The following is a 113663-nucleotide window of genomic DNA, read 5'->3' as shown; positions in this document are numbered from 1 at the left end:
GTCTTCCGTGAACCCACCACGGGCGCGGTGTCCGACATCGAGCAGGCGACCAAAACCGCGCGCGCGATGGTCACCGAATTCGGTATGAGCTCCAAACTCGGTGCCGTCAAATACGGTTCCGAGCACGGCGACCCGTTCCTGGGCCGGACGATGGGCAACCAAGCGGATTATTCGCACGAGGTCGCGCGCGACATCGACGACGAGATCCGCAAGCTCATCGAGGCCGCGCACACCGAGGCCTGGGAAATCCTCACCGAATACCGCGACGTCCTCGACACGCTCGCCGGCGAGCTGCTGGAGAAGGAAACCCTGCACCGGCCCGAGCTGGAACAGATCTTCTCCGGCGTCGAAAAGCGGCCCCGGCTCACGATGTTCGACGATTTCGGCGGCCGCATCCCGTCGGACAAGCCGCCCATCAAGACGCCCGGCGAGCTGGCGATCGAGCGCGGGGAACCGTGGCCGCAACCCGTTCCCGAGCCGGCTTTCAAAGCGGCGATCGCCGCGGCCAGTCAGGCGGCCGAAGCCGCACGCGCCGAGGCCGACCGAAAAGCTCACGGCCCCAATGGTTCTCACGGTGGTCAAGGCACGGGCGATCGCGAGCGCCGGCCCACCCAGCCGGACTACGGCGCGCCGGCCGGCTGGCATGCGCCCGGATGGCCACCGCCACCGCAGCAGCAACAACCCCAAGGCCACTGGTATCCGCCTCCGCCGCAGCCGTATTGGCCCCAGCCGGCCCCGAGTTATCCGGGCCAGCCGAGTCGTGGCCAGGGCCAGGGTCAGCCGTCCTACCCGCCCTATCCCCCCTACCCGCCCAGTCCGGATCCGGCAAGATCGCCTGACCAACCGGATGAGGACGTGAGCCGGCCTCATCCGCCGGCCCGAGGCTGACGAACGGAGATTTCGATGGTGCTGCCGGATACCCGCGCCGCGTTGGATCGCGTCCGGGCGTTCGACCAGGCACGTGCGGAGGCGGCAGTCCGCGAGCTGCTGTACGCGATCGGCGAAGATCCCGATCGAGATGGGCTGCGGGACACTCCGGCCCGCGTGGCGCGCGCATACCGGGAGATCTTCTCCGGTCTGTACACCGACCCCTCCGATGTGCTGAACACCATGTTCGACGAAGATCACGACGAGTTGGTGATCGTGAAGGAAATCCCGCTGTACTCCACGTGCGAGCATCACCTGGTCTCGTTCCACGGGGTGGCCCACGTCGGCTACATCCCCGGCCAGGACGGCAGGGTGACCGGGTTGTCGAAAATCGCGCGGCTGGTTGACCTTTACGCAAAGCGGCCGCAGGTGCAAGAGCGGCTCACCAGCCAGATCGCCGACGCTCTGGTGAATCGGCTCGACCCGCGCGGGGTGATCGTCGTGGTGGAGGCCGAGCATCTGTGTATGGCAATGCGAGGTGTGCGCAAGCCCGGCGCCATCACCACCACTTCGGCGGTGCGCGGGCAATTCAAGACAGATGCCGCCTCACGGGCCGAAGCGCTCGACCTCATCCTGCGTAAGTGAGTTCGCCGCCTGTGCAGGTAGTCGGGGTTGTGAACGTCACTGACGACTCCTTCTCCGACGGCGGGCGCTACCTCTGCGTTGACAACGCCGTCGCCCACGGCCTGGCGTTGGCGGCCGAAGGCGCGGGCATCGTCGACGTCGGTGGGGAGTCGACCCGGCCCGGTGCCACCCGGATCGATCCCCGCATCGAGAGCTCCCGCGTCGTTCCGGTCGTCAAAGAGCTTGCAGCACAAGGCATTACAGTTAGCATCGACACTATGCACGCCGATGTTGCGCGCGCGGCGTTGGAGAACGGTGCGCGGATCGTCAACGACGTCTCCGGTGGACGCGCCGATCCCGCGATGGCACCGCTGGTGGCCGAAGCCGGGGTGCGGTGGGTGTTGATGCACTGGCGATCGGTCTCGTCGGACCGTCCGCACGAGGCCCCGCGGTATCGCGACGTGGTGGCCGAGGTGCGTTCGGAATTGCTGGCCGGCGTCGAGGACGCGGTGGCCGCCGGCGTCGACCCGGCCAAGCTGGTCATCGACCCGGGGCTCGGATTCGCCAAGACGGGACAACACAATTGGGCCTTGCTGCGGGCTTTGCCCGAGTTGGTCGCCACCGGGGTGCCGGTACTCCTGGGTGCCTCGCGCAAACGCTTCCTCGGTACGCTGTTGGCCGGATCGGATGGGGTGCCGCGACCGCCCGACGGGCGCGAAACGGCGACCGCGGTGATTTCCGCGCTGGCCGCCCTCCACGGGGCCTGGGGTGTGCGAGTGCACGACGTACGGGCCTCGGTCGACGCCCTCAAGGTCGTGGACGCGTGGACCCGGACGGAGCGGACGCAGAGCGATGGCTGACCGAATCGAGTTGCGCGGCTTGACAGTTCATGGCCGGCACGGAGTTTACGAATTCGAGCGGGTAAGCGGGCAGGAGTTCGTCGTCGACATCGTGGCGTGGATCGACCTGGCCGCCGCCGCCGCCAGCGACGACTTGGCCGACACCTACGACTACGTCGCCCTGGCCGAGCGGGCCGCCGCGATCGTCGGGGGCCCGTCGCGCAACCTGATCGAGACGGTGGGCGCCGAGATCGCCGACTTCGTAATGGACGACGAACGCGTGCACGCCGTCGAGGTCACCGTGCACAAGCCGCATGCCCCGATCGAGCTGCAGTTCGCCGACGTGGCGGTGGTAATTCGGCGATCGCGCCGCGGCGGGCGTGGTTCGGTGGTTCCGGCGGGCGGTGTGTGATGACGCGCGCCGGCGACGATGCAGAGCGCAGCGATGAGAAGGAGCGGCGCTCATGACCTCGGTCGTACTGTCCATCGGCTCCAACCTCGGGGATCGGCTGGCACGGCTGCAGTCGGTTGTCGACGGCCTCGGCGACGCGCTGCTGGCTGTCTCGCCGGTGTACGAAACCGCCCCGTGGGGGCGGGCGGAGCAGGGCCCGTTCCTCAACGCGGTGCTCATCGCCGACGACCCGGCCCTCGACGGGCAGGGCTGGCTGCGCCGGGCCCAGGAGTTCGAACAGGCCGCGGGCCGGATCCGCGGTGAGCGCTGGGGTCCGCGCACCCTGGACGTGGACCTGATCGCCTGTCACACGGCCGACGGCGAAGTGCTCAGTCGCGAAAACAACCTGACGCTGCCGCATCCGCTGGCCCATCTGCGGGCCTTCGTGCTGGTCCCCTGGTTGGCCGTCGACCCGGATGCCGTGCTCACCGTCGCCGGCGGGCTCCGTCCCGTCGCCGAGCTGCTGGCCGAACTCGACCCCGCCGATCAGCAGGCGGTCCGGTTGTCGGGGCACACGCTCCAGCACTCGTCCGATCCAGAATCGAAGAGCTGATGGGCCCGACCAGAAAACGTGACCTGACGGCCGCGGTGGTCGGCGCTGCTTTTCTGGGATATCTGCTGATCAAGGTGCTGTTTCGGTGGTTTCCGCCGATCACCGTGTGGACCGGTCTGTCACTGCTGGTCGTCGCCATCGCCGAAGCGCTATGGGCGCGCTACGTGCGGGCCAAGGTCAACGACGGGGAAATCGGTGACGGGCCCGGCTGGCTGCACCCGCTTTCGGTGGCCCGCAGCGTGATGGTCGCCAAGGCGTCTGCCTGGGTGGGTGCCCTGGTGCTGGGTTGGTGGATCGGGATCCTGGTGTTCTTCTTGCCGCGGCGATCGTGGTTGCGGGTCGCCGCGGAGGACACCGCCGGAACGGTGGTGGCGGCCGTCAGCGCGCTGGCGCTGTTGGTCGCCGCGCTATGGCTGCAGCATTGCTGCAAGTCCCCGCCACCGGATCCGGCCGACCACGCCGAGGGGGCCGAAAGCTAGGGCGCCCGAGGTTGCGGACCACCACCGGGGCCGGCCCAGAACCACGGGGCCGTTAACGGCGATGAATCAACGAATTAACCCAGGTGAGAATCGCCGGAGTAGCGCGACACGCTCAATGACGTCGCACAGGTACAGTCAGGCCATGACCGTTCTGTCCCGCGGCGCCCGGGTACGGCGCGGCGGCCGCAGGCCGGGGTGGGTGCTCTTGACGACGTTGCTGGTCCTCGCGATAGGCGCCAGTTCCGCACTGGTTTTCACCAATCGCGTGGAACTTCTCAAGCTCGCTGTGATCCTGGCGCTGTGGGCCGCCGTCGCCGGTGCCTTCGTGTCGGTGCTGTACCGCCGGCAAAGCGACGCCGACCAGTCGCGGGTGCGCGACCTGAAGCTGGTCTATGACCTGCAGCTGGATCGGGAGATCTCGGCCCGCCGGGAGTACGAGCTGACCGTCGAGTCCCAGCTGCGGCGCGAGCTGGCCTCCGAGATACGCGCCCAGGCCGCCGACGATCTGGCCGCGCTGCGTGCCGAAGTGGCCGCGCTGCGGACCAGCCTGGAAATCCTGTTCGACACCGATCTCGAGCAGCGGCCCGCGCTGGAGACCCTGGAAACCGACACGCCGCCGGCCCGCGCCTACAGCGACTGGGACCGCAATGGCGAAGGTACGGGTGTCGATTGGGTGACCAGCGATCGCGTCACCTCGGTCCGGGAGGGCGACTCGGTCAGCTCGGCCGAACCCCGCACCGACGAATCCGCGATCATCGACGTGCCCGAAGAACCGCTGCTCCCGCCCCGCTCGCGGGAGCGGGCCCGGTTCCCCTACGAGGGCCAGCAAGAGGCGTCCTACCCGCCGCCGCAGCAGGTCCAGTATCCCGAGGCCCCGCGGTATGTGCCGCCGCAGGAGGTCCCGTTCGCGCCTCCGCCGATGCCCGCCGCGGCTTCGGCCGAGCAGCAGCGATTCGAGCCCCAGCAGTGGCAGCCGGTACCGCCGCCCGAGCCGCCGCCCGGGTTGGTGCCGGACTGGCAGCCGGTCAACGCCGACGGGCTCTGGCTGCCCCCGGGCGCTGTCGGCGCCAACTGGTCCGGCTCCGATGCACCCGACGCTGCCACGCCGCCGGGCCGGCGCCGGCGCCGGTATGCCGACCCCGACGAGCGGGCCGACGGTTCGCCGTTGTCGAACGAACCCCCGGCGCCGGGTGGCGAATCCGGTCGTAGGGCCCGCTCGCGGCACTCCGCGGAGTACCGCGACTACAGCGTCCGGAACTTCATCTCGACAAACGAGCCCGCCGCACCGCCGCCCCCGGCCGCCGCGACCGCACCGCCCCCGCCGCCGCACCCCCGGCAGGGCCAGAACGACGGCGCGCCACCGCCGCCGCGACTGGCTCCCGCGCCACACCTGGAGCGCGCGCCACCGCCGCCGCGACTGGCTCCCGCGCCACACCTGGAGCCGGCCCCCCGCCACCTGGGCGCGGACGAGGCCCCGGAAGGCGGTGGTGAAGGGCCGCAAACCGGCGGTCAGTCGGTTGCCGACCTGCTGGCTCGGCTACAGGTGCAGCCCTCCGGCGGTGGCCGGCGCCGGCGTCGGGAAGGCTGAGCTGGGACATTCCTCACATTGGGGCCGTGTCCTGAATCGACTAGAGTCTTGATGACCGTCCGGTACCCGGTAGCTGGGACTGGAACGAACGAATCAACATTGTGAGGTCGTCTGCGATGGAGCAGTTCGACGGTTTACGCCCGGCCAGGCTCAAGGTGGGGATCATTTCGGCTGGCCGGGTGGGTACCGCCCTGGGTGTGGCGCTGGAGCGCGCTGAGCACGTCGTGGTGGCGTGCAGTGCGATCTCCCACGCGTCGCGCCAGCGGGCGGCCCACCGATTGCCGGACACCACGGTGGCCTCCCCGCCCGACGTGGCAGCGGCGGCCGAACTGCTGCTGTTGGCGGTTCCCGACAGCGAACTCGCCGGCCTGGTGTCCGGACTGGCCGCCACCTCCGCGGTGCGGCCCGGCACGATCGTCGTGCACACGTCGGGAGCCAACGGCGTCGGGATTCTGGCGCCGCTGACGCAGCACGGCTGCATACCGCTGGCGATTCACCCGGCGATGACGTTCACCGGCTCCGACGAGGACATCAGCCGGCTGCCCGACACCTGCTTCGGCATCACCGCGACCGACGAGGTCGGCCAGGCGATCGGCCAGTCGCTGGTGCTGGAGATGGGCGGCGAGCCGTTCTGCGTCCCCGAGCAGGCGCGCGTCCTGTACCACGCCGCCCTGGCTCACGCGGGCAACCACATCGTCGCCGTGCTCGCCGACGCGCTCGACGCGTTGCGGGCCGCGCTGCGGGGCAGCGAGCTGCTCGGGCAACAAACCATCGACGAGCAGCCCGGGGGCCTCGCCGAACGCATCGTCGGCCCACTGGCCCGGGCGGCGCTGGAGAACACGCTGCAGCGCGGGCAGGCCGCGCTCACCGGTCCGGTCGCCCGCGGTGACGCCGCCGCGGTCGCCGACCATCTGCGCGCGCTCACGCTGGTGGATCCGGAACTGGCCCAGGCCTACCGGGTCAACGCACTGCGCACCGCGCAGCGCGCCCACGCTCCCGAGGCCGTCCTCGAGGTGCTGGCGCGATGAACGCGATGACGGTCCGGCCACCGGCCTTCACACCCGGCAAACTCAACGTCTACTCGGCACCACGCGAGGTATCGGACGTCAGCCGCGCGCTGCGCCACACCGGCCGCCGGGTGATGCTGGTGCCGACGATGGGCGCACTGCACGACGGGCATCTGGCCCTGGTGCGCGCCGCCAAGCGGGTGCCCGGTTCGGTGGTGGTGGTTTCGATCTTCGTGAATCCGTTGCAGTTCGGTGCCGGGGAAGACCTCGACGCCTACCCGCGCACGCTCGACGCCGACCTGGAGCTACTACGCGGTGAAGGCGTCGAGATCGTGTTCGCCCCCACCGCCGCGGCGATGTATCCGGACGGCATGCGCACCACGGTGCAGCCCGGGCCGTTGGCCGGCGAACTCGAAGGTGCTTCGCGACCAACGCATTTCGCGGGAATGCTGACGGTGGTGTGCAAGCTGCTGCAGATCGTGCGCCCGGACCGCGCTTTCTTCGGCGAGAAGGATTACCAGCAACTGGTGCTGATCCGGCAGATGGTTGCCGATCTGAACGTCGACGTGCAAATCGTCGGTGTGCCGATCGTCCGGGAACCCGACGGGCTGGCGATGTCGTCGCGCAATCGCTACCTCGACAGCGAGCAGCGTGAACTGGCCGTGGTCCTCTCGGCGGCGCTGACAGCCGGGGCGCACGCGGCGGCACATGGTGTCCAGGCCGCGCTGGACGCGGCCCGCGCGGTGCTCGACGCCGCGCCCTCCGTCGCGCTCGACTACCTGGTGTTGCGCGGCACCGAGCTGGGGCCGGATCCTCTCGGGGGTGCCGGCCGGCTGCTGGTCGCCGCCCGGCTGGGCACCACGAGACTGCTGGACAACGTTGCAATCCAAATCGGTAATCTCGCCGGCACCCCTGGGGGGCCGGACGGGCATGTTGAATCACCTTGGAGGAATTGATGTTTCGCACGATGCTGAAATCGAAGATCCACCGCGCCACTGTCACGCAGGCTGATCTGCACTACGTCGGCTCGGTGACGATCGACGCCGACCTGATGGACGCGGCCGACCTGCTCGAGGGTGAACAGGTGACCATCGTGGACATCGACAACGGCGCCCGCCTCGTCACCTACGCGATCACCGGCGAGCGTGGCACCGGCATCATTGGAATCAACGGTGCGGCAGCACATCTCGTGCACCCCGGCGACCTGGTGATCCTGATCGCCTACGGCACGATGGAGGATGCGCAGGCGCGTGCCTACCAGCCGCGCATCGTCTTCGTCGACGCCGATAACAAGCAGATCGACCTGGGCAGCGACCCGGCATTCGTGCCCGATAATGCGGCTGAACTACTCAATCCCCGGATGGGCGCGCGATAGCCGTGCTGCTGGCGATCGACGTCCGCAACACGCACACCGTCGTCGGGCTGCTGTCCGGCGCCAAGGAGCACGCAAAAGTCGTGCAGCAGTGGCGGATCCGCACCGAGTCCGAGGTCACCGCGGACGAACTAGCCCTGACCATCGACGGCCTGATCGGCGACGACTCCGAGCAGTTGACCGGGGCCGCGGCGCTGTCCACCGTGCCGTCGGTGCTGCACGAGGTGCGGGTCATGCTCGACCAGTACTGGCCGTCGGTGCCGCACGTGCTGATCGAGCCCGGCGTGCGGACCGGGATCCCGCTGCTGGTCGACAATCCGAAAGAAGTGGGCGCCGACCGGATCGTCAATTGCCTGGCGGCCTTTCAGAAATTCGGTAAACCCTGCATCGTCGTCGACTTCGGATCGTCGATCTGTGTGGACGTGGTGTCGGCCAAGGGCGAGTTCCTCGGCGGCGCCATCGCGCCCGGAATACAGGTCTCCTCGGATGCCGCCGCGGCCCGCTCTGCCGCGCTGCGCCGGGTCGAGCTGTCCCGGCCCCGATCGGTGGTCGGCAAGAACACCGTCGAGTGCATGCAGGCCGGCGCGGTGTTCGGTTTCGCCGGACTGGTCGACGGCCTGGTGGGGCGCATTCGCGAAGACGTCGACGGCTTTTCCGGCGACGACGTGGTGATCGTGGCGACCGGCCACACCGCGCCGCTGCTGCTGTCCGAGCTGCAGACCGTCGCCCAATACGACCGGCATCTGACGCTGCACGGGCTGCGACTGGTCTTCGAGCGCAACCGCGACGCCCAGCGCGGCCGGCTGAAAACCGCACGCTGACTTTTCTCTAGCCGCGAGTGTGCGCGTACGGCGCCCTGGCAGCACACTCGAAGCCACCAGCGCACTCCCGACACCTGCGGCGGGCCCGCCGCGATGTCATTTAAGCTGGCACGTCGTGAGTGCCGCCGATCAAGACCTCCCCGAGCAGTTCCGGATTCGCCGGGATAAGCGCGCTCGTCTGTTGGCCGAGGGGCATGACCCCTACCCGGTGGCCATCGAACGCACCCACACGCTGGCACAGGTCCGCGCCGCATACCCCGACCTGGCGGTCGACACCGCGACCGACGACATCGTCGGTGTGGCGGGACGGGTCATCTTCGCCCGCAATTCCGGCAAATTGTGTTTTGCGACGCTGCAAGACGGTGACGGCGCCACGCTGCAGGTAATGATCAGCCTGGACAAGGTCGGCCAGGATTCGCTGGACGCGTGGAAAGCCGATGTCGACCTCGGCGACATCGTCTATGTGCACGGCAACGTGATCAGCTCACGACGCGGCGAATTGTCCGTGCTTGCCGATTCCTGGCGGATCGCAGCCAAGTCGCTGCGGCCGCTGCCCGTCGCGCACAAGGATATGAGCGAGGAATCGCGGGTGCGGCAGCGTTATGTCGACCTGATCGTGCGCCCCCAAGCGCGCGAGGTGGCAAGGCAGCGAATCGCCGTTGTCCGCGCCATACGCAACGCGCTGGAACGGCGTGGGTTTCTCGAAGTCGAAACACCAATCTTGCAGACGTTGGCGGGTGGCGCCGCTGCTCGGCCGTTCATCACACATTCCAATGCGCTTGACATCGATCTCTACCTGAGGATCGCACCGGAACTGTTCCTCAAGCGATGCATCGTCGGTGGATTCGACAAGGTCTTCGAGCTAAATCGCGTCTTCAGAAACGAAGGTTCTGATTCGACGCATTCTCCGGAATTCTCGATGTTGGAGACGTACCAGACGTACGGAACCTATGACGATTCGGCACTCGTCACGCGAGAGCTTATTCAAGAGGTGGCCGACGAGGCGATCGGTACCCGACAACTCTCGTTGCCAGATGGCAGTGTCTACGACATAGACGGAGAATGGGCGTCGATACAAATGTATCCGTCGCTGTCAGCGGCACTCGGTGAAGAGATCACACCGCAGACCACGGTCGAGCGGCTGTGGACCATCGCGGACCGGCTGGGAGTCGAGATACCCGAGGATCGCGGCTACGGACACGGCAAGCTCGTCGAAGAATTATGGGAGCACGCGGTGGGTAATACGCTGACCGCGCCGACGTTCGTCAAGGATTTCCCTGTCGAGACAACACCTTTGACTCGACAGCACCGCAGCATCTCGGGTGTGACCGAGAAGTGGGATCTGTATGTGCGCGGAGTGGAACTGGCCACCGGGTACTCCGAATTAAATGATCCGGTCGTGCAGCGCGAACGATTCGCCGAACAGGCGCGCGCCGCCGCGGCCGGTGACGACGAGGCCATGGTGCTTGATGAAGACTTTCTCGCGGCGCTCGAGTATGGGATGCCGCCAACCACCGGAACGGGAATGGGTATCGACCGGTTGTTGATGACTTTGACCGGCCTGTCAATTAGAGAGACAGTTTTGTTCCCGATTGTTCGACCGCACTCCAGCTGAAAGCCCAACGCTGCGTTGCGCTCAGATTGAGTATGCTGCGTTCATATGGCAGATTAGTGACCGGGGAGTGGGTCCAAACTGCCCAGCAACTGCTCAGGAAGAACGCGAGGGTAAGCTAATGGCGAAAAAAGTCACCGTCACCTTGGTTGACGATTTCGACGGTGCGGGTGCCGCCGACGAAACCGTCGAATTCGGGCTTGACGGGGTGACCTATGAGATTGATCTTTCAACGAAGAATGCGGCGAAACTCCGCGGTGATCTGAAGCAGTGGGTGGCAGCCGGCCGCCGCGTCGGGGGTCGTCGTCGGGGGCGTTCCGGCATCGACCGCGAGCAGAGCGCCGCGATCCGCGAATGGGCCCGCCGAAATGGACACAACGTGTCGACGCGCGGGCGTATCCCGGCGGACGTGATCGACGCATTCCACGCGGCCACCTAACAAAGCGTTAACCGGCGCCCGGTCGCAAGGCCTGGGCGCCGGTTCTGTTTTCGCTGGCGGCGAAACGATCATCGGCGCTCGGGGGAAACGATTTTATGGTTAGTCTCGTTTCTCCAGCTATGGCTCCGTCGTGACAGGGATTCCCCGCCACGGAGCGGACCAGGCCCGAACGGCAAGGCACCGCAAGGTTAGAACCCGGACGGGCCGACCATTACAGTGGACACCAGGTACGCGTGGCGGCCCCTGTGCCGAGAACGATGAAGTACCGATGGTGAGGGAGAGCAGGTAACCACCGATGTTCGAAAGATTTACCGACCGTGCCCGCAGGGTGGTCGTCCTGGCCCAAGAAGAGGCCCGGATGCTCAACCACAACTACATCGGCACCGAGCACATCCTGCTGGGTCTGATTCACGAAGGTGAAGGCGTCGCCGCGAAGTCGCTGGAGTCGCTTGGGATCTCGCTCGAGGGCGTCCGCAGCCAGGTCGAGGAGATCATCGGCCAGGGCCAGCAGGCTCCGTCCGGGCACATCCCGTTCACCCCGCGTGCCAAGAAGGTTCTCGAGCTCAGCCTGCGCGAGGCGCTGCAGCTGGGCCACAACTACATCGGCACCGAGCACATCCTGCTGGGCCTGATCCGTGAGGGCGAGGGCGTGGCCGCGCAGGTGCTGGTCAAGCTGGGTGCCGAGCTGACCCGGGTGCGCCAGCAGGTGATTCAGCTGCTCAGTGGCTACCAGGGCAAGGAGGCCGCCGAGGCCGGGACCGGTGGTCGCGGTGGCGAGTCCGGCAGCCCGTCGACCTCGTTGGTGCTCGACCAGTTCGGGCGCAACCTGACGGCTGCCGCGATGGAAGGCAAGCTGGACCCCGTCATCGGCCGCGAGAAGGAAATCGAGCGGGTGATGCAGGTGCTGAGCCGGCGCACCAAGAACAACCCGGTGCTAATCGGCGAGCCCGGCGTCGGCAAGACTGCCGTCGTCGAGGGCCTGGCGCAGGCCATCGTGCACGGCGAGGTGCCCGAGACGCTGAAGGACAAGCAGCTCTACACCCTCGACCTGGGGTCGCTGGTCGCCGGCAGCCGCTACCGCGGTGACTTCGAGGAACGCCTGAAGAAGGTGCTCAAGGAGATCAACACCCGCGGCGACATCATCCTGTTCATCGACGAGCTGCACACCCTGGTGGGTGCCGGTGCCGCCGAGGGCGCGATCGACGCGGCGTCGATCCTCAAGCCGAAGCTGGCCCGCGGCGAGCTGCAGACCATCGGCGCCACCACGCTCGACGAGTACCGCAAGTACATCGAGAAGGACGCCGCCCTGGAACGCCGCTTCCAGCCCGTGCAGGTGGGCGAGCCGACGGTGGAGCACACCATCGAGATCCTGAAGGGGCTGCGCGACCGCTACGAGGCGCACCACCGGGTTTCGATCACCGATTCCGCGATGGTCGCGGCCGCCACACTGGCCGACCGCTACATCAACGACCGGTTCCTGCCGGACAAGGCGATCGACCTGATCGACGAGGCGGGCGCCCGGATGCGCATCCGCCGGATGACCGCGCCGCCAGACCTGCGCGAGTTCGACGAGAAGATCGCCGAGGCGCGCCGGGAGAAGGAATCGGCGATCGACGCCCAGGACTTCGAGAAGGCCGCCAGCCTGCGCGACCGGGAGAAGCAACTGGTCGCCCAGCGGACCGAGCGCGAAAAGCAGTGGCGTTCAGGTGATCTCGATGTGGTTGCCGAGGTCGACGACGAGCAGATCGCCGAGGTGCTGGGTAACTGGACTGGCATCCCGGTGTTCAAGCTCACCGAAGCCGAGACCACGCGCCTGCTGCGCATGGAGGAAGAGCTGCACAAGCGGATCATCGGCCAGGTGGATGCGGTCAAGGCCGTCTCCAAGGCGATCCGCCGCACCCGCGCCGGGTTGAAGGACCCCAAGCGCCCGTCCGGTTCGTTCATCTTCGCCGGCCCGTCCGGTGTCGGTAAGACCGAGCTGTCCAAGGCGCTGGCCAACTTCCTGTTCGGCGACGACGACGCGCTCATCCAGATCGACATGGGCGAGTTCCACGACCGGTTCACCGCGTCGCGGTTGTTCGGTGCCCCGCCGGGATACGTCGGCTACGAAGAGGGCGGTCAGCTCACCGAGAAGGTGCGCCGCAAGCCGTTCTCCGTGGTGCTGTTCGACGAGATCGAGAAGGCACACCAGGAGATCTACAACAGCCTGTTGCAGGTCCTCGAGGATGGCCGGCTGACCGACGGGCAGGGGCGCACGGTCGACTTCAAGAACACCGTGCTGATCTTCACGTCCAACCTCGGTACGTCGGACATCTCCAAGCCCGTCGGCCTGGGCTTCACCCAGGGCGGCGGCGAGAACGACTACGAGCGGATGAAGCAGAAGGTCAACGACGAGCTGAAGAAGCACTTCCGCCCGGAGTTCCTCAACCGCATCGACGACATCATCGTCTTCCACCAGCTGACTCGCGACGAGATCATCCAGATGGTCGACCTGATGATCGGCCGGGTCGCAACCCAGCTCAAGGCCAAGGACATGGCTCTGGAGCTGACCGACAAGGCCAAGTCGTTGCTCGCCAAGCGCGGCTTCGACCCGGTGCTGGGTGCTCGCCCGCTGCGGCGCACCATCCAGCGCGAGATCGAGGACCAGCTGTCGGAGAAGATTCTCTTCGACGAGGTGGGCCCCGGCCAGGTGGTCACCGTCGACGTGGACAACTGGGACGGCGAAGGCACCGGCGAGGACGCGAAGTTCACGTTCACCGGAACCCGCAAGCCGCCGGCCGAGCCGGAGCTGCAGAAAGCCGGAGCGCACGCCGCTCCTGAGAACCAGTAGCACTACCGCAAACGGGTGGTTAGTCTCTGACCGGACTAACCACCCGTTTGCTGTGCTGAGGGCTCAGGGGCTTACCTGTGCTGATCGTCACCACCAATGATCTCCCAGGGCGCGGGCTTCAAGGCCATGTTCGGCGCGGAGCTGCAGGGGATGACCAAGGATCTGGCCGAAAGCCGCAACGAGGCCCCAAACCAAGCAAGGGCCGGCTGATTTCCGAGGCACGCAACCGCGGCGGCAACGCCATCATCGCGATGCGCTTCGACACCACCGAAATCGGCGACGTCTGGACCGAGATCTGCGCCTACGGCACGGCTGTCGAGGCGGTGCCGGTCACCGACGGGGCCAAATACACGGCCAGCCAGCTCGGCTACGGTGGCGGCCCCGCGCAGCAGTGATTGTTTGTTCCATCGTGCCGTCCGTTTAGACTGACGGCTGTTAACTGTTTTTACGACGGGCTATGGAATCTGGTGGAATTCCAGAACGGTCGCGCCACTGTAGAAAGTCAGACCCGGAACCCGTCACCAACGTGGGACGCGTCATTCCCAGAAGGAGTCAACAGTGTCCAGTTCCGAGACGACCGGCACCCGTTCGATTGATTTGTCGGCGGCCCATGCCGCGCTCTGGTTGGCGGCAACCGCTTTCCTGGCGTTATTGGCTCTTTACTTCGTCGGTGTCGATCAGGGCGCGGTGTCGCTGTTCGGCAGCGACACGCATGTGCACGAATTCGTGCACGATGCGCGTCATCTCCTCGGCTTCCCCTGCCACTGACCCGGCGTGGAGAAGCGTCTGATCGGACGCGGGCTGCTGGCGGGCGCAATCGGCGCCGTGCTGGCCTTCATCTTCGCCCGCGTGTGTGCCGAACCCGTCATTGCCCGCGCGATCGAATTCGAGGACGGTCGAACCGACGCCGAGAACGCCCACGGCGTGCACGAACATGGCGCCGAGCTGTTCACCCGTGGCGTGCAGGCCAACCCCGGCCTCGGTTTCGGGGTGCTGATCTTCGGTCTCGCGATGGGCGCATTGCTCGCGGTGGTGTTCTGCGTCGTGTATGCCCGCCTGACAGGTCGTGCGGGAAGCCCTGCGCCACGCCAGCTTTCGCTGCTTCTGTCGGCCGGCGCGTTCGTGGCGGTGTACCTGGTTCCGTTCGTGAAATATCCGCCGAATCCGCCGGCCGTCGGCCAGTCCGACACGATCGGGGTCCGCACCGGTTGGTACCTGGCGATGGTGGTGGTGTCGGTGGTGCTGGCGATCGCGGCGGTATGGCTGGCCGGGCGGTTGACCGACCGGTTCGGTGCCTGGAACGGACGGCTGCTCGCCGCCGGGGCATACCTGGTGGCCGTCGCGGTGGTGATGGTGCTGCTGCCCACCGTCGACGAGACGCCCGAAACGTTGCGCGACGCCTCGGGCGCGATCGTCTATCCCGGCTTTCCCGCTGATGTCCTCTACGAATTCAGGTTGCTGTCGCTGGGCACGCAGCTGTTGCTCTGGGTGAGCATCGGCGTGGTCTTCGCGACCCTGGCAGGGCGGTTGCTTCCAGAGCGCGCAGAAAGCGGACGGGTATCGAGCGCCGCGGTCTGACGCAGGTCGTGCGGCTGGTAATGGTGTCGCACGCTATGACCGATGCGATGGCGGCCGTGCGCTTTGCAGCCGACGAGCCGCTCAACGACGCTGGCCGTCGACAGGCCGAAGCCGTTGCGGGCCTTGACATTCGCGGCGCCCGGCAAATTGCCGGCCCCGAGCTGCGCGCGCGCCAGACCGCGCAGCTGCTGGGTCTGGACGCGGTGACCGAGCCGCGGCTGGCCGACCTCGATTGCGGGCGTTGGCGTGGACAGACCCTCGAAGCCGTCCCCGCGGCCGACCTGGAAGCCTGGCGCAACGATCCGGCTCAGGCGCCGCACGGTGGCGAGTCCATCGTCGAGCTCACCGAGCGGGTCGCCGGCTGGCTGGCGTCGTTGACCGAAGGCCCGTCGCGGACCGTTGCGATCACCCATCCCGGGGTGATCCGCGCGGCGATCCTGACGGCTCTCGACACCTCACCGAAGTCGTTCTGGCGCATCGACATTGCCCCGCTGAGCCGCACGACGATGCACTATCGAAACGGCCGGTGGACGTTGCGGCTGCAGTGACTACTGCGGCGCGACCAGAGCGAAAGTCTTCTTGGCCACTCCCAGCATCCAGCCGGTCACCTTCGGGCCGTGGTCGCGGGGCCAGTTCAGCTGGAAACTGACCACCCACGGCTGCTGCGTCTTGTCGACGGCGTACCAGCTGAAGGTCAGATCGCCCGGCAGCCCACCGGCTTTCGCGCCGATGTACGGCCACACATTTCGGTCCAGCTGGATACCCGACACGGCCGACAGGATCTGCTTGACGGGTGCGGCCTCGCCGACGGCGTCGGCCTGCAGCGCGGCGTGCACCCGGCAGATGTCCTCGGCGCTGCCGTACCACTCCGCTCCGGAGGCCGAGGCCGGGGTATGGGCACGAGCCGGATCAGGTTGGTAGGGAGCGGAATTCGCCTGCGCCAGCAGCTGGGCGCGGACCTGCGGGGTCGCGTTCTGCCACTGGCTGCGCAGATCCGGCTCGCCCCAACCGATTGAGAACAGCTCGTACATCGTGGGGAACGGCGTCATGCTGGCCGGATCGTGATGGCCTGCCGTGGCGAGCGCGGATTCGATGGCGTGCTTGCCTAATCGTTCGATCAGCAGGTCGGTGGCCATGTTGTCGCTGTTGGCGATCATCTTCTCGGCCGCGGTGCGCACCGAAACATGGTCGCCGGGAGCAAGTCCCAGGCCCGAAGAGCCCACCGCCTTGCTCTTGTCGGTAACGGTCAGCTGATCGTCCCAGGACACCGTGTGGTTGCGCACCGCGCCGGCCAGGGCGTGCAGCACGTACAACTTGAAAATCGATGCCAGCGGCAGAGATTCAACGGTATTGGTTCCCATCACGGGATCGCAGTGGCCGTCATCGACCTTGGCGACCTGGTAGGAGTACCGCGCACCGGTCTTGCTCAGCGTCGCATCGATGTCATGCCATGAGGTGATCGTCGGGGACAACGTGTCGAGCTCGAATCGATCAACCCGGCCGATGTCGTCGGTGTGGATCCGGATGTCTTGCCGCGCTCCGTAAGACGAGGTGAGGTGCAGCGTGGCGACGCTGGCGCTGATGTCTACCCCATCCAAAGTGAAAGGGCGATCCCACCAGAGTTCTTCCATGGTCTTTTCGACCGAGTCCACCTCGTCGGGCGCGGCAAGCGTGCGCACTCCGATCGGGCCGATCGGCCAGTCGGAGTTGAGCATGTCGACGGTCTGCTGGGCCCGTAGTCCCGGGGGTGTCCGGGTGTCGATCGCCCGTCCCGGATTGGCCGCGTTCGCCTGCGGTGACGGCGAAGGCGAGCAACCCGGAGCCAGGGTGGCGACCAGCGCGGCGGCCGCCGTCACGGCCAGCGCGCGTCGGTGTGCGGGGTGTCGCCTATTCAGTCGTCTTGCTCCCCGCAACGTCCATGACAACCTCGAATTCCAGCAGCGACGCACCGGTCGCCACCGGGTTGGCGCGCTGACCAGCATGGGCTTCGACGGCGGGCCCATTTGCCCACGCCTGGAATGCTTCATCGGACTCCCAGTGTGTCACGACGAAGTAGCGGTTCTCGCCCTTTACCGGGCGCAGTAGCTGAAAGCCGAGGAAGCCGGGCTGGTTGTCCACCGCGTGGGCGCGGTGGGCGAAGCGCTTTTCCAGCTCAGGGCCAGCGTCGGCGGGCACTTCAATTGCGTTGATCTTCACCACTGGCGGCATGTTCGCCAGGCTACCCCGCCCCCTGCCCTGTCCTGCTCCTGGGCGGGCCACGCAAGATGGTGCTATGCCCACCGATCTGTTGACCTGCCAGGGCGGGCGAGGCGAGCCGTTGATACTGGTGCACGGCCTGATGGGTCGCGGCACCACCTGGTCGCGCCAGCTGCCATGGATGACCCGGTTGGGCACCGTCTACACCTACGATGCGCCGTGGCATCGCGGCCGCGACGTGGCGGACCCGCACCCGATCAGCACCGAACGCTTCGTGGCCGACCTCGGCGACGCGATCACCACATTGGCGACGCCGGTGCGGCTGGTGGGACATTCGATGGGGGCACTGCACTCCTGGTGTCTGGCCGCCCAACGCCCCGAACTGGTTTCGGCGCTGGTGCTCGAGGACATGGCGCCTGACTTTCGCGGCCGCACCACGGGTCCGTGGGAGCCGTGGCTGCATGCGCTCCCCGTCGAATTCGGCACCGCCGAACAGGTTTACAACGAATTCGGGCCGGTTGCCGGCCGGTATTTTCTGGAGGCCTTCGACCGCACCGACACCGGTTGGCGGCTGCACGGTCACACCTCGAGATGGATCGAGATCGCCGCCGAATGGGGCACCCGGGACTACTGGGAGCATTGGCTGGCGGTCCGGGCGCCGGCGTTGCTGCTCGAGGCCGGCAACTCCGTCACGCCGCCCGGCCAGATGCGCGATATGTGCGAAAAGCATTTGGCCGCGACGTATTTAGCGGTTCCCGAAGCAGGCCATCTGATTCACGACGAAGCGCCCGATGTCTACCGTCACGCGGTCGAGTCATTCCTCGCCGGCTAATCCGAACCGGCCGTCGCGCGTCTGTGTGACCAGGCCGTCGGCAAGCAGCGAATACAACGCCCGGTCGCGTTGGGCGGTATCGGTGAGCCACGCCACATCCAGCTCTGCTCGAGTGACCGGAGAGTCGTTGGCGCGCAAGATATCCAACAACCGGCCGCGAACTTGACGATCCGTTCCGGCATACGTCTGGATGCGGCGGGCCGGCCCCTGTGCGGGAGGAAAGCCGGCTTGCCGCCACGCGCAGTGCTCGAGCGGACACAACCCGCAGCGCGGCGTGCGCGCAATGCACACCGTTGCACCCAGTTCCATCAGTGCTACCGAAAACTGCGGGGCCGTAGCGTCATCCGGCAACAGCGCCGCGACGTCGGCAAGATCGCGGGTGGTCGACGCCGGACCGGCGTCGGCCAGGCCGTGCACGGCTCGGGCGACCACCCGTCGCACATTGGTGTCAACCACCGGCACCCGCTTGCGGTAGGCGAAGCACGCCACGGCTCGCGCCGTGTAGGTGCCGATACCCGGTAGTTCCAACAGGGTTTCGACGTCATCGGGGACGACGTCGCCGTGATCGCGCGCGATGACGATCGCACATTCGTGCAGCCGCTTGGCCCGCCGCGGGTAGCCCAGCTTGCCCCAGGCCCGCAGCACGTCGGCCGCGCTGGCCGCGGCGGTCGCCGACGGAGTGGGCCAGCGGCGCACCCAGTCCGTCCAGATCGGCAGCACCCGGGCCACCGGAGTCTGTTGCAGCATGAACTCGCTGACCAGGATCTGCCACGCGTCCACACCCGGTTCCCGCCAGGGCAGATCGCGGCGCGAGCGCTCGTACCACCCCAGAAGTTCATCCGCCGGGATTTGCCCCTGGCTAGTCATCGGCGCCCGCGGCACGCCAGAATGTCTCCCATGCCCAACTCGAATCCGGTATCCGCATGGAAAGCACTCAAAGAGGGTAACGAGCGATTCGTTGCCGGTCAGCCCGCGCACCCCAGCCAGAGCGTCGAGCATCGCGCCAGCCTGGCCGCGGGTCAAAAACCCACGGCGGTTGTGTTCGGTTGTTCCGACAGTCGGGTGGCCGCCGAGCTCATCTTCGACCAGGGCCTGGGCGATATGTTCGTGGTTCGCACCGCCGGACAGGCCATCGACTCGGCGGTGCTCGGGTCCATCGAGTTCGCGGTGTCGGTGCTCGACGTCCCGTTGATCGTCGTCCTCGGCCACGACAGCTGCGGCGCCGTCAAGGCCGCGATCGGCGCGGTCGATGACGGGGCGATCCCGGCCGGCTTCGTGCGCGACGTGGTGGAGCGGGTCGCGCCGTCGATCCTGATCGGCCGGCGCGACGGCCTGAGCCGCGTCGACGAATTCGAGGCGCGGCACGTCAGCGAGACGTTGGCCCAGCTCACCTCGCGTTCCGCGGCCATCGCGGAGCGGGTGTCGGCGGGCACCCTGGCGCTGGCCGGGGTTACCTACCACCTCGCCGACGGGCGCGCGGCGTTGGTCGACCACATCGGCGACATCGGCGAATAACGGGCCGCTGACGCCCTCATCACAAGGCCGCGAACAGGGGCCTAACACGATCCAAGGCCAGCTAACATCGCGACACGCCGGGCCGGGTCGGGCAAATCGGTGTGACCTGGACTTATGGTGTGACCGTGCTGGATCTGGAACCGCGTGGCCCGCTACCCACGGAGATCTATTGGCGGCGCAGGGGGCTGGCCCTGGGGATCGCGGTCGTCGTGATCGGCATCGCTGTCGCCATTGTCATCGCCTTTATGGGCAACAGCGCGGGCGCCAAGCCCGCCAGCGTGAACAAGGCCGGGCCGGGCCAAAGCACCCCGGCAGCACCACCGCCGCAAGCGCCGCCCCCGCCGGGGCAGGAGGGCGTCACCCCGGTCCCGCCCGCGCAGGGGCAAAACCCCGAGGCCCCGACGCCGACCGCCGCGGTGCAGCCGCCGCCGGTGCTCAAGGAGGGCGACGACTGCCCGGACTCGACGCTTGCCGTCAAGGGGCTGACGAACGCCCCCCAGTACTTCATCGGTGACCAGCCGAAGTTCACAATGGTCGTCACCAACATCGGCCTGGTGGCCTGCAAGCGCGACGTCGGCGCCGCTGTCCTGGCCGCCTACGTCTACTCGCTGGACAACAAGCGGCTGTGGTCCAACCTGGACTGCGCGCCGTCCAACGAGACCCTGGTCAAGACCTTCACGCCGGGCGAGCAGGTGACGACGGCGGTGACCTGGACGGGGATGGGTTCCTCGCCGCACTGCCCGCTGCCGCGGCCGGCGATCGGCCCGGGCACCTACAACCTCGTCGTGCAACTGGGCAACCTGCGCTCGATCGCGGTGCCGTTCATTCTGAACCAGCCGCCGCCCCCGCCGGGGCCGGTGCCGGGTCAGCCGGCGGTGCCCCAGCCCGAGGCTCCGCCCGGGGCTGCTCCCGGTCCGTCGCCCGCCGGCTAGTCAGTTGAGCGGGTCGGCGATCGTCGACTCCGCCAACTGCGACAGCCCTTCCCGCACATGGCGGGCCCACATCGAGCCGATGCCGTCGACCGATTGCAGGTCGTTGGCGCTGGCCGCCAGCAGACCCTGCAGCGTCCCGAAGTTGCGGACCAACAGGTCGACGTGGGCGAACTGCAGCCGGGGGATACCGGCCATCGCGCGGTAGCCACGGGGGCTCAGCGCCGAATCCTGCGCCTCCGTCGTCGTCGGATAACCGAAAACCTTTGCCAGCGAGGTAATTTCGAGCAGCTCGGTGTCCGACAACGCGTCCAGCTCGTCCAGTGTCGCGATCATCTGCGCATCGGACAGCGGCTCGGGGCTGGCGTGGTAGTCGCGCACGATCAATTCCCGGTCGGTGTCATTGCCGCCCAGCAGCTCCTCGAGCTGTAGCCGCAGCTGCCGTCCGTCGGTGCCCAGTTCGACGACGTCGTAGTCGATCACCAGCCCGATGCGGCGGACCAGCTCGAGCCGCTGCACCACCGTCATCACGTCGCGCAGCGTGACGAAGTCTTCGATCTCGGCCCGTGAGAGCAACCGGCTGACCTCGTCGAGGCGGGTCTTGTAGCGCTCCAGGGTTGCGATGGCCTGGTTGGCCCGCGACAGGATGGTCGCGGAATCGGCCAGCACGTGACGCTCCCCGCCGACATAGACGGTGACGATGTTCATCGAATGGCTGACCGAGATCACCGGGTGCCCGGTCTGGATCGCCGCGCGTTCCGCCGAGCGGTGCCGGGTGCCCGACTCGTCGGTGGGTATCGACGGATCGGGAACCAGCTGCACGTTGGCCCGCACGATGCGGCTGCCGTCGGTGGACAACACGACGGCGCCGTCCATCTTGGCCAGCTCGCGCAGTCGCGTCGGGGCGTATCGGACATCCAGGGCGAAGCCGCCGTCGCAGATGGCCTCGACGTTCTCGTCGTTGCCGAGCACAATCAGCGCACCGGTACGGCCGCGCAGAATGCGCTCCAGGCCGTCCCGGAGCCCGGTGCCCGGTGCCAGGCGGGCGACTGTTTCACGCAGCGTCGGACGCGTCACAGCCTGTCATTCTGCTACGCCAGGGCTTATGGCGTCGCAATGTATAGCCGTTTGGGTCCCGCGGGCTCGGCGGCGCGGTCGTGGGCGACGTCGATCATGTGCTGCAGCGCCGCCCCGATGTTGGGTGCGGTCAGTGCTCGCATGCCCCGCGGAACGGCGTCACATCCCGGCGGAATCAGCGCGATGCTGAACCCCTGCCGAGCGGCCTCGCCCAGGCGCCGGTCCATGCCGCTGACCCGGCGCAGATCACCCGCCAGGCCGACCTCGCCGATCATCACCGCGGTGGTGGGCAGCGGCAGGTCGGCCAGGGCTGACGCCAGCGCGATCGCGACGGCGAGGTCTGAGGACGGATCGGTCAGCCGCATGCCGCCCACCGTGGACAGGTAGATGTCGTTGGCGGCCAGCGGCAGCTTGGCGTGCTTTTCCAGCACGGCGGTGATCATCGCGGCGCGGGAGTGGTCGATCCCGCTGACCGCGCGGCGCGGTGAGCCGGCGTTCGGCGTGGCCAGCAGCGCCTGGACTTCGCCGATCAGCGGCCGTTTGCCGTCGAGGGCGACCGTGATCGCGGTGCCGGGCACCGGGGCGGGCCGTTGATCCAAGAACAGGTTGGACGGGTCGGCAACACCCTCGATTCCGTTGTCGTGCAACAGGAAACACCCGACTTCGTCGGCGCCGCCGAATCGGTTCTTGATGCCGCGAACCATCCGCAGCGAGCCGTTGCGGTCGCCCTCGAAATGCAGAACGACGTCGACGAGGTGTTCCAGCGAGCGCGGGCCGGCGATCGCGCCGTCCTTGGTGACGTGGCCGACGAGGATCAGTGCCACGCCGTTGGACTTGGCCGCGGCGGTCAGCGCCGCCGTCACGGCGCGCACCTGCGTGACTCCGCCGGCGACGCCGTCGGACTCGGCGGTGGACATGGTCTGCACCGAGTCGACGATCACCAGCGCGGGCTTGACCGTCGCCATGTGCTCGAGCACCGTGTGCACGTCGGATTCGGCGGCCAGGTAGAGCTCGTCGCTGCCGCAATCGATGCGGTCCGCGCGCAGCCTGATCTGGCCCGCGGACTCCTCGCCGGAGATGTACAGCGCCCGCCGCCCGGACTGCGCCCACAGGTGGGCGACCTTGAGCAGCAACGTCGATTTGCCGACGCCCGGATCGCCGGCCAGCAGCGTGACCGAGCCGGGCACCACGCCACCACCGAGTACGCGGTCGAGTTCGTCGATGCCCGTCGCACGGTGGTGGCTGGTGCCCGCTTCGACAGAACTGATCGGAACGGCCTGCGACGTCCGGTTTTGCGAGCGACGCCCGCCCACCGCGCTGAGCACGGTCACCTCATCGACGGTGCCCCAGGTGCCGCATTCTCCGCAGCGGCCAAACCATTTGGCGGTGACGTGTTGGCACTCCGAGCAACGGTATTGCGAGCGCGCATTAGCCACGTCATGACGGTATCCGCCCGCGCCGACAAGTCCCGGCGTGACACGGCCGTTCAGACCTCCGGCGGAGCCATCCCGGCCGAAATCGGCACCTGCACGCTGGCTTGGCCCGCCTTTTCGAAGGTGAAGGTGAAGTTATAGGCCAGGCCGTTGGTGATGGGCTTGGCCAGGTTGACGGTGGCCTTGGCCGCGCTGTTGGGGTTGAGCGGGCCCGGCGCGACCCGCTGGCCTTCCGGCGTGCCGATGAACAGCATGCCGCTGGCGGGCAGGCGAGCGTCGCCGGTCACGGTCACGGTGCCGATGTCACTGGTGATGCCCAGCAGCCGGTCCTCGACATCAGGAGACTGATTCACCGCTACCAGCACCAAATCCACGTTCTTACCCGGGCGCAGGTAGTCGCCGGTCTGCACGGCCTGGATGCGGATATCGCGCAGTGCCACGTTGTTGAATGTGACCTTGTTGCCGTTGATTGCGGGCTCCTGGGTGGCCATCTGCGAGATCTGTCCGGCGCCACAGCCGGTGAGCGCGGTGGCTACCAGAGCGGCCAGGCCGGCGAGGACGACTCGGGTGCGAAGGCCGACCGCGAGGCTGGTCTTGAAGCGGTTCACTCGATGCCTCCTGGGCTCGGTCTGGCTGTTCAGAGCAAGTCGCGGCACGATGACGCGTGCAACTATGCACAGTAGTAGGAACGACGTTTAAGCGGTAGCGCAGGTAGCAAGACCAGCACCGCAGCGACCGCAGCCCGGGCACTGGCAGGGCACTGCCGAGGCCAGGACCAGGCGTTGCTAGTGTGTTCTATTGCACGTCTTCGTCCGTCTGTCAACCCCTATTCCGCGCGCGTTGTGCCCCTGACCTGCACCGTTGCTACGCGTGTGTTGGACCACCGTGTTAGACTGAAGTAACGAAAGGGGCTCGAATCTGATGATCTTCAAGGTCGGCGACACCGTTGTATATCCACACCACGGTGCTGCGTTAGTCGAGGCGATCGAAACCCGCACCATCAAAGGGGAGCAAAAAGAGTATCTCGTCTTGAAAGTTGCGCAGGGTGACCTGACCGTTCGAGTTCCCGCCGACAACGCCGAGTACGTCGGCGTGCGCGATGTGGTCGGACAAGAAGGCCTGGACAAGGTCTTCCAGGTGTTGCGCGCTCCCCACACGGAAGAGCCCACCAACTGGTCACGGCGTTACAAGGCCAACCTCGAAAAGCTTGCTTCCGGCGACGTCAACAAGGTCGCCGAAGTTGTCCGCGACCTGTGGCGTCGCGACCAGGAACGCGGCCTGTCCGCGGGTGAAAAGCGCATGCTGGCCAAGGCCCGCCAGATTCTGGTCGGTGAGTTGGCGCTTGCTGAGAGCACCGACGACGCCAAGGCGGAGACCATTCTCGACGAGGTTTTGGCCGCAGCTTCCTGAAGGCCCTGAGCTCAGGTGGTCGGGGGCACAGTTGTCGCAGTGGTTCCGGCCGCGGGGTTGGGGGAACGGCTGCGCGCCGGTATCCCGAAAGCATTTTGCGAACTCGCTGGGCGCACTCTGCTGGAATGGGCCGTCACGGGCCTGCTGAATTCCGGCGTCGTTAGTCATGTCGTGGCGGCGGTGCCTGCGGATCGCGTCGATCAAGCCCAGCACGTCCTGGGCAGCCGGGCCACCGTCGTGGCCGGTGGAGCCGGGCGCACCGAGTCGGTCAATCTGGCGTTGTCCGCCCTGCCCGGCGAACCGGATTACGTGCTTGTTCAAGATGCCGCCCGGGCGTTGACGCCACCGGAGCTGGTCGTGCGGGTGGTGGACGCGCTGCGGGCCGGTCACGGCGCGGTGGTGCCCGCGCTGCCGCTGCATGACACCATCAAGGCCGTGGATGCCAACGGCGTGGTGCTGGGCACGCCGGAACGGGCCGGGCTGCGGGCGGTGCAGACGCCGCAGGGGTTCGCCACCGACCTGTTGTTGCGCGCCTACCAGCTAGCGGCGGACGCGGCTTTCACCGACGACGCATCGATGGTCGAGTACGTCGGTGGCCAGGTACAGGTGGTCGACGGCGACCCGCTGGCATTCAAAATCACCACACCGCTGGATCTACTGCTGGCCCAAGCGATTGTGCGCCGGTGACCGAGTTGCCTCGGGTCGGCCTCGGTACCGACGTACACCCGATTGAGCCCGGACGGCCCTGCTGGTTGTTGGGTCTGCTGTTTCCCGACACCGACGGCTGCGCCGGCCATTCCGACGGCGACGTCGCGGCGCACGCGCTGTGCGATGCGCTGTTGTCGGCCGTCGGGTTGGGCGATATCGGGGGCGTGTTCGGGGTCGACGATCCGCGGTGGAAGGGCGTCAGCGGCGCCGACATGCTGCGCCACGTCGTCGAGCTGGTATCGGATGCCGGGTTTCGGGTCGGAAACGCAGCCGTGCAAGTGATCGGCAATCGGCCGAAGATCGGCCCGCGTCGCGCCGAGGCCCAGCAACTGCTGTCGGGTCTGCTGGGCGCGCCGGTATCGGTCTCGGCGACCACCACCGACGGGCTGGGCCTGACCGGGCGAGGTGAGGGTTTGGCCGCGATCGCGACGGCCCTCGTTGTCGCGCACGGATAGCCCTGCGAGCGGCGGTCGGCCGATCTGAAGTAGCAGGTAAGCTGGCACGTCGTGACCGATCGCCCCCCCATGCGGCTACACGACACCGCAGCCGGTGCTGTGCGTGATTTCGTTCCGCTGCGCGAGGGGCACGTGTCCATCTACCTCTGCGGCGCCACGGTTCAGGGCCAGCCGCACATCGGCCATGTCCGCAGCGGCGTGGCCTTCGACATCCTGCGGCGCTGGCTGATGGCGCGCGGTTACGACGTCGCCTTCATCCGCAACGTGACCGATATCGAAGACAAGATCCTCGCCAAGGCCGCCGCGGCATGCCGGCCATGGTGGGAGTGGGCGGCGACCTACGAGCGCGCGTTCACCGCGGCCTACGACGCCCTGGACGTGTTGCCGCCGTCGGCGGAGCCGCGCGCCACCGGCCACATCACCCAGATGGTCGAATTAATGGAACGCCTGATCGCAAATGGTCACGCGTATGCCGCCGCCGGTGACGTCTACTTCGATGTGCTCAGCTACCCCGAGTACGGCCAGTTGTCCGGCCACAAGATCGATGACGTCCACCAGGGCGAGGGAGCTGGGACCGGCAAGCGCGACCAGCGCGACTTCACCTTGTGGAAGGGCGAGAAGCCGGGTGAGCCCTCCTGGCCCTCGCCATGGGGGCGTGGCCGCCCGGGCTGGCACCTGGAATGCTCGGCGATGGCACGCACCTATCTGGGGCCAGAATTCGACATCCATTGTGGTGGAATGGATTTGGTTTTCCCTCATCATGAGAACGAAATCGCGCAGAGCCGCGCGGCCGGGGATGGGTTCGCCCGCTACTGGCTGCACAACGGCTGGGTGACGATGGGCGGCGAGAAGATGAGCAAGTCGCTGGGCAACGTGTTGTCCATTCCGGCGATGTTGCAGCGGGTGCGGCCGCCGGAACTGCGCTACTACCTGGGTAGCGCCCACTATCGCTCGATGCTCGAATTCTCCGATACCGCCCTGCAGGATGCGGTGAAAGCCTATGTGGGAGTTGAGGAATTCCTGCACCGGGTGCGGGTTCGGATCGGCGGCGTGGTCCCCGGCGAGTGGACGCCCCGATTCGCCGACGCACTCGACGACGACCTCGCGGTGCCGATCGCGCTGGCCGAGATCCACCACGCCCGTGCCGAGGGCAATCGGGCGCTCGACGCCGGCGACCATGAAGGTGCGCTGCGGCACGCCGGCTCGATCCGCGCGATGATGGGCATCCTGGGCTGCGACCCGCTGGACGAACGCTGGGAAACGCGCGACGAGACGTCGGCCGCGCTCGCGGCCGTCGACGTGCTGGTTCAGTCGGAGCTGGAGAGCCGCAAGCGAGCCCGCGAGGAGCGCAATTGGGCTCTGGCAGACGAGATCCGGGACCGGCTCAAGGCGGCCGGCATCGAGGTCACCGACACCGCCGACGGGCCGCAGTGGGAGCTGCAAGCGGGTACAGACAAGTGACGGGCGGGTAGATGGCCGGCAACTCGCGGCGCCAGGGGGCGATACGTAAGTCCGGCAGCAAGAAGGCCCCGACGGTAGGCTCGGGCGGCCAACGGCGTCGTGGCCTGGAGGGCCGTGGACCCACGCCGCCCGCTCACATGCGCCCGAACCATCCCGCTGCCAAGCGCGCCGCCCAGCCGCAGCAACGCCGGACGGCCAAACGCACCGACGAGACCGAAACCGTGCTCGGCCGCAATCCGGTGGTGGAATGCCTGCGCGCCGGGGTGCCCGCGACGGCGCTGTACATCGCGCTCGGCACCGAAGCCGACGAGCGCGTCACCGAATCCGTTGCCCGGGCAGCCGATTTGGGCGTCGCGATCTTGGAAGTGCCCCGCACCGACCTGGACAAGATGACCGCTAATCATCTGCACCAGGGCATCGCGCTGCAGGTGCCGCCGTACAACTACGCCCACCCCGACGACCTGCTCACGACCGCGCTGCAGTCGCCGCCGGCGCTGCTGGTCGCGCTGGACAACATCTCCGATCCCCGCAACCTCGGGGCGATCGTCCGCTCGGTAGCGGCATTCGGCGGCCACGGAGTGGTTATCCCGCAACGCCGCTCGGCTTCGGTGACGGCGGTGGCCTGGCGCACCAGCGCCGGCGCGGCGGCCCGGCTGCCGGTGGCGCGCGCCACCAACCTCAACAGAACACTGAAGAATTGGGCCGACCGTGGGGTGCGGGTGATCGGATTGGACGCCGGCGGTGACACCGTGGTCGACGACCTGGACGGCACCGACCCGATCGTGGTGGTGGTCGGATCCGAAGGCAAGGGCCTCTCCCGGTTGGTGCGGCAGAATTGCGACCAGGTGGTGTCGATACCGATGGCCGGGCATGCCGAATCGTTGAATGCCTCGGTGGCCGCCGGGGTGGTGCTCGCCGAAATCGCCCGTCAGCGCAGGAGTTAAGCGGGTTGGCCGGCCGGCTCGCACGCCTGGGCGGGATGCTGGCCGTGGTCGCACTGCTGGTGCGGCTGCCGGTGTCCGGCGCCCAAGCACCCGACTTCGATCTGCAGGCACATCGCGGTGGTCGTGGTGAGACCACCGAGGAATCGCTGCGTGCTTTCGCCAAAGCGCTCGAACTAGGCGTCAGCACACTCGAACTCGACATCGTCGTCACCAAGGACGGCCAGCCACTGGTGTGGCACGATCCGACGATCGAGGCCGAAAAATGTGTCGACACCGGGCCCGCGGTCGCCGGCGATCCGCAGTACCCGTACGTCGGAAAGCTGGTGCACGAACTCACTTTGGCGCAGCTACGCACCTTGGACTGCGGTCGGCTGCTCGCCGAGTTTCCCGGCGCCGAAGTGGTGCGGGGCAACAAGATCGCGACCCTGCCGGAAGTTTTCGCGCTCGCCGACTCGTATCGAGCCGCGGTGCGCTACAACATCGAAACCAAAGTCGAGGCCGACCGTCCCGGCAGATCGGCCGAGCCTCGGGAGTTCGTCGACGTCATCCTGGGCGCGGTCAGGTCGGCGGGCAAGGTCTCCTCGGTCGAGATTCAGAGCTTCGACTGGCGAACCCTGCCGATGGTGCACCGGGCCGAACCGTCGATCCCGTTGGTGGCCTTGTACAACGACCAGACCTGGGCGCCGGATTCGCCGTGGCTGGCCGGCATCGATGCCACAGCCGTCGGCGACGCGGTGATCGGGGCGCTCATGGTGGGGGCGACCATCGTCTCACCCCGGTATCAGTTGGTCACCGGCAGGCCGTATGTCGATCACGCACATGCGTTGGGGCTCAAGGTTATTCCATGGACCGTCAACGACGCCACGGCGATGCGCGAGCAAATCGGCTATGGCGTCGACGGACTCATCACCGATTACCCGACGCTGCTGCGTGGTGTGCTGGCCGATCTAGGCATGCCATTGCCCGCTGCCGCGTCGGCGATCTGACCGTTGCCGTGGTGCCGGCGGCGGCGGTTGGCCAGGGCGGCGCGCCACAGCATGCCCGGGCGCAGTAGCGCGGTGGCGGGGTCGACGAGCGCGGTCACTCTGACGAACCGATCGACGGCGGCGGTGTCGTATTCGGCGGCGGTGAGCACGCGATCGACGTGTGCGTTGAGCAGTCGGGTGAGCAGCGACGGGGTGCCCTCGATTTCGGGTAGGCAGAGGTCGGGGCTGGCCGACAGCTCCCACGCCTGGCGAATCGGCACCGCCGCGGCCCGGAAGAATCGCGGCGCCAAATCCCTTGTGCCGCTTAGTAAGCAATCGCCCAGTGTCAGCGCCTCGAGTGCGGCTACCGTCATGCCCTGGCCGTAGATCGGGTTGAAGCTGCAGATCGCGTCGCCGATGACCAGCAGGCCTTGGGGGAATCGCCGCATCTTGTCGTAGCGGCGCCAGCGGCTGGACGGCGTACGGTGCCGCGCGGGTTCTCCGACCGGTTCGGCGGCTTGAATCGCGGCCAGCAGGGCCGACGACGAAGCCGAGTTCGTTCAGCGCATCCGGTGCCATGCGCAGCAGCTGGCTCACGTAGGTCAGCTCCACCGTGACCTCGTCCTCGCACGGGCGGTCGTAGCCCAGGGATTCCAGCCACGCCGGGGTGCGGGCGCCCCGCCCCGTTGCGTCGACCACCAAATCGGCTTTGAGCGTGCGCTCTTCGCGGGTGCGACGGTCGACCACCCGGGCCCCGTTCACGCGATGGTGGTCCGCCGTCGCGGTCAAGCTTACGATGTCGTGCTCGTCGAGCAGCTTGACATTAGGGATGGTGCGCAGGCGCGTGCGGACGTGATCCTCGAGGAACGGCCGGGTGGCGAGGTAGGCGGTGAACGAGGGGGCGCTGCCGCGGCGCACCATCAGGTGCCCGCCCACGTTGTAGTACAGCTGCGACAGATCCCGGCCGTCGATGTAATGCGCGCCGTCGACGACCAGCTCGTCGAGGATTCCGGGGAAGAAGTCCTCGAGAACCTGTGCACCGCGGGGCAGCAGGCCGTGCAGGTGCTTGCCCTGCGGCACACCCCGGCGGGGTACGCCGATGTCGGGCAGCGGGTCGCGCTCCACCACCGTCACCACGTCATAGAACTCACTGAGCGACCGAGCGGCCAACAGACCGGCCATGCTCGCTCCCAGTACCACCGCGTGCATACCGATCTTCGCCATAGCCCACCGCCTGTGCTGAGCGTCTATCTGACAAAGGCCATGTTGCTGACGGCTGACCGCGGGCGGCAGCGTAGTCGACTACGCGACTGTTATGTGGCCGCTACGCATCGGCTCATCGAAACGTCGGCAAAGCCGCCCATTCGATGCTCCCGCACCGTTATAGTCGCCGAGTGATCGGCGCTGAGCCGCTGACCGGGCGCGACAGTGAATTGGGGATCATTCGCCGCGCCCTCAGCCCGGTAGGCAATCACTCGGGCGTGGTAGTCGCCGGAGCCGCTGGCGTGGGCAAGACTTGGCTGGCCCACGAGGCGCTGCGGCGGGCCGCGGCGGCGGGGGAGCGGACGAAATGGATCGTCGGCACCGACTCGGCGCACGCGCTGCCGTTGGGAGCGTTCATCGGCTCACTGGGTGAGGCGATGTCGAACCCGTTGACCGATGTTCAACGGGTCATCAATTCGTTTGTCGCGCAACAGCGTCGAGGCAAGGTCGTAGTAGGGGTCGACGACGCGCACTTGCTGGACGGACTGTCTGCCCTCGTGGTCCATCAGCTGGCGCAGTCGGGCGGGGTGCGACTGGTGGTCACAATCCGCACCGGCAGCGACGAACCCGATGCGGTGACGGCGTTGTGGAAGGACGGTCTGCTGGAACGGCTTGATCTTGAACCGCTTTCGGCGGCGGCCACCCGCGAGGTCATCGAGAGCAGGCTGGACGGTCCCGTCGATGCGCGCAGCGCGGCCCGGTTCCAAAAGCTGACCGGCGGCAACGCCCTGTTCCTGCGGCAGCTGGTGGCCGACCAGGTGGCCGCCGGGCGGATGCGCAAAACCGCCGGGGTGTGGATGTGGGACGGCGATGTGGCGGTCTCGGCGAGCCTGTCCGACACGCTGGGCCGCCAGATGGGCCGGCTGAGCCCGGGTATGGCGATGGTCGTCGACACGTTGTCGCAATGCGAGCCGCTGGCCATCGGCGTGCTCTGCGATCTGGTGGACCGCGGCGACGTGGCTGCCGCCGAGCGGATGGGGCTGGTGAGCATCGAGCGCACCGCCACCGGATTGACGGCGCGCCTGGCCCACCCGCTGTTCGGCGAGCTGCGCCGCGCGAGCGCCGGCGAGCTGTATCTCTCGGAAATCCGGGGCCGGCTCGCGACGCGGTTGGCCGACGACGGCGACGCCGACATGCAGGCCACCGTGCGCCGCGCGCTGTTGCGGCTCGAGTCGGATCTCGCTGCTGACCCCGGGCTGTACCTGGAATCGGCGCGGCACGCCATGACGCTGCTTGATCTGGATCTGGCCGACCGGTTCGCCACTGCCGCCGCGAAAGCCGGCGCGCCCGGAGCGGCCGAGGTGCGGGCGATGAATCTGGTGCTCCTTGGGCGCGGTGAGCCGGCCGAGGCGGCGTTGCGCGAGATGGCCTGCGACGGTCAGCCCGGCTGCCACCACTGGGCGACCGTGCGGGCCGCCAATCTGATCTGGTGGCTCGCCAGACCGCACGACGCGGCCCCGATTCTCGCCGGCCTGGCCGCGAGCCCCGAGACACCGGCGCAGCGGGCCGAGCGGTTGGCGGTGCAGGCGTGCCTGGACGCGGTGTCGGCGCGCTGCGAGATCGCGGTCGTAAATGCCCGGGCCGCATTGGATTTCCCGGAGCTCGCGGGGTTTCACGCGATGATGGCTTCGCTTGCGTTGATCATGGCGATGGGGGCGCTCGGTCAGGTCGACGATCTCTCGGATATCGCGCAGCAGGCGCTGCGGCGCGCGACGACGTCTTTTCAGGCATCCCATATGCGATATTGGTTCGGTGCCGTCTATGGCCGCGCTTGTCGGCTGGTCGGTCGGATCGACGAATTCGTCAGCACGGCAAGGCAACTGGCCGAATCGGCCCGCGAGCTTCCCGGCCTGGCCTATGCGAACTTTTCGTTCCTGTTGGGCAACGCGGACCTGGCCCGCGGCGCCGTCGCGGAGTCGGCCCGATTGGTGCATGAAGCGGTCGCCGGAGTCCAGATACACTCCGTCACGACGGGATTACGGCCGGCGACCTATTTCGCACTTGCCGAAGCACACGCCAAGCTCGGACAGGCCGGCGAGGCCAATGATGCCGTTGCGGCCGCGCGCTCGTGCGTGCCGCCGGACTTTCTGTTCATGCACACCGCACTCGCGCTGGCCGACGGCTGGGCGAAGGCGGCCAGCGGCCACCTGACCGAGGCTGTGGCGAGCGCGCAGGCGGCGGCACGGCTGGCCCGCGACCGCGCCCAGCCCACCCATGAGCTCGCCTGCATTCAGGCCGCGGCTCAATGGGGGGACGCTTCGCAGGCCGCGCGGGCGCGCGAGCTCGCCGATGAGTTGTCGCTGCCGCTGGCCGCCGCCGTCGCAGCACACGCGGCGGCCCTGCACGCTGGGGACGGCGACGGCCTGCTCACGGCCTCGGCGGCCTACCGCGAGATCGGTGACCGGGCCACTGCCGCCGACGCGGCGGCGCAGGCGTCCGTCGCGTTCGACGAGGGCCAGCACCATCGGCGCGCGATGTATGCCGCCGCGCTGGCCAGGGAGTTAGCCGATGAATGCGGTGGGCTGCACACGCCGGCGTTGCGAACTCCGACGGGTATCAAACTCTCGGGTCGCCAGCGTGATGTCGTCGAACTCGTGGTGGCCGGGCTATCCAACCGGGACATCGCCGAGCAGCTGGTGATGTCCGTGCGCACGGTCGAGGGTCACGTGTACCGGGCCTGCCAGCGAGTGGGGGCCCAGTCGCGCGAGGAACTGGCGTCGATCATTCGATCGGGACCCTGTGGCGGACGCTGAGTCGCCTGCCCACCGAGTGTCTAGAGGCCCAGCAGCCGGGCCGAGGACCACAGCGCCAGCACCGACACCACCAGGGCCGGGGGTACGGTGCACAGGCCCAGGCGGGTGTACTCGCCCACGCCGGCTTCGACGTCGTGCTGACGAAGCACGCGCCGCCACAGCAGGTTTGACAGCGAACCGACGTAGGTCAGGTTCGGTCCGATGTTGACCCCGATCAGCACCGCCAGTACCGCGACCGGGCCGCTGGGGGCCACCAGCGGCAACAGCACCAGCGTGGCCGGCAGATTGTTGACGACGTTGGCCAGCACGGCGGCCACCGCGGCGATGGCCAGCAGGGCGGGCAGACCCGACCCATGCGGCAGCACGGCGGACATCGCGCGGTCCATCCCGTTCAGCGTGACCGCTTGCACCACGACGCCCAGCGCCAGCACGAACACCAGAAACGAAACCTGGGCCGAGCGAAGGATTTCCATCACGGTGGTGTGCCGGTGGCGCAGGCTGCGGACCGCGAGCGCCGCGGCGCCGGCCAGCGCCACCCACGCGGGGGCCACGCCCAGCGGCTCGGAGAAGGCGAACCCGGCCAGGGTCAGCCCTACCACCACCAACACGAACACCGGCGGCCGTGACGCCGGCTCGAGTTGGTCCGGGTCCGGCGCGACGCGCAGATCGCGCGCGAAGAAGCCGCGGAAGACCAGGTACAGCGTGGCGACCGTGGCCAGCCACGGCAACGTCATCACCAGGGTGAACTTGGTGAAGGAGACGTTCGCGACATGAAACGCCAGCAGGTTGGTCAGGTTGGACACCGGCAGCAGCAGCGAGGCGCCGTTGGCGAGGTGGGCCGTGGCATAGGCGTACGGACGCAACGGAGTTCGCAGCCGGCGCACGGCGGCCAGCACCACCGGGGTCAGCAATACCACGGTGGCGTCCAGGCTCAGGACGGCGGTGATGGCGGCGGCGATGACGAACACGTGGCGCAGCAGTCCGTGCGAGCCGCGCGGCGTTCGGGCGATCACCGCACCCGCGGCCTCGAACAGGCCTTCGTCGTCGCAAAGCTTGGCCAGCACCAGCACGGCGCCCAGGAACGCGACCACTCCCGACAAGTCGGCGACCTGCCGGGCCGCCTGGTGGACCGAGATCGCGCCGATCGCAACCACGATGAGCGCAGCCGGAACCGCGGCCAGCGCCTCGGGCCAGCCCCGTGGGCGCGTAACGGCGAACCCCAGGACCACGGCAAGCAGCAGCAGCGCGACGGTTAAATACAAGGCCTAAACCATCCAGGGGTTTTCGCGTCGCCATACCGTCGGCATGTGCAATGCGACACCGTCGCGGGTGGCCAGCTCATCGAGCACCTGGATGGAGACGTCCAGATCGTCACCCGCGTATGGCAAGGCTCGCATCGGCTTTGACAGCGGACGGAAGAAGTCATCCCAGTGGATCAGGATCACGCGGCGCGCGCCCACCGCTTGCACGGTCTCGGCCCAGTAGTCGAGCAGGTAGGACCGGGGCTGCAGACCCAGCTGGCCGACCGATAGGTACACGGCCTCGGCGCGCTGTCCGGCCAGCGCGCCCTTGACGAAGCCGGCGCTGCCCTGAATCAGCAGTCGCTGGTCCGACGGCAGATGGTGGATCAGCGTCGACCACGACTCGCCGCAACGATAGGCCGACGCCTTCACCGGCGGAACCAGGGGCTCCTCGATCACGGCGGGGAACCGGTCGGGCGGACAATGGTGCGACTCGAGGAGCGTTACGTCGAAGGCGCCCAACCGGATTGGTTCGCCGGGCACGGCGACGATCAGGCGGTTCTCCGGCAGGCCGTAGCCACGCCCGACGTTGGCCGCGGACTCACCGCCGACCAGCTGCGCTCCGGTCCGGTCGGCGACCAGCGCGGAATCCATCACGTGGTCGATGTGGGTGTGCACCGGGATCACAGCCGACAGTCGCGACACCTTCGCCCGGGCCAGGCAGCCGTCCACCCGCACCGCCGACGGCGACAACCGGCCGGCCGCGACCCGCGCCAGGCTCGGGCGCGAGAAATAACCGTCGGTCATCAGTGCCGACGAGCCGTCGTCAATCAGCAGTGTTGCCACACCCATCCAGGTCGCCGAGAGGCCGTCGGCGTCGGCAGCGGGCGCGTCGAATCGATCCGCATAGCGCGCGATGTCGGGGCGACCGAGCCGCAGGCGCATCAGCAGAACGGCCTGATATCGATGCCCGCGGCCTCGAGCTGCTCGCGCACCGCGGTGGCGATCTGCACCGCGCCGGGTGAATCACCGTGCACGCAAACCGATTCCACGCTTACGGGAACCTGGGAGCCGTCGACTGCGGTGATCTGGCCGGAGGACACCATCGCCACCACGCGCTGCGCGATCGCCGCCGGATCGTCGAGCACCGCGCCGTCTTCTCGGCGCGAGACCAGTTGGCCGTCCGGCTGGTAGGTGCGATCGGCGAAAGCCTCTGCGATGGTGTGCAATCCGACGCGGGCGGCCTCTTCGAAGAACGCCGAGCCCGCCATGCCCAGCACCGGCAGCGTGGCGTCGGCCAGATATACCGCCGCTGCGACGGCGGCCGCCTGCTCGTGATTGGTCACGATGGTGTTGTACAGCGCGCCATGGGGTTTGATGTAGGAGACCGTCGAGCCCGCCGCGCGTGCGATCGCCTGCAAAGCGCCGATCTGATACACCACGTCGGCGACGAGATCCTCGACGGCGACATCGATGAAGCGCCGGCCGAACCCGGCCAGGTCGCGATAGCTGACCTGCGCACCGATGCGCACGCCACGCTCGGCCGCCAACCGGCACACCCGCATCAGGTTGGCGGGATCGCCGGCGTGGAAGCCGCACGCGACGTTGGCGCTGGTGACGATTCCGAGCATCGCGTCGTCGTCGCCCAGGCTCCAGACGCCAAAGCCCTCACCCAAGTCGGCGTTCAGGTCGATAGCGGCCACTTGCCTAGCTTATTGCGGGATCCTGGCAATGATCTGATCGAGGAGGTTGTCGGCCGCGGCATCGGTGTCTTTGCCGAGCAGGCAGACCCGGACCTCGACGACGACGGAATCCTGCGCGGCCATGGCGTGCGAGCAGCCCCACCGCGGGTCTTCCTCCTGGCGCATCGCCAACGCGATGCGCGAGCCGCTGACTCGCAAGTCCTGGGTGAGGAAGTAGCTGTGATTGCCGTTGGAGGAGTGAAACCCGTACCGGCGCTGGGCGCATCCTCGCCAATCCTGTTGGGCACGCTGCAGCAACGCCTGGGCATCGCCGGCGGTGGTGAACGACGTGACGAGCTGCGTGGCATCGGCCTGCACGGCGTTGGGCGTGCTGAACTGGTTGCCGCGCATCGCGACATATCCGCTATGGGCGTAGGTCGTCACGTCGCCCACCGAACCGACTCCCAGGCAGCTGGGATCGTCGATGATCGTCGACGAGTCCGTGGTGGCGGTGGCGGTGCCGATCAGCGCCATGGTCGCGCCGCCCGCCAAGGCGACGACCTGGTCCTGACCCAGCAGCAGGCCGTCCAGGACGGTCGTCGGCATCGCGCGTGGCGTTGGGCCGGCCGCCCTGCCGGCGGGGAAGTGGGTCACGGGCGCGGCGGCCAGCGCCTTTCCGTCGACGGCCCGGGTGCAGCCGGCCGTCAGCGCACCAGCGACAAGCAGCGCGATGGGCCATCGGAGTACGGGATACATCGCCTGCTGCTTCGCCACCTTCGCCTCGGGCTGGGACGCGCGCAAGCTTAAGTGCTGGCCTCCCGCCGTTGGCCCAGCAGCCAGCAAAATAGATAAATCAGAAACGAGATCGTTGCAACGAACACCGACACCGGGACGCCCGGCGCCAGCGACAGCACGATGCCCCCCACCGCGGCGACCTCGGCGAAAACCACCGACGCCAGGATCGCCACCGCCGGCGAGGCGACCACCCGGGCCGCCGCGGCCGCGGGCGTGATCAGCAACGACATCACCAGCAACGCACCGACGATCTGCACGGCCTGCGCGGCGACCACCCCGACCAGCGCGGCGAACACGATGCCCAGCGTCCGCACCGGCACCCCGCGGGCCGCCGCGACGTCGGGATCGACCGTGGCGAACAATAGCGGCCGGTAGCAGGCCGCCAGGACGCCGATGACCAGCAGACAGACGAGTGCCAGCGTCGCCAGTCCGGTGTAGCCCACCCCGACGATCTGGCCGGTGAGCAACGCGAAGCTCGTCGTCGTGCGGCCGGGGTAGAGGTAGATGAACAGCACCGCCAGGCCCAGCCCGAACGCCAGCACCACCCCGGTCACCGAATCGCGTTCCCGGTCCCGCTGCCCGAGAACGCCGAACAGTGCGGCCGCCACCGCGCTGCCGATCAGCGCACCCAGGCCCACCTGAAATCCGACCAGCAACGCGAAAGCGGCTCCGGTCAGCGACAATTCGCTTGACCCGTGCACGGCGAACGACATCTGCCGCATCACGATGAACGGGCCGATCAGCCCGGCCGCCAGTCCCAGCAGTGCGGCCGCCAGCAGCGCCTGCTGGACGAAGTCGTGGTTGAGCAGTGCAGCGGTGATGTCAAACGAGAACAGATGATCCAGCACACCGGAGAGCTGGTTGTTCATAACGCGTGCCCGCTGTCGTCGCCGATCACCACGTAGCGGCCGTTGACCGTCACCACCTGGATGTCCGCCCGGTACAACGTCGAGAGCGTTTCGGTGTTCATCACCTGCTCGACGGTGCCGATCCGGAAGCGGCCGTCGACCAGGTACAGCACCCGGTCGACGTACGGCAGGATCGAGTTGATCTCGTGGGTCACGACCATGACGGTGGTGTCGGCTTCCCGGCGGCGGCGGTCGATCAGCGCCGCGACCAGCTTGGCGTTGGCCGGGTCCAGAGCCAACAGCGGCTCGTCGCACAGCAACAGCATCGGATCGCTGGCCAGCGCCTGGGCGATGCGCATGCGCTGCAACTCCCCGCCCGACATCAGCCCGACCCGGACGTCGGCCAGCGACTCGCCATTGACGTGTGCCAGGGCTTGCCGCACGGCCAGCTTGCGGCGGCTGCGCTCGGCCGAACGCAGCGGCAGTACGCCCCAGCGGTTCCCGTCGATGCCCAGCCGGACCAGGTCGCGCCCGACCAGCATCACGTCCCGGTCGATCGGGCGGTGTTGGGGCACATAGCCGATGGCTCCGCTGCCCGAGGTGACCTCTTTGCCGTCGACGTGCGCGGCGCCGGCGCTCAGCAGCAGTTGTCCGAGCAATACCTTGAGCAGCGAGGTCTTGCCGGTGCCGTTGGGTCCCAGCACCGCGATGAACTCACCCGGAGACACCGACAGGTCGAGGCCGTCCCACAGCACGCGGTCACCGAACGCCAGTCGGGCACCGGTCAGCGAGACGGCGGGTGGTCGCTGGCCGGCCGTCCCCAGCGCTTGGTCAATTACGGGCATTGGCCCGGCCCGATCGCAGCGCGGCCTGCAGTTGGTCGACGGTCTTGCGCTGCCAGGTCAGGTAGTCGGCGCCGTCGGGCAGCGTCTCGGTCACCAGCGTGACGGGAACGCCCGCGCGGCGGGCAGCATCCTGCAGGCCGTTGATCGCGGGCGTGGCGGTCTGCGGGTTGACCAGCACGGCCGCGACTTGGTGGCGGTTGACCAGGTCGAGAACGAACGCCATGTCGGCCGGCGACGGATCGGTCCCGTTCTCGTTGGCGGACATGAAACTTTCGGGGGTGCGGTCGGCCAGGCCGGTGGCCTTCAGCAGGTAGTACGCCACCGGCTCGGTCGCGATGACGGAGGTGTCGGGGAATGTGTTGGCGATGGTGCGTTCCGAGGCGGCGATGTTGTCGGCGTCGCGGCCGAACGCGGCGGCGTTGGCCTTATAGTCGGCGGCGTTGTCCGCGTCGACGGCCGCGAGGCGCTCGGCGATGGTGTTGGCGACGGCCTTGGCCACGCCGAGGTCGTAGAAAACGTGCTCGTTGGGCGGCTTTCCGTTGTCCGCCTTCGGTGCGAAGGAGTAGGCGTCCACCGTCTTGATGTCCGAATGGTCGCTCAGCACCTGCGTCGCCCAGGGGTCGTAGCCACCGCCGTTATAGACCACCAGTCCGGCGTCCAGGATGACGGCGGCGTCCGAGGCGCTGGCCTGATAGGTGTGTGGATCGATCGTGGCACCGGACAGGATCGACTTGACGTTGACATGTCGTCCGGCGACGGCATGGGCGACACTGCCCCACACATCGGTGGAGGCCACCACGGTGGCCCCCGGCGAGTGCGCAGAACCGGCGACACCGCAGCCGGTGATCGCCGTCGCTCCCAGCACGCAAGCGGCCAACGCCGTCAGGATGCGCGTGCGCCCGTTTACTTGTCCCATTTCGTCCCATCAGCGCTGACCGCGGGCGTGAAGTTCCGGTGGCTGTCCGGCCCGCCGAGCCATAATACTAATGAAAATCGTTTCCATTAGAAAGTAGCAGATCGCGGCGGCTTAGGCGCGGGCGAGGACGCGCTGTAGCGTCGGCGAGCGTGAGTCCCACACCGCGCCGGCGTGCGACTCTGGCGTCGTTGGCGGCCGAACTGAAAGTCTCTCGAACCACCATCTCGAACGCCTTCAACCGGCCCGATCAGCTCTCGCCCGACCTTCGCGAGCGGGTGCTCGCGACGGCCAAGCGGCTGGGCTACGCGGGACCCGACCCGGTGGCGCGGTCGTTGCGCACCCGCAAGGCCGGTGCGGTCGGCTTGTTGATGGCCGAGCCGCTGACGTATTTCTTCAGCGACCCGGCGGCGCGCGATTTCGTCACGGGAGTGGCGCAGTCGTGCGAAGAACAGGGGCAGGGCCTGCTGCTGGTGGCCGTCGGGCCCAGCCGCAGCCGCGAGGACGGCGAGGCCGCGGTGCTGGCCGCCGGGGTGGACGGCTTCGTGGTGTACTCGGTCCGCGACGACGACCCCTACCTGCAAGTGGTGCTGCAGCGGCGGGTGCCGGTGGTGGTGGTCGACCAGCCCAAGGGCCTGGCCGGGGTTTCGCGAGTGGGCATCGACGACAGGGCGGCGATGCGCGAGCTCGCGGCATACGTGCTCGGCTTAGGGCATCGCGAGATCGGGCTGCTGACAATGCGATTGGGCCAGGACCGGCGCCAAGAGGTGGCCGACGCGGACCGGCTGCGCTCGTTGACTTTCGACGTGCAGCGCGAACGCATCACCGGCGTGTGGGACGCCATGCAGGCCGCTGGCGTGGACCCCGATTCGCTGACCGTGGTGGAGAGTTACGAACACCTGCCGGAATCGGGTGGTGAGGCGGCGAGGGTGGCGCTGGAGGCCAATCCGCGGATCACGGCGTTGATGTGCACCGCAGACATCTTGGCGCTGTCGGCGATGGATTACCTTCGCGCACATGGCATTTACGTGCCCGGTCAGATCAGCGTCACTGGATTCGACGGGGTGCCCGAGGCGATCAGCCGCGGCCTGACGACGGTGTCGCAGCCGAGCTTGCGCAAGGGCCATCGGGCCGGGGAACTGCTGCTCAAGCCGCCGAGGTCCGGCCTGCCGGTCGTCGAGCTGCTGGAGACCGAGCTGATTCGCGGCCGAACCTCCGGTCCGCCGGTTTAGGCCGACGACTCCGAGTCGCCGATCAACAACCGCACGGCCAGGTCGAGCCGCTTGCTGACATCGGTCGCCGACGCGCGGCGGGTAAGCCAGGCCAGCAGGTTCGACAACCACACGTCGGAGATCACCCGGGCGATGTGGTACTGGTCCTCGGTCGGTTCGCCGTCGCTCATCGCGCGGGCGAACATGCTGTCGATCAGCTTCTCCACCTGGTCGACCTCGCTGGCCGCCGACGCGTCGGCGAAGACGTAAGCCCGCGTCATGGCCTCGGTGAGCAGCGGGTTGCGCTGCATCGCGCGGTTGAGCTTGCCGACCATGAAATTCAGCCGCTGAAACGGCGTGCCCCCGGCCATCGCGGAGCGGTCGGTTTTCGCGTCGATGCGTCCGAACTCCCGGCCCAGGGCCGACACCAGCAAGTGCACTTTCGAAGGGAAATAGCGGTACAGCGTCCCGACGGCCACGTCCGCGCGATCCGCCACCGCGCGCATCTGAACTGCCTCGTACCCGCCTTTGGACGCGATGGCCATGGTGGCGTCCAGAATGCGCTTGCGACGCTCGCGTTGTGCCTCCGAGCCAAGCTCGGATTCGGCCAGTACTGCCACGTTCATGACCTCGCGTGGCTGCGACTCAGGGACGTGGCCAGAGTTAGCGTTCGCGGACGACATCTGACGGGTTGCTCCTCTTTCGGGTGGTTCGTTCGCAAACGATAACCAAGTCGTGCGTGAATTTCCCACCTCCATCCCGCCGGGGCAGCGAGCTGTCCTGCTGCAATGGCGTTCGACGTAACGGTCGACCACTGGCACTATTAGAACACGTTCTAGTGGCGAAGAACGAGGACAGCCCGTGGCGCGTGATGCGTCTGGGCCGAAGTCTCTTCCGGCGCTGACCTCCCCACGGTGCCTTCGACGCTCCTCACGGCAGCGTGGTGATGGTGCCTGAGTCCAGTAGGTCGGTGTAGTAGCTGCCACCTGGATAGAAATCGGCCGTGATCGTTCCCGCGAACATGTCGGTGATCCAGCCACGCGTCAGACCCCATACCGCCGCCACATTCGCGGGCTTCGGACGACCGCATACCAGGTTTTCGTAACCCGGCGACGACATGCCGAGCGCGTCGCCGTGGGCGCCGGTGGTCACCTTCACCCCGAGAAACGCTCGATTGGGCAGATACCGTTCGAGTGCCCTGGTGCCGCTTCGGAAGGCGTTGCAGAGCAGGTGCGGTGACGCCGTGGCGTAGATCGGCAGGGTGGTGGTGGCCAGCCCGGCCAACGCTTTGTCGGTATTAGAGCCGATAAATGACTTAACGCCGTCTTCGCTGATGATGCCGCGCAGCTGACTGAAGGTGGCCGGGTAGGCGCTGTGCAGGCGCTCGGCGACGTACTCGACGGCCTCCACCCCGGCCGAATGCCCCACGAACACCAACTTCTCGGGCAACGGCGGGACGGTTCGGCCCAGATCTGACGTCGCCGCCGCCAACGACGATGCCAAGGCGCCGTTCGGATCATCTTTGTGGGCAAACACATCGGCGATGTTGTCGAGGAAGCCGGTGTTGTCGATCAGGTGCTCCAAGGTGCAGCCGAGGGGATGGACGGTGGGCAGCGTGGTGGCCATCACGAGGTAGCCGCTGTTGGCGAGCTCGGTGGCAAACGCAGACCATACGAATTTGCCCTCGACGAAACCGTGCTGCAACCACACCAATCCGAGCGGCGGCGTGCTCGGGACATACCAGGTCGTCGGTACCTGGCGGGTCGAGGTCGCGCACGCAACGTCAGTGGTGCTGTCGGCCGCGATCGAATCGGCCCGGGCTGGGCGCGGGACGGCGACCATTGCGGCGATCGCGACCGCGCTCAGCACGGCCGCGATGGAGCAGCCGACGCGCGTGGCCAGCGAACCCAAGGTCATTAAGAAATTGAAACACTTGACCCCTCGAGTCGGGCGTGATCAGGCGCGAATGCGCCGCCGGGCGCCCTATGAATTAAGCCGAGCAATCAATGTCCGGACGCACGGACGGTGAGCGCGGTGGCATTCGACTTGACGGTCGATCGCTGGCACTATTAGAACACGTTCTAGTGGGCTGTAGCGTCCCTAACGGTCACGATGAATCAAGCACACGGAGGGCCCCAGGTGGTAGCGACCGTCACTGACGAACAGTTCGCGGCGCGCGAATTGGTGCGGGATTGGGCCCGCAATGCCACCTCCGGTCCCGGCGGGACCGTCGCGATCCGTGAGGTCGAGCAGGGCAATCCGGATGCCTGGCGTGCCGTGTTCGCCCGGCTGGCCGACCTTGGCCTGTTCGGGGTGGCCGTCTCAGAGGACGCCGGCGGGGCCGGCGGCAGCATCGAGGATCTGTGCGCGATGGTCGAAGAGGCGGCCAAGGCGCTGGTGCCCGGGCCGATCGCCACCACCGCGCTGGCAACCTTGGTCGTCACCGATCTTGAGGTGCTGTCCGCGCTCGCGTCGGGGGAGCGGTTCGCGGGCTTGGCGCTCGAGGGTGACGTCCAGTTCGACGGCGCGAAGGTGTCGGGCACCGTCGACTTCGTGCTGGGTGGCGCCGACGGTGGTCTGCTGTTGCTGCCCGCCGGCGAGGAGTGGGTCCTCGTCGACACTGCCAGCGACGGTGTGCGGCTGGAGCCGTTGCAGGCCACCGATTTTTCCCGCCCGCTGGCGCGCGTGGTGCTGACGTCGGCACCGGCGACCCCGATCGACGCGTCACGTCAGCGGGTCGAGGAGCTGGCCGCGACCGTGCTGGCGGCCGAGGCCGCCGGCGTCACCCGCTGGTCGCTCGAGACTGCCGTCGATTACGCCAAGGTGCGCGAGCAGTTCGGTAAGCCGATCGGAAGCTTCCAGGCCATCAAGCACCTGTGCGCGGAGATGCTGTGCCGCGCGGAGCAGGCCGAGGTGGCCGCCTCCGACGCAGCACGCGCAGCCCGTGGCGCCGGCGCTGCCGACGAGAGACAGTTCTCGATTGCCGCCGCGCTGGCCGCCGGCGTCGCGATCCCGGCGGTGAAGGCGAACGTCAAGGACTGCATTCAGGTGCTCGGGGGTATCGGCTGCACCTGGGAACACGACGCGCACCTGTACCTGCGCCGCGCGCACGCGATCGGCCGGTATCTGGGCGGGGCGCAGCGCTGGCTGCGCCGCATTACCGAGCTCACCCAGGACGGGGTGCGCCGACGGCTGAGCATCGACCTGACTGAGGTCGAGGACCAGCGCGGCGAGCTTGCCGCGACCATCGCCGAGATCGCCGCGCTGCCGGCCGAGAAGCGGCAGGTAGCTCTGGCCGACGCGGGCCTGCAGGCGCCGCACTGGCCCAAGCCGTACGGGCGCGCCGCGTCGCCGGCCGAGCAGCTGCTGATCGACCAGGAGCTGGCCGCGGCCGGGGTTGACCGACCCGACCTGGTGATCGGCTGGTGGGCGGCGCCGACGATCCTGGAGCACGGCACGCCAGAGCAGATCGAGCGCTTCGTGCCCGCCACCACGCGCGGCGAATTCCTTTGGTGTCAGCTGTTTTCCGAGCCGGGAGCGGGCTCGGACCTGGCGTCGCTGCGCACTAAAGCGGTGCGCGGGGAAGGCGGGTGGTTGCTGACCGGGCAGAAGGTGTGGACGTCGGCCGCGCACAAGGCGGCCTGGGGCGTGTGCCTGGCGCGCACCGATCCCGATGCCCCGAAGCACAAGGGCATCACCTACTTCCTGATCGACATGAAATCGCCCGGCATCGACATCCGGCCGCTGCGCGAGATCACCGGCGACTCGCTGTTCAACGAGGTGTTCCTGGACAACGTCTTCGTGCCCGACGAGATGGTCGTCGGCACGGTGAACGACGGCTGGCGGCTGGCCCGCACCACGCTGGCCAACGAGCGGGTCGCGATGGCCAGCGGGACGGCGCTGGGCAACCCGATGGAAGAGCTGCTCGAGCTGCTGGTGAAGCGGGATCTCGACGTCGCCGAGCAGGACCGGCTGGGGCGGCTGATCATCCTGGCCCAGACGGGTGCGCTGCTGGACCAGCGCATCGCCCAGCTCGCGGTCGGCGGCCAGGACCCCGGCGCGCAATCCAGCGTGCGCAAGCTGATCGGCGTGCGCTACCGGCAGACGCTGGCCGAATTCACGATGGACGTCGCCGAGGGCGGGGGGCTCGTCGACCGCCGGGCGGATGGCGACCGAGCGGTGTTCGACTTCCTCAACACCCGCTGCCTGACGATCGCGGGCGGCACCGAGCAGATCCTGCTGACCGTCGCGGCCGAGCGGCTCCTGGGCCTGCCGCGCTGAAGCCGCGAGCGGCTGACGTAATAGGCCTAGGAAAACGTCGTGACCGCGCAGGTGCTCGGCGAGGTGATGTTGACCCCGCTGTAGACCACCTGGATGTGAGTGCAGGTGTAGACGGTTTCGTCGGTCTTGGGCTGGCCGGTACCCCAGTCGGTGGAGTCGATGCGCCCGGTCGTCTGGTACTTGTCCGGCGGTCCTTCACCGAAGTAGACGGTCGTGATCTCGTCGGTCCCCATCGATTTCATCACCCGCTCGTACTGCCCGGTGGCGTGCGCGTCCAGGTAGGCCATCCGGTTGTTCGACCGGATCTCAGTGGTCTGGCGTGCCCACAGGCCCGGCGGGAATCCGATCACCCCGCCGTCGGGCGCGCGGGTGTCGGCCCCGGCGATGAAGTCGCAATGGCCATCGGACTTGAAGCAGTTGAGGAACATATGCGTCTCCAGCTGGTTCGGGCCGTCCAGCGGAAACAGCGTGGTCGCGGTGTTGCTCGCCGCGCCGGCCGCGGGAGCCGGCACGAAAGTCAACATCAGTCCGACGGCTGCCAAACCCGTTACCGATCGCATCACCGGCGATTCCTTCCGTCGAACCCATCGAGCGACTATTCGTCGTAAGTGACTTCTACCGAATCAGATTCCGGGTGAGATTGACAGGCCAGAATTAGCCCCTCGTCGAGGTCCTGCTGCTCGAGCACGTCGTTGACCTCCATGTTGACTTTGCCGCTGCGCAACGTGCAGGCGCAGGCACCGCAGTGACCTTCCCGGCAGGAGAACGGCGCGTCGAGACCCTTGGCGAGCAGTACGTCGAGCAGTTTGGCGCTGCGCGGCCACGACACGGTGTGGGTCTCGCCGTCCAGTTCCACCACCGCGGTGGCCGGCGGCTGGTCGCCCTCGTCGGTGTCCTCGATCGTCACCGCGGCGAACGGATCAGACTCCAGCGACTTGAATACCTCGATATGCACTTGCGGCGCAGGCACTTTTAGCGTCTCCAGCGCCTGGCGGGCGGCGTCCATGAACGGGCCCGGCCCGCAGATGAAGGCGTGCCGATCGGTGAACGGCGTGGCCAGCTTCGCCAGCGCCGCGGCGCTGGGCAGACCCTGCAGCGATTCCAGCCAGTGCAGCACCGTGAGCCGGTCGGGATACTTGGCGGCCAGTTCGCGCAGCCCATCGGCGAAGATCACCGAGCCTTCGCCGCGGTTGGCGTAGACCAGCGTCACCTGTCCGCTGCCCTCGGACAGCGCCGACTTACAGATCGACATGATCGGGGTGATCCCGCTGCCGGCGGCCAGCAGCAGGAAATCCTGGTCGAGCGTCTTGGGAACGAAGTTGCCCGACGGGGCCAGCACGTGGATCCGCATGCCCTGGCGTGCGTTGTCGCATAGCCAGTTGGACGCATATCCGTCCGCGGTGCGCTTCACCGTGACCGCGAGCGCATCATCGGTGAACGGCGAGCTGCACAACGAGTAGCAGCGTGCCACCGAGCCGGTGCGGTCGCTGGGCACCCGCAGTGTCAGGAACTGGCCGGGCGCGTAACGCAGCCGCTCGGGCGGGATCTCCGGGTCGCCCGATGCGTCCGGCACCGCGAAAACCAGCGAGCGCGCGTCGTCGGTCTCGTCGATGACCTCGGCGATCTGCAGTTCAAGGACGTGGTCGCCGAGCGGCTCGTCCAGGTCTGCTTTCGTCAAGACCCGCCCTCCCTTTCATGACAACTAGAACATGTTACAGAAAACCCGATTCATATCGCTACCAGGCGCAGGCATACCCTGCTCGACACAAATCAGAACATGTTCTAGTCTGCTGTGTAAGTCCACTGAGTAAGTCTGGCCCAGGAGGCAAACCTAGTGACGTCCATTCAACAGCGTGATGCGCAGTCGGTCTTAGCGGGGATCGACGATCTGCTTCCCAGGATCCGGGAGCGCGCTCAGGCGACAGAGGACCTGCGCCGGCTGCCCGAGGAGACCGTTGCCGAGCTCGACGAAGTCGGCTTCTTCACGCTGCTGCAGCCCGAACAGTGGGGCGGTCTGCAATGCGACCCCGCGCTGTTCTACGAGGCCGTGCGGCGGCTGGCCAGCGCCTGTGGGTCCACCGGCTGGGTGAGCTCGATCATCGGCGTGCACAACTGGCACCTGGCGCTGTTCGACCAGCAGGCCCAGGAGGAGGTCTGGGGCGAGGACCCCAAGACCCGGGTCTCGTCGTCGTATGCCCCGATGGGCGCCGGGGTGGTGACCGACGGCGGCTACCTGGTCAACGGGTCGTGGAACTGGTCGTCGGGTTGCGATCACGCCACCTGGGCATTCCTGGGCGGACCCGTGATCAAGGACGGCCGGCCCGTCGACTTCGGCAGCTTCCTGATCCCGCGCAGCGAGTACCGCATCGACGACGTGTGGCATGTCGTCGGGCTGAAGGGCACCGGCAGTAACACCGTCGTCGTCAAGGACGTGTTCGTGCCGCGGCACCGGTTCCTGTCCTACAAGGCCATGAACGACGGCACCGCGGGCGGGTATCAGACCAACACCGCACCGGTTTACAAGATGCCTTGGGGCACAATGCATCCCACCACCATTTCGGCGCCGATCGTCGGGATGGCCTACGGCGCGTACGACGCCCACGTCGAGCACCAGGGCAAGCGGGTGCGCGCGGCGTTCGCCGGCGAGAAGGCCAAGGACGACCCGTTCGCCAAGGTGCGTATCGCCGAGGCGGCCAGCGACATCGACGCCGCGTGGCGTCAGCTCAGCGGAAACGTCGCCGACGAGTACGCGCTGTTGTCGGCCGGCAAGGAGATCCCGTTCGAGCTGCGCGCCCGCGCGCGCCGCGACCAGGTCCGTGCCACCGGCCGGGCGATCGCCTCGATCGACCGGCTGTTCGAGGCGTCCGGCGCCACCGCACTGGGCAATGACCAACCGGTGCAACGCTTCTGGCGCGACGCACACGCCGGCCGGGTGCACGCGGCCAACGATCCCGAGCGGGCCTACCAGATCTTCGGGAACAACGAGTTCGGGTTGCCGCCCGGCGACACCATGGTCTAGCCGTGACGGCGACTACGGGGGAGTTGACGTTCGAGTCCACCTCGCGCTTCGCGGAGGTGGACGTCGACGGGCCGCTGAAGCTGCATTACCACGAGGCGGGCGAAGGGAACGAGCAGACGATCGTGCTGCTGCACGGCGGCGGTCCGGGTGCGGCGAGTTGGACGAACTTTTCGCGCAATATCCCGGTGCTGGCGCAGCGGTTTCATGTGCTGGCCGTCGACCAGCCCGGGTACGGCCACTCCGACAAACGCGCCGAACACGGGCAGTTCAACCACTACGCCGCCCGCGCGCTCAAGGGTCTTTTCGACCAGTTGGGCCTGGGACGTGTTCCGCTGGTAGGCAATTCGCTGGGCGGTGGGACCGCGGTCCGGTTCGCGCTGGACTACCGGGACAAGGCCGGACGTTTGGTGTTGATGGGCCCCGGCGGGGTGAGCGTGAACCTGTTCGCCCCCGACCCGACCGAGGGCGTCAAGCGGCTGGGCAAGTTCTCCGCCGAGCCCACCCGGGAGAACCTCGAGGCCTTTCTGCGGGTGATGGTCTACGACCAGAAACTGATCACCCCCGAATTGGTCGAGCAGCGCTTCGAGTTGGCCAGTACGCCCGAATCGCTGACGGCGACTCGGGCGATGGGAATGTCTTTTGCCGGAGCCGATTTCGAGCTCGGCATGATGTGGCGCGAAGTGCACAAGCTGCGCCAGCCGGTGCTGCTGATCTGGGGCCGCGAGGATCGGGTCAACCCGCTGGACGGCGCCCTGGTCGCACTCAAGACCATCCCGCGTGCACAGCTACACGTTTTCGGGCAATGTGGGCACTGGGCACAGGTGGAGAAGTTCGACGAGTTCAACAAGCTCACCATCGATTTCCTGGGAGGTGCGTGATGAGCATCCGCTCGCTGGGCTACCTGCGCATCGAGGCCACCGACATGGCGGCCTGGCGCGAATACGGCCTGAAGGTCCTCGGCATGGTCGAGGGTAAGGGGACTACCGAAGGCGCGCTGTATCTGCGGATGGACGATTTCCCGGCCCGGCTGGTGATCGTGCCGGGCGAGCAGGACCGGCTGATCGAAGCCGGCTGGGAATGCGCGAATGCCGCAGGGCTGCAAGAGATCCGAAATCGTCTCGACGTCGAGGGCACGCCCTACAAGGAGGCCACCGCCGCCGAGCTGGCCGATCGCCGGGTCGACGAGATGATCCGGTTCTCCGACCCGTCGGGTAACTGCCTGGAGGTCTTCCACGGCGCCGCCCTCGAACACCGTCGCGTGGTCAGCCCGTACGGGCATAAGTTCGTCACCGAGGAGCAGGGCCTGGGGCACGTGGTCTTGACCACCCGGGACGACGAAGAGACTCTGCACTTCTACCGCGACGTGCTGGACTTCAAGCTGCGTGACTCGATGCGGCTGCCGCCGCAGGTGGTCGGACGGCCCGCCGACGGCCCGCCGGCCTGGCTGCGCTTCCTGGGCTGCAATCCCCGCCATCACAGCCTGGCCTTCATGCCGGGGCAGACTCCCAGCGGCATCGTGCACCTGATGGTCGAGGTGGAGAACTCCGACGACGTCGGGCTCTGTCTGGACCGGGCGCTGCGCAAGAAGGTGCCGATGTCGGCCACGCTGGGCCGCCACGTCAACGACCTGATGCTGTCCTTCTATATGAAGACACCCAGCGGATTCGATGTCGAATTCGGTTGTGAGGGAAGACAAGTCGAAGACAACGATTGGATCGCCCGGGAGAGCACCGCGATCAGCCTGTGGGGTCACGACTTCAGCGTCGGCTTCAAGGGTTGACCATGGCCGCGCCGATCGACCCGCGTACGTTCCGCAACGTGCTGGGTCAGTTCTGCACCGGGATCACGATCATCACCACCGTGCACGACGACGTTCCGATCGGCTTCGCATGCCAGTCCTTCGCGGCGCTGTCACTGGACCCGCCGCTGGTGCTGTTCTGCCCGACCAAGGTGTCGCGGTCGTGGCAGGCCATCGAGGCAAGCGGGCGGTTCTGCGTCAACATGCTGACCGAGAGCCAGAAGTACGTCTCGGCCCGGTTCGGATCCAAGGAACCCGACAAGTTCGCCGGAATCGACTGGCACGCATCAGAGCTCGGCTCGCCGATCATCGACGGATCGCTTGCCCATATCGACTGCACGGTGGCTTCCGTGCACGACGGCGGCGATCACTTCGTGGTGTTCGGCGCCGTGCGGTCCTTGTCGGAAGCGCCCAAGATCAAACCGCGGCCGCTGCTGTTCTATCGCGGTGAATACACCGGGATCGAACCGGACAAGACGACGCCCGCTCAGTGGCGCGACGACCTGGAAGCTTTCCTCACCACGACGACGCAGGACACCTGGCTCTAGCCTGTCGGCGCTCAGCCGTTTGTGCCTCGGTAGGTTTCCTGTCGGACTGCCTCCGGGCCGGTTCGCAGATCGTCACCCGCTGACGACCAGGCCGCGCTGCGGTCTGAGGTGAGTTCGTCGGTCTCGTCTGCTTGCTTGTCCTGCTTCGCGGTCTTCGGGTCGATGCTGTCGGCACGGTCGAACTGTTCCTGGAGTTGTTCGCGCGATGTCGCCGCGTCGTTCTGATGCTGGGCGGCCCGCTCCTGCAGCCGTGCGGCTTCGGCCGCCTTCACTTCGGCCTCCGCCTGCGCCGCACGTGCCTTCGCGGCGGTCTCCTGGGCGAGTGCTTCTCGGCGTTCGACCTTGGCCGACTCGACTCTTGCCTGCTCGCGAATCGCCTCGGCCTGCCGCTGACGGTGGCGTGTCCGGCTCTTGCTGATCACCACGACCAGAGCGGCAATCAGCAAGACTGCTACTACGGCTATCACAATCCACATTGTGTTTGTGCTCATCCTGGGCTCCGTTTTCCAAGGTGGGTGTTGTTGGCGCTGTGGCCCCTTGGACGAGTCCCCATATTGCACACAAATAAAACTACGAACTGTGTCGGATCGCCTTGCCGGTAAGTGGTTTCGATGCCGCCGTCTCGGGGCATTTCAGAGAGCATCACGGTGATGGGTTCCCGGTGGCCCGTTGAGGGGGCGGGCCACCGGGCCGATCCGAATTAACGGGTCCCCATATTCGACATATATCAAACAACGGCTGAAAGCGCTGCTTCCGGCAGGAATCTCTGCTGCCGGCTGCGGCCGGACAGTCTATGGCTACATGAAGTCCAAGGCCTCGACGGTCGCGATCGGGCCCTCATGCGTCGGCCGGTTCGCGCCACCGATCACATAAACCGTGTTGCCCACCGTGGCGACCACCTCGGCATGCCGCGGCGTCGGCATCGGGGGCAGCGTGCTCCATTTGTCCTCGGAGATGTCGTACATCTCGACGACGTTGAGCACGCGGGTCGGCTCTTCGCCGCCGACCGCGAGAATCCGGCCGTCGATATAGGTGGCGCCGTAGCTGCCGCGTGGTGTCGGCATACCGACGAGCTTGGTCCACTGTCCGGATTGCGGGTCGAACCGCTCCAAGGCCGCGGAGTTCTTGTCCGAGGACAGGAACCGGCCGCCGACGGTGTACACATAGGTGCCATCGGAGACCGCGGCGAGGTGTTCGCGCGGGGTGGGCATGTCGGCGGCGTCTTTCCCCGAACTGCCGTCGAACACCTCGGTTTGCGGCACCAGCTGCTTGGCGTTCTGCCCGCCGACGGCGACGAGCTTGTCGCCGACCACCGCCGCGGCCGGCGCCGCGCGAGCGTGCGTCAGCGGCGCTAACTCCACCCAATTGCCGCCGCGCAGGGCGAACACCTTGTTGGAACCGTCGGCGATGTTGTCGCTGGCGCCACCGAGGATGACCACCTCGCCGCGGTAGGTCGCGGCGGCCGCGTGGTGCAGCGGAATCGGCAACGGCGGCCCCGTTTCCCAGGCTCCGGTCTTCGGGTCGAAACTCTCGACCGTCTGCAGGGCGACGCCGTTGCGCAGGCCGCCCATGATCCAGATCTTGCCGTTGAGCACCGCCCACGCCATCATCAGCCGGGCGGTCGGCGCGTCCGGCAGCGAGCGCCATTGTGCGGCCGGCTGAATCTTGCGGGCCGGCAGCTTCAGTGCTTCGGCCGTCGACGTCGGCTGGCCATTGCCGATGACGCTCGATCCACCGATCGCGTAGACGGACTTTTCGACCGCCGCGACCGCCATGCCGTGTCGCGGGGTCGACATGTCGGGCAGACCCGACCACGTTTTGCTCATCAGGTCGAACACCGAAACGCTTTTGAGAACCTGCCCGCCGGACACGCCTCCGACGGCAACCAGCCGTCCGTCGGTGATGACGACGCCGAGGTCGCTACGCGCCTGGGGCAGTGGGGGCAACGTCGTCCAGGTTTTGGCGACCGGGTCGTACGCCTCGACGTTGACCTGGTCGGAGTCCCCGGTGGTGCCACCCACCGTGTAGACGAGCTTGCCGTCCGAGGCCGCGGCAAGCTGTTGGCGCGGGGTCGGTATCGGAGCGCCGAGGGTCCAGGACGTGCCGTCGAAGATTTCGGTGGTGTTCAGCAGTGCGCCGTTGGCGTCCACACCGCCCGTGACGACGAGGCGGTCGCCCACGACCGCGGCCGCTGCTCCCGCGCGTGGCTGCAGTAGCCGAGGCAGCTCCACCCAACGACTGTTGACGACTCGCCAAACCTGATCCGTCGCAACGCTTTTCCCGCCGACGCTTTTGAAGCCGCCGAGTACGACCGGGTTGCCCTGCCAGTTGACGGCCATCGCATCCTGCACGGCGACGGGGAGATCGTCGCCGCCTTTCCAGCTGTCGATGACGGGGTCGTAGCCCTCTTGCAGTGCGGTGACCGCGCCGTCGCTCCGGATCCCGCCGAATACCCAGATGGTTCCGTCGACCTGTGTCGTCGCCGTCTCGACGCGCGATACGCGATCGTTGGTGATCGGCTTCCACACCACCGGCGCCTGGGTCGTCGGCTTGCCCGCGACCGGTTGCTGGTTCTTGTTGTCGGGTGTCAGGAACAACAGACCGCCGACGACCAGCAACACGACGACGGCGAGCGCGCCGGCGACCAGCCCAATGCGGTTGCGCTTTTTGCCCGGCTCGCTGAACCACTCCCGCACCTTGACCAGGATCGGCTTGCGCCAGGAGGGTGGGACCGAACCGGACGACGGCGGTTGCCCCGGACCACTCGGTGGCATGCCGGATCCGCCGCCGCCCGGCGCCGAAGCACCAAGCAATGCTTGGGTTTCCGCGGCGGAGGCGCCCCTGAGGATGTTCGCCGCCTGGGTGAACTCGGACTGACTGGGAGCAGCGGGCTGCGGGCGCGGCGACGCGCCCCCGATGACGTCACCCGGTTGCCGGGTGGAGCCCGGGTCCGCGGCAGGGGGGACCGAGCCGGGAACGGTCGACGTCGTACCGTCCGGTGCCGACGCGAGGGCGTCGGTGGAGGCGATCGACGTCTCCGTGCCGCCGCCGGGCGGCTTGTTCAGCTGCCGTCCCGATTCGGTTGCGGTGTTGGTGATCGCCATCGAATCGGGTCGCAATCCGCTGAGCTTCTGTGCGGCCTGCAATTCGCGGCCGAACTCCGCTGCGGACGCGGGCCGTTCCGCCGGATCGATCGCCATCGCATGCTCGATCGCCGCGCAGACGGCTTCCGGGATTCCTTCCGGGCGCATGTCGGGAATCCGTGTCGTACTGATGCGCAGATACTGTGCGACGAGGTCCTCGTCGTTCTTGCGTTCATGGGCGGCCGCGCCGGCGATTAGCGCATAGATCGTGGCGCCCAGCGAGTAGAGGTCGGAGGCCACGGTGGCCGGCTTACCGGTCATGACTTCCGGCGCGGTGTAGTCGATTGTGCCCGAGAAGAACCCGGTCGCGGTTTCGTAACCACCCTCGATGTGGGCGATCCCGAAGTCGCTCAGCAGGGGCTCGCCGTAGTCGCTGACAAGCACGTTAGCGGGCTTGATGTCCCGGTGTAAGGTGCCGCTTCGGTGTGCGGTTTCCAGTGCGCCGCAAAGCTTTACGGCAATTCGCAATGCCTCGGGCCAGGCGGTCGGCCCTTCGCGGCGCAACCGGACCGCCAGGGAATCCGCGGACATGTACGGCATCACGATGTAGGGCCGGCCGCTGTCGGTCACCCCGACGCGCAGAATGTTGACGATGTTCGGATGCCCCGAGAGTCCGCCCATCGCATAGCCTTCACGCAGAAAGCGCTCGCGGCTTTCCTCGTCGATATGCGAAGGCAACACCTTGATCGCGACGTTGCGACCGAGCGCTGTCTCGTAGGCGCAGTAGATGACTCCTGCGCCGCCCCTGGCGACTTGGCGTGCGTCCTCGAATCCGGCGTCGGACAGTTCCGCGATGATGCCGCTGGGCGGCGCTGCGTCTTTGGGGGACCCATCACCCATATCCTTGGCGCTCAACTTCCCCGCGATTGTCGAATTCGCGAGCTCAAGAGTATCCCTAGGGGCCTGTTCGGGGACATGATTCGACCATGATCAATCGGCGGAAATCCGTCGGGACCGGCGACGTGGCGTGGCCGAACGCGTGAGACAACGAGCAAAGGCGTCCTGAACAGCCGTACTAGTTGAAATCAAGGGCCTCGACGGTCGCGACGGGACCCTCGTGTGAGGGGCGGTTCGCACCCCCGATGACGTAGACGGTGTTGCCGACCGTGGCCACCACCTCGGCGTGGCGCGGGGTCGGCATCGGCGGCAGCGTCGTCCACTTCCCGGTGGCGATGTCGTACATCTCGCCGACATTCAGCACCCTCGACGGCTCTTCGCCGCCGAGCGCGACGATGCGCCCGTCGATGTAGGTGGCACCGTAGCTGCCGCGCGGTGTCGGCATACCCACCAACTTCGCCCACGTACCCGACCCGAGGTCGAACCGCTCCAGTGCCCCGGAGTTCTGGTCGGGCGAAAGCGACCTGCCGCCGAGCGCGTAGACGTACGCGCCGTCCGAAACCGCGGCCAGGTGTTCGCGCGGGGTCGGCAGGTCGGCGGCGTCCTGCCACGAAGTGCCGTCGAAGATCTCGGTTTGCGGGACGAGCTGCTTGCCGTTCTGCCCGCCGACCACCACCAGTTTGTCTCCGACGACCGCCGCGGCCGGCGCCGCCCTGCCGTGCCGCATCGACGGTAGCTCGACCCAGTTGCCGCCGTGCAGCGCGAATACCTTGTTCGAGCCGTCGGCGATGTTGTCGCCTGTACCGCCGAGGACAACGACCTCGCCGCGGTAGGCCGCCGCCGCCGCGTGGTGCAGCGCGATCGGCAACGCAGGCCCGGGTTCCCAGATTCCGGTGCGTGGCTCGTAGCTCTCAACCGTTTGCAGCGCAACGCCGTTGCGCAGCCCGCCGAGGATCCAGACCTTGTCGTTGAGCACGGCCGAGGCCATCATCAGCCGGGGAGTCGGAGCGTCCGGTAGCGAACGCCACGGCGGTGCCGGCTGGGTCTTGCGGGGCGGCAGTTTGATCATCTCGGCCGAGGTGATCGCCTGCTGGTCCCCGATCGCCGTCGATCCGCCGATTGCATAGACCGACCGCTCCACCGAGGCGACCGCCATGCCGTGCCGTGCGGTCGCCATATCCGGCAGACCGGACCAGGTTCTGGTCGTCAGATCGTAGATGGAGACGCTCTTGAGGACCTGGCCCGACGAAACGCCGCCAAGCGCCACCAGGCTTCCGTCCGCGACCGTCGCGCCGAGCTCGCTGCGGGCTTTTGGCAACGCGGGCAACGACGTCCACGCTTTCATGCCGATGTCGTATGCCTCGACCGTGGCCAAGTCGGCGCCGTTCGTTCCGCCAAGCGCATACACCAGTTTTCCGTCCGAGGCCGCGGCCAGCAGCTGCCGGGGCGTGGGCAGTGGCGCGCCCAGCGTCCACGCATTGCCGTCGAACACTTCGGTGGTGTTCAGCAGGGCGCCGTTCGCATCGACGCCGCCTGTGACGACGATGCGGTCGCCCACCACCGCTGCCGCGGCGGCGGCCCTGGGCTGCAGCAGGTGCGGCAGCTCGACCCAGTGACCGTTGACCAACCGCCAAACTTGGTCTGCTGCAACGTTTTTACCCTCAGCCGTCGTCCAGCCGCCGAGCACCACCGGGTTGCCCTGCCAGTTGACCGCCATCGCGTGCGAAACCGCGACGGGCAGATCGTCGCCGCGTTTCCATTCGTCGATGGCCGGGTCGTAGCCCTCGTGCCGCGCGGTGACGGTGCCGTCGCTTCGAATTCCGCCGAAAACCCAGATGGTGCCGTCGACTTGTGTCGTCGCCACCGCATAGCGGGCCACCCGCGCATCCGAGATCGGTGTCCACTGCACAGCCGGTTGTGCGGGGTGTGCCGGGGGCTGTTGCGCATTCGAGGCGGTCGTGTGGTTGTCCCCGCCGGACGGCAGTGTGGCATAGACGGTGCCGGCGACCAGCACAGCGACCATGACGGCCGCGCCGGCGGCTAATCCGATGCGGCTGCGCTTCTTTCCCGGCTCCGAGAACCACCCCGCCGCCCGCGACCGCAGCGGAGGCTTTCCACCGGGCGGTCCGGCGGGGCCGGACGAATCGCCTTCCGGAGGTGCCCCGTCGTCGCCGTCCTGGTGCGTCTGCGCAATCTCTGGCTGCACCTCGGCGTCGTAGACGGCGCGCAAGACCGGTGCCGCATCCGAAAACTCGCGCTGGATCACCGATTCCCGGACCCGGGTGGCCGGGGCCGTGGACGGTGCCGGCGCGCCGTCGTCGCCGGAAGCGGGCCCCTCCAATTGGGAGATCTCAACGGCCGCCGCACGTATCGAGTGGCGACCGGAATCGGTGATCGCCATCGCGTCGGCGGGCAAGCCGTTGCTGCGCTGGGCCGCCTGGAACTCGCGGCCCAATTCCGCTGCGGACGAGGGACGGTCCGCGGGGTCCACCTCCATCGCCGCTTCGATTGCAGCGCAGACCGCGTCGGGCACTCCGTTGGCGCGCAAATCGGGGACGGAGGTGGTGCTGATACGCAGGTATTGAGCGACGAGGTCTTCGCTCGCCAGGCGCTCATAGGGGGCAGTTCCGGCGATCAGTGTGTAAATCGTGGCGCCGAGCGAATATACGTCGGAGACCACCGTCGCGGGATTGCCTGCCAACGACTCCGGCGGTGTGTAGTCGATTGTGCCGGAGAAGAACCCGCTCGTGGTTTCATAGCCGCCCTGGATGTGAGCGATCCCGAAGTCGGCCAATTGCGGTTCGCCGTAATCGTTGACGAGCACGTTCGCGGGCTTGATGTCACGGTGCAAAATGCCGGTCTTGTGGGCGGTTTCCAATGCGCCACTCAACTTCACCCCGATTCGCATGGCCTCCGGCCATGGGATTCGACCCTCACGCCGCAGCCGTACCGCCAGGGAATCCTCAGCGCAGTAAGGCATCACGATGTAGGGCTGGCCACTCGAGGTGATGCCGACGCGCAAGATGTTCAGGATGTTCGGGTGCCCCGAGAGCCCACCCATCGCATATCCCTCGCGCAGAAAGCGCTCGCGGCTCTCCTCGTCGAAACTCGCCGGCATCACTTTGATTGCGACCTTGCGGCCCAACGCCGTCTCGTGACAGCGGTAGACCACCCCGGCGCCGCCCTTGCCGACCTGGCGGGCGTTGTCGAATCCGGCGGCGGCCAACTCCTCCGGGATGCCCTTGACGGCCGATGCCGGGCCTTCGGTCTTGGGTGCATCAGCCACGGGCGCCAACCTCCTGCGTAAGTGTGACTCGCGTGCTCAAGCGTAACTAAAAGGGACCTCGCCCGCGCTTCGAGCGGGACGGACTCGGCGAGGTATGAACTTGTTCAAACACCCTCTGTCGCCTTGGGTTTCCTGCGGGTTAACCCTCGGTCAGAATGGAGCCATGACAGTGGATCTGACTGCGTACTTCGACCGGATCAATTACGGCGGTGCGGTCGAACCGACCCTCGAGGTGCTGCAGGGTCTAGTGACCGCTCACACCCAGTCCATCCCGTTCGAGAATCTCGATCCGATGATGGGCGTGCCGGTCGACGATCTGGGTCCAGACGCCCTGATCGACAAGTTGGTGCACCGGCGCCGCGGCGGTTACTGCTACGAGCACAACGGGCTGTTGGGTTACGTGCTGGCCGAAGTCGGCTTTCGGGTACGGCGGTTGACCGGGCGGGTGATCTGGATGCTGGCGCCCGACGCTGCGACGCCTGCGCAGACCCACACCGTGTTAGCCGTAACGTTCCCCGGTTCGCAGGGGTCCTATCTCGTGGACGTCGGCTTCGGCGGCCAGACCCTGACGTCTCCGATTCGCTTCGAAATCGGCAACGTGCAACAAACCGCGCACGAGCCCTACCGGCTGGAGGACCGCGGCGACGGCCTGGTGCTGCAGGCGGAACTGCGCGGCGAATGGCAATCGCTGTACGAATTCACCACCCAGACCCGGCCGCAGATCGATCTGCGGATGGGCAGCTGGTACGTCTCGACAAACCCGGCCTCGCACTTCGTGACCGGCCTGATGGTCGCCCGGGTCAGCGGCGACGCCCGGATCAATCTGTCCGGACGTAACCTGGCCATCCACCGCGACGGCGGGACCGAGAAGATCGTTCTCGACGATGCCGCCGCGGTGGTCGACGCGCTGAGTGACCGGTTCGGCATCAATATCGACGACGTCGGCGAGCGCGGCCGGCTCGAAGCGCGCATCGCCAATATCGTCGGCAATTGAGCGACAAAATCCCCGACGCGTGCCGGGTTTGCAAGAAACGTTTCGCCGGTCGTCGCGGCGACCGAAAAGCGTCCGCCCAAAATGGTCGCCCGGCAAATGAATCCCGACGCCCTGGGCCGTGCCACCAGGCCCCGAGCAGTGACAAAAGCGCCGATAGTAGCCCGATCGTGATCTCCGCCATATCGAACCGGTGCGGCGAATAGCACACGCGCCTATTAATCTGTCCTACCGTGAGTCGGGATCTTTGTTTGGATGATGTTGTGGCCACCTCGGACGATGCGGAACGATTCGCGTCCCCCGAGGTCGCAATCGTCGTACCCGAAGGCCTGACGCTGACGTCGTACTTCGACAAGAACCGCGCCGAGCACGGGGACAGCCCGGCCTACCGTTTCCTTGACTACTCCCACGAACCAGACGGGCGGCCCGTGGTGCTCAGCTGGAACCAGCTGTGGGTCCGGGTGTGCTCGATCGGCGCCCGGCTGCAGCAGGTCACCAAGCCGGGGGACCGGGTGGCGATCCTCGCGCCGCAGGGCCTCGACTACGTCGCGGCGTTCTTCGGCAGCGTCTATGCAGGCAATATCGCCGTGCCGCTGTTCGCGCCGACCATGTCCGGGCATGCCGAGCGGCTGGCCGCGGTGCTGGAAGACGCCCGCCCCGCCGCGGTATTGACCACGACCGCCGCCGCCGAGTCTGTTCGCACGTTCATCCGGACGCTGGCGCCGAACGAGCGCCCGCGGATGATCGCGGTCGACGCGCTGCCGGAGACCCTTGGTGCGATGTTCACCGGCGCAGACCTGCACACCGACGACGTCGCCTACTTGCAGTACACCTCGGGTTCGACCCGGTCACCGGCCGGGGTGGAGATCACCCACCGCTCCGTTTACACCAATGCGATGCAGATGGTCATGTCCGGCGGGCTCGACGTGGATGTGCGCACGGTGAGTTGGTTACCCCTGTTTCACGACATGGGGCTGATGATGATCATGTTCACGGCGTTCTTCGGGGCGCACGTCACGATCATGGATCCGATGGCGTTTCTTCGCCGGCCCTACCGCTGGATCAAGCAGTTGGGCATCGAGTCGGCCTACGGCCGCACCTTCGCGGCGGCGCCGAACTTTGCCTTCGAACTGACGTCCGAGCGTGGATTGCCGCCGGCGGGCGAAACTCTCGACCTCAGCAACGTCGTGTGCATCCTCAACGGATCCGAGCCCGTCACGATGTCGGCCATTGAAAAGTTCACCAACGCGTTTGCTCCCTACGGGCTGCCCGCGAACGCGGTCAAGCCGTCCTACGGGATGGCGGAGGCGACGCTCTCGGTGGCCAGCATCTCGCAGGAGGCCGCGGCGAGCGTGATCTACCTCGACCGCGAACAGCTCGGCGACGGGCGCGCGGTGGTCGTGGAACCCGACGATCCCAACGCGGTCGCCCAGGTGTCCTGCGGGCAGCCGATCCCCGACCAGTGGGCGGTGATCGCCGACCCCGACGGCGCCGAGGTGCCCGACGGCACCGTGGGCGAAATCTGGTTGCAAGGCGTCAACATCGGCCGCGGCTACTTCGGACGCGAGGATGAAACCCGACGGGTGTTCGGCAACAAGCTGCAGTCCCGGCTCAGCAGGGGCAGCCATGCCGAGGGTGCCGCCGACAACGGCTGCTGGCTGGCGACCGGTGATCTCGGGGTCTACCTGGACGGCGAGCTGTACCTGACCGGCCGGATCAAGGACTTGATCATCATCGACGGCCGCAACCATTACCCGTTCGACATCGAGACCACGGTCAGCGAGTCGTCGCCGGCCATTCGTACCGGCTATGTCGCCGCCTTCTCCGTTCCCGCCGAGGCGCTCGGATCCACCGAGGGTGGCTCCGGCGAGCAGCTGGTGATCGTGGCCGAGCGGGCCGCGGGCGCCGGACGTACCGACCTCGGTCAGATCGCAGACGTTGTGCGGGCGGCGATTTCGCGCAACCACCAGGTTCGGATCGCCGACGTGCGGCTCGTGGCCGCCGGCACCATTCCCCGCACTACCAGTGGCAAACTGGCCCGTAGTGCCGCCCGGGCCGAGTACCTCGCCGGTAAGTTCAACCGCTGACCGACAGCCACGGCCCGATTCGGCGCAGGGCTTCCTCGATGTCGCCGGTCGGTCCGGCGAACGACAGCCGGACGAACCTGTTGCCACGCGCGGTATCGAAGTCGATACCGGGAGCAATCGCAACGCCGGTGTCGGCCAACAGTTTTGAACAGAATGCCAGCGAGTCGTCGGTGTAGTCCGAGACGTCGGCGTAGACATAGAACGCACCGTCGGTCGGAGCCAGCCGGTCGATACCGATTCCGCGCAGCCCGTCCAGCAGCAGTGAGCGGTTGACCGCGTAGTGGTGGAGGTTGCCTTCGGCTTCGGCGGTTGCCTGCGGCGTGAACGCGGCGACCGCGGCGAGTTGCGGCAGCACCGGCGGGCAGATGGTGAAGTTGCCGGTCAGGCAGTCCACCGCACGAAGCAGCTCGGGCGGCACCAGCAACCAGCCCAGCCGCCAGCCGGTCATCGCGTAGTACTTGGAAAAGCTATTGACCACCACGGCATTTCGTGAGGTCTGCCAGGCGCTGCTGGTTTGCGGGGCACCCTCGTAGACCAGCCCGTGATAGACCTCGTCGCTGATCAGCCGGACGCCGGAGGAGTCGCACCACGATGCGATTGCCGCCAGCTCTTCGGGCGGTATGACGGTGCCGGTGGGATTGGCCGGACTGGCCACGATGACACCGCGCACCGGAGGGTCGAGTTCGGACAGCATCTGTGCGGTGGGCTGGAATCGGGTCTGGGGACCGCACGGGATTTCCACCACCTCACATCCCAACGCGGACAGGATGTTCCGGTAACACGGGTAGCCGGGGCTGGCCAGCGCGACCCGATCCCCGACATCGAAGCAGGCCAGAAATGCCAGCAGGAACCCGCCTGAGGATCCCGTGGTGACTACCACGGCGTCGGGTTCAACCGAGATACCATGCAGGCGTTGGTAATTCGCCGCGATAGCAGCGCGCAGCTCGGGAATGCCCAGGGCGACGGTGTAGCCCAGCTGGTTGGCCTGCACGGCCGCTGCCGCCGCGGCGCGGACCGGCTCCGGAGCGCCCACGCTGGGTTGCCCCGCCGACAGATTGACCAGATCGCCGTGGCTGCGCTGGCGCTCCGCGGCCGCCAGCCAGACATCCATCACATGGAAGGGCGGGATGCCGGCGCGCAGCGCGACGGAGGCGTTCACGACGTTTCGAGCACCTCGGATTCGAGTTGGCGCAGCACCTCTCGTGGCGAGTCGAGCAGCTGGGCGCTGCCGTGTGCGCGTTTGAAATACAAGTGCATGTCGTGCTCCCAGGTGATCGCGATGCCCCCGTGCAGCTGGATGCCCTCGCTCGTCACAGTACACAGCGCCTCGGTGGCGGCCAGCCGAGCCGTTGCGGCGTTGGTGGGGGTGGGGTCGTCACAGGCTTCGTTCACCACGGCCTTGGCCGCGGCGATCGCGACATACAGATCGGCCATCCGATGCTTGAGGGCCTGGAAGCTGCCGATCGGCCTGCCGAATTGCACCCGGTTCTTGGCGTATTCGACGGTCAGTTCCAGGCAGCGTTCGGCGGCGCCGATCTGCTCGGCCGCCAGCAGGATGGCCGCGGTGTCGGCCAGGCCCGGGTCGGGGCCTAGCGCTACGGTGTCTTCGGGCTGGATTCGGGCCAGCCGCCGGGTGGGGTCCATCGCGGTAACGGGCTGCACGCTGAACCGGGTCCACCGGCTCAGTTCTCCGTCGGCCGCTGCGACCACGACGTCGGCGACGTCGCCGTTGACGACGTAGTCCGCGTCGAACACCAGCGCTCCAATCGAGTCGCCCGCGGCCAGCGCTTCCAGTGTCTGGGCGTCCGGCTCGGGTGCGGCCAGCAGCGCGAGCTCGGCCAGCGTGGTGCCCAGCAACGGGGAGGGTACCAAGGCGCGGCCAAGCTCCTGCAGAACCGTTGCGGCGTCGGCCAATTCGCCGCCGGCCCCGCCCAGCTCCTCGGGTATCACCAGCGCGGCGGCACCCACCTGCTCGCACAGCAGCTGCCACAGCGATTCGTCATAGCCGTGCTCGGCTGCGATCGCGGTCCGCACCGCCGCGGGATTGGCGTGCTTGGTGACCAGCGCAGCGACGGTCTCACGCAGCAGTTCCCGTTCTTCAGTCATGGCGCCGCTCCTCTTCATTGCTGCGCGCTGCATCGTCGCCGGCGCAACTCACAATGCCTCCAACACTCGGCACCGGTGCGCCTCCGGCGTGCCCCAGGCCGACCGCAGCGCCTGCACCCGCAGCAGCCACAGTGACAGGTCGTACTCCTGGGTGAAGCCGATCGCGCCGTGCGTCTGCAACGCCGACCGCGCGGCCAGCAGGCCGGCATCGGACGCCGCGGCTTTCGCCGCGCTCACCTCACGGGGCTCCAACGACAAGGCCGCGCCGTAGACGAGTGGGCGCGCCAGTTCGATCGCGATGTGTACGTCGGCCAGCTTGTGCTTGATCGCCTGATAGGAGCCGATCACCCGGCCGAACTGCGCGCGCTGCTTGGCGTACTCGACGGTGGCATCCAGCAGGGCCTCGGCAGCCCCGACCAACTGCGCCGCAGTTGCCAGTGCGCCGAATTCAAAGGCGCGCTGGATGTCTGCCTGCCAAGTCGCACCGGTTGCCGCCACGTCATACAAGCGCCGGCTGGGGTCCACGGACCGGTGGCATCCCCCCGCGTCCGCTTCGCTGACGCCGTCGCCGGTGGCCAGCAGCACCAGCCCGGCGGCTTGAGCGTCCACCGCGCGCGGGGTGTGCGGCGGCAGCGCGACCGTGGCGATCAGTTCACCGCTGGACAACTCGGCGCTGCGCTGGTCGTCGGCGAGCAAAATCGGTGCCACGGCGATGGATTCGGTGACCGGACCCGGCACACACCAGCGGCCGAGGCGTTCGAGCGCGACCACCAGATCCACCGGGTGGGCGTCGAGGCCGTCGTATTTCTCCGGCACTATCAGTGCGGTGACGCCGAGGTCGGCCAGCTGCTCCCATACCTTGCGGCCGGGTGCGACGTCGCCGTCGGACCACGCGCGTAGCGCGCCGGGCAGGTCCGCCGCACCCAGCGCCGCGTCGATGCTGGCCGCGAAGTCGCGCTGCTGTTCGTCGAGCGCAAATTTCACTTCTTGCCTCCGGACTTTTCGCGCGGCAGGCCCAGCAGCCGCTCGGAGATGATATTGCGCTGAATTTCGTTGGTACCGGCATAGATTGGGCCGCCCAGCGCGAACAGCAAACCATCGGTCCACGGCCCGGCCAGCTCCCCGTCGGCGCCCCGGATGTCCAGCGCCGTCTGGTGAATCGCCACGTCGAGGTCGGACCAGAACACTTTCGTCACCGAGGATTCGGCACCCAGCTCCCCGCCGGCGGCCAGCCGGGTCACCGTGCCGAACGTCTGCAGCCGGTAGGCCTGCGCCTTGATCCAGGCGTCGGCGACTCGATCGGCGAATTCGGTGGGGGAGCCGTTGTCTTTCCACAGCTGCACCAGCCGTTGCGCGGCCGCCAGAAAGCGGGCCGGGCTGCGCAGCGACATGCCGCGTTCGTTGCTGGACGTGCTCATGGCCGCGCTCCAGCCCTCGTTCGGGGTGCCGATGACATCCTCGTCGGGCACGAAGACGTCGTCGAGGAAGATCTCACCGAATCCGGTGTCCCCGCCCAGCTGGACGATGGGCCGCACGGTCACGCCCTTGGCCTTCAGGTCGAACATGAAGTAGGTCAACCCGTTGTGTCGCTGCGCCGAGGGATCGGAACGGAACAGTCCGAAGCCCATCTCGGCGAACGGCGCCCGCGAGCTCCAGATCTTCTGGCCGTTCAGCAGCCAGCCGCCTTCGGTCTTGGTGGCGGTGGACCGCAACGACGCCAGGTCGCTGCCGGATTCGGGCTCCGACCACGCCTGCGCCCAGATCTGTTCGCCGCTGGCCATTTTCGGCAGGATGCGGTCCAACTGCTCTTCGGTGCCATGTGCGAACAACGTCGGTGCCAACATTGAGATGCCGTTGGCGCTGGCGCGACCCGGTGCTCCGGCACGGAAGTACTCTTCCTCGTAGACCACCCAATGCAACAGCGACGCGTCGCGGCCGCCGTACTTCTCCGGCCAGTTGATGACCGACAGGCCTGCGTCGTACAGCACCTTGTCCCAATGACGATGCTGGGCAAAGCCTTCCGCGTTGTCATACGACTCTGTCGGGATCGACTCGGCGTTGGCCGACAGGAAGTCCCGCACCTCGGCCGCAAAGGCCAGGGTCTCTTCGTCCAGTGCTAAGTCCATTTGGAGTCCATTTCAGGTCCATTCTCGCAGTTGTGGTTTGAGCACCTTGCCGCCGGCGTTGCGCGGCAATTCGTCGACGAACCGCACGGACCGTGGTGCCTTGAAGTTCGCCAAATGTTCTCGGGCGTAAGCGATTACTGACTGCTCGTCGAGGTTCGCGCCGGGCCGGGTCACCAGGAATGCCCGGCCGACCTCGCCAAGGCGCTCGTCGGGAACCCCGATCACCGCGACGTCGGCCACCCCGTCCATGCGGGCCAGCACCTGTTCGATCTCGGCGGGATAGACGTTGAATCCGCCGCAGATGTACATGTCCTTGAGGCGGTCGGTGATGCGCAGGTTGCCGTTCGTGTCGAGGACGCCGATGTCGCCGGTGTGCAGCCAGCCGTCGGTGTCGATGGCCGCGGCGGTGGCCTCCGGGTCGTCGAGGTAGCCCAGCATCACGTTCGGCCCCCGCAGTAACACCTCGCCGGATTCACCGGGAGTCGCTGCGTCGATGCGTAGTTCGAAGCCGGCGAATGGGCGGCCACAGGTGGTCGCGACCGTCACCGCATCGTCGTCGGCACGGCAACTGGTGCCCATGCCGTTGGCCTCGGTCAGGCCGTAGGCGGTCAGCACGATGTCGATGTCGAGCTCGGACTGCATGCGTTCCACCAACACAACCGGAACGGTGGCGGCCCCGGTGACGGCGAACCGCAGCGAACTCAGGTCGTAGTCGCCGCGGGCCGGGTGATCGAGCAGAGTTTGGTAAATCGTTGGCGGCCCGGGTAATACGGTGATGCGGTGCTGCTCGATCGCCTGCAGTGCGCGCAGCGGATCGAAGGTCAGATGCGGGATCAGCGTCGCCCCGGTTTGCAGGCACGCCAGGATGCCGGCCTTGTAGCCGAAGTTGTGGAAGAACGGGTTGATGCACAGATAGCGGTCGTCGCTGCTGATCTTGCCGTTGGCTGCCCACGACGCCGACGCCGACAGCGATTGCCGGTGTGCGCACAACACACCTTTGCTGCGGCCGGTGGTACCGGAGGTGAACAGGATGTCGCTGAGGTCGTCGGGCACGACCTCAGCGGCCCGGGCGATCACGGCGTCGGTGTCGGTGCCCTCCTCGATGAACTCGTCCCAATTCCCATCGTCGGCGTCGATCGGAATCCGGACGATGTGGCGCAGCGCGGGCAGTGCGGCACGGTCGAGGCCGGCAACGCGATCGTTGCCGAGGAATTGCCCCATCCCGAACAGCACCGGCGCACCCGTGCGCGCCAGGATGTCGCTGGCCTCGGCGGCGGTGTAGCGGGTGTTCAACGGCACCAGCGCGGCGCCGGCGTGGTGAATCCCCAGACACGCGACCACCCAATGCCAAGTGTTCGGCGACCACACCGCCACCCGATCGCCGTGCTCGACACCCAGCGCGATCAGCGCCGCGGCCGCGCGGTGCACCTCGTCGCGGAGTTCGGTCGCCGTGAAGGACCTGTCCTCGGTGATCAGTGCAACCTGGTCGGGGAATCGGTCGACGAAACGATCCAACGCCGCGGGCACAGTGCGCGGATCGCCAGTCATGGGGATACTCCTAACAAAGCAAGTGCTTGGTAGGTTAGCCTACAGGGCATGCAGGACGTCGAGGAGTTCCGGGCGGAGGTCCGCGGTTGGCTCGCCGACAATCTGGTCGGTGAATTCGCAGCGCTCAAGGGCCTGGGCGGTCCAGGGCGCGAGCACGAAGCATTCGAAGAACGCCGGGCATGGAATCAGCATCTCGCCGCGGCGGGACTGACCTGTCTGGGGTGGCCGGAAGAGCACGGCGGCCGGGGGCTCTCGACCGCGCACCGGGTGGCCTTCTACGAGGAGTACGCCAAGGCCGATGCTCCGGACAAGGTCAACCACTTCGGCGAGGAGCTGCTCGGTCCGACGCTGATCGCGTTTGGCACGCCCGAGCAGCAGCAGCGTTTCCTGCCGCGAATTCTCGACGTGACCGAGCTGTGGTGCCAGGGGTATTCGGAGCCGGGCGCCGGCAGCGACCTGGCCAACGTCGCGACCACCGCCGAGCTCGACGGCTCAGGAGGTGGGGAGTGGGTGATCAACGGCCAGAAGGTGTGGACGTCGCTGGCGCACTGGGCGCAGTGGTGCTTCGTGGTCGCGCGCACCGAGAAGGGTTCCAAGCGGCATGCCGGGCTGTCGTATCTGCTGGTGCCGCTGGACCAGCCGGGCGTGCAAGTGCGTCCGATCATCCAGTTGACCGGAGATTCGGAATTCAACGAGGTTTTCTTCGACGATGCCCGCACCGAGGCAGGCTTGGTGGTGGGCGAGCCGGGTGACGGTTGGCGGGTCGCGATGGGAACGCTGACCTTCGAGCGCGGGGTGTCGACGCTGGGGCAGCAGATCCGTTACGCCCGTGAGCTTTCCAACCTGGCCGAGGTCGCGCAACGCAACGGCGCCGCCGATGATCCGTTCATCCGGCAGCGGCTGACCCGGGCCTGGACCGGCCTGCGGGCCATGCGCAGCTACGCGCTTGCCACGATGGACGTCGAGCAGCCCGGCCAGGACAACGTGTCGAAGTTGTTGTGGGCCAACTGGCATCGCGATCTGGGCGAGCTGGCGATGGACGTCGTCGGCAAGCCGGGCCTCGCCCTGGCGGACGGCGAGTTCGACGAGTGGCAGCGGCTGTTCCTGTTCAGCCGCGCCGACACCATTTACGGCGGATCCAACGAGATTCAGCGCAACATCATCGCCGAGCGGGTGCTCGGCCTACCCCGGGAAGTTCGTGGATGAGCGCTTGCGCGAAGACACAGGAGGAAGCATGAGTCTGGCCGAAGCGCCGAAAGAGATTGCCGGACATGGACTCTTGACCGGAAAGGTCGTCGTCGTGACGGCGGCAGCGGGCACCGGCATCGGCTCGGCGACCGCCCGCCGGGCCTTGGCCGAGGGCGCCGACGTGGTGATCTCCGACCACCACGAACGACGGCTGGGCGAGGCCGCCGAGGAATTGTCGGCGCTGGGCCAGGGTCGGGTCGAGCATGTGGTGTGCGACGTGACGTCGACTGCTCAGGTCGATGCGCTGATCGACTCGGCCACCGCGCGGATGGGGCGCATTGACGTGCTGGTCAACAATGCCGGCCTGGGCGGGCAGACGCCGGTGGCCGACATGACCGACGACGAATGGGACCGTGTCCTGGACGTCACTCTGACCTCGGTGTTCCGCGCCACCCGGGCCGCGTTGCGCTACTTTCGCGACGCGCCGCATGGCGGCGTGATCGTCAACAACGCCAGCGTTCTGGGCTGGCGGGCGCAACACTCGCAGTCACACTATGCGGCCGCGAAGGCGGGCGTGATGGCGCTAACCCGTTGCAGCGCAATCGAAGCCGCCGAATACGATGTCCGTATCAATGCGGTGTCGCCCAGCATCGCGCGGCACAAGTTCCTGGACAAGACGACCTCCTCCGATCTGCTGGACCGGCTGTCGGCCGGCGAGGCGTTCGGACGGGCCGCCGAGCCGTGGGAAGTCGCGGCCACCATCGCGTTCTTAGCCAGCGACTATTCGAGCTACCTCACCGGCGAGGTCATCTCGGTTTCCAGTCAGCACCCGTGATCCCGGGTAGCCAAGCAAGCGCTTGGTTGATATCCTGACCGGGTGGACCGAGTGACCGGTCAGGCGAACAGCCGGCGAGACGAGCTCTTGGAGCTCGCCGCCACCATGTTCGCCGAGCGGGGTCTGCGCGCCACGACCGTGCGCGATATCGCCGACGGTGCCGGCATCTTGTCCGGCAGCCTCTACCACCATTTCTCCTCCAAAGAGGAGATGGTCGACGAGCTGTTGCGCAGCTTCCTGGACTGGTTGTTCGCCCGCTACCAAGAAATCGTCGACAGCGAAACCAATCCGCTGGAGCGACTTAAGGGCCTGTTCATGGCCTCGTTCGAGGCGATCGAGCATCGGCACGCGCAGGTCGTCATCTACCAGGACGAAGCTCAGCGGTTGCTGTCGCAGCCCCGCTTCTCCTACATCGAGGACATGAATCGGCAACAACGCAAGATGTGGGTCGAGTTGCTGAATCAGGGCGTCGACGAGGGCTACTTCCAGCCCGACCTCGACGTCGACCTTGTCTACCGATTTATCCGTGACACCACCTGGGTGTCGGTGCGCTGGTATCAACCCGGCGGCCCGCTCACCGCGGAACAGGTGGGCCAGCAATATCTCGCCATCGTGCTTGGCGGGATCACCAGAGAAGGAGTCTGAACATGGCTCGTGTCGGCGACGATGCGGAACGAAGTGATGAGGAGCGACACCATGGCTGAGGCGTACGTCATCGACGCTGTGCGTACCGCGGTCGGCAAGCGCAACGGTGCACTGGCCGGGATCCATCCCGTCGACCTGGGCGCCCATGCGTGGCGCGGACTGCTCGACCGGGTGGATGTCGACCCCGCCGCCGTCGAGGACGTGATCGCCGGCTGTGTTGACGCCATCGGCGGGCAGGCCGGCAACATCGCCCGGCTCTCGTGGCTGGCCGCCGGCTATCCCGAAGAGGTCCCCGGCGTCACCGTGGACCGGCAGTGCGGCTCCAGCCAGCAGGCGGTTTCCTTTGGCGCACAGGCGATCATGGCGGGTACGGCCGATCTCATCGTGGCCGGCGGCATGCAGAACATGAGCTGGATCCCGATCTCGTCGGCCATGACGGTCGGCGAGCAGTTCGGCTTCACCTCGCCGACCAACGAGTCCAAGCAGTGGCTGCATCGCTACGGCGACCAGGAGATCTCCCAGTTCCGCGGCGCGGAGATGATCGCCGAGAAGTGGAACCTGTCGCGCGAGGAAATGGAGCAGTACTCGCTGACCAGCCACGAGCGCGCCTTCGCGGCGATTCGCAGCGGTCACTTCGACAACGAGATCATCACTGTCGAAACCGAATCCGGGCCGTTCCGGGTCGACGAGGGCCCGCGCGAGTCGTCGCTGGAGAAGATGGCCGGCCTTAAGACCCTGGTCGAGGGTGGCCGGCTGACGGCGGCGATGGCCAGCCAGATCTCCGACGGCGCGAGCGCGGTGCTGCTGGCTTCCGAGCAGGCGGTCAAGGACCACAAGCTCAAGCCCCGCGCCCGCATCCACCACGTCAGCGCCCGTGCGGCCGATCCGGTGTTCATGCTGACCGGCCCCATCCCGGCAACCCGTTACGCGCTGGAAAAGACCGGGCTCTCGATCAGCGACATCGACACGGTCGAGATCAACGAGGCATTCGCACCGGTGGTGATGGCGTGGCTCAAGGAAGTCAAGGCCGATCCGGAAAAGGTCAACCCCAACGGCGGCGCGATCGCCCTCGGTCACCCGCTGGGCGCCACTGGCGCAAAGCTTTTCACCACCATGCTCAACGAGCTCGAGCGCATCGGCGGCCGTTACGGCCTGCAGACCATGTGCGAGGGCGGCGGCACCGCCAACGTCACGATCATCGAGCGCCTGTAACACCGGTCCACCTTCTTCGCCGAGTGTGAATCACTCGACGCGTTGTCGGCGCGTCGCGTCGCAGGATGCACACTCGGTGAAAGTTGTCGGTGGCTGATGCCAGCATGCGGCCATGGAAGAACATCCGTGGCCCTTCCTGGTCTCGGAAGCGCTGGCCGCCAAAGCATTGCCGGAGCGGGCCATGCGTGCGTTGTACGAACCCGTTTACCCCGGGGTCTACGCTCCGGCCGATATCGAGCTGACGGCGGCCCAGCGTGCTTGTGCAGCGTGGTTGTGGTCGCGACGCAGGGCGGTCGTCGCGGGCCACTCGGCGGCCGCGTTGCTCGGCACGAAATGGGTGAGCGCGGCACTCAATGCCGAACTGGTGCATGACAATCGGCGGCCTCCCAGCGGGATTACCGTCCACACGGATTTCCTGGAATCCCACGAAGTGTTCATCGTCGATGGTGTCCCGGTCACTTCACCGGCGCGGACCGCCTTCGATATCGGGCGACGGACCGTCTCGCGACTGCACGCTGTTCAACGGCTCGATGCGCTGATGAATGCGACGGGCGTGGCACAGACTGACATCGAGGCCGTCATCGCCGGGCACCCGGGAGCGCGTGGTCTGACCCGATTGCGCCGAGTAATGCCACTGCTTGACGCAGGCGCGGAATCCCCGCAGGAGACGCGGACTCGGCTGGCGCTGATCGACGCCGGCTTGCCGAAACCGCAAACCCAGATCCGGGTATTCGACAAATTCGGCGACTTCGTCGCCCGCTTGGACATGGGCTACGAGGAGCTTCGCCTCGGCATCGAATACGACGGTCCACAACACTGGACGGACCGCCAGCAGCGCGACCGGGACATCGACCGGTACAGCGCATTACTCGCTCTGGGTTGGACGGTCGTTAGAGCGAGCAGCGATTTACTTCGATACCGCCAGGGCACCTTCGTCGCCCGCGTCGTGGCAGCGATGCACGCCGCCGGGTGGCGCTCCACCGGCCCGAGTGTGAACTGCACGACGCCAAGACGGCGTGTTGCGTCGTGAGGTTCACACTCGGCGTCGGAGGCTACTCCGAGATCAGCCCTGACGCCGATTGCAGGTGCTTGATCGCGTCGCGCACGATCGCCTCGATCAGCTCGGCGCACGATGGTAGGTCTTCGAGAATGCCGGCGACCTGTCCGGACGCCAGCACTCCGGCTTCGGTGTTGCCCTCAACGAGGCCGGCTTTCAACAACATTGGAGTGTTGGCCGCCATCACCACCTGCGCCAGGGTCATTTCCTTGCCGTGACGCATCGCCATGCCGTCTTGGATCATCGACTTCCAGGTCATTCCGGACATGTGCTTGAACTTCGCGGCATTGCGCACGGCGGCGGTCAAACCCCTTATCGGCGTGCCGTTTTCCAGCTTCTCGACCAGCCCGGTGCGCAGCACCCGATGCGGCATGCCGTCGACCCGCGTGGTGACCACGGTGCCGTCCAGGGCCGACTCCAGGTAACGGCGCTTCACCGCTTCGGGAACGGTCGAATCCGAGGTGAGCAGGAACCGGGTGCCCATCGCCACCCCGGCCGCACCGTAGGACAACGCGGCAGCCAGCCCGCGCCCGTCGAAGAAGCCACCCGCCGCGATCACCGGGATACCGGTGCCCTGCACGGCGTCCAGCACCGACGGCAGCAGCAGCGTGGTCGCGACGGGTCCGGTGTGCCCGCCGCCCTCGCCGCCCTGCACGATCATAGCGTCGGCACCCCAGCTCGCGACCTTGCGTGCGTGCTTGGCCGCTCCGATCGACGGAATCACCACCGCCCCGGCCTCTTTCAGGCGGGCGATCAATTCCTGCTTGGGCGCCAGCGCGAACGACGCCACCTTCACGCCCTCGCGGATCATCAGCTCAACCCGGTCGCCTGCATCCGCCGCATCGGCGCGCATGTTCACACCGAACGGCTTGTCGGTGGCGGCCTTGACCTTGCCGATGGCCGTCGCCAACTCGTCCAGTGTCATCGTGGCCGACGCCAAGATGCCGAGCCCGCCGGCATTGGCGGTGGCCGCCACCAGCCGCGCGCCGGCCACCCAGCCCATCCCGGTTTGCACCACTGGGTGCTCGACGCCGACCAGATCGGTCAGCGGCGTGCGCAACTTCATAGCCACCGCCGACGATGCAGAGCGAGGCGATGAGGAGGAGGTGGAATGCTCATGAACGTATCTCTCGGTCGCGCAACGCTTTCGGGTCGATTTTCTCCCGGATCAGGCGTAGTTCCTCGTCGGTCGGCAGCCGCGTTTCCGCGGCGCCTTCGAGGCCGTCGATCTCGAACGACGTGTTCTCCCGGACCTCGTCGGCCGACACACCCGGATGCAGCGACACCGCCCGCATGCTGCGGTCCGGCCCGCCGAAGTCGAACACGCCGAGGTTCGAGACAACCCGATAGGTGTTGGCGAACCGGAATGCCGGATTGTCAGCGTCCACGTTGTCCCAGCCGACTCCGCAGACGATGTCGACCTTCTCGCAGAACACTCGCTTGGAGTGGTTGCCGACCCAGTAACTGGTCGCGTGGTTGATGGCATTGCCGGGCGCGCCGCGGACGCCGAACATCTGGCGCTTGGGCTGTTGCAGGGGCCCGAACGCCGAAATGTTCTGATTGCCAAAGCGGTCAACCTGATTCGCGCCCATCACCACGTGGCGCCTGCCCCAGGCCAGGGTCTCGAAGACCCGGCCGAACGGCATCCACCCCTCGACGTCACCCGAGGCTCCCAGCGCGGGGGTGTCGGCCAGCAGCTGTGCCTCGCCGTCGGTCAGCAGGATGTCGGGGGAGAACGTCAGCCGGGCCAACCGTGCGCCGACCGAGGCCATGTTCGTCATCGGACTGACCATGATCTCTCCGGCGTCCCTGAACAGATCGGCGCAGGCGACCGCACACACTTCGGCTCGGGTGCTCACTTGGCTGCCTCCTTTGCGAAAGCCCGTACGGCTGACTGGTATTCGGCTTCGCCGCCGGACAGGTAGGTCGCCACGAACTGCTGCCAGCCCTCTTCGGTGGAGGCGGCCTCGGCGTAGTGCCGCTGGAATTTCTCGTCGCGTCCGTAATCCGGTGCGGCGGTGGTGAAGTGCGCACCGTTGGGTGCTTCGACGACACCGTCGACCATCATCCGGTTCACCAGCAGCGCCTGCGGCGGCACCGCCTTGATCAGCTCCTGGGTCGACACCACCCGCTCCACCGACAGGTAGCGCTTGTCGGCGGCCATCAAGAACAGGTCGTCGAAGTAGGGGTCGATGCCGGTGTAGGCCGCATTGCCTCTGCTGTCACCGAGATTGAGGTGCACGAACGCCGCGTCCAAGCGCAGCGCCGGCATCGCCAGCAGCGTCTCGAAGCCACCACCCGGTGCGGGATACGGGCTGGTCACCGTCTGCAGCTCGCCTTCCCAGAAGTCGAGCACCGAGCTGCCCAGTCCCGCGCGAATCGGCAAGAACGGCAACCGTTGTGCCGCGGCCTGCAGCCCACAGCGCAGCATGCCTTCGTCCATCTCCCGGGCCTCGATCTGCCCGGCGCTGCGCGCTTTGGCGAACCACGGGTCATAGAACGGCGGCGAGTCCAGGGAGACGAATCCGTAGTAGGCCCGCTTGACCTTGCCCGCGGCGCAAAGTAGTCCAAGGTCGGGTCCGCCATAGGTGACCACTGTCAGGTCCTTGACGTCGGTGCGCAGCATGGCGCGCACTAACGCCATCGGCTTGCGCCGCGACCCCCAGCCGCCGATGCCGATGGTCATGCCGCTACGCAGCCCGGCAACGGCTTCGTCGAGAGTGGTTCTCTTGTCGCTCAAGGCTTCTCACCCTTCGTCGTACCGGCGAATGCGTCGCGGTGCTCGTCGGCCACCCCGGCGAGGTTGAGCTCGAACGTAAAGCCTTGTTCCATCCGGTAACTCGAGTTGACCCGCTGCACGTCGATCAAGTTCAGCGCCTCTTTGGCCGCGCGGATCACGCGAGTGTCCTTGGCGGCGATGTCGCGGGCGACCCGCAGAGCGGCCTCGTCGAGTTCGTCTCGGGGGACCACCTCGTGTACCGAACCGAAGTGGTGCAGGGTCGCGGCGTCCACGGTGGCGGCGGTGAAGAACAACCGTCGCATCATGTGCTGCGGGACCAGTCGCGACAAGTGGGTGGCCGCGCCCAGTGCACCGCGTTCCACCTCCGGCAACCCGAAGGTGGCGTCGTCGGATGCCACGATGACGTCGGCGTTGCCGACCAGGCCGATGCCGCCGCCGACGCAGAACCCGTTCACCGCGGCGATCACCGGAACGGCGCATTCATACACCGCGCGGAAGGCGTGGAAGCAGCCGCGGTTGGCATCGATCAGCGCGGTGAATCCCTCGGTGCGCTGCATCTCTTTGATGTCGACGCCGGCGTTGAATCCGCGACCCTCGGCACGCAGGATCACTGCGTGGGTCTCGGGGTTCGCGCCGGCGGCAGTGATCGCGTCGCCGAGTTCGAACCAGCCGCGCGACGGGATGGCGTTGACGGGCGGGTAGTTAACGGTGACCGCGACTATGCCCGGTTCGGTGCTGGTGGATGTAATGGTCAATTGGCACTTCCTCGTGAAATTGAGGCCGACTACCTAAGCAAGCACTTGCTTGGTACGCTAGCACAGTGACTCGCGCCGAAGCATCCGCCATCAATCTGGGATTGGCCGGGCGGGTGGTTCTGGTGACGGGCGGTGTCCGCGGGGTGGGCGCGGGAATCAGTGCGGTATTCGCCGAACAGGGCGCGACGGTGATCACCTGCGCGCGCCGTGCCGTCGAGGGGTTGCCGTATGAATTTCACGCCTGCGATATCCGCGAAGAGGACCAGGTCAAGTCGCTGATTGACGCGATCGTCGAGCGGCATGGACGGCTCGACGTCGTCGTCAACAACGCCGGCGGATCGCCCTATGTGCTGACCGCGGAGTCCAGTCCTAAGTTCAACCGCAAGATCATTGAGCTCAATCTCATTGGCGCGCTGTTGGTTTCGCAGTTCGCCAACGAGAAGATGCAGACCCAGCCGGGCGGTGGTTCGGTCGTCAACATCTGCAGCCTCAGCGGGCGGCGGCCATCCCCGGGCACCGGCGCATACGGCGCGGCGAAGGCCGGCCTGGAAAGCCTCACCCAGACGCTGGCGGTGGAGTGGGGACCCAAGGTCCGGGTGAATGCCTGCGTCGTCGGCATGGTCGAGACCGAACAGGCCGACTTGTTCTACGGCGACGCCGAGTCGATCGCCGCGATTTCCAAGAATGTGCCACTGGGCCGGATGGCCAAACCCGAGGACGTCGGTTGGGCAGCAGCCTTTCTGGCCTCCGACGCGGCGTCCTACATCAGCGGTGCTTCGCTCGAGGTGCACGGGGGCGGCGAGCCGCCGCACTATCTGGCCACCACGAACGCCAGCGCGGTCAAGTAGAAGATCCAAGGAGATGGGCAGCTAATGGGAATAGTCGACGGCCGTGTCGTCATCGTCACCGGAGCGGGCGGCGGGATCGGTCGCGCGCATGCACTGGCCTTCGCGGCCGAAGGTGCGCGCGTAGTCGTCAACGACATTGGCGTGGGTCTGGACGGGTCACCGGCAAGCGGCGGCAGTGCCGCGCAGAGCGTGGTCGACGAGATCACTGCTGCCGGAGGCGAAGCCGTCGCCAACGGATCCAACATCGCGGACTGGGACCAAGCCGCCGCGCTGGTTCAGACCGCGGTCGACACGTTCGGCGGACTCGACGTCCTGGTGAACAATGCCGGGATTGTGCGCGACCGGATGATGGCCAACACCAGCGAAGAAGAGTTCGACGCGGTCATCGCTGTGCACCTCAAGGGCCACTTCGCCACGATGCGTCATGCCGCGTCGTACTGGCGAGGGTTGTCCAAGGAGGGCAAAACCGTTGACGCACGGATCATTAACACCAGCTCGGGTGCGGGCCTGCAGGGCAGTGTCGGGCAGGGCAACTACAGCGCCGCCAAGGCCGGCATCGCGGCCATGACGCTGGTAGCCGCCGCCGAAATGGGCCGATACGGCGTCACGGTCAACGCGATCGCGCCGTCGGCCCGGACCCGCATGACCGAGACCGTCTTCGCGGAGATGATGGCAACGCAGGACCAGGCGTTCGACGCGATGGCACCGGAAAACGTTTCGCCCATTGTCGTTTGGCTGGGCAGCGTCGAATCACGCGACGTCACCGGGAAGGTGTTCGAGGTCGAGGGTGGCAAGATCCGCGTCGCCGAGGGCTGGGCGCACGGCCCGCAGATCGACAAGGGCGACCGGTGGGATCCCGCCGAGCTTGGCCCGGTCGTCGCCGACCTGCTGGCCAAGGCGCGGCCGCCGGTCCCGGTCTACGGCGCCTAGGACGTTATTTCTGGCGGACGCGAACACCGATGTCGTATTGTCAGTGTGTCCAACACGGATACGACACCATCGGAAAACTTGGCACGACGGGCGTATCTCGTGCGTCGTGCCCGATCGAAAAGCGGCGCTGTGATGACGAAACCGTTGATCGCCCCAACTCGAGTTGTGCGGGACTATTTACATAATTCCTTGGTGTGGAACGATTTTCTTGCCCAGGGCGGCCTGGTCGACGGCGACGTCGTCATCGTCACCCCGGTCAAGGCCGGCACCACGTGGACCCAGCGGATAATCCAGCAGATATTGCACAACGGGGACGAGACCGAAGGCACTCTTTCAGACACCTCGCCGTGGCTCGAATCCAGCTGGGGCGATCACGACGGAATGCTCGACGTGCTCAAGCGACAGCAGGCGGCGGGCAGCAGGCGAGTGATCAAGTCGCACCTGCCCGCGGATGCTCTGCCTCTTGCCCGCGAGGCCCGGTACGTGTTTGTCGGCAGAAACGGCAAGGACGCCGCGATTAGCTTTCACAACATGATCTATCACTACTCCGAGTCGACACTGGCGAAAATCAACCGGATCTACGCGCAGTGGTCGGGTAGTTCGACGCCGTTGGTGATCCCGCAGGACGTGCAAGCCTTCTTCGACCTGTGGCTCGACACCGGCGGCTATGGCTGTTCGGACCTGTTCGACATCGTGCGGTCATGGTGGAAGCTGCGCGGCGAGCCGAACGTATTGCACCTGCACTACCGCGATCTGACCGATGACCTGACCGGTCAGATCGCCCGGATCGCCGGGTTCTTGGGCATCGATCCCGCATCGCTGCGCACCGACGTCATCGCCGAGCATTGCTCGTTCGACTATATGAGCGGCCGGGCGGAAAAGATGGCGCCGTTTAACGGGGCGCACATGTCCAGCGCCAAAGCCTTCTTTCCCAAGGGGCCCAAGCGTGATTACCGCGACGAGCTGACGGCGGCGCAAGTCGCGCGCTTCGACCAGGTCGCATTGCACGAGCTGGGCGTGTCGTGCGCCGGCTGGCTGGAAACGGGCGAACTCTCCGTCACCGGCTGACCGGCGCGGCTGCGCTGCCGGACACCGCCAGCCCGTCGAGGTCGTCACCCCAATCTCGTTGCAGCAGAACGCCATCGGCGATGCGTCGCAGGGCGGCGTCGAACTCCTCGTCATTCGGCAGCTCGACGGAGCCGGACGACGCTGCCAGATGCTCGACGAGCCGCCGCCGGACCAGGCCGGCCAGGGAGTCGACCTGCCGCAGCCCATTCGCGGTCAGAACGAGCCGGTCCCCGTCGCGTGACGCGTAACCGGTTTCGACGAGGCGGTCGAAGAGTGGTTCGAGAACTTGATGAGGCAGGTGCAGGTGGGTGGCGATGTCGGCGAGCCGGGCCGCCTCGAACCATCGCTCGTACTGGTAAATCCGCAACACTCCCCACAGCCCGGCTACGTCGAGCGGACAACCCGGCTGCTCGGCGAGATCGCCCAGGGGCAGCTCGGGCGCCTCGTCCAACAGGCGTCCGACCGCGATCTCCAAAACATCCTGAGGCGTCTTGATTCTCGGCACGGCGAAGCCGTCTCCCAGGCAGCTGGGGCTGTCGTGGATCGCGTTCAGTGGCGCCTCGCGCAGAAACAGCGCGAGGACGAATCCCACCAGCGCGATGAAGGCCGCGCACAGAAACATTTGTCCCAGCGACCCGGCGTAAGCCCGGACCACCGAGGCTGCGACATCCTGAGGAAGCCGATGGAGAGCGGCCGGCGAATGCACGGCGTCGGCCGGCAGGCCGCGCGACGCCAGGGTTGATCCCATGCGCCGGTTCAGAAAGTTGGCGAACAGCGCCCCGAGTATCGCCGCGCCGAAAGCTCCACCCACCAAACGGAAGAACGTCACACCCGAGGTGGCCAGGCCCAGGTCCTCGAACCGGGAGGTGCTCTGCACGATCAGGATCAGCACCTGCATGGAGAAGCCGATCCCGGCACCCAGGACGACGAGGTAGCAGAACTGCACCAGCCAAGGCGTCGACTCGTCCATCCGCGCCATCAGCAAGAAGCCGACAGCCATCAATGCCGTTCCGGCGAGCGGAAAGATCTTGTACCGGCCGGTCCGGCCGACCAGGGTGCCCGCGGCCAGCGAGGTGGTCAGCAGCCCGACCACCATGGGCAGCGTGCGCAGACCCGAGATGGTCGGCGAGGCGCCGTCGACGTAGCGCAGGTACATCGGCACGAAGGTGAGTGCGCCCAGCATCGCGAATCCGACCAACAACGACAGCAGGGAACACACCGAGAACACCGGGCTGCGAAACAGTCGGGGCGGCAGGATGCCCGCGGGGGCCCGGCTTTCCACTCGGACGAAGACGAGCAGCGCCAGCGCGGCGCCGCCGAACAGCGCGATGATCGGGACCGAGCCCCACGGGTAGGTGGTTCCGCCCCAACTCGTGGCCATGATCAAAGCCGTAGTGGCCAGGGCGATTATCACGATGCCGACGTAATCGATGGCCGGTTTGGGGCGCCGGGGCAGCACCGGGATGGTCGCGGCGGCTACGGCGAGAACCACGATGGAGCTCGGCACGTTGACCCAGAACGCCCACCGCCAGTTCAGGTAGTCGGTGAAGAACCCGCCGAGCAACGGGCCGGCGACGGTGGCGACACCGAACACCGCCCCGAGGATGCCCTGATAGCTGCCGCGGTCCCGGATCGGGAACACCTCGCCGACCAGTGCCGCGGCGGTCACCGACGTCGCCCCCGCGCCGATACCCTGCACCACGCGCGAAAGTGCCAACATGGTCATCGTTTCGGAGGACGCGCACAGCGCCGAGCCGATCAGAAAGACCACCACGGCACTTTCCAGCACCCGCTTGCGGCCCAGCAGGTCACCGAGCTTGCCGGCTGCCGGTACGACGACGATGCCCCCGAGCAGATAGGCGGCAACGGCCCACGATTGCTGACCGGAGCCGCCCAGGTCTTCCACGATCGTCGGCAATGCGGGCACCACCACCGCCTGGCCCATTGCCGCGATCAACACCCCGAGCGACAGCGCCGCGAAAAGGAGGCCGCGCCGCGCGGGGCTGATCGCCGGCGTGCAGGGGAGCAGGGGAACGGAATCGGAGGTCGCGGGTGCGGCCGGTCTCGTCATCACTGCGCTCCCGTCGATGTCGGAGCCCCGCATGGGTTCGCCACGTTCGTTCTAGCAGTTGGACGCGGTCGTGTCCTGTTGTTGGCGGGTCTTCACGCGAAGGCATGCGGCCGGCACGGCGCGGACGGTCGGCCGACGCTCCCGGTGTACGGGGGCCCAGGCCTACGGGTCGCAGATGACGATCGGGATCACCCGCTCGGTCCACGACCGGTAGTCGCCGAACGACGGGTACATGGCGTCCAACTTCGGCCAATATTCTGCACGCTCCGCCTCGGTGGCGTCGCGTGCCGTCAACTGCAGGACTTCGTCCTTAATCTGTACCGAGACTTTGGGATTGGCCTTGAGGTTGAGATACCACATAGGGTGCTTGTCGCTACCGCCCCGTGATGCGACCAGGATCACCCGGTTGCCCTCGCGCAGGTAGAGCAGCGGGCTCACCCGGGGCTCACCGGTCTTGCGACCTGTCGTCGTCAGTAGAGCGACGGGCGCCTTCTGGAAGACGCCGCCGAGCTTTCCGTTGCTGATCTTGTAGATCCACGCGTTGCCCTTCGACATCCACTTGATGAAGAAGCCGACGGCGGGTGAGTTGAGAGATTTTGGTTTTTCCATGTCGTAGTCCCTAGCGCTGAATGAAGGGGTGGAACCGGACCCTGATGTGGTGGATTTCTGCTTCCCCGCTTGGGCTTTCGGCGGGGATCACGAACGTCTCGTCAACCCGTGCGCCGACGCGGCGTCCACCGAACGCCGCCTTGGTCAGCACGTTGTATTGGGCACTTACCTCGTCACCGTTGATGGAATAGTCCGGCGGCGTGGTCCCGGCGAGCAACCGGTACTGCGGTCCGCGAGTGAGGCTGCGCCGCAGGTGATTTCCGGAGAAGCCGTTCTTGAATCCCTGCTCGATGCGGGTGCACCCCGGCGCGAACGGAACCGCATCGCCGGCGTGGCTGACTAGGGCGTCGATATATGCCTGCGCCGCGGCGATACGGTTCTTCTCCGAAACCGGCTTTGTGACAAGCACTTCTGGTGCTAGATGCGCTCGATGATGGTGCCGGTGGACAGCGCGCCGCCCGCACACATCGTGATCAGCGCGGTGGTCTGATCGGTGCGCTCCAGTTCGTGCAGCGCGGTGGTGATCAGCCGGCTGCCGGTGCTGCCCACGGGATGGCCCAACGCGATCGCGCCGCCGTTGACGTTCACCTTGTCCATGTCGGGGTTGTGCACCCGCGCCCAGGACAGCACGACCGAGGCGAAGGCCTCGTTGATCTCGGTGATGTCGATGTCGCCCATCTTCATCCCGGCCTTCTCCAGCACCTTGGCGGTCGACTGCACCGGCCCGTCCAGGTGGTAGTACGGCTCGGCGCCAACGAGCGCCTGGCTGATGATGCGGGCCCGCGGCTTCAGGCCCAGTGCCTTGGCCTTGTCCTCGTCCATCCATAGCACCGCGGCCGCGCCGTCGGAGATCTGCGACGACGTACCCGCCGTGTGGATCCCGCCCTCGATCACCGGCTTCAGCGAGGCCAGACCCTCCAGCGTGGTCTCGCGCAGGCCCTGGTCCTTGGTCACGACGTGACCGTCGCTGGTCGGCTGCTTGTTCTCGTCAAGCACCGGCGCCTCGATGCCGCTGATCTCGCGGTCGAACCGGCCTTCGGCCCACGCCTGCTGGGCCTTGCGCTGCGAGTCGAAGCCGAACTGGTCGATGTCCTCGCGGCTGATGCCGCGACGCTTGGCGATGCGCTCGGCGGCGGTGAACTGATCCGGCAGATCGATGTCCCACGACGCCGGCCGAAGGATCCCGCGATCGGGTCCGGCGTTGGCGCCCAGCCCAACTCGGCTCATCGCCTCGATGCCGCAGGCGATGCCGATGTCGATGGCACCCACCGCGATCAGGCCCGCGATCAGGCCGTTGGCCTGCTGGCCGCTGCCGCACTGGCAGTCCACGGTCGTAGCGCCCACGTGCTCCGGGAGCCCGGCAACCAGCCAGCTCACCCGGGTGATGTTGTTGGACTGCTCGCCGAACTGCGTGACGCAGCCGCCGATGACTTGCTCGACGTCGCCGGCTTGGATGCCGGCCTTCTCCACGAGAGCCTTCTGCGTGGCGCCCAGTAACTCGGTGGCGTGCAGACCGGACAGCCACCCGTTCCGCTTACCGATGGGGCTACGTGTGGCTTCGACGATGACAGGGTTACCCATTCCGTCAGGCTAGAACACGTTTCATTACTCTGACAAGCGAGGATGCCCGGGCGGCTTTTATCAGCGCAGGAGCCGTGTTTTACTGGCACTAGAACACGTTGCAATTGGCCTTGTAAAAGGAGCGCACGCTACATGGCACCCCCCAACATTCCCGCAGACTTCGACTTTCTGGACCCCGACGTCAACCTGGCCGGGCTGCCGGTTGCGGAGCTCGCCGAGCTACGGAAGGCCGAGCCCATCCACTGGGTGGACATCCCGGGCGGTTCGGGCGGCTTCGAGGACAACGGTTACTGGATTGTCACCAAGCACGCCGACGTCAAGGAGATCTCGCGCCGCAGTGACGTCTTTTCCAGCTGGCAGAACGGCGCTATCCCGACGTGGCCGCCGGAGATGAAGCGTGAGCAGGTGGAGCTGCAGCGCAGCGTCATGCTGAACATGGATGCGCCGCACCACACCCGGCTGCGCAAGATCATTTCCCGCGGGTTCACCCCCCGGGCCATCGGACGGCTGGAAGCCGAGCTCGCCCAACGTGCGGAGAACATCGCTAAAACTGCCGCCGCGGAGGGCAGCGGCGACTTCGTCGAACAGGTCTCGTGTGAGCTACCGCTGCAGGCCATCGCCGGCCTGCTCGGCGTTCCACAGGAGGACCGCGACAAGCTGTTCCGCTGGTCCAACGAGATGACCGGGGGTACGGACCCCGAGTACGCGACGGTCGACCCGGCGCAGTCCTCGATGGAACTGATCACGTACGCGATGGCGATGGCGGCCGAGCGCAACGAGAACCCCACCGACGACATCGTTACGACGCTGGTCCAGGCCGACATCGACGGCGAGAAGCTCTCCGACGACGAGTTCGGTTTCTTCGTGGTGATGCTCGCGGTCGCGGGGAATGAGACCACTCGTAACTCCATCACCCACGGCATGATCGCGATGGCGAACAACCCGGATCAATGGGAGCTGTTCAAGAAGGAGCGCCCGTCGACCACCGCCGACGAGATCATCCGGTGGGCCACCCCGGTGTCGGCCTTCCAGCGCACCGCCAACGAGGACGTCGAGCTGGGTGGTGTGCTGATCAAGAAGGGGCAGCGAGCGGTGATGTCCTACCGGTCGGCCAACTTCGACGAAGAGGTGTTCGACGACCCGCACTCGTTCAACATCCTGCGCGACCCGAATCCGCACGTCGGCTTCGGTGGCACCGGCGCGCACTACTGCATCGGCGCGAACCTGGCCCGGATGACCATCAACCTGATCTTCAACGCGGTCGCCGACCACATGCCGGACCTGAAACCGCTTTCGGAACCCGAACGGCTACGGTCCGGTTGGCTCAACGGCATCAAGCACTGGCAGGTCGACTACACCGGAAAGAGCGCGGTTGCCAACTGATGGACTTCGATCTCACTGCAACGCAGCAGGCTGTCGCCGACGTGGCTACGTCGGTCCTTCAAAAAGATTCGGGCTGGGACGCTTTGGTGCGCGGTGGTGTGACGGCGCTGCCGGTGCCGGAGCGCCTGGGCGGTGACGGCGTAGGTCTGGCCGAGGTTGCCACGGTGCTGACCGAGGTCGGCCGGCACGGCGCCATCACGCCGGCATTGGCCACCCTGGGCTTTGGCGTGGTGCCGCTGGTGGATCTGGCCTCCGAAGAACAGCAGGAACGGTTCCTGGCCGGTGTCGCCGAGGGCGCAGTATTGACCGCGGCGCTCAACGAGCCCGGCTCGGCGCTGCCCGACCGGCCGGCCACCACATTCGCCGACGGGCGGTTGTCGGGCACCAAAGTCGCTGTGGCATATGCCGAACAAGCGGATTGGATTGTCGTGACCGCCGACAGTGCGGTGGTTGTGGTGTCGCCGAAGGCCGACGGGGTGGAGCTGGTTCGTACCCCGACGTCAAATGGTTCCGATGAGTACACGGTGACCTTCGCCGCGGTCGCGATTCCCGACACCGACGTGCTCGGCGGCGCCACCGCTCGCCGGATCAACGAGCTGGCGCTCGCGGCGATCGGCGCCTTCACCGACGGCCTGGTGGCCGGTGCACTGCGGCTGACCGCCGACTACGTGGCCGGGCGCAAGCAGTTCGGCAAGCCGCTGTCGACCTTCCAGACCGTGGCCGCGCAGTTGGCCCAGGTCTACATCGCTTCGCGCACCATCGGTTTGGCCGCGAAGTCGGTGGTGTGGCGGCTGTCCTTGGGGGGCGAACCTGCCCCCCAATTGCAGGCCGATCTCGATGTGCTCGGATACTGGATCGCGTCGCAGGCCCCGCCGGTGATGCAGACCTGCCATCATTTGCACGGCGGCATGGGTATGGACATCACTTATCCTATGCACCGGTACTACTCCACGATCAAAGACCTGTCCCGCCTGCTGGGCGGGCCATCTCATCGCCTCGATCTGGTGGGAGCGCAATGTTCATAGATCTGACTCCCGAGCAGCGTGCGCTGCAAGCGGAGCTCCGCGAATACTTCTCGAATCTGATTACGCCCGAAGAGGCGAAGGCGATGGAGTCCGACCGGCACAACGAGGCCTATCGCGCGGTGATCCGGCGGATGGGCCAGGACGGCAAGCTCGGGGTCGGTTGGCCAAAAGAGTTCGGCGGCTTGGGGTTCGGCCCGATCGAGCAGTCGATCTTCGTCAACGAGGCGCATCGCGCCGACGTGCCGTTGCCCGCCGTGACGCTGCAGACGGTCGGCCCGACCCTGCAGCAGTACGGCAGCGAGTTGCAGAAGAAGAAGTTCCTACCGGCGATCCTCGCCGGTGAGGTGCACTTCGCGATCGGCTACAGCGAACCCGAGGCGGGAACCGACCTGGCATCGCTGCGGACGTCGGCCGTGCGCCAGGGCGACGAGTACATCGTCAACGGCCAGAAGATGTGGACCACCGGAGGGCATGACGCCGACTACATCTGGCTGGCCTGCCGCACCGACCCGGAAGCCGTCAAGCACAAAGGTATTTCGATCCTGATCGTCGACACCAAGGATCCCGGCTTCTCCTGGACGCCGGTCATCCTCTCCGACGGCGCCCACCACACCAATGCGACGTACTACAACGACGTCCGGGTGCCGGTCGACATGCTCGTCGGCGAGGAGAACGGCGGCTGGCGGCTGATCACCACGCAGCTCAACAACGAGCGGGTGATGCTGGGTCCGGCCGGCCGTACCGCCGGCATCTACGACCGCCTTCATTTCTGGGCGTCCAAGCCGGGCGGGAACGGGGTCACGCCGATCGACCACGATGACGTCAAGCGCGCGCTCGGCGAGATCTACTCGATGTGGCGGATCAACGAGCTGCTCAACTGGCAGGTGGCCGCGGCCGGCGAGGATATCAACGTCGCGGATGCCGCGTCGACGAAAGTCTTTGGTACCGAGAGCATTCAGCGTATCGGCCGGCTGGCCGAGGAGATCGTCGGCAAATACGGCAACCCGGCGGAGCCCGACACCGCCGAGCTGCTCGAATGGCTCGACTCGCAGACCAAGCGAAATCTGGTGATTACCTTCGGTGGAGGCGTGAACGAGGTGATGCGCGAGATGATCGCGGCGGCCGGCCTCAAAGTGCCGAGGGTGCCTCGATGACCGATATCAAGGAAGCGGTCGCGGAGATCACCGCCACCGTTGTCGCCGCCCCGCGCGATGCCCGGGATCCGGTGAATCAGCCGATCATCAACAACTGGGTCGAGGCTCTCGGCGACGCCAACCCGATCTATGTCGACGAGGCCGCCGCCAAGGCTGCAGGTCATCCGGGAATCGTGGCTCCACCGGCCATGATTCAGGTGTGGACGATGTTCGGCCAGGGTGGTGAGCGCCCGACCGACGACCCCATGGGCCCGATCATGCAGCTGTTCGATGACGCCGGCTACATCGGCGTGGTCGCGACCAACTGCGAGCAGACCTACCACCGGTATCTACGTCCCGGTGAGCAGGTCACGATCCATTCCGAGATGCGTGACGTCGTCGGCCCGAAACAGACCGGGCTCGGTGAGGGCTGGTTCATCAACCAGCACATCACCTGGCGGGTGGGTGACGAAGATGTAGCCGAGATGGCTTGGCGCATCCTGAAATTCAAACCTCGCGAGGATTCGGCTACCGATACCGCCTCCGTCCCTGCCGACCTGGACGCCGATGCCATGATGCGTCCGGCGATGTCGCGTGACACCGCCTTCTTCTGGGAGGGCGTCAAAGCCCACGAGTTGCGCGTCCAGCGGCGGCCCGACGGTATCCTGCAGCACCCGCCGGTGCCGGCCGTGTGGCAGGACAAAGCCGACCCCATTGACTTCGCGGTGGCCAGTGGTCGTGGCACGTTGTACAGCTATGTGGTGCACCACGCGCCGAAGGTGCCGGGCCGCACGCTGCCCTTCGTAATCGCGCTGGTCGAACTGGAAGAGGGCGTTCGTATGCTCGGCGAGCTGCGTGGGGTCGACCATGCCGCAATCAAGATCGGAATGCCGGTTCGCGCAACCTACATCGACTTCCCGGCCGGTGAGTCCGGCCCAGCGTGGAGCCTGTACGCCTGGGAGCCGGACGCATGAGCGCACCTGTCGTGGAGGTGGGCACCGTACTGCCCGAACTCAAGCTCGAAGGCACCCCCACCTTCATCATCTCAACGGCGTTGGCCACCAGGGACTTTCAGGATGTGCACCATGACCGGGACCTGGCGCAGGCCAAGGGTTCCAAGGACATCTTCGTCAACATCCTGACCGACACGGGGCTGGTACAGCGCTACGTCACCGACTGGGCGGGACCGACGGCCCTGATCAAATCGATCGGGCTGCGGCTTGGAGTGCCGTGGTATGCCTACGACACCGTTACCTTTTCCGGTGAGGTAACCGCCGTCGAAGACGGCCTGATCACGTTGAAGGTGTTCGGCCGCAACAGTCTTGGCGATCACGTCATCGCGAACGTGACGCTCACGATCGGGGGTGCCTGATGTTGTCGGGTAAGGCCGCGATCGTCGGCATCGGTGCCACCGACTTCTCCAAGGACTCCGGCCGCAGTGAGCTACGGCTGGCGGCCGAGGCGGTTCTGGATGCGCTGGACGACGCGGGCCTTAGCCCGTCCGACGTCGACGGGTTGACCACCTTCACGATGGACACCAATAACGAGACCGCGGTGGCGCGCGCGACCGGCATCGGTGACCTGAAATTCTTCGCCCAGACCGGTTATGGCGGGGGTGCGGCGTGCGGGACCATCCTGCATGCGGCGATGGCCGTGGCGACCGGTGTGGCCGACGTCGTCGTCGCCTACCGCGCGTTCAACGAACGCTCGGGCATGCGCTTCGGCCAGGTGCAGACCAGGCTCGTGGGAAATGCTGGTGTGCAGGCTGATTCGACCGCTGCCGACAACTCGTTCTCGTATCCGCATGGGCTATCGACACCGGCGGCACAGGTTGCGATGATCGCCCAGCGGTACATGCACTGGTCCGGGGCGACCAGCCGCGACTTCGGCGCTATCTCGGTGGCCGACCGCAAGCACGCCGCCAAGAACCCCAAGGCGTACTTTTACGAGAAGCCGATAACCATTGAGGATCACCAGAATTCGCGGTGGATCGCCGAACCGCTGCGGCTGTTGGACTGCTGCCAGGAGACCGACGGAGCCGTCGCAATTGTGGTGACGTCGCCGGAGCGGGCGAAGGACCTCAAGCAGCGGCCGGCGATCATCGAGGCGGCGGCTCAGGGGTCCAGCCCCGACCAGTACACGATGGTCAGCTACTACCGCCCCGAATTGGGTCTCCCCGAGATGGGGTTGGTCGGTCAGCAGATGTGGCAGCAGTCCGGTCTCAAGCCGACCGACATCCAGACCGCGATCCTCTATGACCACTTCACGCCCTTCACGCTGATCCAGTTGGAGGAGTTGGGTTTCTGCGGTCGCGGCGAGGCCAAGGACTTCATCGCCAATGGGGCGGTCGAGATGGGCGGGCGGCTGCCGATCAATACCCACGGCGGCCAACTCGGCGAGGCCTACATCCACGGCATGAACGGCATCGCGGAGGGTGTGCGGCAGCTGCGGGGCACATCGGTGAACCCGGTGCCCGACGTCGAGCACGTACTCGTCACCGCCGGAACGGGTGTGCCCACCTCCGGTCTGATCCTCGGCTAGCTCTCTACTCCTGCATACGCCCGGCTGGACGGGCGTTCGGCGCCCAACGCTCGGCTAGCCGGGCTCTCGACAGCTGAAGTGACGGCAGCGGTTTGGCGTGCGACTCTGCGCTTGTGGGTGGGCCGTTTATCGGGAGCGAAGCCGTTGCGGCTGGATTGCTGAGCAAGAGCCAGTTGGAGACGCGCTACTTACGGCTCTTTCGAGGCGTCTACATCGATCGCGACGCCGACATCACCGTAGCGGTGCGCGCCGAGGCCGGGTGGTTGTGGACCGGACGTCGGGGAGTTGTAGCGGGGTTCTCGGCGGCCGCGTTGCACGGGAGCAAGTGGGTCGACGACAGACGAGCCGTGGAGCTGATCCATGACAACCACCATTGCCCGGCGGGGATACAGCTGCACAGAGACGTTGTCGAGGCGGACGAAATCGAAATGATCGACGGCCTCGCGGTGACATCCCCGACGAGAACAGCGCTGGACCTCGGTTGCTGGCATCCAACCACGACCGCCGTGGCGGGTATAGACGCGTTGGCTGGAGCGACGGAAATCAAGGCGGCTGACGTAGAGCTGCTGGCCCGCAGGTACGGGGGACGCCGGGGCATCGCGCGAGCACGACGGGCGGCGGATCTCTTCGATGGCGGGGCACAGTCCCCGAAGGAGTCGTGGCTTCGCATCGTGCTGATCGAGGCCGGCTTGCCGCGGCCGCAAACGCAGATTCCGGTGTTAGACGAATGTGGCAGTGCCTTCGCGTATTTGGACATGGGGTGGGAAGAGTTGAAAGTCGCCGTGGAGTACGACGGCGATCAGCACCGCAGCGATCGAAGGCAATACAGCTGGGACATCCGGCGACTGGAAACGCTCGAGCGGCTCGGCTGGATTGTCGTCCGAATAGTCGCGGGGGACCGGCCTGGCGACATCGTTCGCAGGGTTCGTGCCGCGCGTGCCGACCGAGTCCCCCGCTAGCCGGGAGCACGAACTCTCAGGCCCGGCTAGCGGGGCGCTCGGCCGAAAGGCAGCAAACGCAATTACGCCGGGAGGAGCTCGACGCCGGACAGCACCACGGCGTTCTCGCGGGCCGGCGCGACCACGCTGGCCACGAAACGGCCGTCGTCTTTCCAGATGCCGACCTTGAGCGTCTCGCCCGGGAACGCGACACCGGCAAAGCGCGCACCGTACGCGGCCACTGCACCAGCGTCGCCGTCCAGCAATGCGTCGGTGATGGCCTTGCAGGTCATGCCGTAGGTGCACAGGCCATGCAGGATCGGCTGGGGAAAGCCTGCGGCAGCAGCGAATTCGGGGTCAGAATGCAGCGGATTACGGTCGCCGCACAGCCGGTACAGCAGCGCCTGCTGCGGCAGGATCGCCAAGTCCACCTCGAGGTCCGGAGCCCGATCGGGCGCGCCGTCCGACGACGACGGCCCGCGCTCGCCACCGAATCCACCTTCACCGCGGGCGAAGATCGACCGCCGCTGCGTCCACAGCACGGTGCCGTCGGGCGCGGTCGCCGTCGTCTCGCTCCAGATCACCGCGGCCTTGCCCTTGTCCCAGATATCGGTGAACCGGGTGACGGCCGTGGCCGAACCCGACGGCGGCAGCGGCCCGGGCACCTCGATGCGCTCGCTGGCGTGCAGCACCTTGCTCAGCTCTATGTCGATGCCGGGGAACTGCACCGTCGGCGGCTTGGTCATGTGGAACGACGCCGCGACATTGCCGAACGTCGGCAGGACCTGCGGGGTGTCGTCGACCAGGTAGCGCAGCTCGCGTGGATCCATCGGATCGGCGCCCGCGCCCAGCCCCAGGTGATACAGCTGAATATCGCTACTGGACCAAGAGAATTCGAGCGGCTCCAGCTCGGCGGCCAGCGCGACGTCCACGTCGATCGGCATGTCAGTTCTCTCCTGCGATGTGCAGCGCGGCGAGGTACCCGAAGGTCATCGCCGGCCCGATGGTGCCGCCCGGACCCGGATAGGTGTGCCCCATGACCGGTGCGCTGACGTTGCCCGCGGCGTAGAGGCCATCGATGATGCTGCCGTCGTCGCGCAGCGCGCGGCCGTGAACATCGGTGCGGATGCCGCCCTTGGTGCCCAGATCGCCGGGCACCATCTTGGCGGCGTAATACGGCGCGTGGGTCAGCTCGCCGAGGTTGGGGTTGGGCTTGTTGGTGGGGTCGCCGTAGTACTTGTCATAGGCGCTCTCACCACGGTGGAAGTCCTCGTCGACTCCGGAGCGGGCAAAGCCGTTGAACCGCGCCACGGTCGCGGTGAACGCGGCGACGGGTAAGCCCGCCTTCTCGGCCAGCTCTTCGAGTGTGTCGGCCTTGATGATGACGCCGGATTCCATCCACTTAGTCGGAATGCGCTGTCCGGGCTGCAGTCCCGCGAAGATGTAGCGGTCCCGGTACTGCTGGTCGAACACCAGCCACGCGGGAATGTTCTCGCCCGGCCCGGGGCCCTGGCCGAATTCGCCGCCGTACATGTGGTGGCAGGCCTCGACGTAGGGCATCGACTCGTTCATGAACCGCTTGCCGGACATGTTGACGATGATCGACCCCGGCGAGTTGCGCTCCGACAACGCGAACCACGGCGCGCCCACCAGCGGAACCGTGGGCCCCCACCAGGCGTCTTCCATGATATCCAGTGCGGCGCCGAGCTTTTCGCCCGCGATGATGCCGTCACCGGTGTTGGCCTTGGCCCCGACCGTCCACTCGGTAGTGATCGGCGCGCGCTGGTACTTCACCCGCATCTGCTCGTTGTGCTCGAAGCCGCCGCTGGCCAGGATCACGCCGCGCCGGGCCCGGATCAGCTGCGGATCAGCGGATTCCGCCGAACCGGTGGCGCGTACATACACTCCGCGCACCACGCCGTCCTCGACGTACAGATCGGTCAAAGCGGTATTCAGCTGCACCGGAACCCCGGCGCGCTGCAACCCGATCCGCAACGGGGCGATCAGGGCACGGCCCATACCGACCAGGTTCTTACCGGTCGACTTCGCCCACATGGTGCGCGCCCCGACCTTCAAGCTACGCAGCACCCCCCGCGGGTGTCGCTTCAGCATGTTCAGCCGCACGTAATCCTGCTGCATCACAACCACATTGAGGGGCACCTTGCCATAAGCAGGCTCGAGCCCGGCTTCGTCTTCACCGAGCTTGCGCGCGTCGAACGGCTTGGGCTCGATCGAGCGCCCCTCCGCCCGGCCGCCGGGCGCCTCGGGGTAGTAGTCCGAGTACTTCGGCACCCAACACATCTTCAGCGGCGTGTTCTTGAGCACGAACGACAGCATCTCGGGACCGCGCTGCAGGTAGGTGTCGATCCGCTCCGGCTCGACCACTTTGCCGACGATTCCGTGTAGGTAGGTGCGGGCGGCCTCGGGCGTGTCACGGACGCCGTCGCGCTTGAGGACCTCGTTGTTCGGGATCCAGACGCCGCCCCCTGAGCGTGCGGTGGAGCCGCCGAAATGCGGGGCCTTCTCGATGACTAATGTCGAAAGGCCTCGGTGCGCGGCGGCGAGGGCAGCCACCATGCCGGCTCCGCCGCTTCCGACCACGACGACGTCGTACTCCTGCGCTGTCATGTAGAACACGTTATAGAATTGCCCGGGCTGGCCGCTACCGGCCCGGTCAAACGGACGAGGGGACTTCGGTAAATGCTCAGTGTTGCGACCCGCGACGAGCTGGCGGCCGACCTGGCGCAGGCCGAGCGCAGCCGTGAACCGATCGCTCCGTTAACGTCCGCGCACCCGGATATCGACGTTGTCGACGCCTACGAGATCCAGCTGATCAATATCCGCCAGCGGGTTGCTGAGGGTGCGCGGGTGCTGGGCCACAAAGTCGGCCTGTCCAGCAAGGCGATGCAGCAGATGATGGGCGTCGACGAGCCGGACTACGGTCACCTGCTCGACGAGATGCAGGTGTTTGAGGACGTCCCGGTCAAGGCGGACCGCTTCCTCTACCCGCGAGTCGAGGTGGAAGTCGGTTTCATCCTGGCTGCCGACCTGCCGGGCGCCGGGTGCACTGAGGAGGATGTGCTGGCGGCCACCGAAGCCCTGGTGCCCTCGATCGAGTTGATCGATACCCGGATCACCGACTGGAAGATCGCGTTGTGTGACACCATCGCCGACAACGCCTCCTCGGCCGGTTACGTGCTGGGCAAGGCCCGGGTGTCACCCGCGGACATCGACGTCACGGCGATCGATGCGGTGCTGACCCGCAATGGTGAGGTGATCGCCGAGGGCCGCAGCGATGCCGTGCTGGGCAATCCGGTGACGGCGGTGGCATGGCTGGCCCGCAAGGTGGAAAGCTTTGGGGTACGGCTGCGTCAAGGTGACGTCGTGCTTCCGGGTTCTTGCACCAAGGCGATCGATGCCCGCCCCGGCGACGACTTCGTCGCCGAATTCACCGGTCTCGGCTCGGTCCGATTGTCGTTCGAATAGGCTCGGATTAGTTTTGAATCAGTTGATTTAACGCCTGAAAGAGCAGCGAAAGGCAGCATCATGCCGTCAAAGGCGAGTGTGGCGATTGTCGGGTCGGGAAATATCAGCACCGATCTGCTTTATAAGCTCCTGCGGTCCGACTGGCTCGAACCGCGCTGGATGGTGGGCATCGACCCGCACAGCGAGGGCCTGGCGCGGGCCCGCACGCTGGGTTTGGAGACCACCCATGAGGGGGTGGACTGGCTGCTGGCGCAGTCGGAGAAACCCGACCTGGTGTTCGAGGCCACCAGCGCCTACGTGCACCGCGACGCGGCGCCCAAATACGAGGCCGCCGGGATCCGGGCCATTGATTTGACGCCGGCCGCGGTGGGTCCGGCGGTGATTCCGCCGGCGAACCTGCGCCAGCACCTGGACGCCCCGAATGTCAACATGATCACCTGTGGCGGGCAGGCCACCATCCCGATCGTGTACGCGGTCAGCCGCGTGGTGGCGGTGCCCTACGCCGAGATCGTCGCGTCGGTGTCGTCGGTGTCCGCCGGGCCGGGCACCAGGGCCAACATCGACGAGTTCACCAAGACCACCAGCAAGGGCGTGCAGACCATCGGTGGAGCCGCGCGGGGCAAGGCGATCATCATCTTGAACCCGGCCGATCCGCCGATGATCATGCGCGACACCATCTTCTGCGCGATCCCCGCCGACGCCGACCGCGACGCGATCGCCCAGTCCATCAAGGACGTGGTCGCCGAGGTGCAAACCTACGTGCCCGGATACCGGTTGCTCAACGAGCCGCAGTTCGACGAGCCGTCGGTGGTCAACGGTGGCCACCACGTGGTCACGACGTTCGTCGAGGTCGAGGGTGCCGGTGATTATCTGCCGCCGTATGCCGGCAATCTCGACATCATGACCGCGGCGGCCACCAAGGTCGGCGAAGAGATCGCCAAGGAAACGCTGGCGGTCACAGGAGCGCAGGCATGAGTACCCGCGCCGTCGACGATGCAGAGCGCAGCGATGCGAAGGAGTGGCGCCATGAGTGAAGTCTTCTTCAACCCGGTGTGGGACGTGCGGATGACCGACACCTCGCTGCGCGACGGCTCCCACCACAAACGCCACCAGTTCAGCACCGATGAAGTCCAGGCGATCGTGGCGGCCCTGGACGCGGCCGGGGTGCCGGTGATCGAGGTGACCCACGGCGACGGGCTGGGCGGCTCGTCGTTCAACTACGGCTTCTCCAAAACCCCCGAACAAGAACTGATCAAACTGGCCGCCGAAACGGCCACCGACGCCAAGATCGCGTTCTTGATGCTGCCGGGGGTGGGCACCAAAGAGGACATCAAGGAGGCGCAGAACAACGGCGGGTCGATCTGCCGCATCGCCACCCACTGCACCGAGGCCGACGTGTCGATCCAGCACTTCGGGCTGGCCCGCGAACTCGGCCTGGAAACCGTCGGGTTTCTGATGATGGCCCACACCATCACCCCGGAGAAACTGGCCGCCCAAGCCCGCATCATGGCCGACGCCGGCTGCCAATGCGTCTACGTCGTCGACTCCGCCGGCGCCCTGGTGCTCGACGGTGTCGCCGAGCGGGTGTCAGCGCTGGTCGCCGAACTCGGCGACGACGCCCAGGTCGGCTTCCACGGGCACGAGAACCTCGGGCTCGGCGTGGCCAACTCGGTGGAAGCCGTGCGCGCGGGAGCCAAGCAGATCGACGGCAGCGTGCGCCGCTTCGGCGCCGGCGCGGGCAACGCGCCCGTGGAGGCCCTGATCGGGGTGTTCGACAAAATCGGCATCAAGACCGGCATCGACTTCTTCGACATCGCCGACGCCGCCGAAGACGTGGTACGCCCGGCCATGCCCGCCGAATGCCTGCTCGACCGCAACGCACTGATCATGGGCTACTCCGGGGTCTACTCCAGCTTCCTCAAACACGCCGTCCGCCAAGGCGAACGCTACGGCGTCCCCGCCCACGAACTCCTGCACCGCGCCGGCCAACGCAAACTCATCGGCGGCCAAGAAGACCAACTCATCGACATCGCCCTAGAAATCAAACGCGAGCAAGAAAACGGCACCGCGGTCACGCACTAACAACACTGCATTCGAGCAGGGCACACGTTGCTCTCAAACACAGTCGGGGCACAGCCCGGGCACAGTTGTCGCGCGTAGCGTGACGCGCATGAGGACGACATTCACCACAAGCGGCATGGGTCGCCGCGGACTGTACGGCCTGATCGCCGGGGGGCTACTCACCGCAACCGCTGCCACCGTGATCGCACTGCCGGTCGCAAGCGCGGATCCCTGCAACCAGACCGTGGGCCAATCCATCGATGCGTACCTGTCGCGGCATCCCGACGTGAAGGCGACGCTGTCCGCCAAGTCTCAGGCTGAGGGCGGCGGCCCCAACGTGATCGACTACCTGAATCGGCATCCGGATGTCCGCCAGCGGCTGATCAACCTGTCCCAGCAGTGCACCTCGTAGCGCGCGGATCGGCTTAGTCTGTCAAGTCGGCAAACCCCGGCGACGACACGCGGGAATGTTCGCCATTGACGAAAAAGTAGAACACGTTCTAGCGTCTAGGCGTGTTCTCTAATCCCCTTACTGACGCGATCGCCGAAGCCGAGAAGCTGGTAGCCGCCGCGCCCTTCATCGAGACCGAAGCCGACCTGCTCGAAGGGATGCAGTACCTGGCCGGCGGTATCTCGGCGTGCATCCATATGGCCGTCGACTACGATCGCGACCATCCCTTCCTGCAATCGGGCACCGGGCCATTCACCAAGATGGGTCTGGACAATCCCGACACTCTGTATTTCGGCACCCGCGTGCACGCCAACCACGACTACGTCGTCACCGGTGTCCGCGGTACCACCACCGACTTGAGCTTCCAGCTGCTCGGCGGTGAGTACACCGACGACAACGTGCCCGCCAGCCAGGCCGCGTTCGATGACCGCGAACTGGAGATCGCCGCCGACGGCACCTTCGAGTGGCGGGTGCGACCCACCAGCAATGGGCAGTTGGTGATGCGTGAGGTCTACGGCGACTGGTCAGCTCAGCGCGGCACCTTGGCCATGGCCCGGCTGGACACCGCCGGTACCGCCCCGCCGCCGCTGACCCGCGAGCTGATCGAAAAGCGTTACGCCACAGCCGGAAAGCAGCTGGTGCAGCGGGTGAAGACCTGGCTGCAATTTCCGCAGTGGTTCTATGACAATCTCCCGGTCAACACCATGGTGGCGCCGCGGCTGACCCCGGGCGGACTGGCCACCCAGTATTCGTCGGTCGGGCACTGGGATCTGCGGCCCGACCAGGCGCTGATCATCACCATTCCGGTGAGCGATGCGCCCTACCTCGGCTTCCAGCTCGGCAGCCTGTGGTACATCTCGCTGGACTACATCAACCACCAGACCTCGCTGAACAACACTCAGGCACAGGCAGATCCGGATGGCAAGGTCCGCATTGTCGTCGCCGACGGCAACCCGGGTGTGACCAACTGGGTCGAGACTCTGGGGCACCGGCGCGGGTACCTGCAATTCCGTTGGCAGCGAGTGTCACGGGAGCTGACTGATGCCGACGGGCCGACCGTGGAGCTGGTCGGCCTGGACGCGGTGGCGAGCAAGCTGCCGTATTTCGACCACAACAAGATTTCCGAGGATGACTGGCGTGCACGAATTGCGCTGCGCCAGCAACAAATTCAAGCAAGAATGCTGGGGTGACGATGTCCGGGATGCTCAAGAAGAAAGTAGTCGTCATCAGCGGCGTCGGACCGGGCCTCGGTACCACGCTGGCGCATCGATGTGCGCGCGACGGGGCCGATCTGGTGCTGGCGGCACGCACCGCCGAGCGGCTCGAAGAGGTCGCCCAGCAACTCAAGGACGCCGGTCACCAGGCGCTGGCGGTGTCGACGGACATCACCGACGACGATCAGGTGAACAACCTGGTCGAACAGACGATGGCGACCTACGGCAAGGTCGACGTGCTGATCAACAACGCGTTCCGGGTACCTTCGATGAAGCCGTTGGCGGGCACCACATTTCAGCATATCCGTGACGCGATCGAACTCAGCGCGCTCGGGGCGTTGCGGCTGATCCAGGCTTATACTCCGGCGCTGGAAGCCTCCAAGGGCTCGATCGTCAACGTCAACTCGATGGTGCTGCGGCACTCGCAGGCCAAGTACGGCGCGTACAAGATGGCCAAGTCTGCGCTGCTGTCCATGTCGCAGTCGCTGGCCACCGAGCTCGGCGACAAGGGAATCCGCGTCAATTCCGTTGCGCCCGGTTATATCTGGGGCGACACGTTGCAGGCCTACTTCAACCACCAGGCCGGCAAATATGGCACCACGGCCGAGGAGATCTACCAGGCCACTGCGGCGAACTCCGACTTGAAGCGACTGCCTACCGAGGACGAGGTCGCCTCGGCAATTCTGTTCATGGCCAGCGATCTGTCCAGCGGCATCACCGGGCAGACATTGGATGTCAACTGCGGGGAGTACCACACCTAATGGCAGAGCGTACCGACGTCGGCACCGTCGAGGACATGCACGCGTCGGCAACCAAGCTGGTCGGGCTTGACGACTTCGGCGTTGACGACGACAACTACCGCGAAGCCCTCGAGGTGCTGCTGGAGTCATATCGACGTGATGCCGGCCTAACCCCGTTGGGCAGCAAGATGAACCGATTCTTCTTGCGCGGTGCGTTGGTGTCCAGGCTGTTCTCCGAATCGGCCTGGAAGCAGTATCCGCAGCACGCAGACGTCACCATCGAGCGGCCGATCTTCGTCACCGGCCTGCCGCGCACCGGCACCACGATCTTGCACCGCCTGCTCGGAGCCGATCCCGTGCATCAGGGACTGCACCTGTGGCTGGCCGAGTTCCCGCAACCGCGTCCGCCGCGCGACGAGTGGGATGCCAACCCGTGGTACAGCTCGCTGAACGCGCAGTTCGAGAAGGCTCACGCGGAGAATCCGGAATACACCGGTCTGCATTTCATGGCCGCCTATGAGCTCGAGGAGTGCTGGCAGCTGCTGCGGCAGTCGCTGCATTCGGTGTCCTACGAGACGCTGTCGCACCTACCCACCTACTCGCAGTGGCTGTCACAACAGGACTGGACGCCGTCATACCAGCGGCACCGCCGCAACCTTCAGCTGATCGGGCTGAATGACATCGAAAAGCGTTGGGTGCTCAAGAATCCCAGTCATCTGTTTGCGCTGGACGCGTTGATGACGACCTATCCAGACGCCTTGGTGATCCAGACGCACCGGCCGGTCGAGACGATCATGGGGTCGATGTGCTCGTTAGCACAGCACACCGCCGAGGGATGGTCGACGACCTTCTCGGGCGCCCAGATCGGTGCTGACGCAATGGAAACCTGGTCGCGCGGTCTGCAGTTGTTCAACACCGCACGCGCCAAGTACGATCCCGCCCAATTCTGCGACGTCGACTACCGCGACTTGATCGCAGACCCGCTCGGGACGGTCGCCACGGTGTACCGCCACTTCGGCCTGAACCTGACCGACGAGGCGCGAAAGGCAATGGAGGACAGCCACGCCGAGAGTCAGACCGGTGCGCGGGCCCCGAAGCACAAGTACTCGCTGGCCGACTACGGGCTCACTGCCGACGAAGTCAAGGAGCGCTTCGCCGGGCTGTGATCGGCAGAGCCCGGGCGGTACACGATTTGCCCGCCTCTGAGCGACAGTGCCGACGGCCTCGGCGATTTGTCGCTCGTAGGCGGGCACAACGCCAATTGCTCCCCGGAGCGGTCGGCGTGGCCAGACGGCCGCGCGGCCGTCAACCCTCGAATCAGTCTTCTTCTGGACGCTCCAGATAGCCCTCGGCCACCGCGTGTTCGATGCTGTCGGACAGGCGAGGGCAGGACCTGGTTCGTGCCGGATCACCGCCGGATTCCCGCACCTCGGTGAAATAGGCGCAGCGCTGAGACGCATCGGTATTCCATTGCACCGCGGTATGTCCCGGCCCCATCCTGCGCACAGTCACCGTGACATGGCAGAAGCGGCAATCGACCGGCTGCAGACCTGACGTCAGGTAGCGCTGCCGGTCGGCCAGGCTGGCCTCGCGGACCGCAGCCGCTCGCTTCGGGTCGTTGGCGAAATCCCTTGACTTCGACCATGATCCAGACCCACCGTTGTGCCCGGGTTTGTCCTCGTGGTCATGGCCGTCGCCATGCAGCAACAGCATTGACCGGGCGAGCCGATCGACGTCGGGAACCGCCGGCTGATCGTCACCCATGTCGTCAGTGCTGTTCGGCTGGAACTTCTTCGGCCGCAGCGGCTTCGGCATCCTGTGCCTTGAGGTTCTCGGCAACCTCGACGTTCCAGTGTTCGATGGCGCGGGTGGTGTCGACCTCGATCTCGAAGCGCTCCACCATTTCCGGTTCGACGTCGGCGGCATCGACATAGAACTGCTGATACCAGCGACGCAGCTGGTACACGGCGCCGTCTTCCTCAACCAGCAGCGGGTTGTCGATCCTCGTCTTGTGCTTCCAGATCTCGACGTCCTGCAAAAAGCCCTTGCTGACACCTTCGGTGAAGACCCTGGACAGCTTCTCGGTCATCTTTTCGTCCATGCCCTTGGGCTTTTCGACGATGACGCCCCACTGCAGCACGAACGAGTTCTGGGTCACCGGGTAGTGGCAGTTGATCAGGATCGATTCGGCCTTGTAACCGCCATAGCTGTTGTGCAGCCAGTTGATCATGAACGAAGGGCCGAAGTAGGAAGCCTCGGAGTCCAGGTGTGCCTCGCCGTAGGAGGTGCCCAGATCGCTGACGTCCGGGCGGCCCACGTTGTGCAGGTACTGCGAGGCGATGTGGCCCTCGAAGACGTTCTTGAAGTACGTCGGCAACCCGAAGTGGATGTAGAAGAAGTGCGCCATATCGGTGACGTTGTCGATGATGTCGCGGCAGTTGGACCCCTCGATGAGGATGCTGTTCCAGCGCCACTCGGTCCACTCGTCACTGTGGGACTCCGGGATATCCGGAATGCGCACAGCGGGGTCGGGCGGGTTGTTCTCGTGGTCGTGCCACACGAACAGCAGGCCGCCGCGCACGTCGGTCGTCCAGGAACGGGTGCGTGCGGTCTTGGGCGTGCGCTTGGCGTACGGCACCAGCTTGCAGCGGCCATCGCCGCCCCATCGCCAGTCGTGGAACGGGCACGCGACCTCGTCACCCTTGATGGTGCCCTCGGACAGGTCTCCGCCCATGTGGCGGCAGTAGCCGTCGAGCACCTTGATGTCGCCCTGCGAGTCCGCGAAGGCCACCAGCTTGGTGCCGAAGGCCTCAATCGAGTGCGGCTTGCCGTCCTGGAAGTCCTTTGCGACGCCCAGGCAGTGCCAGCCTCGGGCGTACCGGGTCGGCAACGCGCCGGGATCGATTTCCCGGATGCCGACCGCTTTAGTGTCGGTACTCACCTGTCACCTCCAGCTATGTTGCCCTCTAACTAGAACACGTTACAGTTTTCTGCCACGGACGCGCAACGACAGCGGGCCTAGCTGCGTTGTCCCGGGGGCGTTTCACGCTTGGGGTATATCTAGACGATGCCACTGTTTGCTTTCGAGGGTCGGGCGCCCCGGATCGATCCGACAGCTTTCGTGGCGCCGACCGCGACCCTGATCGGCGACGTCACGGTCGAGGCCGGGGCGTCGGTCTGGTTCAACGCCGTACTGCGCGGCGACTATGGGCCGATCGTCGTGCGAGAAGGCGCCAATGTGCAGGACGGATCGGTGTTGCACGCGCCGCCTGGCATCCCCGTCGACATCGGACCGGGCGCGACGGTGGCCCATATGTGTGTCATTCACGGCGTTCACGTGGGTTCTGAGGCAATGATCGCCAACCACGCCACCGTTCTGGACGGGGCGGTGATCGGTGCGCGCAGCTTGGTCGCAGCGCATTCTCTGGTGACCGCCGGCACGCAGATTCCGGCCGGCGTGCTGGTGGTCGGAGCGCCGGCTCAAATCAAGGGCCCGATCGCCGGGACGGGTGCCGAGATGTGGATCAACCTGAACCCGCAGGCCTACCGCGACCTCGCGCAGCGGCATCTCACCGGGCTGGAGCCGATCTAGACCGTCGGGATCAATGCGAAAGTTCCGTCGGCTGATATCCGGCCGGCAACTTCAGCACCCGGTTGCGGAAGTCAACCACATACACGTCATCCTGCGGCCCGACCGCGATCCCATAGGGCGCGAAGAGATCGCCGAAAGGCAACACCGCCACCGTGTTCGAGCCCGCCGTCAATCGCAGCACCCGATTGTTGTTCAAGTCGGTGACGTAGACGCTGTTGCTGCGGTCGATCGCCACGCTGTTCGGGAAGTTCAGGCCGGTGAATGGGAGAATCTCCGGGGTGGTCGAGCCCGCGGGCAGCTTCTGCACCCGGTTGTTGCCGGCGTCGGCGACGTAGATGCCGTCGCTGCTGTCCACTGCGAGATCGTACGGCTGGTTGAGTCCGGTGAACGGAACCGGAACCTGAACCGTTGAGCCGACCGGCATTTCGAGTACCTGGTTGTTCTTGAAGTCGGCGACGTAGACATTGCCGACGCTGTCCGCCGTCACACCGTGGGGCTCGGTCAGGCCGGTGAACGGAAGTTCGATCTGGGTCTTGGAGCCGGCGGGAAGTTCCAGCACCCGCTTGTGGTATTCGTCGACGACATAAAGATCACCGTTGTGGTTCGTGGCCAGGCCGGCCGGACGGTCCAGGCCGGTGAACGGCAACTCGATTGGCGTGTTCGTGCCGGCCCGCAACTCGAGCACCCGGTTGCCGCCGGAGTCGGCGACATACACGTTGCCGGCGTTATCTACTTCCACCCCTTCGGGATCCGCGAGGGTGAACGGCAGCACGACCGCGCCAGACGTGGGCGGCGCAGCGCTCGGTGTCGTGGTCTGAGTGGACGACGCGCTGCCCGACGACGTTCGCGCCAAGGCGAGGTATGCGGCCACGGCGACGACCGCGACGATGACGACGGCCGCGGCGCCCATGATCGTCAGAGAGGGTCGTGACCGCCGTTGCGGCTTGACCTTTGCGGGTGTCTCGAACTCCCAATCGTCGTCCATGCGCCGGCTCCTCAACCACCACGGTGTTCGCGACACCAAGACACTACCGCGCGGCTTTCCCGGACGCATAGCAACTTCAGAAGAAAGCGCTGACCAGAAATGTCCGTTCAGCTTCCCAGTGGTACCGTCTCGTATCCCGCGGGCAATTTGAGCACTCTGTTGTGGAAATCGGCGACGTAGATATCGCCCTGCGGGCTCACCGCCACCTCAAATGGGGCGACCAAATTGCTGAACGGCAGTGTCGACACGGTATTCGAACCGGCCGTGAGCTTGAGGACCCGATTGTTGTTCAGGTCCGTCACGTACAGGTTGCCGCTGTGGTCGATCGCCAGACTGTTCGGGAAATTCAGACCAGTGAACGGGAGGTCGACCGGGGTGTTGGTTCCCGCCGCCAGTTTCACCACCCGGTTGTTTCCGGCGTCGGCGGCATACACGGTGTCGGCCTCGTCCACCGCAAGGTCGTAAGGCTGGTTGAGACCGGCGAATGGCAACTCGACCTGCGTATTCGAGTCTGACGGCAATTCCAGCACCCGATTGCCCTTGAAGTCGACGACGAAGACGTTGCCGCGGCTATTCACGCCGATTCCATGAGGCTCTTCGAGCCCGGTCATTGGTAATTCGACCTGTGCGCTCGAGCCGGCCGGCAATTTCAGCACCCGCTTGTTTTTCTGGTCGACCACATAGAGGGCATTGTGGCCGTCCACCGCTAGACCGCCCGGCTCTTTGAGTCCGGTGAAGGGGAGCACGATCGGCGTATCAGAGCCGGCTTTCAGCTCCCACACCCGGTCGGTGCCCGAGTCGGAGACGTACACGTTGCCCGCACCATCCACCTCCAGCCCGTCGGTATCCACGAGCTCGAACGGCAGGGCGGTCGCGGCGGATTTCGCCGCAGGCGTCGGACGGGGTTTGACGGACGCCTGGGTTGCCGATGTCCGGCCGAACAGTAGGTAGACGGCGACGACCGCGAGGACCACCAGGGTTGCCGCGCCGGCAAGGGACAGGATCCGCAGCCGCAGGTGCGACCGACTCGTTGGGGGGGTCTTCGACCTGATTTCGTCCATGAGAACCAGGAGAGTACCGCGCGACGTTGCACGCGCACAGGAAGATTCAGGTGAATTCCCGGAACGGGTGTGCGGACGACCTAGATTTTGCGGGTATTGGCCGCGGCGCGGTCCATCTCCCAATAGGCCCGCAGGGCAACCAGTTTGCCTTCGTCGTTGGCCTTGTAGGTGAACACGCCTTCGGCCGTCGTCTGGTAGTCGCCCGTGGTGATCAGGATGTGGCCGACGTTGGCTTCCTCGTTGCCGCACTGGTAGGTATCACGGAAGAAGAACTCGATCTTGGTGGTGGGGGCGATGGCCTTGTCCCAGAACGCCGAGATCGCGTCGCGGCCGCGGTGTCCCTTACCTTCGGGGTCGAAAACCGACGGCCCGATCGGATCCTCGACGATGGCGTCGTCGGTGAAGACCTCGAGCCAGGCTTGTTTGTCCCTGGCGCCGACCGCCTCGCGCGAGCGACGGCCCGCCTCGTGGGCGGGAGTTCCGCTCACGCGCTGACTTTCTCGGGCTTGTCGGCACCAACCACCCACATGGAGTAGTACTGCGAGCCACCGCCGTAGGCGTGTCCCAACGCTTTTCGGGCGTTCGGAACCTGGTGTTCGCCGCCCTTGCCCATCACCTGGATGGCCGCCTCGGCGAAGCGAATCAGGCCCGACGCGCCGATCGGGTTCGACGACAGCACCCCGCCGGACGGGTTCACCGGCAGCTTTCCGCCGATCTTGGTCTCGCCGGCCTCGGTGAGCTTCCAACCCTCACCCTCGGGAGCAAATCCGAGGCTTTCCAACCACATTGGCTCGAACCAGGAAAACGGCACGTAGATCTCAGCAGCGTCGATCTCGTCGATCGGACTCTTGATGCCGGCCGCCTCCCACAGTGCGGCGGCCGCGTCACGGCTGGCCTGCGGGCTGACCTGGTCGCGGCCCGAGAACTGCAGCGGCTCGGTGCGCAGCGCGGTCGCATGGATCCAGGCCACCGGCTCTCCTTGCGCCAGACGGGCTTCGGCGATCTCCTCGTTACCGATCACGACCGCGGCTGCACCGTCGGACGACGGGCAGGTTTCGTCGTAGCGGATCGGGTCCCACAGCATGGGGGACTCCATCACTTTTTCCACGGTGATGTCGGGCTGATGCAAGTGCGCCAGCGGGTTGCGGGCCCCGTTGAGCCGGTCTTTGACCGCGACGATGGCACCGATGTTCAACGGTGCGCCCGAGCGGCGGATGTACGAGCGCACGTGCGGGGCGAAGTATCCACCCGCGCCGGCGCCGACCGGCTTGATGAATGGGATCGGAATCGACAACGCCCACATGGCATTTGATTCCGACTGCTTCTCCCAGGCCATGGCCAGCACGCGCTTGTACTTGCCCGACTGCACCAGGCTGGCCGCCACCACCGCGGTGGATCCGCCGACCGATCCCGCGGTGTGCACCCGGATGAGTGGCTTGCCGGTGGCGCCCATGGCGTCGGCCATGAACAGCTCGGGCATCATGACGCCTTCGAAGAAGTCGGGCGCCTTGCCGACCACTACCGCGTCGATGTCGTCGAACGTGGAACCGGAGTCGGCCAGCGCCCGGTCGATGGCCTCGCGCACCATGCCGTTCATCGAGACGTCTTTGCGCTTGGCTACGTACTTCGTTTGCCCGGTACCCAGTACCGCGGCGAGGTGCGCTCCTGCACCGGCCATCAGTTCTTTCCTTCCATGACCGCGACCAGGTTCTGTTGCAGCGCAGGCCCGCTGGTGGCGTGCGCCAGCACCCGATTCGCAGAACCGTCCCAGATGTGTTGTGCGGCAAATCCGATGCGCTCGAGACCGGCAACGAACATGGGGTTGGCCGACAGCGCACCGCCGGACGGATTGACTTTCGTCTTACCCGGGATCCGAATGGCATCCGTCAGGATCAGGTGCTGGTGGGTAAACGGCGCATGGATCTCGGCGACGTCGAGGTTGGCCGTGGTGCCGCCGGTGGCCGCCTTGGTCGCGGCCCGCGTCGACGGAGAGTCGGTGAGGTCGCGCGCGCCCAGCACCGGGGTTTCGATGCGATGCTCGATTCCGGTTATCCAGGCCGGGTTTTCGCGCAACTCGCGCGCGCGGTCGTCGGCGGCCAGCACGATCGCGGCGGCGCCGTCGGTGATCGGTGCGATGTCGTGCCGGCGCAGCGGGTCGGCGAAGAAGGGCCGGTCCAGCAGGCCCTCGACGTTGACCGCCGATTCCACCTTGTCGACCCGGCGGGCGTTGGCGAATGAATCGAATGCGACTCGGGCCATCTGCATTTCGGTCCACTTGCCGGAGTCGAGTCCCAGACGGGCCTGCAGTCCGGCCATCGACACCGAGTCAGGCCACAGCGGTGCGACGGTGTAGGGGTCGGTCTGCCGCGACAAGATCTGGCGCAGGATGCCCGCCGAGGACTTGCCGAAGCCGTACACCAGCGCGGTGTCCACCTCGCCGGTCAGGATCTTGATGTAGGCCTCGTAGAGGGCCCACGCCGCATCCATCTCGACGTGCGACTCGTTGATCGGCGGTACGGCACCGATCGAGTCGATCGCTGAGATGAACGAAAAGGCCCTTCCGGCAAGGTAATCGGACGATCCGGAGCACCAGAAACCGATGTCGGTGCGGGCGATGCCGAGCTCTTCGTAGAGCTGGGCGAAACACGGAATCAACATCTCGACGCCGTTGGTGGTGCCGTCAGTGCGGCGGACATGCGGGGCGTGGGCAAAGCCGACGACCGCAACATTGCGTTCGCTCATGTGTAGGTAAGCCCTTTACAGGTGGTGCTTGTAGGTGTCGTACTCGGCGTCCGGTTCACCGGTGGGCCGGAAGTACTCGATGTTGTCGATGCCAAATCCCCATTCCTCCTGGGGCTTCCACACCGCTTCCACGCGCATGCCCATCCGGACCTCATGTGCGTCGATGTCTGCGACCAGATGCAGGAACGGGATGTCGGCGCCGTCCAACAACACGTAAGCGGCCACATAGGGCGGCTTGATGCGCTGTCCCTGGAACGGGATGTTGATGATCGCGAACGTTGTCACGGTGCCCTTATCCGGCAGCTCGACGAACTCGGTGGTGGGCTGGCCGGTGGCCGGGTCCGCACCGTGCGGCGGGAAGTAGACCTTGCCGTTCTTCCCCGTCTTGGCGCCCAACAGCTTGCCTTCCGCGATGGCGCGCAGGTAAGCGCTTTCCTCGTGCGAGGCGCTGTGCTGAATGGTCAGCGAGACCGGTGTGACGATCATCGTGACCGGGTCCTGGTCGCTGGGGGGTCCCTCGGGTTCGGCGTCTTCGCCCAGCGCGAAGTAGGCGATGTCGGTGATGGCGCCCACGGTCTCATCGGCCCAGTGCACGTGCACCCGCGCACCGGGCTTGATCTTGTCCGGAGCGCCGGCGTCGACGGCGTGGATCATCGCGGTGTCGGCGCCGTCCAGCTTGATCAGGGCCCAGGCGAACGGCCGGTCCAGCGGTTCGCCCCCCAGCGGCTCGGCCTGCCAGGTCCAGGAGACCACGGTGCCGACGGGTGAGACCGGTACCATCTCGCCCAGTGGTTCGTAGGTGACCGGGTCGTATTCCGGCGGTGGCACATGCACCCGGCCATCCGATCCGCGCACCCCGAGGACGCGGCGCTCACGCAGTGCGGTGAAGAAACTGCCTAGCGTGGTGCCGACTGAACGGGTGTAGTCGAAGGCCAGCGTTAACGGCGCTGAGAGGGGCGGCTCGGAGTGATCGATCGTGGTCGGGCCGCTCGAAGTGGCTGTCACGCCATCGAGTAGAACAGGTTCTAAGAACCGTTTCAACACCGGGTTGTGGTCGGGTCTGGTTCGGCCAGGAAAGGCGGAGACATGAAGCTGGGTTTGCAGCTTGGATATTGGGGCGCTCACCCGCCGGAGAACCACGGCGAGCTTGTGGCCGAAGCGGAGGCCGCCGGATTCGACGCCGTGTTCACCGCCGAGGCATGGGGTTCGGACGCCTACACGCCACTGGCCTGGTGGGGTTCGTCGACGCAACGGGTGCGGCTTGGCACGTCGGTCGTCCAGTTGTCCGCGCGCACCCCGACGGCATGCGCGATGGCCGCACTCACTCTCGATCACCTTTCCGGTGGCCGGCACATCCTCGGGCTCGGGGTGTCCGGGCCGCAGGTTGTGGAGGGCTGGTACGGCCAGTGGTTCCCCAAGCCGCTGGCCCGCACTCGTGAGTACGTCGACATCATCCGCCAGGTGTGGGACCGCAAGGCGCCGGTGACCAGCGGCGGTCCCCACTACCCGCTGCCGCGGACCGGCGAGGGCACCAGCGGCCTGGGCAAGCCGCTCAAGCCGATCACCCACCCGCTGCGCAGCGACATCCCGATCATGCTGGGCGCCGAGGGACCGAAGAACGTCGCGCTGGCCGCCGAGATCTGCGACGGCTGGCTGCCGATCTTCTACACGCCGCGGATGGCCGACACCTACAACGAGTGGCTGGACGAGGGCTTTGCCCGGCCGGGTGCCCGCCGCAGTCGCGCGGACTTCGAGATCTGCGCGACGGCCAACATCGTGATCACCGAGGACCGCAGCGCCGCGTTCGCGGCCATGAAGCCCTACATCGCGCTCTACATGGGTGGAATGGGCGCGGAGGACACCAACTTCCACGCCGACGTGTATCGCCGGATGGGCTACGCCGAAGTGGTCGACGACGTCACCAAGCTGTTCCGCAGCAACCAGAAGGACAAGGCCGCCGAGATCATCCCCGACGAGGTCATCGATGATGCCGCGATCGTGGGCGACGTCGACTACGTCCGTAAGCAGATCAAGGCCTGGGAGGCGGCGGGCGTCACGATGATGGTCGTCTCCGGGCGCAGTGCGGAGCAGGTCCGGGAGCTCGCCACGCTCGTCTAGACAGTTCTTGCTACATGTCAAGAACACGTTCTAGATTGACCGGATGACTGTGTCGCAGCACACCATCGCGGGCACCGTCCTCACCATGCCGGTGAGGATCCGCAAGGCAAATCAGCACATGGCGATGTTCTCGGTGGACGCCGACGCCGCCCAGCACCTGATCGACTACAGCGGCCTGCGGGTCTGCCGCTATCTGCCCGGGCGTGCGGTCGTGGTGCTGATGCTGATGCACTACATCGACGGTGACCTGGGCCAGTACTACGAGTTCGGCACCAGCGTCATGGTCAACCCGCCGGGGTCGCACGCGAGCGGGCCGGCCGCGTTGGGTTCGGCCGGCGCGTTCATCCATCACCTGCCCGTCGACCAGGCGTTCACCCTGGAGGCGGGGACGAAAATCTGGGGTTACCCGAAAGTCATGGCGGACTTCACGATTCGCGAGGGTCGTAAGTTCGGGTTCGACTGCACGGTCGATGGGCAACTGGTGATCGGCATGGACTTCCGTCCGGGCCTGCCGATCCGGTTGACCCCGCGTCAGCAGGCACAGCGCAGCTACTCCCACCGCGACGGAATCACCCGCGAGACCGCCTTCGAGCACACCCTGGACGGGGTTCGGACGCGGCTCGGGGGCGTGAGCGTCCGGCTGGGCGATCACCCGTACGCGAAGGAGCTTGCGTCGCTTGGTCTTCCGAAGCGCGCGATGTTGTCCAGCTCTGCTGACCAGGTTCAAATGACATTCGGCGATGCCCAGGAGATCTCATGACCGTTGTTGGACTACCGACCAAACCCGACGTCGACTTGACCGACGGCGCTTTCTACGCCGGCGATTCCCGGCCCATTTACCAGTGGATGCGCGAGAACGAGCCCGTCTTCCGGGACCGCAACGGGCTGGCCGCCGCCTCGACGTATCAGTCCGTCATCGAGGCCGAGCGCAACCCCGAGCTGTTCTCGAATGCCGGTGGCATCCGACCCGACCAGCCGGGCGTCGAGATGATGATCGAGATGGACGACCCGCAACATCTGTTGCGCCGCAAGCTCGTCAACTACGGGTTCACCCGCAAGCGGGTCAAGAACCTGGAGGCCTCGATCACCTCGTTGTGTGACACGCTGATCGACGCGGTATGCGAACGCGGCGAATGTGACTTCGTCTGGGACCTGGCCGCGCCGCTGCCGATGGCGGTCATCGGCGACATGCTCGGGGTGCGTCCCGAGGAACGCGCGATGTTCCTCAAGTGGTCCGACGATCTGGTCAGTTCCTTGAGCAGCACCGCGGCCGAGGCCGACGTCCAGGTCACGATGGAGGCCTTCGCCACCTACAGCCAGTACATGATGGGCATGATCGAGGAGCGCAAGAAGGAAGCGACCGACGACCTGGTCAGCGTGCTCGTGCACGCGGAGGTCGAGGGTGCGCGGCTCGAAGACCACCAGATCGTCACCGAGGTGCTGCTGCTGCTGATCGGCGGCGACGAGACCACCCGGCACACGCTGTCCGGCGGCACCCGTCAACTGCTGTTGCACCCCGATCAGCACAAGCGCCTGGCGGGGGATTTGAGCTTGTTGCCCAACGCGATTGAAGAGATGCTGCGCTGGACCGCGCCGGTGAAGAACATGGCCCGCACGATCACCGCTGACACCGAGTTCCACGGGACTGCCCTGCGCAAGGGCGAAAAGATGATCCTGCTGTTCGAGTCGGCGAACTTCGACGAGAAGGTCTTCGATTCTCCGGAGAGCTTCAACATCGAGCGCTACCCGAACAACCACCTCGCGTTCGGCTTCGGCACGCACTTCTGTCTCGGCAACCAGCTCGCCCGGCTCGAGCTGTCGATCATGCAGACCCGGCTGCTGCAGCGCCTGCCCGACATGCGGCTGGCATCTCCCGACGCGCAGCTGCCGTTGCGTCCGGCGAACTTCGTGTCCGGCCTGGAGCAGATGCCGGTCACCTTCACCCCTAGCGCGCCGCTTTCGTAGCCCGTTAGCTCCGAGCGTAAGCGCACTGCGAAAAATCACACCAGATTTCGCGGTGCGCTTACGCTCGCGAAATTGTGGGCGCCGATCGTCAGCGGTTCTGGAAGTTGGGCTTGCGCTTTTCGGCGAACGCCCGCGGGCCTTCCTTTGCGTCGTCGGACAAGAACACCTTGATACCGATCTGGGTGTCGATCTTGAACGCGTCGTTCTCGTGCATGCCCTCGGTCTCGCGGATGGCCCGCAGGATCGCCTGCACGGCCAGCGGGCCGTTGTTCTCGATCAGCTCGGCGATCTCGAGCGCCTTGGTCAGCGCCTGGCCGTCCGGCACCAGGTGCCCGATCAAGCCGATCTCCTTGGCTTCGGCGGCGGTGATGTGCCGACCGGTCAGCAGTAGGTCACAGGCCACGGTGTACGGGATCTGGCGCACCAACCGGACGGCCGAGCCGCCCATCGGGTACAGGCTCCACTTGGCCTCGGAGATGCCGAACTTGGCGCTCTCACCGGCGATGCGGATGTCGGTGCCCTGCAGGATCTCGGTGCCACCGGCGATCGCGGGACCTTCGACGGCCGCGATCAGCGGTTTGGTCAGCCGACGACCCTTGAGGAGGGCGTCGATGCGTGACGGGTCGTAGCTGCCGTCTTTGAAAGACTCGCCCGGCGGCTTTTTGGTTGCTGCTTTGAGATCCATGCCAGCGCAGAAGTAGCCACCGGCCCCGGTCAGGATGCAGCACCGGATGTCGTCGTCGTTGTCGACGCGGTCCCAGGCCTGCACCATGATTTCCATCATTTCGGTGCTCAGCGCGTTGCGGGCGTGCGGTCGGTTCAGGGTGACGATGAGTGTGTGACCGCGCTGCTCAACGATCGCATCGGGTCCCGTTGGTTCGTTTGCTGGCGCTTGACCTGTATCCGGGGCCACGGCTACCGCCTTTCCCTCCACATCGAGTACGAACTTGTCAAGAAATGTAACACGTTCTAATTTGGTGGCCGTGGCCCTGAATATTGCCGATCTTGCCGAGCACGCCATCGACGCCGTGCCTGACCGTGTAGCCCTCATCTGCGGCGATGAGCAGCTAACCTACGCCGAGCTGGAGGAGAAGGCCAACCGCCTGGCGCACTACCTGATCGAGCAGGGTGTGAAGAAGGACGACAAGGTCGGGTTGTACTGCCGCAACCGCATCGAGATCGTCATCGCGATGCTCGGCATCATCAAGGCCGGCGCCATCCTGGTGAACGTCAACTACCGCTACGTCGAGGGCGAGCTTCGCTACCTGTTCGACAACTCCGACATGGTCGCGCTGGTTCACGAGCGCCAGTACTCCGACCGGGTGGCCAACGTGCTGCCCGAGACCCCGAACGTCAAGACGATCCTGGTCGTCGAGGACGGCTCGGACCTTCCAGACAACGCTTTCACCCGCTACGGCGGCGTCGAGTTCTACTCCGCGATCGCCAACAGCTCACCCGAGCGCGACTTCGGCGAACGCAGCGCCGACGACATCTACCTGCTCTACACCGGCGGCACCACCGGATTCCCGAAGGGTGTGATGTGGCGCCATGAGGACATCTACCGCGTGCTGTTCGGTGGAACCGACTTCGCCACAGGCGAATTCATCTCCGACGAGTACGACCTGGCCAAGGCCGCCGCGGCCAACCCGCCGATGGTCCGCCACCCGATTCCGCCGATGATCCACGGCGCCACCCAGTCGGCGACCTGGATGTCGATCTTCTCGGGTCAAACCACCGTGCTGGCACCGGAATTCAATGCCGACGAAGTTTGGCGCACGATTCACGACCACAAGGTCAACCTGCTGTTCTTCACCGGCGACGCGATGGCGCGGCCGCTGCTGGACGCGTTGCTGGCACACCAGGACAAGGGCAACGAGTACGACCTGTCCTCGCTGTTCCTGCTCGCCTCCACCGCCGCGCTGTTCTCGCCGAGCATCAAGGAGAAGTTCCTCGAGCTGCTGCCCAACCGGGTCATCACCGACTCGATCGGCTCCTCGGAGACCGGCTTCGGCGGCACCAGCGTGGTCGCCAAGGACGCCCCGCACAGCGGCGGCCCGCGCGTCACGATCGACCACCGCACCGTCGTGCTCGACGACGACGGCAACGAGGTCCAGCCGGGTTCCGGAGTCCGTGGATTCATCGCCAAGAAGGGCAACATTCCCGTCGGCTATTACAAGGACGAGAAGAAGACCGCCGAGACGTTCAAGACGATCAACGGTGTCCGTTACGCCATCCCCGGTGACTACGCGACCGTCGAGGAGGACGGCACGGTCACGATGCTGGGCCGCGGCTCGGTGTCGATCAACAGCGGTGGCGAGAAGATCTACCCCGAAGAGGTCGAAGCCGCGCTGAAGGGACATCCCGACGTCTTCGACGCGCTGGTGGTCGGCGTGCCCGACCCCCGCTACGGTCAGCACGTCGCCGCCGTCGTGCAGGCGCGGCCCGGGACCCGTCCGGCGCTGTCCGAACTGGATAGCTTCGTGCGTTCCGAGATCGCGGGATACAAAGTGCCACGCAGTCTTTGGCTCGTCGACGAGGTGAAGCGTTCACCGGCCGGCAAGCCGGATTACCGCTGGGCCAAGGAACAGACGGAGGCGCGTCCGGCCGACGACGTGCACGCCGCCCACGCGACGACCGCCTGACGCCCTGACCGACTTCGTCAAACAGCACGCCGGCGCACCTTCGGGGTACTTCGCCTGGGAAGCCGCGGGACTGCGATGGCTTGCGGCGGTCGACGGCGGTGTGCCCTGCGCGCCGATCGTGTCGGTTGACGCGACGAGCCTGACCCTGCGGCGCCTCGAATCGGTGCGCCCCGATCCGGTGGCGGCGCATACCTTCGGCAGCCGATTGGCCGTCACGCACGACGCGGGTGCTCCGGCGTTCGGCGCCGGTCCCGACGGTTGGGACGGGCCGGGCTTCTTCGGGCCTGTAAGGCCCCCGTCGCGGCCATTGCCGATGTCGCTGCGCCGCCATCAAAGCTGGGGCGACTTCTACGCCGAAGAGCGGTTGGCTCCGATGCTCGAGCTCGCCGCGCGCGGCCTCGACGCGTCGACCCGGGCCGCGATCGAGGCCGTGATACGACGTTGCCGGGCAACCGATTTCGACGACGACGACGACCGGCCTGCCCGCCTGCACGGCGACCTGTGGGGCGGCAACGTGATGTGGACTCCAGGGGGCGTGGTCCTGATCGACCCGGCCGCGCACGCCGGGCACCGCGAGAGCGACCTGGCGATGCTCGCGCTATTCGGCTGTCCGCACTACGACGCCGTCATCGCGGGGTATCAGCAGGTGCGACCGCTGCAACCGGGTTGGCGCGAGCGCGCCGGCCTGCATCAGCTTTACCCGCTGCTGGCTCATGTCGTGTTGTTCGGGGGCGGGTACGCCCAGCGCACCCACGCTTGTGCCCGCGCCGCGTTACAAGTCTGAGAGGACGTGCGCTAGCTGGCGATCTTCGCGGTCTGGGCCTCGGACAGTTTCTGGACCGAATCCGGCAGTGGCCGAAGGTAAATGTGCACCGAGTCCAGGAAGTTGGGTTTGTTGCCGTCGGTGATTACCCAGTGCAGGAAGGCCTGCACGGTCTGTGCCACCGCAGGGTCCTTCTGTTTGGCGTAGACGATCGCGTACTCGTAGTTGGCGATCGGGTAACCGTCCGGGGCGGGCCCGTTGACCAGTGAGATCACCTGGTTGGCGGGAACTTGCGAGGCGGAGCCGGTCGCTGCCGCCTGAATACTTTCAGGCGCGGGCGGCACGTAATTCCCCGCTGCGTTGGCCAGTTGGGCTTCGCCCAGTCCCCTCTGACTGGCCTGCTCGTGGTAGCTGCTGGCGAGGTAGGCGATGCAGCCCGGATTTTCGGCGCAGCCGGTCACCATGCCCGCCATGCCGGGAGCACCGGTCTCACCGAGCGCGCCCGGGACCGCGGGAAAGTCGACGGCGGTGCCGAAACCGGTGGACTTGCCCCAGCCGTCGGGGTCTTGCTTGGACAGGTACTCGGTGAACAGGAAGGTGTCGCTGGTCCCCGGATCCGAACGGTGCAGTGGAACCACGCGAATCGCCGGCAAACTCACCCCCGGGTTCAGGACCGCGATTTGCGGGTCATTCCAGGTTCTGATGGTGCCCTGGTACATGGCCGCCAGCACTTTGCCGTTCAGCTTCAGGTGGTCGGTGACGCCGGGCAGGTTGTAGTGGACGTACACGGCGGAAACGGCCAGCGCAATGTTCATCAGCCCTGGATGGGCCGCCATGTCGGCCTCGGACAGGTGGACGCCGGAGGCGCCGAGGTTGACCGCTCCGGCCGCGGCCTGCGAGATGCCGACTGCGGCCGGCGCGCGGCTGATATTTATCGTGACGTTGAGGTACTTGAAGTGATAAGCGGCCACCCACGCA

At 66.6% G+C, this 113663-nt stretch carries 110 protein-coding genes and 1 pseudogene (2 of these 111 running past the window's edge); 65 read left to right on the top strand and 46 right to left on the bottom strand.

The window, feature by feature from the left end; genetic code table 11:
* The 18 genes and pseudogenes from ftsH to MAAFP003_RS25110 form a co-directional block, all read left to right on the top strand.
* On the top strand, positions 1–888 hold the 3' portion of the coding sequence (gene ftsH / locus MAAFP003_RS25195) for an ATP-dependent zinc metalloprotease FtsH (protein ID WP_096290352.1). It extends 1467 nt beyond the left edge of the window; 888 of the gene's 2355 nt are visible here — the last part of the coding sequence; the start codon falls outside the window, past its left edge; it ends in the stop codon at positions 886–888.
* A gap of 15 nt (positions 889–903) precedes the next feature.
* A complete protein-coding gene (gene folE, locus MAAFP003_RS25190; RefSeq protein WP_096290351.1) occupies positions 904–1512 on the top strand; it encodes a GTP cyclohydrolase I FolE in 609 nt (202 codons plus the stop codon).
* Positions 1509–2351, top strand: coding sequence for a dihydropteroate synthase (gene folP, locus MAAFP003_RS25185; RefSeq protein WP_096290350.1), 843 nt, complete (start codon positions 1509–1511; stop codon positions 2349–2351). The genes folE and folP overlap by 4 nt, the downstream gene beginning before the upstream one ends.
* Positions 2344–2742: a dihydroneopterin aldolase gene (gene folB, locus MAAFP003_RS25180; protein ID WP_096290349.1), complete on the top strand. Its 399-nt coding sequence runs from the start codon at positions 2344–2346 to the stop codon at positions 2740–2742. Before folP ends, folB begins: the two co-directional genes overlap by 8 nt.
* Positions 2743–2794: 52 nt before the next feature.
* Positions 2795–3334: a 2-amino-4-hydroxy-6-hydroxymethyldihydropteridine diphosphokinase gene (folK, locus tag MAAFP003_RS25175; RefSeq protein WP_096290348.1), complete on the top strand. Its 540-nt coding sequence runs from the start codon at positions 2795–2797 to the stop codon at positions 3332–3334.
* Positions 3334–3813, top strand: coding sequence for a DUF3180 domain-containing protein (locus MAAFP003_RS25170; RefSeq protein ID WP_096290347.1), 480 nt, complete (start codon positions 3334–3336; stop codon positions 3811–3813). Before folK ends, MAAFP003_RS25170 begins: the two co-directional genes overlap by 1 nt.
* 142 nt (positions 3814–3955) lie before the next feature.
* A complete protein-coding gene (locus MAAFP003_RS25165) occupies positions 3956–5401 on the top strand; it encodes a DUF6779 domain-containing protein (protein ID WP_096291405.1) in 1446 nt (481 codons plus the stop codon).
* 116 nt (positions 5402–5517) lie between these two features.
* Positions 5518–6429, top strand: coding sequence for a Rossmann-like and DUF2520 domain-containing protein (locus MAAFP003_RS25160; protein WP_096290346.1), 912 nt, complete (start codon positions 5518–5520; stop codon positions 6427–6429).
* A gap of 5 nt (positions 6430–6434) precedes the next feature.
* Positions 6435–7364 carry a pantoate--beta-alanine ligase gene (panC, locus tag MAAFP003_RS25155; RefSeq protein WP_096291404.1) on the top strand — a complete coding sequence of 310 codons (930 nt, stop codon included), beginning with the start codon at positions 6435–6437 and terminating at the stop codon, positions 7362–7364.
* Positions 7364–7783, top strand: coding sequence for an aspartate 1-decarboxylase (panD, locus tag MAAFP003_RS25150; protein WP_096290345.1), 420 nt, complete (start codon positions 7364–7366; stop codon positions 7781–7783). The genes panC and panD overlap by 1 nt, the downstream gene beginning before the upstream one ends.
* Positions 7784–7785: 2 nt before the next feature.
* The gene (locus MAAFP003_RS25145; protein ID WP_096290344.1) at positions 7786–8601 is read left to right on the top strand and encodes a type III pantothenate kinase; all 816 of its coding nucleotides are present in this window, start codon (positions 7786–7788) and stop codon (positions 8599–8601) included.
* Between the two features lie 115 nt (positions 8602–8716).
* On the top strand, positions 8717–10216 hold the full coding sequence (gene lysS / locus MAAFP003_RS25140; protein WP_096290343.1) for a lysine--tRNA ligase: 1500 nt from the start codon (positions 8717–8719) through the stop codon (positions 10214–10216).
* Positions 10217–10334: 118 nt separating this feature from the next.
* Positions 10335–10652: a histone-like nucleoid-structuring protein Lsr2 gene (gene lsr2 / locus MAAFP003_RS25135; protein WP_096290342.1), complete on the top strand. Its 318-nt coding sequence runs from the start codon at positions 10335–10337 to the stop codon at positions 10650–10652.
* A 295-nt stretch (positions 10653–10947) separates the two neighbouring features.
* A complete protein-coding gene (gene clpC1, locus MAAFP003_RS25130) occupies positions 10948–13482 on the top strand; it encodes an ATP-dependent protease ATP-binding subunit ClpC (RefSeq protein WP_096290341.1) in 2535 nt (844 codons plus the stop codon).
* A gap of 108 nt (positions 13483–13590) precedes the next feature.
* Positions 13591–13877 (top strand): annotated as a pseudogene (locus MAAFP003_RS25125) (YbjQ family protein); the annotation flags it as partial.
* Between the two features lie 163 nt (positions 13878–14040).
* A complete protein-coding gene (locus MAAFP003_RS25120) occupies positions 14041–14250 on the top strand; it encodes a CbtB domain-containing protein (protein WP_096290340.1) in 210 nt (69 codons plus the stop codon).
* Between the two features lie 6 nt (positions 14251–14256).
* Positions 14257–15060 carry a CbtA family protein gene (locus tag MAAFP003_RS25115; protein ID WP_096290339.1) on the top strand — a complete coding sequence of 268 codons (804 nt, stop codon included), beginning with the start codon at positions 14257–14259 and terminating at the stop codon, positions 15058–15060.
* A complete protein-coding gene (locus MAAFP003_RS25110; protein WP_096290338.1) occupies positions 15057–15608 on the top strand; it encodes a histidine phosphatase family protein in 552 nt (183 codons plus the stop codon). Before MAAFP003_RS25115 ends, MAAFP003_RS25110 begins: the two co-directional genes overlap by 4 nt.
* Here the strand turns inward: MAAFP003_RS25110 and MAAFP003_RS25105 are convergent, their stop codons facing one another.
* Both MAAFP003_RS25105 and mhuD read right to left on the bottom strand, forming a co-directional pair.
* The gene (locus tag MAAFP003_RS25105) at positions 15609–16985 is read right to left on the bottom strand and encodes a serine hydrolase (RefSeq protein ID WP_423790942.1); all 1377 of its coding nucleotides are present in this window, start codon (positions 16983–16985) and stop codon (positions 15609–15611) included.
* Positions 16948–17268 carry a mycobilin-forming heme oxygenase MhuD gene (gene mhuD, locus MAAFP003_RS25100; protein WP_096290337.1) on the bottom strand — a complete coding sequence of 107 codons (321 nt, stop codon included), beginning with the start codon at positions 17266–17268 and terminating at the stop codon, positions 16948–16950. Before mhuD ends, MAAFP003_RS25105 begins: the two co-directional genes overlap by 38 nt.
* Before the next feature lie 64 nt (positions 17269–17332).
* On the opposite strand from mhuD, the gene MAAFP003_RS25095 reads away from it, so the two are divergent.
* Positions 17333–18088: an alpha/beta fold hydrolase gene (locus tag MAAFP003_RS25095; RefSeq protein ID WP_096290336.1), complete on the top strand. Its 756-nt coding sequence runs from the start codon at positions 17333–17335 to the stop codon at positions 18086–18088.
* Here the strand turns inward: MAAFP003_RS25095 and MAAFP003_RS25090 are convergent.
* On the bottom strand, positions 18071–18955 hold the full coding sequence (locus MAAFP003_RS25090) for an HhH-GPD family protein (protein ID WP_096291402.1): 885 nt from the start codon (positions 18953–18955) through the stop codon (positions 18071–18073). The genes MAAFP003_RS25095 and MAAFP003_RS25090 overlap by 18 nt on opposite strands.
* Before the next feature lie 30 nt (positions 18956–18985).
* On the opposite strand from MAAFP003_RS25090, the gene MAAFP003_RS25085 reads away from it, so the two are divergent.
* Together MAAFP003_RS25085 and MAAFP003_RS25080 are read left to right on the top strand one after the other, a co-directional pair.
* The gene (locus tag MAAFP003_RS25085) at positions 18986–19603 is read left to right on the top strand and encodes a carbonic anhydrase (protein WP_096290335.1); all 618 of its coding nucleotides are present in this window, start codon (positions 18986–18988) and stop codon (positions 19601–19603) included.
* Positions 19604–19728: 125 nt separating this feature from the next.
* Positions 19729–20535 (top strand): hypothetical protein, encoded by an 807-nt coding sequence (locus MAAFP003_RS25080; protein ID WP_096291401.1) that lies wholly within the window; start codon positions 19729–19731, stop codon positions 20533–20535.
* Here the strand turns inward: MAAFP003_RS25080 and disA are convergent, their stop codons facing one another.
* The 3 genes from disA to MAAFP003_RS25065 are packed head-to-tail and all read right to left on the bottom strand — an operon-like array spanning position 20536 to position 23650.
* Positions 20536–21609 carry a DNA integrity scanning diadenylate cyclase DisA gene (gene disA, locus MAAFP003_RS25075; RefSeq protein ID WP_096290334.1) on the bottom strand — a complete coding sequence of 358 codons (1074 nt, stop codon included), beginning with the start codon at positions 21607–21609 and terminating at the stop codon, positions 20536–20538.
* Between the two features lie 26 nt (positions 21610–21635).
* Complete coding sequence (radA, locus tag MAAFP003_RS25070; RefSeq protein WP_096290333.1) at positions 21636–23045, bottom strand: DNA repair protein RadA; 1410 nt, start codon at positions 23043–23045, stop codon at positions 21636–21638.
* A gap of 50 nt (positions 23046–23095) precedes the next feature.
* A complete protein-coding gene (locus MAAFP003_RS25065) occupies positions 23096–23650 on the bottom strand; it encodes a copper chaperone PCu(A)C domain-containing protein (RefSeq protein WP_423790941.1) in 555 nt (184 codons plus the stop codon).
* 313 nt (positions 23651–23963) lie between these two features.
* Between MAAFP003_RS25065 and carD the strand changes: the two genes are divergently transcribed.
* The 6 genes from carD to MAAFP003_RS25035 are packed head-to-tail and all read left to right on the top strand — an operon-like array spanning position 23964 to position 29006.
* Complete coding sequence (gene carD / locus MAAFP003_RS25060) at positions 23964–24452, top strand: RNA polymerase-binding transcription factor CarD (protein ID WP_007166539.1); 489 nt, start codon at positions 23964–23966, stop codon at positions 24450–24452.
* Positions 24453–24467: 15 nt separating this feature from the next.
* Entirely contained in the window at positions 24468–25139 is a 672-nt protein-coding gene (ispD, locus tag MAAFP003_RS25055) for a 2-C-methyl-D-erythritol 4-phosphate cytidylyltransferase (RefSeq protein ID WP_096290332.1), read from the top strand.
* Positions 25136–25615, top strand: a complete 480-nt coding sequence (gene ispF / locus MAAFP003_RS25050; protein WP_096290331.1) for a 2-C-methyl-D-erythritol 2,4-cyclodiphosphate synthase — start codon at positions 25136–25138, stop codon at positions 25613–25615. Before ispD ends, ispF begins: the two co-directional genes overlap by 4 nt.
* A gap of 51 nt (positions 25616–25666) precedes the next feature.
* Positions 25667–27076 carry a cysteine--tRNA ligase gene (gene cysS, locus MAAFP003_RS25045; RefSeq protein ID WP_096290330.1) on the top strand — a complete coding sequence of 470 codons (1410 nt, stop codon included), beginning with the start codon at positions 25667–25669 and terminating at the stop codon, positions 27074–27076.
* Positions 27077–27087: 11 nt separating this feature from the next.
* On the top strand, positions 27088–28020 hold the full coding sequence (rlmB, locus tag MAAFP003_RS25040) for a 23S rRNA (guanosine(2251)-2'-O)-methyltransferase RlmB (RefSeq protein ID WP_096290329.1): 933 nt from the start codon (positions 27088–27090) through the stop codon (positions 28018–28020).
* 35 nt (positions 28021–28055) lie between these two features.
* Entirely contained in the window at positions 28056–29006 is a 951-nt protein-coding gene (locus MAAFP003_RS25035) for a glycerophosphodiester phosphodiesterase (protein ID WP_096291399.1), read from the top strand.
* On the opposite strand, the gene MAAFP003_RS29750 is transcribed toward MAAFP003_RS25035, so the two are convergent.
* Positions 28934–29434, bottom strand: coding sequence for a hypothetical protein (locus tag MAAFP003_RS29750; RefSeq protein WP_243394197.1), 501 nt, complete (start codon positions 29432–29434; stop codon positions 28934–28936). The two genes, MAAFP003_RS25035 and MAAFP003_RS29750, sit on opposite strands and share 73 nt — an antisense overlap.
* A gap of 352 nt (positions 29435–29786) precedes the next feature.
* Between MAAFP003_RS29750 and MAAFP003_RS29745 the strand changes: the two genes are divergently transcribed.
* Together MAAFP003_RS29745 and MAAFP003_RS25025 are read left to right on the top strand one after the other, a co-directional pair.
* On the top strand, positions 29787–30383 hold the full coding sequence (locus tag MAAFP003_RS29745) for a hypothetical protein (RefSeq protein ID WP_243394196.1): 597 nt from the start codon (positions 29787–29789) through the stop codon (positions 30381–30383).
* On the top strand, positions 30380–33001 hold the full coding sequence (locus tag MAAFP003_RS25025; protein ID WP_243394195.1) for a helix-turn-helix domain-containing protein: 2622 nt from the start codon (positions 30380–30382) through the stop codon (positions 32999–33001). The genes MAAFP003_RS29745 and MAAFP003_RS25025 overlap by 4 nt, the downstream gene beginning before the upstream one ends.
* Positions 33002–33021: 20 nt before the next feature.
* Here the strand turns inward: MAAFP003_RS25025 and MAAFP003_RS25020 are convergent, their stop codons facing one another.
* Genes MAAFP003_RS25020 through MAAFP003_RS24990 form a run of 7 tightly spaced genes read right to left on the bottom strand, consistent with a single transcriptional unit; the run spans position 33022 to position 39328 of the window.
* The gene (locus tag MAAFP003_RS25020) at positions 33022–34263 is read right to left on the bottom strand and encodes an SLC13 family permease (protein WP_096290327.1); all 1242 of its coding nucleotides are present in this window, start codon (positions 34261–34263) and stop codon (positions 33022–33024) included.
* Positions 34264–34266: 3 nt separating this feature from the next.
* Positions 34267–35187, bottom strand: coding sequence for an MBL fold metallo-hydrolase (locus MAAFP003_RS25015; protein ID WP_165796490.1), 921 nt, complete (start codon positions 35185–35187; stop codon positions 34267–34269).
* Complete coding sequence (locus MAAFP003_RS25010; protein WP_096290326.1) at positions 35187–35945, bottom strand: LamB/YcsF family protein; 759 nt, start codon at positions 35943–35945, stop codon at positions 35187–35189. Before MAAFP003_RS25010 ends, MAAFP003_RS25015 begins: the two co-directional genes overlap by 1 nt.
* Before the next feature lie 9 nt (positions 35946–35954).
* On the bottom strand, positions 35955–36680 hold the full coding sequence (locus MAAFP003_RS25005) for a sensor domain-containing protein (protein WP_096291397.1): 726 nt from the start codon (positions 36678–36680) through the stop codon (positions 35955–35957).
* Between the two features lie 47 nt (positions 36681–36727).
* A complete protein-coding gene (locus MAAFP003_RS25000) occupies positions 36728–37588 on the bottom strand; it encodes a metal ABC transporter permease (protein ID WP_096290325.1) in 861 nt (286 codons plus the stop codon).
* Positions 37585–38412, bottom strand: a complete 828-nt coding sequence (locus MAAFP003_RS24995; RefSeq protein ID WP_096290324.1) for a metal ABC transporter ATP-binding protein — start codon at positions 38410–38412, stop codon at positions 37585–37587. The genes MAAFP003_RS25000 and MAAFP003_RS24995 overlap by 4 nt, the downstream gene beginning before the upstream one ends.
* A complete protein-coding gene (locus tag MAAFP003_RS24990) occupies positions 38399–39328 on the bottom strand; it encodes a metal ABC transporter solute-binding protein, Zn/Mn family (RefSeq protein ID WP_096290323.1) in 930 nt (309 codons plus the stop codon). The genes MAAFP003_RS24995 and MAAFP003_RS24990 overlap by 14 nt, the downstream gene beginning before the upstream one ends.
* A gap of 149 nt (positions 39329–39477) precedes the next feature.
* Here MAAFP003_RS24990 and MAAFP003_RS24985 point away from each other — a divergent pair, with 149 nt between their 5' ends.
* Complete coding sequence (locus tag MAAFP003_RS24985; RefSeq protein ID WP_096290322.1) at positions 39478–40557, top strand: Rv3575c family transcriptional regulator; 1080 nt, start codon at positions 39478–39480, stop codon at positions 40555–40557.
* Here MAAFP003_RS24985 and kstR read toward each other — a convergent pair.
* Both kstR and MAAFP003_RS24975 read right to left on the bottom strand, forming a co-directional pair.
* Positions 40554–41156 carry a cholesterol catabolism transcriptional regulator KstR gene (gene kstR / locus MAAFP003_RS24980; protein ID WP_165796489.1) on the bottom strand — a complete coding sequence of 201 codons (603 nt, stop codon included), beginning with the start codon at positions 41154–41156 and terminating at the stop codon, positions 40554–40556. The genes MAAFP003_RS24985 and kstR overlap by 4 nt on opposite strands.
* A 310-nt stretch (positions 41157–41466) precedes the next feature.
* Positions 41467–42453 (bottom strand): alpha/beta hydrolase, encoded by a 987-nt coding sequence (locus MAAFP003_RS24975; RefSeq protein ID WP_096290320.1) that lies wholly within the window; start codon positions 42451–42453, stop codon positions 41467–41469.
* 222 nt (positions 42454–42675) lie between these two features.
* On the opposite strand from MAAFP003_RS24975, the gene MAAFP003_RS24970 reads away from it, so the two are divergent.
* Complete coding sequence (locus MAAFP003_RS24970) at positions 42676–44817, top strand: acyl-CoA dehydrogenase family protein (RefSeq protein WP_096290319.1); 2142 nt, start codon at positions 42676–42678, stop codon at positions 44815–44817.
* Between the two features lie 26 nt (positions 44818–44843).
* On the opposite strand, the gene MAAFP003_RS24965 is transcribed toward MAAFP003_RS24970, so the two are convergent.
* Positions 44844–45377 (bottom strand): hypothetical protein, encoded by a 534-nt coding sequence (locus MAAFP003_RS24965; protein ID WP_243394194.1) that lies wholly within the window; start codon positions 45375–45377, stop codon positions 44844–44846.
* A gap of 35 nt (positions 45378–45412) precedes the next feature.
* Complete coding sequence (locus MAAFP003_RS24960) at positions 45413–46495, bottom strand: ferredoxin--NADP reductase (RefSeq protein WP_096290317.1); 1083 nt, start codon at positions 46493–46495, stop codon at positions 45413–45415.
* Positions 46496–46651: 156 nt separating this feature from the next.
* On the opposite strand from MAAFP003_RS24960, the gene hsaA reads away from it, so the two are divergent.
* The 4 genes from hsaA to hsaB are packed head-to-tail and all read left to right on the top strand — an operon-like array spanning position 46652 to position 50182.
* On the top strand, positions 46652–47836 hold the full coding sequence (hsaA, locus tag MAAFP003_RS24955; RefSeq protein ID WP_096290316.1) for a 3-hydroxy-9,10-secoandrosta-1,3,5(10)-triene-9,17-dione monooxygenase oxygenase subunit: 1185 nt from the start codon (positions 46652–46654) through the stop codon (positions 47834–47836).
* 2 nt (positions 47837–47838) lie between these two features.
* Entirely contained in the window at positions 47839–48714 is an 876-nt protein-coding gene (gene hsaD, locus MAAFP003_RS24950; protein ID WP_096290315.1) for a 4,5:9,10-diseco-3-hydroxy-5,9,17-trioxoandrosta-1(10),2-diene-4-oate hydrolase, read from the top strand.
* Positions 48714–49616 carry an iron-dependent extradiol dioxygenase HsaC gene (hsaC, locus tag MAAFP003_RS24945; protein WP_096290314.1) on the top strand — a complete coding sequence of 301 codons (903 nt, stop codon included), beginning with the start codon at positions 48714–48716 and terminating at the stop codon, positions 49614–49616. Before hsaD ends, hsaC begins: the two co-directional genes overlap by 1 nt.
* Before the next feature lie 2 nt (positions 49617–49618).
* Positions 49619–50182, top strand: a complete 564-nt coding sequence (gene hsaB, locus MAAFP003_RS24940) for a 3-hydroxy-9,10-secoandrosta-1,3,5(10)-triene-9,17-dione monooxygenase reductase subunit (protein WP_096290313.1) — start codon at positions 49619–49621, stop codon at positions 50180–50182.
* A gap of 11 nt (positions 50183–50193) precedes the next feature.
* Here the strand turns inward: hsaB and MAAFP003_RS24935 are convergent, their stop codons facing one another.
* From MAAFP003_RS24935 to MAAFP003_RS24925, 3 genes are all read right to left on the bottom strand, one after another.
* Entirely contained in the window at positions 50194–50673 is a 480-nt protein-coding gene (locus tag MAAFP003_RS24935) for a hypothetical protein (RefSeq protein WP_207768609.1), read from the bottom strand.
* A gap of 306 nt (positions 50674–50979) precedes the next feature.
* A complete protein-coding gene (locus MAAFP003_RS24930) occupies positions 50980–54165 on the bottom strand; it encodes a serine/threonine-protein kinase (RefSeq protein WP_096290312.1) in 3186 nt (1061 codons plus the stop codon).
* A 175-nt stretch (positions 54166–54340) separates the two neighbouring features.
* The gene (locus tag MAAFP003_RS24925) at positions 54341–57448 is read right to left on the bottom strand and encodes a Kelch repeat-containing protein (protein WP_243394193.1); all 3108 of its coding nucleotides are present in this window, start codon (positions 57446–57448) and stop codon (positions 54341–54343) included.
* 163 nt (positions 57449–57611) lie between these two features.
* On the opposite strand from MAAFP003_RS24925, the gene MAAFP003_RS24920 reads away from it, so the two are divergent.
* Both MAAFP003_RS24920 and MAAFP003_RS24915 read left to right on the top strand, forming a co-directional pair.
* Entirely contained in the window at positions 57612–58442 is an 831-nt protein-coding gene (locus MAAFP003_RS24920; protein WP_096290311.1) for an arylamine N-acetyltransferase family protein, read from the top strand.
* 260 nt (positions 58443–58702) lie between these two features.
* A complete protein-coding gene (locus MAAFP003_RS24915) occupies positions 58703–60526 on the top strand; it encodes a fatty acyl-AMP ligase (RefSeq protein WP_243394192.1) in 1824 nt (607 codons plus the stop codon).
* Here the strand turns inward: MAAFP003_RS24915 and MAAFP003_RS24910 are convergent.
* The 5 genes from MAAFP003_RS24910 to fadD3 are packed head-to-tail and all read right to left on the bottom strand — an operon-like array spanning position 60516 to position 66306.
* Positions 60516–61637 carry a pyridoxal phosphate-dependent aminotransferase gene (locus MAAFP003_RS24910; protein ID WP_423790955.1) on the bottom strand — a complete coding sequence of 374 codons (1122 nt, stop codon included), beginning with the start codon at positions 61635–61637 and terminating at the stop codon, positions 60516–60518. The genes MAAFP003_RS24915 and MAAFP003_RS24910 overlap by 11 nt on opposite strands.
* A gap of 44 nt (positions 61638–61681) precedes the next feature.
* Entirely contained in the window at positions 61682–62632 is a 951-nt protein-coding gene (ipdE2, locus tag MAAFP003_RS24905) for an acyl-CoA dehydrogenase IpdE2 (RefSeq protein ID WP_096290308.1), read from the bottom strand.
* A 48-nt stretch (positions 62633–62680) separates the two neighbouring features.
* Positions 62681–63616, bottom strand: a complete 936-nt coding sequence (locus tag MAAFP003_RS24900; RefSeq protein WP_096290307.1) for an acyl-CoA dehydrogenase family protein — start codon at positions 63614–63616, stop codon at positions 62681–62683.
* Positions 63613–64758 carry an acyl-CoA dehydrogenase family protein gene (locus tag MAAFP003_RS24895; protein WP_096290306.1) on the bottom strand — a complete coding sequence of 382 codons (1146 nt, stop codon included), beginning with the start codon at positions 64756–64758 and terminating at the stop codon, positions 63613–63615. Before MAAFP003_RS24895 ends, MAAFP003_RS24900 begins: the two co-directional genes overlap by 4 nt.
* Positions 64759–64770: 12 nt before the next feature.
* The gene (gene fadD3 / locus MAAFP003_RS24890) at positions 64771–66306 is read right to left on the bottom strand and encodes a 3-((3aS,4S,7aS)-7a-methyl-1,5-dioxo-octahydro-1H-inden-4-yl)propanoate--CoA ligase FadD3 (RefSeq protein ID WP_096290305.1); all 1536 of its coding nucleotides are present in this window, start codon (positions 66304–66306) and stop codon (positions 64771–64773) included.
* A 48-nt stretch (positions 66307–66354) separates the two neighbouring features.
* Between fadD3 and ipdE1 the strand changes: the two genes are divergently transcribed.
* From ipdE1 to MAAFP003_RS24865, 5 genes are all read left to right on the top strand, one after another.
* On the top strand, positions 66355–67512 hold the full coding sequence (gene ipdE1, locus MAAFP003_RS24885) for an acyl-CoA dehydrogenase IpdE1 (RefSeq protein WP_096290304.1): 1158 nt from the start codon (positions 66355–66357) through the stop codon (positions 67510–67512).
* Between the two features lie 28 nt (positions 67513–67540).
* On the top strand, positions 67541–68329 hold the full coding sequence (gene ipdF, locus MAAFP003_RS24880) for a (5R,7aS)-5-hydroxy-7a-methyl-1-oxo-2,3,5,6,7,7a-hexahydro-1H-indene-carboxyl-CoA reductase (protein ID WP_096290303.1): 789 nt from the start codon (positions 67541–67543) through the stop codon (positions 68327–68329).
* Between the two features lie 42 nt (positions 68330–68371).
* On the top strand, positions 68372–68974 hold the full coding sequence (gene kstR2, locus MAAFP003_RS24875) for a TetR family transcriptional regulator KstR2 (protein WP_096290302.1): 603 nt from the start codon (positions 68372–68374) through the stop codon (positions 68972–68974).
* Positions 68975–69025: 51 nt separating this feature from the next.
* On the top strand, positions 69026–70186 hold the full coding sequence (gene fadA6 / locus MAAFP003_RS24870) for a steroid 3-ketoacyl-CoA thiolase FadA6 (protein WP_096291395.1): 1161 nt from the start codon (positions 69026–69028) through the stop codon (positions 70184–70186).
* A gap of 112 nt (positions 70187–70298) precedes the next feature.
* On the top strand, positions 70299–71216 hold the full coding sequence (locus MAAFP003_RS24865; RefSeq protein ID WP_096290301.1) for a DUF559 domain-containing protein: 918 nt from the start codon (positions 70299–70301) through the stop codon (positions 71214–71216).
* A 22-nt stretch (positions 71217–71238) separates the two neighbouring features.
* Here MAAFP003_RS24865 and ipdC read toward each other — a convergent pair whose 3' ends face one another.
* From ipdC to echA20, 4 genes are read right to left on the bottom strand one after another with little or no spacing between them, the layout of a single operon-like run.
* On the bottom strand, positions 71239–72309 hold the full coding sequence (gene ipdC / locus MAAFP003_RS24860; protein ID WP_096290300.1) for a (3aS,4S,5R,7aS)-5-hydroxy-7a-methyl-1-oxo-octahydro-1H-indene-4-carboxyl-CoA dehydrogenase: 1071 nt from the start codon (positions 72307–72309) through the stop codon (positions 71239–71241).
* Between the two features lie 49 nt (positions 72310–72358).
* A complete protein-coding gene (gene ipdB / locus MAAFP003_RS24855) occupies positions 72359–73102 on the bottom strand; it encodes a cholesterol ring-cleaving hydrolase subunit IpdB (RefSeq protein WP_096290299.1) in 744 nt (247 codons plus the stop codon).
* Positions 73099–73983: a cholesterol ring-cleaving hydrolase subunit IpdA gene (gene ipdA / locus MAAFP003_RS24850; RefSeq protein ID WP_096290298.1), complete on the bottom strand. Its 885-nt coding sequence runs from the start codon at positions 73981–73983 to the stop codon at positions 73099–73101. The genes ipdB and ipdA overlap by 4 nt, the downstream gene beginning before the upstream one ends.
* Entirely contained in the window at positions 73980–74738 is a 759-nt protein-coding gene (gene echA20, locus MAAFP003_RS24845; RefSeq protein WP_096290297.1) for a (7aS)-7a-methyl-1,5-dioxo-2,3,5,6,7,7a-hexahydro-1H-indene-carboxyl-CoA hydrolase, read from the bottom strand. The genes ipdA and echA20 overlap by 4 nt, the downstream gene beginning before the upstream one ends.
* Before the next feature lie 65 nt (positions 74739–74803).
* On the opposite strand from echA20, the gene MAAFP003_RS24840 reads away from it, so the two are divergent.
* From MAAFP003_RS24840 to MAAFP003_RS24830, 3 genes are all read left to right on the top strand, one after another.
* Complete coding sequence (locus tag MAAFP003_RS24840) at positions 74804–75586, top strand: SDR family oxidoreductase (RefSeq protein WP_165796488.1); 783 nt, start codon at positions 74804–74806, stop codon at positions 75584–75586.
* A 24-nt stretch (positions 75587–75610) separates the two neighbouring features.
* On the top strand, positions 75611–76516 hold the full coding sequence (locus MAAFP003_RS24835) for an SDR family oxidoreductase (RefSeq protein WP_096290296.1): 906 nt from the start codon (positions 75611–75613) through the stop codon (positions 76514–76516).
* 192 nt (positions 76517–76708) lie between these two features.
* Positions 76709–77584, top strand: coding sequence for a sulfotransferase domain-containing protein (locus MAAFP003_RS24830; RefSeq protein WP_243394191.1), 876 nt, complete (start codon positions 76709–76711; stop codon positions 77582–77584).
* Here MAAFP003_RS24830 and MAAFP003_RS24825 read toward each other — a convergent pair.
* The 4 genes from MAAFP003_RS24825 to MAAFP003_RS24810 all read right to left on the bottom strand — a co-directional run bounded on the left by MAAFP003_RS24825 (position 77574) and on the right by MAAFP003_RS24810 (position 81845).
* Positions 77574–79655 (bottom strand): MDR family MFS transporter, encoded by a 2082-nt coding sequence (locus MAAFP003_RS24825; RefSeq protein ID WP_096290294.1) that lies wholly within the window; start codon positions 79653–79655, stop codon positions 77574–77576. The two genes, MAAFP003_RS24830 and MAAFP003_RS24825, sit on opposite strands and share 11 nt — an antisense overlap.
* A 162-nt stretch (positions 79656–79817) precedes the next feature.
* Entirely contained in the window at positions 79818–80264 is a 447-nt protein-coding gene (locus MAAFP003_RS24820; RefSeq protein WP_096290293.1) for a nitroreductase family deazaflavin-dependent oxidoreductase, read from the bottom strand.
* Positions 80265–80274: 10 nt separating this feature from the next.
* Positions 80275–80673 (bottom strand): DUF8021 domain-containing protein, encoded by a 399-nt coding sequence (locus tag MAAFP003_RS24815; protein WP_096290292.1) that lies wholly within the window; start codon positions 80671–80673, stop codon positions 80275–80277.
* Positions 80674–80681: 8 nt separating this feature from the next.
* Entirely contained in the window at positions 80682–81845 is a 1164-nt protein-coding gene (locus MAAFP003_RS24810) for a steroid 3-ketoacyl-CoA thiolase (protein WP_096290291.1), read from the bottom strand.
* A gap of 132 nt (positions 81846–81977) precedes the next feature.
* On the opposite strand from MAAFP003_RS24810, the gene MAAFP003_RS24805 reads away from it, so the two are divergent.
* The 7 genes from MAAFP003_RS24805 to MAAFP003_RS24775 all read left to right on the top strand — a co-directional run bounded on the left by MAAFP003_RS24805 (position 81978) and on the right by MAAFP003_RS24775 (position 88886).
* Complete coding sequence (locus tag MAAFP003_RS24805; protein ID WP_096290290.1) at positions 81978–83228, top strand: cytochrome P450; 1251 nt, start codon at positions 81978–81980, stop codon at positions 83226–83228.
* Entirely contained in the window at positions 83228–84253 is a 1026-nt protein-coding gene (locus MAAFP003_RS24800; protein WP_096290289.1) for an acyl-CoA dehydrogenase family protein, read from the top strand. The genes MAAFP003_RS24805 and MAAFP003_RS24800 overlap by 1 nt, the downstream gene beginning before the upstream one ends.
* Positions 84244–85407, top strand: a complete 1164-nt coding sequence (gene fadE29 / locus MAAFP003_RS24795) for an acyl-CoA dehydrogenase FadE29 (protein WP_096290288.1) — start codon at positions 84244–84246, stop codon at positions 85405–85407. Before MAAFP003_RS24800 ends, fadE29 begins: the two co-directional genes overlap by 10 nt.
* Positions 85404–86360 carry a bifunctional MaoC family dehydratase N-terminal/OB-fold nucleic acid binding domain-containing protein gene (locus tag MAAFP003_RS24790; RefSeq protein WP_096290287.1) on the top strand — a complete coding sequence of 319 codons (957 nt, stop codon included), beginning with the start codon at positions 85404–85406 and terminating at the stop codon, positions 86358–86360. The genes fadE29 and MAAFP003_RS24790 overlap by 4 nt, the downstream gene beginning before the upstream one ends.
* A complete protein-coding gene (locus MAAFP003_RS24785; protein WP_096290286.1) occupies positions 86357–86758 on the top strand; it encodes a MaoC family dehydratase in 402 nt (133 codons plus the stop codon). Before MAAFP003_RS24790 ends, MAAFP003_RS24785 begins: the two co-directional genes overlap by 4 nt.
* On the top strand, positions 86758–87927 hold the full coding sequence (locus MAAFP003_RS24780) for a lipid-transfer protein (protein WP_096290285.1): 1170 nt from the start codon (positions 86758–86760) through the stop codon (positions 87925–87927). Before MAAFP003_RS24785 ends, MAAFP003_RS24780 begins: the two co-directional genes overlap by 1 nt.
* Before the next feature lie 113 nt (positions 87928–88040).
* A complete protein-coding gene (locus MAAFP003_RS24775) occupies positions 88041–88886 on the top strand; it encodes a DUF559 domain-containing protein (protein ID WP_096290284.1) in 846 nt (281 codons plus the stop codon).
* A 62-nt stretch (positions 88887–88948) separates the two neighbouring features.
* On the opposite strand, the gene MAAFP003_RS24770 is transcribed toward MAAFP003_RS24775, so the two are convergent.
* Both MAAFP003_RS24770 and kstD read right to left on the bottom strand, forming a co-directional pair.
* Complete coding sequence (locus tag MAAFP003_RS24770) at positions 88949–89809, bottom strand: MaoC family dehydratase (RefSeq protein ID WP_096290283.1); 861 nt, start codon at positions 89807–89809, stop codon at positions 88949–88951.
* A gap of 1 nt (position 89810) precedes the next feature.
* Complete coding sequence (gene kstD / locus MAAFP003_RS24765; protein WP_096291393.1) at positions 89811–91493, bottom strand: 3-oxosteroid 1-dehydrogenase; 1683 nt, start codon at positions 91491–91493, stop codon at positions 89811–89813.
* A gap of 72 nt (positions 91494–91565) precedes the next feature.
* Between kstD and MAAFP003_RS24760 the strand changes: the two genes are divergently transcribed.
* The 7 genes from MAAFP003_RS24760 (at position 91566) to MAAFP003_RS24730 (ending at position 97983) form a co-directional block, all read left to right on the top strand.
* On the top strand, positions 91566–92351 hold the full coding sequence (locus MAAFP003_RS24760) for a 2-keto-4-pentenoate hydratase (RefSeq protein ID WP_096290282.1): 786 nt from the start codon (positions 91566–91568) through the stop codon (positions 92349–92351).
* A 60-nt stretch (positions 92352–92411) separates the two neighbouring features.
* Positions 92412–93326, top strand: coding sequence for an acetaldehyde dehydrogenase (acetylating) (locus MAAFP003_RS24755; RefSeq protein WP_096290281.1), 915 nt, complete (start codon positions 92412–92414; stop codon positions 93324–93326).
* Between the two features lie 51 nt (positions 93327–93377).
* Positions 93378–94433, top strand: a complete 1056-nt coding sequence (gene dmpG / locus MAAFP003_RS24750; protein ID WP_096290280.1) for a 4-hydroxy-2-oxovalerate aldolase — start codon at positions 93378–93380, stop codon at positions 94431–94433.
* Positions 94434–94521: 88 nt separating this feature from the next.
* The gene (locus tag MAAFP003_RS24745) at positions 94522–94824 is read left to right on the top strand and encodes a hypothetical protein (RefSeq protein WP_096290279.1); all 303 of its coding nucleotides are present in this window, start codon (positions 94522–94524) and stop codon (positions 94822–94824) included.
* Positions 94825–94925: 101 nt separating this feature from the next.
* A complete protein-coding gene (locus MAAFP003_RS24740; RefSeq protein WP_096290278.1) occupies positions 94926–96053 on the top strand; it encodes a hypothetical protein in 1128 nt (375 codons plus the stop codon).
* A gap of 2 nt (positions 96054–96055) precedes the next feature.
* Complete coding sequence (locus tag MAAFP003_RS24735; protein ID WP_096290277.1) at positions 96056–96838, top strand: SDR family oxidoreductase; 783 nt, start codon at positions 96056–96058, stop codon at positions 96836–96838.
* Entirely contained in the window at positions 96838–97983 is a 1146-nt protein-coding gene (locus tag MAAFP003_RS24730) for a sulfotransferase family protein (RefSeq protein WP_096290276.1), read from the top strand. Before MAAFP003_RS24735 ends, MAAFP003_RS24730 begins: the two co-directional genes overlap by 1 nt.
* A gap of 151 nt (positions 97984–98134) precedes the next feature.
* On the opposite strand, the gene MAAFP003_RS24725 is transcribed toward MAAFP003_RS24730, so the two are convergent.
* Positions 98135–98581, bottom strand: coding sequence for a hypothetical protein (locus MAAFP003_RS24725; RefSeq protein ID WP_096291392.1), 447 nt, complete (start codon positions 98579–98581; stop codon positions 98135–98137).
* 4 nt (positions 98582–98585) lie between these two features.
* The gene (locus MAAFP003_RS24720) at positions 98586–99758 is read right to left on the bottom strand and encodes a 3-ketosteroid-9-alpha-monooxygenase, oxygenase component (protein WP_096290275.1); all 1173 of its coding nucleotides are present in this window, start codon (positions 99756–99758) and stop codon (positions 98586–98588) included.
* 126 nt (positions 99759–99884) lie between these two features.
* On the opposite strand from MAAFP003_RS24720, the gene MAAFP003_RS24715 reads away from it, so the two are divergent.
* The gene (locus MAAFP003_RS24715) at positions 99885–100409 is read left to right on the top strand and encodes a gamma carbonic anhydrase family protein (protein ID WP_096290274.1); all 525 of its coding nucleotides are present in this window, start codon (positions 99885–99887) and stop codon (positions 100407–100409) included.
* Positions 100410–100419: 10 nt separating this feature from the next.
* On the opposite strand, the gene MAAFP003_RS24710 is transcribed toward MAAFP003_RS24715, so the two are convergent.
* The 6 genes from MAAFP003_RS24710 to MAAFP003_RS24685 form a co-directional block, all read right to left on the bottom strand.
* Complete coding sequence (locus tag MAAFP003_RS24710; protein ID WP_207768608.1) at positions 100420–101394, bottom strand: NHL repeat-containing protein; 975 nt, start codon at positions 101392–101394, stop codon at positions 100420–100422.
* Positions 101395–101501: 107 nt separating this feature from the next.
* Positions 101502–102578, bottom strand: a complete 1077-nt coding sequence (locus MAAFP003_RS24705; RefSeq protein ID WP_243394190.1) for an NHL repeat-containing protein — start codon at positions 102576–102578, stop codon at positions 101502–101504.
* Positions 102536–102943 carry a nuclear transport factor 2 family protein gene (locus MAAFP003_RS24700; RefSeq protein WP_096290272.1) on the bottom strand — a complete coding sequence of 136 codons (408 nt, stop codon included), beginning with the start codon at positions 102941–102943 and terminating at the stop codon, positions 102536–102538. The genes MAAFP003_RS24705 and MAAFP003_RS24700 overlap by 43 nt, the downstream gene beginning before the upstream one ends.
* A complete protein-coding gene (locus MAAFP003_RS24695; RefSeq protein WP_096290271.1) occupies positions 102940–104133 on the bottom strand; it encodes a thiolase domain-containing protein in 1194 nt (397 codons plus the stop codon). Before MAAFP003_RS24695 ends, MAAFP003_RS24700 begins: the two co-directional genes overlap by 4 nt.
* Positions 104133–105197: a thiolase domain-containing protein gene (locus MAAFP003_RS24690; RefSeq protein ID WP_096290270.1), complete on the bottom strand. Its 1065-nt coding sequence runs from the start codon at positions 105195–105197 to the stop codon at positions 104133–104135. The genes MAAFP003_RS24695 and MAAFP003_RS24690 overlap by 1 nt, the downstream gene beginning before the upstream one ends.
* 15 nt (positions 105198–105212) lie before the next feature.
* On the bottom strand, positions 105213–106202 hold the full coding sequence (locus MAAFP003_RS24685; RefSeq protein ID WP_096290269.1) for a Zn-ribbon domain-containing OB-fold protein: 990 nt from the start codon (positions 106200–106202) through the stop codon (positions 105213–105215).
* A gap of 81 nt (positions 106203–106283) precedes the next feature.
* On the opposite strand from MAAFP003_RS24685, the gene MAAFP003_RS24680 reads away from it, so the two are divergent.
* The 3 genes from MAAFP003_RS24680 to MAAFP003_RS24670 are packed head-to-tail and all read left to right on the top strand — an operon-like array spanning position 106284 to position 109280.
* Positions 106284–107315, top strand: a complete 1032-nt coding sequence (locus MAAFP003_RS24680) for an LLM class F420-dependent oxidoreductase (RefSeq protein WP_096290268.1) — start codon at positions 106284–106286, stop codon at positions 107313–107315.
* Positions 107316–107358: 43 nt separating this feature from the next.
* Positions 107359–108075 carry an acetoacetate decarboxylase family protein gene (locus MAAFP003_RS24675; protein ID WP_096290267.1) on the top strand — a complete coding sequence of 239 codons (717 nt, stop codon included), beginning with the start codon at positions 107359–107361 and terminating at the stop codon, positions 108073–108075.
* On the top strand, positions 108072–109280 hold the full coding sequence (locus tag MAAFP003_RS24670) for a cytochrome P450 (RefSeq protein WP_096290266.1): 1209 nt from the start codon (positions 108072–108074) through the stop codon (positions 109278–109280). The genes MAAFP003_RS24675 and MAAFP003_RS24670 overlap by 4 nt, the downstream gene beginning before the upstream one ends.
* Before the next feature lie 88 nt (positions 109281–109368).
* On the opposite strand, the gene MAAFP003_RS24665 is transcribed toward MAAFP003_RS24670, so the two are convergent.
* Positions 109369–110193: a crotonase/enoyl-CoA hydratase family protein gene (locus tag MAAFP003_RS24665; protein ID WP_096291390.1), complete on the bottom strand. Its 825-nt coding sequence runs from the start codon at positions 110191–110193 to the stop codon at positions 109369–109371.
* A 64-nt stretch (positions 110194–110257) separates the two neighbouring features.
* On the opposite strand from MAAFP003_RS24665, the gene MAAFP003_RS24660 reads away from it, so the two are divergent.
* Both MAAFP003_RS24660 and MAAFP003_RS24655 read left to right on the top strand, forming a co-directional pair.
* Complete coding sequence (locus MAAFP003_RS24660; RefSeq protein ID WP_096291389.1) at positions 110258–111922, top strand: acyl-CoA synthetase; 1665 nt, start codon at positions 110258–110260, stop codon at positions 111920–111922.
* 4 nt (positions 111923–111926) lie between these two features.
* Positions 111927–112706, top strand: coding sequence for a fructosamine kinase family protein (locus MAAFP003_RS24655; RefSeq protein WP_096290265.1), 780 nt, complete (start codon positions 111927–111929; stop codon positions 112704–112706).
* Positions 112707–112717: 11 nt separating this feature from the next.
* Here the strand turns inward: MAAFP003_RS24655 and pstS are convergent, their stop codons facing one another.
* On the bottom strand, positions 112718–113663 hold the 3' portion of the coding sequence (pstS, locus tag MAAFP003_RS24650) for a phosphate ABC transporter substrate-binding protein PstS (protein ID WP_096290264.1). 185 nt of this gene lie beyond the right edge of the window; 946 of the gene's 1131 nt are visible here — the last part of the coding sequence; its start codon lies off the right edge, out of view; it ends in the stop codon at positions 112718–112720.

The sequence above is a fragment of the Mycobacterium ahvazicum genome, from assembly GCF_900176255.2.
Taxonomy (GTDB): Bacteria; Actinomycetota; Actinomycetes; order Mycobacteriales; family Mycobacteriaceae; genus Mycobacterium; species Mycobacterium ahvazicum.
Note: the sequence above shows the minus strand (reverse complement) of the source record. Positions and strands in the feature narration are given on the sequence as shown.

Excerpts from the sequence above, each read along its gene's own strand:
- folE (WP_096290351.1), top strand. The coding sequence starts at position 904 with ATGGTGCTGCCGGATACCCGCGCCGCGTTGGATCGCGTCCGGGCGTTC.
- folB (WP_096290349.1), top strand. The coding sequence starts at position 2,344 with ATGGCTGACCGAATCGAGTTGCGCGGCTTGACAGTTCATGGCCGGCAC.
- folK (WP_096290348.1), top strand. The coding sequence starts at position 2,795 with ATGACCTCGGTCGTACTGTCCATCGGCTCCAACCTCGGGGATCGGCTG.
- MAAFP003_RS25170 (WP_096290347.1), top strand. The coding sequence starts at position 3,334 with ATGGGCCCGACCAGAAAACGTGACCTGACGGCCGCGGTGGTCGGCGCT.
- MAAFP003_RS25165 (WP_096291405.1), top strand. The coding sequence starts at position 3,956 with ATGACCGTTCTGTCCCGCGGCGCCCGGGTACGGCGCGGCGGCCGCAGG.
- MAAFP003_RS25160 (WP_096290346.1), top strand. The coding sequence starts at position 5,518 with ATGGAGCAGTTCGACGGTTTACGCCCGGCCAGGCTCAAGGTGGGGATC.
- panC (WP_096291404.1), top strand. The coding sequence starts at position 6,435 with ATGACGGTCCGGCCACCGGCCTTCACACCCGGCAAACTCAACGTCTAC.
- panD (WP_096290345.1), top strand. The coding sequence starts at position 7,364 with ATGTTTCGCACGATGCTGAAATCGAAGATCCACCGCGCCACTGTCACG.
- lsr2 (WP_096290342.1), top strand. The coding sequence starts at position 10,335 with ATGGCGAAAAAAGTCACCGTCACCTTGGTTGACGATTTCGACGGTGCG.
- clpC1 (WP_096290341.1), top strand. The coding sequence starts at position 10,948 with ATGTTCGAAAGATTTACCGACCGTGCCCGCAGGGTGGTCGTCCTGGCC.
- mhuD (WP_096290337.1), bottom strand. The coding sequence starts at position 17,268 with ATGCCGCCAGTGGTGAAGATCAACGCAATTGAAGTGCCCGCCGACGCT.
- MAAFP003_RS25095 (WP_096290336.1), top strand. The coding sequence starts at position 17,333 with ATGCCCACCGATCTGTTGACCTGCCAGGGCGGGCGAGGCGAGCCGTTG.
- MAAFP003_RS25090 (WP_096291402.1), bottom strand. The coding sequence starts at position 18,955 with ATGACTAGCCAGGGGCAAATCCCGGCGGATGAACTTCTGGGGTGGTAC.
- MAAFP003_RS25085 (WP_096290335.1), top strand. The coding sequence starts at position 18,986 with ATGCCCAACTCGAATCCGGTATCCGCATGGAAAGCACTCAAAGAGGGT.
- carD (WP_007166539.1), top strand. The coding sequence starts at position 23,964 with ATGATCTTCAAGGTCGGCGACACCGTTGTATATCCACACCACGGTGCT.
- rlmB (WP_096290329.1), top strand. The coding sequence starts at position 27,088 with ATGGCCGGCAACTCGCGGCGCCAGGGGGCGATACGTAAGTCCGGCAGC.
- MAAFP003_RS25035 (WP_096291399.1), top strand. The coding sequence starts at position 28,056 with ATGCTGGCCGTGGTCGCACTGCTGGTGCGGCTGCCGGTGTCCGGCGCC.
- MAAFP003_RS29750 (WP_243394197.1), bottom strand. The coding sequence starts at position 29,434 with ATGCGGCGATTCCCCCAAGGCCTGCTGGTCATCGGCGACGCGATCTGC.
- MAAFP003_RS25015 (WP_165796490.1), bottom strand. The coding sequence starts at position 35,187 with ATGCGCCTGCGGCTCGGTCGCCCCGACATCGCGCGCTATGCGGATCGA.
- MAAFP003_RS25005 (WP_096291397.1), bottom strand. The coding sequence starts at position 36,680 with ATGTATCCCGTACTCCGATGGCCCATCGCGCTGCTTGTCGCTGGTGCG.
- MAAFP003_RS25000 (WP_096290325.1), bottom strand. The coding sequence starts at position 37,588 with ATGAACAACCAGCTCTCCGGTGTGCTGGATCATCTGTTCTCGTTTGAC.
- MAAFP003_RS24995 (WP_096290324.1), bottom strand. The coding sequence starts at position 38,412 with ATGCCCGTAATTGACCAAGCGCTGGGGACGGCCGGCCAGCGACCACCC.
- MAAFP003_RS24990 (WP_096290323.1), bottom strand. The coding sequence starts at position 39,328 with ATGGGACAAGTAAACGGGCGCACGCGCATCCTGACGGCGTTGGCCGCT.
- MAAFP003_RS24975 (WP_096290320.1), bottom strand. The coding sequence starts at position 42,453 with ATGACCTTGGGTTCGCTGGCCACGCGCGTCGGCTGCTCCATCGCGGCC.
- MAAFP003_RS24965 (WP_243394194.1), bottom strand. The coding sequence starts at position 45,377 with ATGCGATCGGTAACGGGTTTGGCAGCCGTCGGACTGATGTTGACTTTC.
- hsaC (WP_096290314.1), top strand. The coding sequence starts at position 48,714 with ATGAGCATCCGCTCGCTGGGCTACCTGCGCATCGAGGCCACCGACATG.
- hsaB (WP_096290313.1), top strand. The coding sequence starts at position 49,619 with ATGGCCGCGCCGATCGACCCGCGTACGTTCCGCAACGTGCTGGGTCAG.
- MAAFP003_RS24935 (WP_207768609.1), bottom strand. The coding sequence starts at position 50,673 with ATGAGCACAAACACAATGTGGATTGTGATAGCCGTAGTAGCAGTCTTG.
- MAAFP003_RS24930 (WP_096290312.1), bottom strand. The coding sequence starts at position 54,165 with ATGGGTGATGGGTCCCCCAAAGACGCAGCGCCGCCCAGCGGCATCATC.
- MAAFP003_RS24920 (WP_096290311.1), top strand. The coding sequence starts at position 57,612 with ATGACAGTGGATCTGACTGCGTACTTCGACCGGATCAATTACGGCGGT.
- MAAFP003_RS24910 (WP_423790955.1), bottom strand. The coding sequence starts at position 61,637 with ATGGATGTCTGGCTGGCGGCCGCGGAGCGCCAGCGCAGCCACGGCGAT.
- ipdE2 (WP_096290308.1), bottom strand. The coding sequence starts at position 62,632 with ATGACTGAAGAACGGGAACTGCTGCGTGAGACCGTCGCTGCGCTGGTC.
- MAAFP003_RS24895 (WP_096290306.1), bottom strand. The coding sequence starts at position 64,758 with ATGGACTTAGCACTGGACGAAGAGACCCTGGCCTTTGCGGCCGAGGTG.
- fadD3 (WP_096290305.1), bottom strand. The coding sequence starts at position 66,306 with ATGACTGGCGATCCGCGCACTGTGCCCGCGGCGTTGGATCGTTTCGTC.
- ipdE1 (WP_096290304.1), top strand. The coding sequence starts at position 66,355 with ATGCAGGACGTCGAGGAGTTCCGGGCGGAGGTCCGCGGTTGGCTCGCC.
- ipdF (WP_096290303.1), top strand. The coding sequence starts at position 67,541 with ATGAGTCTGGCCGAAGCGCCGAAAGAGATTGCCGGACATGGACTCTTG.
- fadA6 (WP_096291395.1), top strand. The coding sequence starts at position 69,026 with ATGGCTGAGGCGTACGTCATCGACGCTGTGCGTACCGCGGTCGGCAAG.
- MAAFP003_RS24865 (WP_096290301.1), top strand. The coding sequence starts at position 70,299 with ATGGAAGAACATCCGTGGCCCTTCCTGGTCTCGGAAGCGCTGGCCGCC.
- ipdC (WP_096290300.1), bottom strand. The coding sequence starts at position 72,309 with ATGAAGTTGCGCACGCCGCTGACCGATCTGGTCGGCGTCGAGCACCCA.
- MAAFP003_RS24835 (WP_096290296.1), top strand. The coding sequence starts at position 75,611 with ATGGGAATAGTCGACGGCCGTGTCGTCATCGTCACCGGAGCGGGCGGC.
- MAAFP003_RS24825 (WP_096290294.1), bottom strand. The coding sequence starts at position 79,655 with ATGACGAGACCGGCCGCACCCGCGACCTCCGATTCCGTTCCCCTGCTC.
- MAAFP003_RS24820 (WP_096290293.1), bottom strand. The coding sequence starts at position 80,264 with ATGGAAAAACCAAAATCTCTCAACTCACCCGCCGTCGGCTTCTTCATC.
- MAAFP003_RS24810 (WP_096290291.1), bottom strand. The coding sequence starts at position 81,845 with ATGGGTAACCCTGTCATCGTCGAAGCCACACGTAGCCCCATCGGTAAG.
- MAAFP003_RS24805 (WP_096290290.1), top strand. The coding sequence starts at position 81,978 with ATGGCACCCCCCAACATTCCCGCAGACTTCGACTTTCTGGACCCCGAC.
- MAAFP003_RS24800 (WP_096290289.1), top strand. The coding sequence starts at position 83,228 with ATGGACTTCGATCTCACTGCAACGCAGCAGGCTGTCGCCGACGTGGCT.
- fadE29 (WP_096290288.1), top strand. The coding sequence starts at position 84,244 with ATGTTCATAGATCTGACTCCCGAGCAGCGTGCGCTGCAAGCGGAGCTC.
- MAAFP003_RS24790 (WP_096290287.1), top strand. The coding sequence starts at position 85,404 with ATGACCGATATCAAGGAAGCGGTCGCGGAGATCACCGCCACCGTTGTC.
- MAAFP003_RS24785 (WP_096290286.1), top strand. The coding sequence starts at position 86,357 with ATGAGCGCACCTGTCGTGGAGGTGGGCACCGTACTGCCCGAACTCAAG.
- MAAFP003_RS24780 (WP_096290285.1), top strand. The coding sequence starts at position 86,758 with ATGTTGTCGGGTAAGGCCGCGATCGTCGGCATCGGTGCCACCGACTTC.
- MAAFP003_RS24770 (WP_096290283.1), bottom strand. The coding sequence starts at position 89,809 with ATGCCGATCGACGTGGACGTCGCGCTGGCCGCCGAGCTGGAGCCGCTC.
- kstD (WP_096291393.1), bottom strand. The coding sequence starts at position 91,493 with ATGACAGCGCAGGAGTACGACGTCGTCGTGGTCGGAAGCGGCGGAGCC.
- MAAFP003_RS24760 (WP_096290282.1), top strand. The coding sequence starts at position 91,566 with ATGCTCAGTGTTGCGACCCGCGACGAGCTGGCGGCCGACCTGGCGCAG.
- MAAFP003_RS24755 (WP_096290281.1), top strand. The coding sequence starts at position 92,412 with ATGCCGTCAAAGGCGAGTGTGGCGATTGTCGGGTCGGGAAATATCAGC.
- dmpG (WP_096290280.1), top strand. The coding sequence starts at position 93,378 with ATGAGTGAAGTCTTCTTCAACCCGGTGTGGGACGTGCGGATGACCGAC.
- MAAFP003_RS24745 (WP_096290279.1), top strand. The coding sequence starts at position 94,522 with ATGAGGACGACATTCACCACAAGCGGCATGGGTCGCCGCGGACTGTAC.
- MAAFP003_RS24735 (WP_096290277.1), top strand. The coding sequence starts at position 96,056 with ATGTCCGGGATGCTCAAGAAGAAAGTAGTCGTCATCAGCGGCGTCGGA.
- MAAFP003_RS24730 (WP_096290276.1), top strand. The coding sequence starts at position 96,838 with ATGGCAGAGCGTACCGACGTCGGCACCGTCGAGGACATGCACGCGTCG.
- MAAFP003_RS24725 (WP_096291392.1), bottom strand. The coding sequence starts at position 98,581 with ATGGGTGACGATCAGCCGGCGGTTCCCGACGTCGATCGGCTCGCCCGG.
- MAAFP003_RS24715 (WP_096290274.1), top strand. The coding sequence starts at position 99,885 with ATGCCACTGTTTGCTTTCGAGGGTCGGGCGCCCCGGATCGATCCGACA.
- MAAFP003_RS24710 (WP_207768608.1), bottom strand. The coding sequence starts at position 101,394 with ATGGACGACGATTGGGAGTTCGAGACACCCGCAAAGGTCAAGCCGCAA.
- MAAFP003_RS24695 (WP_096290271.1), bottom strand. The coding sequence starts at position 104,133 with ATGGCCGGTGCAGGAGCGCACCTCGCCGCGGTACTGGGTACCGGGCAA.
- MAAFP003_RS24690 (WP_096290270.1), bottom strand. The coding sequence starts at position 105,197 with ATGAGCGAACGCAATGTTGCGGTCGTCGGCTTTGCCCACGCCCCGCAT.
- MAAFP003_RS24680 (WP_096290268.1), top strand. The coding sequence starts at position 106,284 with ATGAAGCTGGGTTTGCAGCTTGGATATTGGGGCGCTCACCCGCCGGAG.
- MAAFP003_RS24675 (WP_096290267.1), top strand. The coding sequence starts at position 107,359 with ATGACTGTGTCGCAGCACACCATCGCGGGCACCGTCCTCACCATGCCG.
- MAAFP003_RS24670 (WP_096290266.1), top strand. The coding sequence starts at position 108,072 with ATGACCGTTGTTGGACTACCGACCAAACCCGACGTCGACTTGACCGAC.